This is a genomic window from Streptomyces sp. NRRL S-378, from assembly GCF_000720645.1.
GTDB lineage: Bacteria > Actinomycetota > Actinomycetes > Streptomycetales > Streptomycetaceae > Streptomyces.
In genome coordinates this window covers 1-94259 of the sequence record NZ_JOBX01000022.1, presented here as the reverse complement: position 1 = coordinate 94259, position 94259 = coordinate 1, and the positions used below count along the sequence as shown (strand labels likewise).

The 94259-nt window shown below is 73.5% G+C and carries 78 protein-coding genes and 1 pseudogene; 37 read left to right on the top strand and 42 right to left on the bottom strand.

Annotated features, from left to right (window positions below; all coding sequences use genetic code 11):
- The first annotated feature begins 141 nt into the window (after positions 1-141).
- The 5 genes from IH80_RS0117805 (at position 142) to IH80_RS0117785 (ending at position 6336) form a co-directional block, all read left to right on the top strand.
- Complete coding sequence (locus tag IH80_RS0117805; protein WP_030961583.1) at positions 142-1332, top strand: glycosyltransferase; 1191 nt, start codon at positions 142-144, stop codon at positions 1330-1332.
- Between the two features lie 247 nt (positions 1333-1579).
- On the top strand, positions 1580-2086 hold the full coding sequence (locus tag IH80_RS0117800; protein WP_030961582.1) for a DUF6643 family protein: 507 nt from the start codon (positions 1580-1582) through the stop codon (positions 2084-2086).
- A gap of 52 nt (positions 2087-2138) precedes the next feature.
- A complete protein-coding gene (locus IH80_RS0117795; RefSeq protein WP_030961581.1) occupies positions 2139-2966 on the top strand; it encodes an MOSC domain-containing protein in 828 nt (275 codons plus the stop codon).
- Between the two features lie 149 nt (positions 2967-3115).
- Positions 3116-3727 carry a hypothetical protein gene (locus IH80_RS0117790; RefSeq protein ID WP_030961579.1) on the top strand — a complete coding sequence of 204 codons (612 nt, stop codon included), beginning with the start codon at positions 3116-3118 and terminating at the stop codon, positions 3725-3727.
- Between the two features lie 146 nt (positions 3728-3873).
- Positions 3874-6336: a right-handed parallel beta-helix repeat-containing protein gene (locus IH80_RS0117785; protein ID WP_030961577.1), complete on the top strand. Its 2463-nt coding sequence runs from the start codon at positions 3874-3876 to the stop codon at positions 6334-6336.
- On the opposite strand, the gene IH80_RS0117780 is transcribed toward IH80_RS0117785, so the two are convergent.
- On the bottom strand, positions 6287-8662 hold the full coding sequence (locus IH80_RS0117780) for a hypothetical protein (protein ID WP_030961576.1): 2376 nt from the start codon (positions 8660-8662) through the stop codon (positions 6287-6289). The genes IH80_RS0117785 and IH80_RS0117780 overlap by 50 nt on opposite strands.
- Positions 8663-8870: 208 nt before the next feature.
- Between IH80_RS0117780 and IH80_RS0117775 the strand changes: the two genes are divergently transcribed.
- Positions 8871-9359: an SRPBCC family protein gene (locus IH80_RS0117775; RefSeq protein WP_030961575.1), complete on the top strand. Its 489-nt coding sequence runs from the start codon at positions 8871-8873 to the stop codon at positions 9357-9359.
- Here the strand turns inward: IH80_RS0117775 and IH80_RS0117770 are convergent.
- A complete protein-coding gene (locus IH80_RS0117770) occupies positions 9331-10212 on the bottom strand; it encodes an MBL fold metallo-hydrolase (RefSeq protein ID WP_037880297.1) in 882 nt (293 codons plus the stop codon). The genes IH80_RS0117775 and IH80_RS0117770 overlap by 29 nt on opposite strands.
- Before the next feature lie 59 nt (positions 10213-10271).
- Between IH80_RS0117770 and IH80_RS0117765 the strand changes: the two genes are divergently transcribed.
- Positions 10272-10739 carry a winged helix-turn-helix transcriptional regulator gene (locus tag IH80_RS0117765; RefSeq protein ID WP_234432276.1) on the top strand — a complete coding sequence of 156 codons (468 nt, stop codon included), beginning with the start codon at positions 10272-10274 and terminating at the stop codon, positions 10737-10739.
- 22 nt (positions 10740-10761) lie between these two features.
- On the opposite strand, the gene IH80_RS0117760 is transcribed toward IH80_RS0117765, so the two are convergent.
- Complete coding sequence (locus tag IH80_RS0117760) at positions 10762-11934, bottom strand: PLP-dependent cysteine synthase family protein (protein WP_030961570.1); 1173 nt, start codon at positions 11932-11934, stop codon at positions 10762-10764.
- A gap of 199 nt (positions 11935-12133) precedes the next feature.
- On the opposite strand from IH80_RS0117760, the gene IH80_RS39435 reads away from it, so the two are divergent.
- Positions 12134-12718 carry an ATP-binding protein gene (locus IH80_RS39435; protein WP_078906594.1) on the top strand — a complete coding sequence of 195 codons (585 nt, stop codon included), beginning with the start codon at positions 12134-12136 and terminating at the stop codon, positions 12716-12718.
- Positions 12719-12780: 62 nt separating this feature from the next.
- Here the strand turns inward: IH80_RS39435 and IH80_RS0117750 are convergent, their stop codons facing one another.
- Together IH80_RS0117750 and IH80_RS0117745 are read right to left on the bottom strand one after the other, a co-directional pair.
- Positions 12781-14058 (bottom strand): ROK family protein, encoded by a 1278-nt coding sequence (locus tag IH80_RS0117750; protein ID WP_030961565.1) that lies wholly within the window; start codon positions 14056-14058, stop codon positions 12781-12783.
- Between the two features lie 43 nt (positions 14059-14101).
- Positions 14102-14758 carry an alpha-ketoglutarate-dependent dioxygenase AlkB family protein gene (locus IH80_RS0117745; protein WP_030961564.1) on the bottom strand — a complete coding sequence of 219 codons (657 nt, stop codon included), beginning with the start codon at positions 14756-14758 and terminating at the stop codon, positions 14102-14104.
- 38 nt (positions 14759-14796) lie between these two features.
- On the opposite strand from IH80_RS0117745, the gene IH80_RS0117740 reads away from it, so the two are divergent.
- From IH80_RS0117740 to IH80_RS0117725, 3 genes are all read left to right on the top strand, one after another.
- Positions 14797-15540, top strand: a complete 744-nt coding sequence (locus tag IH80_RS0117740; protein ID WP_030961563.1) for a maleylpyruvate isomerase family mycothiol-dependent enzyme — start codon at positions 14797-14799, stop codon at positions 15538-15540.
- 112 nt (positions 15541-15652) lie between these two features.
- Positions 15653-16192, top strand: coding sequence for a hypothetical protein (locus IH80_RS0117735; protein WP_030961562.1), 540 nt, complete (start codon positions 15653-15655; stop codon positions 16190-16192).
- 245 nt (positions 16193-16437) lie between these two features.
- Entirely contained in the window at positions 16438-17565 is a 1128-nt protein-coding gene (locus IH80_RS0117725; protein ID WP_158943505.1) for a serine hydrolase domain-containing protein, read from the top strand.
- 53 nt (positions 17566-17618) lie between these two features.
- Here the strand turns inward: IH80_RS0117725 and IH80_RS0117720 are convergent, their stop codons facing one another.
- The 4 genes and pseudogenes from IH80_RS0117720 to IH80_RS0117710 all read right to left on the bottom strand — a co-directional run bounded on the left by IH80_RS0117720 (position 17619) and on the right by IH80_RS0117710 (position 21048).
- A complete protein-coding gene (locus IH80_RS0117720) occupies positions 17619-18083 on the bottom strand; it encodes a hypothetical protein (RefSeq protein WP_030961558.1) in 465 nt (154 codons plus the stop codon).
- 90 nt (positions 18084-18173) lie between these two features.
- A pseudogene (locus IH80_RS47375) lies at positions 18174-18580 on the bottom strand (IS5/IS1182 family transposase); the annotation flags it as partial.
- A 647-nt stretch (positions 18581-19227) separates the two neighbouring features.
- Positions 19228-20184 carry a spherulation-specific family 4 protein gene (locus IH80_RS0117715; protein WP_234432275.1) on the bottom strand — a complete coding sequence of 319 codons (957 nt, stop codon included), beginning with the start codon at positions 20182-20184 and terminating at the stop codon, positions 19228-19230.
- A gap of 165 nt (positions 20185-20349) precedes the next feature.
- Positions 20350-21048 (bottom strand): TetR/AcrR family transcriptional regulator, encoded by a 699-nt coding sequence (locus tag IH80_RS0117710; RefSeq protein ID WP_030961556.1) that lies wholly within the window; start codon positions 21046-21048, stop codon positions 20350-20352.
- Positions 21049-21211: 163 nt separating this feature from the next.
- On the opposite strand from IH80_RS0117710, the gene IH80_RS0117705 reads away from it, so the two are divergent.
- Positions 21212-21673: a nitroreductase/quinone reductase family protein gene (locus tag IH80_RS0117705; RefSeq protein ID WP_037880295.1), complete on the top strand. Its 462-nt coding sequence runs from the start codon at positions 21212-21214 to the stop codon at positions 21671-21673.
- A gap of 245 nt (positions 21674-21918) precedes the next feature.
- Here the strand turns inward: IH80_RS0117705 and IH80_RS0117700 are convergent, their stop codons facing one another.
- A complete protein-coding gene (locus tag IH80_RS0117700) occupies positions 21919-23118 on the bottom strand; it encodes a geranylgeranyl reductase family protein (RefSeq protein WP_051809487.1) in 1200 nt (399 codons plus the stop codon).
- Positions 23119-23478: 360 nt separating this feature from the next.
- Here IH80_RS0117700 and IH80_RS0117695 point away from each other — a divergent pair, with 360 nt between their 5' ends.
- Together IH80_RS0117695 and IH80_RS0117690 are read left to right on the top strand one after the other, a co-directional pair.
- On the top strand, positions 23479-24843 hold the full coding sequence (locus tag IH80_RS0117695; protein WP_030961552.1) for a dipeptidase: 1365 nt from the start codon (positions 23479-23481) through the stop codon (positions 24841-24843).
- A 114-nt stretch (positions 24844-24957) separates the two neighbouring features.
- Entirely contained in the window at positions 24958-25653 is a 696-nt protein-coding gene (locus IH80_RS0117690; protein WP_030961551.1) for an MBL fold metallo-hydrolase, read from the top strand.
- A gap of 38 nt (positions 25654-25691) precedes the next feature.
- Here IH80_RS0117690 and IH80_RS0117685 read toward each other — a convergent pair whose 3' ends face one another.
- Complete coding sequence (locus IH80_RS0117685; RefSeq protein WP_030961550.1) at positions 25692-26732, bottom strand: NUDIX hydrolase; 1041 nt, start codon at positions 26730-26732, stop codon at positions 25692-25694.
- 197 nt (positions 26733-26929) lie between these two features.
- Between IH80_RS0117685 and IH80_RS0117680 the strand changes: the two genes are divergently transcribed.
- Entirely contained in the window at positions 26930-27916 is a 987-nt protein-coding gene (locus IH80_RS0117680; RefSeq protein WP_078906597.1) for a LacI family DNA-binding transcriptional regulator, read from the top strand.
- Between the two features lie 362 nt (positions 27917-28278).
- On the opposite strand, the gene IH80_RS0117675 is transcribed toward IH80_RS0117680, so the two are convergent.
- From IH80_RS0117675 to IH80_RS0117655, 5 genes are all read right to left on the bottom strand, one after another.
- Entirely contained in the window at positions 28279-29577 is a 1299-nt protein-coding gene (locus IH80_RS0117675; protein ID WP_030961547.1) for a DUF6986 family protein, read from the bottom strand.
- A 181-nt stretch (positions 29578-29758) separates the two neighbouring features.
- Complete coding sequence (locus tag IH80_RS0117670; protein WP_030961546.1) at positions 29759-30721, bottom strand: electron transfer flavoprotein subunit alpha/FixB family protein; 963 nt, start codon at positions 30719-30721, stop codon at positions 29759-29761.
- A gap of 59 nt (positions 30722-30780) precedes the next feature.
- Positions 30781-31569 (bottom strand): electron transfer flavoprotein subunit beta/FixA family protein, encoded by a 789-nt coding sequence (locus IH80_RS0117665; protein ID WP_030961545.1) that lies wholly within the window; start codon positions 31567-31569, stop codon positions 30781-30783.
- 200 nt (positions 31570-31769) lie between these two features.
- On the bottom strand, positions 31770-32315 hold the full coding sequence (locus IH80_RS0117660; RefSeq protein ID WP_030961544.1) for a flavin reductase family protein: 546 nt from the start codon (positions 32313-32315) through the stop codon (positions 31770-31772).
- Positions 32316-32670: 355 nt separating this feature from the next.
- Positions 32671-33036: a TlpA family protein disulfide reductase gene (locus tag IH80_RS0117655; RefSeq protein ID WP_051809478.1), complete on the bottom strand. Its 366-nt coding sequence runs from the start codon at positions 33034-33036 to the stop codon at positions 32671-32673.
- A gap of 235 nt (positions 33037-33271) precedes the next feature.
- Between IH80_RS0117655 and IH80_RS0117650 the strand changes: the two genes are divergently transcribed.
- On the top strand, positions 33272-33994 hold the full coding sequence (locus IH80_RS0117650) for a lysophospholipid acyltransferase family protein (protein ID WP_030961542.1): 723 nt from the start codon (positions 33272-33274) through the stop codon (positions 33992-33994).
- A 27-nt stretch (positions 33995-34021) separates the two neighbouring features.
- On the opposite strand, the gene IH80_RS0117645 is transcribed toward IH80_RS0117650, so the two are convergent.
- The 7 genes from IH80_RS0117645 to IH80_RS0117615 all read right to left on the bottom strand — a co-directional run bounded on the left by IH80_RS0117645 (position 34022) and on the right by IH80_RS0117615 (position 40713).
- Entirely contained in the window at positions 34022-34426 is a 405-nt protein-coding gene (locus IH80_RS0117645; RefSeq protein ID WP_030961541.1) for a hypothetical protein, read from the bottom strand.
- A gap of 117 nt (positions 34427-34543) precedes the next feature.
- Positions 34544-35146 carry a transglutaminase-like domain-containing protein gene (locus IH80_RS0117640; protein ID WP_030961540.1) on the bottom strand — a complete coding sequence of 201 codons (603 nt, stop codon included), beginning with the start codon at positions 35144-35146 and terminating at the stop codon, positions 34544-34546.
- Positions 35147-35235: 89 nt separating this feature from the next.
- The gene (locus IH80_RS0117635; protein ID WP_030961538.1) at positions 35236-36297 is read right to left on the bottom strand and encodes a threonine aldolase family protein; all 1062 of its coding nucleotides are present in this window, start codon (positions 36295-36297) and stop codon (positions 35236-35238) included.
- Positions 36294-37055: an SDR family NAD(P)-dependent oxidoreductase gene (locus IH80_RS0117630; RefSeq protein ID WP_030961537.1), complete on the bottom strand. Its 762-nt coding sequence runs from the start codon at positions 37053-37055 to the stop codon at positions 36294-36296. The genes IH80_RS0117635 and IH80_RS0117630 overlap by 4 nt, the downstream gene beginning before the upstream one ends.
- A 26-nt stretch (positions 37056-37081) precedes the next feature.
- Positions 37082-38488 (bottom strand): DUF6421 family protein, encoded by a 1407-nt coding sequence (locus IH80_RS0117625; protein ID WP_030961536.1) that lies wholly within the window; start codon positions 38486-38488, stop codon positions 37082-37084.
- Positions 38489-38569: 81 nt separating this feature from the next.
- Positions 38570-39592, bottom strand: coding sequence for an alpha/beta hydrolase (locus tag IH80_RS0117620; protein WP_078906591.1), 1023 nt, complete (start codon positions 39590-39592; stop codon positions 38570-38572).
- Complete coding sequence (locus tag IH80_RS0117615) at positions 39592-40713, bottom strand: LLM class flavin-dependent oxidoreductase (protein WP_030961533.1); 1122 nt, start codon at positions 40711-40713, stop codon at positions 39592-39594. The genes IH80_RS0117620 and IH80_RS0117615 overlap by 1 nt, the downstream gene beginning before the upstream one ends.
- 49 nt (positions 40714-40762) lie before the next feature.
- On the opposite strand from IH80_RS0117615, the gene IH80_RS0117610 reads away from it, so the two are divergent.
- Both IH80_RS0117610 and IH80_RS0117605 read left to right on the top strand, forming a co-directional pair.
- On the top strand, positions 40763-41389 hold the full coding sequence (locus tag IH80_RS0117610) for a PadR family transcriptional regulator (protein WP_037880290.1): 627 nt from the start codon (positions 40763-40765) through the stop codon (positions 41387-41389).
- Positions 41390-41580: 191 nt separating this feature from the next.
- Complete coding sequence (locus IH80_RS0117605) at positions 41581-42273, top strand: glycerophosphodiester phosphodiesterase (protein ID WP_030961528.1); 693 nt, start codon at positions 41581-41583, stop codon at positions 42271-42273.
- A gap of 14 nt (positions 42274-42287) precedes the next feature.
- Here the strand turns inward: IH80_RS0117605 and IH80_RS0117600 are convergent, their stop codons facing one another.
- Entirely contained in the window at positions 42288-42827 is a 540-nt protein-coding gene (locus IH80_RS0117600) for a GNAT family N-acetyltransferase (RefSeq protein ID WP_030961527.1), read from the bottom strand.
- Between the two features lie 130 nt (positions 42828-42957).
- Here IH80_RS0117600 and IH80_RS0117595 point away from each other — a divergent pair, with 130 nt between their 5' ends.
- The 5 genes from IH80_RS0117595 (at position 42958) to IH80_RS0117575 (ending at position 47355) form a co-directional block, all read left to right on the top strand.
- On the top strand, positions 42958-43527 hold the full coding sequence (locus IH80_RS0117595; protein WP_030961526.1) for a DUF5134 domain-containing protein: 570 nt from the start codon (positions 42958-42960) through the stop codon (positions 43525-43527).
- An 82-nt stretch (positions 43528-43609) separates the two neighbouring features.
- Positions 43610-44548, top strand: coding sequence for a M56 family metallopeptidase (locus IH80_RS0117590; protein WP_030961525.1), 939 nt, complete (start codon positions 43610-43612; stop codon positions 44546-44548).
- 45 nt (positions 44549-44593) lie between these two features.
- A complete protein-coding gene (locus tag IH80_RS0117585) occupies positions 44594-45244 on the top strand; it encodes a phosphatase PAP2 family protein (protein WP_078906590.1) in 651 nt (216 codons plus the stop codon).
- A gap of 165 nt (positions 45245-45409) precedes the next feature.
- Positions 45410-46570 carry a hypothetical protein gene (locus tag IH80_RS39430; RefSeq protein WP_051809474.1) on the top strand — a complete coding sequence of 387 codons (1161 nt, stop codon included), beginning with the start codon at positions 45410-45412 and terminating at the stop codon, positions 46568-46570.
- Positions 46571-46725: 155 nt separating this feature from the next.
- Entirely contained in the window at positions 46726-47355 is a 630-nt protein-coding gene (locus IH80_RS0117575) for a TetR/AcrR family transcriptional regulator (RefSeq protein ID WP_030961520.1), read from the top strand.
- An 11-nt stretch (positions 47356-47366) separates the two neighbouring features.
- On the opposite strand, the gene IH80_RS0117570 is transcribed toward IH80_RS0117575, so the two are convergent.
- Positions 47367-48863, bottom strand: coding sequence for an LVIVD repeat-containing protein (locus IH80_RS0117570; protein WP_051809472.1), 1497 nt, complete (start codon positions 48861-48863; stop codon positions 47367-47369).
- 69 nt (positions 48864-48932) lie between these two features.
- On the opposite strand from IH80_RS0117570, the gene IH80_RS0117565 reads away from it, so the two are divergent.
- Together IH80_RS0117565 and IH80_RS0117560 are read left to right on the top strand one after the other, a co-directional pair.
- A complete protein-coding gene (locus tag IH80_RS0117565; RefSeq protein WP_107056846.1) occupies positions 48933-49628 on the top strand; it encodes a DUF305 domain-containing protein in 696 nt (231 codons plus the stop codon).
- A gap of 53 nt (positions 49629-49681) precedes the next feature.
- Complete coding sequence (locus IH80_RS0117560; protein WP_030961514.1) at positions 49682-51046, top strand: FAD-dependent oxidoreductase; 1365 nt, start codon at positions 49682-49684, stop codon at positions 51044-51046.
- Between the two features lie 299 nt (positions 51047-51345).
- Here IH80_RS0117560 and IH80_RS0117555 read toward each other — a convergent pair whose 3' ends face one another.
- The 3 genes from IH80_RS0117555 to IH80_RS0117545 form a co-directional block, all read right to left on the bottom strand.
- Positions 51346-51696 carry an ArsR/SmtB family transcription factor gene (locus tag IH80_RS0117555; protein ID WP_030961513.1) on the bottom strand — a complete coding sequence of 117 codons (351 nt, stop codon included), beginning with the start codon at positions 51694-51696 and terminating at the stop codon, positions 51346-51348.
- Between the two features lie 130 nt (positions 51697-51826).
- Positions 51827-52936 carry an NADH:flavin oxidoreductase/NADH oxidase gene (locus tag IH80_RS0117550; RefSeq protein WP_030961512.1) on the bottom strand — a complete coding sequence of 370 codons (1110 nt, stop codon included), beginning with the start codon at positions 52934-52936 and terminating at the stop codon, positions 51827-51829.
- A gap of 79 nt (positions 52937-53015) precedes the next feature.
- Entirely contained in the window at positions 53016-54356 is a 1341-nt protein-coding gene (locus IH80_RS0117545) for a wax ester/triacylglycerol synthase family O-acyltransferase (RefSeq protein WP_030961510.1), read from the bottom strand.
- Between the two features lie 227 nt (positions 54357-54583).
- On the opposite strand from IH80_RS0117545, the gene IH80_RS0117540 reads away from it, so the two are divergent.
- From IH80_RS0117540 to IH80_RS0117530, 3 genes are all read left to right on the top strand, one after another.
- Positions 54584-55675 carry a WD40/YVTN/BNR-like repeat-containing protein gene (locus IH80_RS0117540; protein ID WP_030961509.1) on the top strand — a complete coding sequence of 364 codons (1092 nt, stop codon included), beginning with the start codon at positions 54584-54586 and terminating at the stop codon, positions 55673-55675.
- A gap of 11 nt (positions 55676-55686) precedes the next feature.
- On the top strand, positions 55687-56373 hold the full coding sequence (locus tag IH80_RS0117535) for a uracil-DNA glycosylase (protein ID WP_030657563.1): 687 nt from the start codon (positions 55687-55689) through the stop codon (positions 56371-56373).
- Positions 56374-56469: 96 nt separating this feature from the next.
- Positions 56470-57384 carry a sirohydrochlorin chelatase gene (locus tag IH80_RS0117530; RefSeq protein WP_063757305.1) on the top strand — a complete coding sequence of 305 codons (915 nt, stop codon included), beginning with the start codon at positions 56470-56472 and terminating at the stop codon, positions 57382-57384.
- Positions 57385-57489: 105 nt separating this feature from the next.
- Here IH80_RS0117530 and IH80_RS0117525 read toward each other — a convergent pair whose 3' ends face one another.
- From IH80_RS0117525 to IH80_RS0117515, 3 genes are all read right to left on the bottom strand, one after another.
- A complete protein-coding gene (locus IH80_RS0117525; RefSeq protein ID WP_030961507.1) occupies positions 57490-58554 on the bottom strand; it encodes a lactonase family protein in 1065 nt (354 codons plus the stop codon).
- A gap of 55 nt (positions 58555-58609) precedes the next feature.
- Positions 58610-59746, bottom strand: coding sequence for a nitric oxide synthase oxygenase (locus tag IH80_RS0117520; RefSeq protein ID WP_030961505.1), 1137 nt, complete (start codon positions 59744-59746; stop codon positions 58610-58612).
- Positions 59747-59976: 230 nt separating this feature from the next.
- The gene (locus tag IH80_RS0117515; protein ID WP_030961504.1) at positions 59977-60564 is read right to left on the bottom strand and encodes a GNAT family N-acetyltransferase; all 588 of its coding nucleotides are present in this window, start codon (positions 60562-60564) and stop codon (positions 59977-59979) included.
- A 141-nt stretch (positions 60565-60705) separates the two neighbouring features.
- On the opposite strand from IH80_RS0117515, the gene IH80_RS0117510 reads away from it, so the two are divergent.
- Positions 60706-63003, top strand: coding sequence for a HelD family protein (locus IH80_RS0117510; RefSeq protein ID WP_051809468.1), 2298 nt, complete (start codon positions 60706-60708; stop codon positions 63001-63003).
- On the opposite strand, the gene IH80_RS0117505 is transcribed toward IH80_RS0117510, so the two are convergent.
- Positions 62993-64495, bottom strand: a complete 1503-nt coding sequence (locus IH80_RS0117505) for an FUSC family protein (RefSeq protein ID WP_030961501.1) — start codon at positions 64493-64495, stop codon at positions 62993-62995. The genes IH80_RS0117510 and IH80_RS0117505 overlap by 11 nt on opposite strands.
- Positions 64496-64863: 368 nt before the next feature.
- Between IH80_RS0117505 and IH80_RS0117500 the strand changes: the two genes are divergently transcribed.
- Together IH80_RS0117500 and IH80_RS46880 are read left to right on the top strand one after the other, a co-directional pair.
- Positions 64864-65334 carry a MarR family winged helix-turn-helix transcriptional regulator gene (locus IH80_RS0117500; RefSeq protein WP_030961500.1) on the top strand — a complete coding sequence of 157 codons (471 nt, stop codon included), beginning with the start codon at positions 64864-64866 and terminating at the stop codon, positions 65332-65334.
- Positions 65335-65496: 162 nt separating this feature from the next.
- A complete protein-coding gene (locus tag IH80_RS46880; protein WP_063757304.1) occupies positions 65497-68517 on the top strand; it encodes an AfsR/SARP family transcriptional regulator in 3021 nt (1006 codons plus the stop codon).
- Between the two features lie 182 nt (positions 68518-68699).
- Here IH80_RS46880 and IH80_RS0117490 read toward each other — a convergent pair whose 3' ends face one another.
- Complete coding sequence (locus tag IH80_RS0117490; RefSeq protein ID WP_030961497.1) at positions 68700-68906, bottom strand: hypothetical protein; 207 nt, start codon at positions 68904-68906, stop codon at positions 68700-68702.
- A 199-nt stretch (positions 68907-69105) separates the two neighbouring features.
- Here IH80_RS0117490 and IH80_RS0117485 point away from each other — a divergent pair, with 199 nt between their 5' ends.
- The 6 genes from IH80_RS0117485 (at position 69106) to IH80_RS0117460 (ending at position 78185) form a co-directional block, all read left to right on the top strand.
- Complete coding sequence (locus tag IH80_RS0117485) at positions 69106-70974, top strand: AfsR/SARP family transcriptional regulator (protein ID WP_051809483.1); 1869 nt, start codon at positions 69106-69108, stop codon at positions 70972-70974.
- A gap of 104 nt (positions 70975-71078) precedes the next feature.
- Positions 71079-74369, top strand: a complete 3291-nt coding sequence (locus IH80_RS0117480; protein ID WP_051809465.1) for a non-ribosomal peptide synthetase — start codon at positions 71079-71081, stop codon at positions 74367-74369.
- 54 nt (positions 74370-74423) lie between these two features.
- A complete protein-coding gene (glyA, locus tag IH80_RS0117475; RefSeq protein ID WP_078906588.1) occupies positions 74424-75824 on the top strand; it encodes a serine hydroxymethyltransferase in 1401 nt (466 codons plus the stop codon).
- On the top strand, positions 75821-76510 hold the full coding sequence (locus IH80_RS0117470) for a DUF2461 domain-containing protein (protein ID WP_051809464.1): 690 nt from the start codon (positions 75821-75823) through the stop codon (positions 76508-76510). The genes glyA and IH80_RS0117470 overlap by 4 nt, the downstream gene beginning before the upstream one ends.
- Positions 76507-77577, top strand: a complete 1071-nt coding sequence (locus IH80_RS0117465; protein WP_051809461.1) for a threonine aldolase family protein — start codon at positions 76507-76509, stop codon at positions 77575-77577. The genes IH80_RS0117470 and IH80_RS0117465 overlap by 4 nt, the downstream gene beginning before the upstream one ends.
- 26 nt (positions 77578-77603) lie before the next feature.
- Positions 77604-78185 carry a GNAT family N-acetyltransferase gene (locus IH80_RS0117460; RefSeq protein ID WP_030961488.1) on the top strand — a complete coding sequence of 194 codons (582 nt, stop codon included), beginning with the start codon at positions 77604-77606 and terminating at the stop codon, positions 78183-78185.
- Positions 78186-78269: 84 nt separating this feature from the next.
- Here the strand turns inward: IH80_RS0117460 and IH80_RS0117455 are convergent, their stop codons facing one another.
- From IH80_RS0117455 to IH80_RS0117415, 9 genes are all read right to left on the bottom strand, one after another.
- Entirely contained in the window at positions 78270-79415 is a 1146-nt protein-coding gene (locus tag IH80_RS0117455) for an acyl-CoA dehydrogenase family protein (RefSeq protein WP_030961487.1), read from the bottom strand.
- A complete protein-coding gene (locus IH80_RS0117450) occupies positions 79412-80602 on the bottom strand; it encodes an acyl-CoA dehydrogenase family protein (RefSeq protein WP_051809458.1) in 1191 nt (396 codons plus the stop codon). Before IH80_RS0117450 ends, IH80_RS0117455 begins: the two co-directional genes overlap by 4 nt.
- Before the next feature lie 91 nt (positions 80603-80693).
- Positions 80694-82100 (bottom strand): condensation domain-containing protein, encoded by a 1407-nt coding sequence (locus tag IH80_RS0117445; RefSeq protein ID WP_030961484.1) that lies wholly within the window; start codon positions 82098-82100, stop codon positions 80694-80696.
- Complete coding sequence (locus IH80_RS0117440; protein WP_051809456.1) at positions 82100-85456, bottom strand: non-ribosomal peptide synthetase; 3357 nt, start codon at positions 85454-85456, stop codon at positions 82100-82102. Before IH80_RS0117440 ends, IH80_RS0117445 begins: the two co-directional genes overlap by 1 nt.
- Positions 85449-89537, bottom strand: coding sequence for a non-ribosomal peptide synthetase (locus tag IH80_RS0117435; protein ID WP_051809455.1), 4089 nt, complete (start codon positions 89535-89537; stop codon positions 85449-85451). Before IH80_RS0117435 ends, IH80_RS0117440 begins: the two co-directional genes overlap by 8 nt.
- A 180-nt stretch (positions 89538-89717) precedes the next feature.
- Positions 89718-90995 (bottom strand): MFS transporter, encoded by a 1278-nt coding sequence (locus tag IH80_RS0117430; RefSeq protein ID WP_051809452.1) that lies wholly within the window; start codon positions 90993-90995, stop codon positions 89718-89720.
- A 119-nt stretch (positions 90996-91114) separates the two neighbouring features.
- Positions 91115-92146 (bottom strand): winged helix DNA-binding domain-containing protein, encoded by a 1032-nt coding sequence (locus tag IH80_RS0117425; RefSeq protein WP_030961479.1) that lies wholly within the window; start codon positions 92144-92146, stop codon positions 91115-91117.
- A 13-nt stretch (positions 92147-92159) separates the two neighbouring features.
- Positions 92160-92804 (bottom strand): 4'-phosphopantetheinyl transferase family protein, encoded by a 645-nt coding sequence (locus tag IH80_RS46045; protein ID WP_051809450.1) that lies wholly within the window; start codon positions 92802-92804, stop codon positions 92160-92162.
- Positions 92804-94259 (bottom strand): methyltransferase domain-containing protein (locus IH80_RS0117415; protein ID WP_030961476.1); only part of this gene is annotated, 1456 nt, incomplete at its 5' end. The genes IH80_RS0117415 and IH80_RS46045, both read right to left, overlap by 1 nt.

Below are 94259 nucleotides of genomic sequence, written 5' to 3'. Positions count from 1 at the left end.
CGCCCGAGGTCCGCACCCCGAGGGCCACGCGCCGGCCGGGCCCGGCTGCGGCCACCGTGTTCCGCCGCCTCCCCGGAGGGGCGCCGCACCGGGGTGGCACGGGTGCGCGACAGGGCCGCGGCAGCGCGGCACACTGCCGCCATGGGCCTCCCCACCGTCGCCACCCTCGCCGTCGCCGCGTCCTGCGCATCCCTCGCCGCTTGGCTCTGGCTCACCCTCGCCCGGGGCATGTTCTGGCGCACCGACGTCCGGCTCCCCCCGCGCACCGCCCCCACCCACTGGCCGTCCGTCGCGATCGTCGTCCCCGCCCGGGACGAGGCCGGGGTGCTGCCCCTGAGCCTGCCCTCGCTCATCGCGCAGGACTATCCCGGCGAGGCCGGGGTCATCCTCGTCGACGACGGCAGCACGGACGGCACCGGCCGCCTCGCGCTCCGGATCGCCGCCGAGCAGCCCGGGCTCCCGCTGACCGTCGTCTCGCCCGGCGACCCCGCCCCCGGCTGGACCGGCAAGCTCTGGGCGCTGCGTCACGGCATCTCGCTCGCCCGCACCGCGCACCCCACCGAGCCCGACTTCCTCCTGCTCACCGACGCCGACATCGCGCACGAACCCGACAGTCTGCGCGAACTGGTCGCGGCGGCTACCTCCGCCGACCTCGACCTCGTCTCGCAGATGGCCCGACTGCGCGTCGCCGGCCTCTGGGAGCGGCTCGTCGTACCGGCCTTCGTGTACTTCTTCGCCCAGCTCTACCCCTTCCGGTGGATCAACCGGCCCGGCGCCCGCACCGCCGCGGCCGCGGGCGGCTGCGTGCTGCTGCGCACCAGCGCCGCCGTCCGCGCCGGGGTCCCCGACCGGATCCGGCAGGCCGTCATCGACGACGTCTCCCTGGCCCGCGCGGTCCAGGACTCCGGCGGTCGCATCTGGCTGGGGCTCGCGGAGCGGGTGGACAGCATCCGCCCCTATCCGGCCCTCGCGGACCTGTGGCGGATGGTCTCGCGCAGCGCCTACGCGCAACTGCGCCACCGGCCTCTGCTGCTGGCCGGGACGGTCGCCGGGCTGGCGCTCGTCTACCTGGTGCCCCCGGCCGCCCTCCTGGCGGGCCTCGCCGCCGGACACCCCGCCGTCGCCTGGGCCGGCGGCCTCGCCTGGCTGCTCATGGCCGGCACCTACCTGCCGATGCTGCGCTACTACCGCCTGACCCCGGCACTCGCGCCGCTGCTTCCGTTCACCGCGCTGCTGTACCTCCTGATGACCGTCGACTCGGCCGTCCAGCACTACCGCGGGCGCGGTGCGGCGTGGAAGGGCCGCACCTACGCCCGGCCCAGCGGCGCGTGAACCGGCGGACCACCGTCCGGGCCCGCGTCATTCGAGGTCATCGCGTTGTGACGCTGCGTCAGCAAGAAGTCGGTGCAACGCACAACCGTTGGGTACGAGTTGGAGCAAGGCGGGATGGAAGTGGCCAAATCGTGCACGTGAACGCCAAGTGAAAGGTGTGGCCCTGACCTGCGAATATGCAGGTCAGCGCGGTATTGACGGCGCCTCGCTATGGACCCGGTGAATTCGTGGGCTTAACTTATGTCTCATGACCTCCCCCCGCTCCACTTATGGCGGCGGTTACTACTCCGCGCCCTCCTTCCCGGACACCCCCATCTACGACTCCCTCGTCGCAGAACGGGGCACTCCGCAGATCGCTCCGATCCGCGTACCGGCCGCCTACGAGTCCCCGAGCGCGGGTTATTCGAGCGGTGGGTACCTGCCGGCCCTCGCGTCGGCCATGCCCGCACTGCCGCCTGCCACCCCTCAGCAGCAGGCCCCGGCATACGGGTACCCGTACCAGCAGCAGGCCGCTCCGCAGCCGATGCCGCTGCAGAACGCGCCCGCCCCCTACATTCCGCAGCAGCAGCCCGTCGCGGCCCGCGGCGGGTACGTGCCGCAGCCCCAGCCGCAGCAGCCCCGCCCGGCGGCCATGGCCACCGGCTACGAGGCGATGCGTCCGGCCGCGCCGCGCCCCATGCAGGTGCCCGCTCCGGTGGCGGGCCCCTCGTACGAGGACCCCTACGGCCGCTCCTACCAGGGACGCGGCTACTGACGGGCCCCCTCGCGCGCACCGGGACGGCCGGGCGGGCTGGCACTATGCCCCCATGTCGAAGTTGTACGTTCAGGCGCTCCACGTCCACCCCGTCAAGTCGGTAGCGGGGACTGCTCCCGATGCGGTGGCCGTGGAGCCCTGGGGTCTGTCCGGGGACCGCCGCTGGGCCGTGGTCGACCCGGAAGGCACGGTCCTCACCCAACGCCGCCACCCCCGGCTGGCCTTGGCCTCGGCGCGCCCTCTGGGCGACGGCGACCGGATCGCGGTGACCGCTCCCGGCATGGCGGAGCTGGTCGTGGAGGTGCCCGAGCCGGGTCCGCTGGAGCCGGTGTCCCTGTTCGGGAAGAAGGTCGAGACCGTGGTCGCGGCGAGGGCCGCGGCCGACTGGTTCAGCGCGTTCCTCGGGGTTCCGGTCCGGCTGGTACACCTGGACGACCCGGCCGTACGGCGTCCGGTCGATCCGGACTACGCATTGCCGGGCGAGACGGTGAGCCTGGCCGACGGCTACCCGCTGCTGCTCACCACGCTCGCCTCGCTCGACGCCCTCAACGCCCTGATCGCACAGGGGGACCACCCCGAGGAGGGTCCGCTGCCCATGGACCGCTTCCGTCCCAACGTGGTGGTGGCGGGGGCCGAGGCCTGGGCGGAGGACGGCTGGCGGCGCGTCGCGATCGGTGACGCCCTCTTCCGCGGCGCGCGCGAATGCGGCCGGTGCGTCGTCACCACCACCGACCAGCGGACGGCCGAGCGGGGCAGGGAACCGCTGAAGACCCTGGCCCGGCACCGGCGGATCGGCAAGTCGCTGGCCTTCGGGCGGCTGCTGGTACCGCTCCGGCCGGCCACCCTGCACGTCGGAGACGAGGTCCGCGTCCTCGCCTGACGGGCCGCCTCCGGGTGGCGGCCGGACCACAGGAATGACACCTTCGAGGGGCTCCGCCCCCGAGCTGGAACCAACCGGCGTGACCAGGCCGTTGGAGCAGTCGGAACGGGAGACAGGCGGAGACTGGCCCAAGGAGGGGGAGCCGGACCGTGCGGACAGCTATGGGTGTGTGGCGCTGGCGGCGCAATCCGCTGCGCCGGCCGACCGATCTCTTCGAGGCGTGGGTGGCCTTCGCCGCGCTGGTGTGCGTCGTGGTGGTGGCTCCGGCCGTCGGCTGGGTCGCCGGCCTGCGGGTGGACGGCACGCTCCAGCAGGCGGTGCACGAGCAGCGGCAGGAGCGGCATCTCGTGCCGGCCGTGGTGGTCCGGCACGCCCCGGCCACGGACACGGAGCCGTCCGAGGACCCTGCGGCGCAGCGGACGGCCCCCCGGCGTACGCAGATCGTCGCCTCGTGGACCGCGCCCGACGGCAGCAGCCACGAGGGCACGGTGCCGGCCGCGGAGGAACCGCCGCACCCCGGCGACCGGTTCCGCATATGGACCGACGCGCGGGGCCGGCTGGTGGGACGGCCGCTCGACCCGTCCGCCGCTTCCTTCCACGCGGGGACGGCGGGCCTGGCGGCCGCGGCCGGGGTGGCCGTCCTGGCCGTGACGGTCCGCCGCCTGGTCGTACGTCGGCTCATGCACCGTCGGTACATACGGCTGGACCGGGCGTGGGCGGCCGCCGGGCCGGACTGGGGCCGGGCGGGCGCCGGTGGCTGACCTGGCAGCCCTTCTGCTCCGCGCGCGCTACGGTGGAGCGGCCGGACAGGTCGCTCCCGTGGCAGAAGTTGCCCGAGTGGCCTCGGACATCGGCGGCTCCGGCCGCATCGGCAGCATGAGCACGAGGGTGGGGGCACGACAGCACCATGGTTCAGGGCACGGTCCAGGTGACGCACGGCGGCTCTTCGCGGTGGCGGCGCCGCTCCGGTGAATATCCGACACTGACCGCCGCGCTCGCCGCCGCGGGCGACGGCGACGTGCTGTCCATCGCCCCGGGCACCTACCGGGAGAACCTGGTGCTGCAGCACGCCGTCACCCTGCGCGGGCCCGAGGACGGTTCGGGATCGGTGCGGATCGCGCCCCTCGACGGCGTCGCGCTGACGTTGCGCGCCTCGGCCGTGGTGCAGGACCTGTACCTGGAGGGTCAGGACCGGGCGGCGCCGGCGCTGCTGGTGGAGGACGGCTCTCCCGAGCTCACCGACCTGCGCGTGAGCACCCACTCGGCGGCCGGCATCGAGGTGCGCGGCTCCGGGGCCCGGCCCCTGGTGCGCCGCTGCACCGTGGAGAATCCGGCCGGCGTCGGGATCGCCGTACTGGACGGCGGCGGCGGGGTGTTCGAGGAGTGCGAGGTCGTCACCTCGGGACAGACCGGGTTCTCGGTCCGCGGCGGCGGCCGGCCCCGGCTGGAGCGCTGCCGCATCCACCACTCCACGGGTGCGGGCATCGCGGTGACCGGTGAGGGCTCGGGCCTGGAGGCCCTCGGCTGCGAGGTGTACGAGGTCCGGGGCACCGGCGTGCAGATCGCCGCGCGCGCCGCCGCCCGCCTCACCGACTGCGCGGTGCACCGCACCTCGGCGGACGGGGTCACGCTCGACACCGACGCCGTGCTCACCCTGGCCGGGTGCGACATCCACGACATCCCGGAGAACGCGGTCGACCTCCGGTCGCGTTCGGTGCTCACCCTCGGCCGGACCACGGTGCGCCGGTTCGGGCGCAACGGCTTGTCCGTGTGGGACCCGGGCACCCGGGTGGACGCCGAGTCCTGCGAGATCCACGACAGCACCGGCGACTATCCGGCGGTGTGGGTCAGCGACGGGGCCACCGCTTCCCTGGCCTCCTGCCGGGTGCACGACGTCCCGGACGCACTCTTCGTACTGGACCGGGGATCGAGCGTCGACGTCACCGACAGCGACCTGTCGCAGGTCCGCAACACCGCGGTCTCGGTGAGCGACGGGGCCACGGCGCAGCTCGACGACTGCCGCATCCGCGAGGCGGCCACGGGGGCCTGGTTCCGCGACCACGGCAGCGGCGGCGTCCTCGCCGACTGCACCATCGACGCGGTGCAGACCGGCGTGATCGTCACCAAGGGTGCCGACCCGGCCCTGGAGCGGTGCACGGTCACCTCTCCCACCGAGGCCGGTTTCTACGTGTCGGCGGGCGGCCGCGGCACCTTCACGGCGTGCCGGGTGACGGACAGTTCCGGTTTCGGATTCCACGTCCTCGACGGCTGCCGCACCACGCTGACGCGCTGCCACACCGAGCGCTGCTCCCGCGGCGGCTACGAGTTCGCCGAGGACGGCCCCGTCGCCGAGGAGTGCACCGGCGACGGGTCGGGCATGCGGTCGGCGGCCCAGTCGGCCCCGGCCGGCGGCCCCACCGGCACGCAGTCCGGGGTCCGTACGGCCGGTGCGGCGCGGAGCCCCGGGGCACAGCCGGTCCCGGCGGGCCGGGTGTCCGTACCGCGGCCCGCGGATCCCGGAGCTGACGGGGCGTCGGCGACGATGGCCGGGCGGGCCTCCGGCGCCGTGCTGGGGCAGCTCGACGGGCTCGTCGGTCTGGACAGCGTCAAACGGGAGGTGCGTGCGCTCACCGACATGATCGAGGTGGGCCGCCGGCGGCAGCAGGCGGGCCTCAAGGCCGCCTCGGTGCGCCGGCACCTGGTCTTCACCGGCTCCCCCGGCACCGGGAAGACCACGGTCGCCCGGTTGTACGGGGAGATCCTCGCCTCCCTCGGGGTGCTGGAGCGCGGGCACCTGGTCGAGGTGTCGCGCGTGGACCTGGTGGGCGAGCACATCGGCTCCACGGCGATCCGCACGCAGGAGGCCTTCGAGCGGGCGCGCGGCGGGGTGCTGTTCATCGACGAGGCGTACGCCCTGGCCCCGGAGGACTCGGGCCGGGACTTCGGGCGCGAGGCGATCGACACGCTGGTGAAGCTGATGGAGGACCACCGGGACGCGGTGGTGGTGATCGTCGCCGGGTACACGGCGGAGATGGAACGCTTCCTGACCGTCAACCCGGGTGTCGCCTCCCGGTTCTCCCGGACCATCGCGTTCGGCGACTACGGCCCGGGGGAACTGCTGCGGATCGTGGAACAGCAGGCGGAGGAGCACGAGTACCGCCTCGGGGAGGGCACGGCCGAGGCCCTGCTGAGGTACTTCACCGAGCTGCCCAAGGGGCCCGCCTTCGGCAACGGCCGCACCGCGCGCCAGACCTTCGAGTCGATGGTGGAGCGGCACGCGGGGCGCGTGGCCCAGCTGTCCGAGCCGAGCACGGACGACCTCACCCTGCTGTTCCCGGCGGATCTGCCGACGCTGCCCACCCCTTGCTGACGCCGGGGCGCTGAGCCGGTACCTCGGCCCGTGCGGCCCGCTCCAGCCGGGCGAGCAGGGCGGCGCGTTCGGCGGCGAAGGCGGGGTCCGCCTGGTAGTCGGCGTGGCCGAGGATCGGCGCGGGCAGTGGATGGCGGGCGCTGCGCCCGTAGGCGAGCGGATCGGCGAGCGGGCCGCGGTCCACCTCCGGCGACGCGGGGCCGGGGAGCGCGGGCCCGCCGATGGGGTCGGTGGCCCGCCAGAGGTTGCGCCAGCAGTCGACGTCGCGGTGCAGGGCGGCGAGGGGTCCGGGGCCGAAGTAGGCGGGGAACCAGCGGCCGTAGAGGCGGGCGAGCGGGGATCCGTACGTGAGCAGCGCGACGCGGCGGCGGACGGGCGGAGGCAGTTGCCAGACGGCCGCCGCGGCGAGGACACTGCCCTGCGAGTGGCCGGAGATCACCAGCCGGCCGCCGGTACGGCCGGTCCAGCCGGCCATCCGCCAGGTCAGGTCGGGGACCGCCCGCTCGGCGTAGCAGGGTGGTGCGAAGGGATGGGCCGCACGCGGCCAGAAGGTGCCGACGTCCCACAGGATCCCTATGGTCCGCCGGGCGGCGGGGTCCCGGTAGGCGCGCCGGCCCCAGGCGACGAAGAGGGCGATGCCGAGGCCGATGAGCCAGGAACCGGCGTCCTGGGCGGCGCGGGCGGCGGCCTCCACCAGCGGCGGGGCCGCGCGGGCGGCCTCGCCCGGGACCTGACCGGTGGACCAGGCTCCGGCCAGGGCGCCGGCGCCGAGCACCAGGGTGATCCCGGAGACGGCCGCGACGAACCAGGGCGCGGAGTCGGTGAGCGCGGCGGCCGTGCGCGCCCCGGCGATGCGGCGGCTGCGCGACACGTCCGGGCGCTCCCCCGGGTACTCCGCCGCGACGGTCGCGGCAAGGCGGCGCCGGGTCCGGGCCGCGCGCCCCGCGAACCAGGCGGTGAGCAGCGCCAGTACGAGGAGCAGCGGGGGCAGCACGGAGGCCTGCCAGGACAGCAGGACGGGTGGGCCGGGCAGCAGTGCGCCCGCCATCCCCGGGGTGGCTCCTCCGTCCATCCAGTCGGCGACGCGCTGGGCGACCCCGCCGGACATCACGCCGCCCAGGGCGCAGCCGAGCATGGCGACGGCGGGACCGCCGAGGCCGCGCAGGGCGGCCGCGGGATCGGGGGCCCGCCGGTGGAGGTACCGGGCGACCACGGCGAGGGCGAGCACGCAGAGACCCTGGCCGAGCATGATCACTCCGAAGGCGAAGTCCCCGGGGAGGCGTCCTGCGGAGGTCCAGCCCGGGCGCGAGAAGCAGGCGTGCACCAGGACGGCGGCGAGCAGGGCGAGGGCGGCGCCGGGCAGCAGGCTGACCACGGCCCGGTCGAGGCGGTGGTCGGGGCGGTCCTCGGTGCGGCCGCGCCGGCAGACGACCCAGGCCACGGTGACGGCCCCGGCGGCAAGGAGGGCCTGGGTGATCCAGCCGACGGTTTCGAGGCCGGGGGCGGTCCCCGCGGTCCGGCGGTCGTGGGCGGCGGTGGGCGCGGAGACGGCCACCGCGACGGTGAGCAGCCCGGCCGCGGTGTGCGCGGCGCGCAGCCGGGCCACGATGCGGCGCCCGTACCAGAATCCGGGGCGGCCGAGCGCGGGCGCCGGGTCGGAGGCGGTGTCCGGGTCGGCGGCGCCCGCGGGCGGCGGCTGGGATTCGTAGGCGCTCCAGGTCCGGTTCGACAGGAACCAGAGCAGCCCGGTCAGTGCGGTGGGGACCAGCGCTCCGAGGGAGAGGCGGCGCCCGGGCTGGGACCACCAGCCGCCGCCGTCGGGCGCGAGGAAACCCAGCCGGGAGCCGGTGCCGGTGCAGGTCGCGGAGCCCGCGCACTGCCAGGCGACGAGGTCGAGCGCGACCTCGCAGGCGGCCGCGATCAGCAGGACGGTCAGGCTGAGCGCGACGATCCGTACGAGGACCCCGTACGTGCGCACCGCGCGCGGCGCGGGGTCGGCGGCGAGTCCGGTGGGGGCGGCGGGCCGGGCCCAGTGGGCGAGGTTGGCCACCATGAAGGGCAGGAGCAGCAGCCACAGGGCGCGGGCCCCGTTGCCGGAGGTGAGCCGGGACCAGCAGTAGGCCTCGGGGACGGGCAGCCCGGCGTACCGCTCGGGGTGGGCTTCGGCGTCGGCGTCGTCGGTGCGGCGGAACACGGCCGCGGTGGAGTCCCCGGTGACGCGGACGGTGCGCGGGTCGCCGAGCAGTTCGGCCGGGGAGGCGCCGGCGACGCCGTGGACGAGGAGTTCGAGGGCGAGGGGCGGATCGGTCTGGGGGCGGTCTGGCACGCAGGCCTCCGCTCGCGGGGGAATCGGCGCGTCTCCAGCATCCCGCGCGGCCGGGTCGCTGCCCAGGCCCCGTACGGGGGAACCCGCCGATCCGGGGCGGGCGGCGCCCGGTGGGGAATTCACGGGGTGGTGGCAGCGGACATCGCGGGGGCGCACGGCTAGGGTGACCGCGCACGTCCGCCCGGACCAGCCCTCAGGAGGTAACGCCATGGTTCGCCGACTCCGCCCGGTGGGGCTGGACTTCATTGACGTGGCGCCGGTCCGGCTGGTGTTCACCGCCGGGGCGGCGGCGCCGCCCGAGGCGGTGTACCAGGCGCTCGCCGAGGAAGTGGAGGGCTGGCCGCGCTGGTTCAGGGCGGTGACGCTGGCCCGCCCCACGTACGGCGGGGCGGGCCGTGAGATCAGGCTGCTGGGCGGGGTGCGCATGCAGGAGACGATCATGGCCGCTGATCCTGAACGGCGTTACGCGTACCGGGTCGACACGACCAACGCGCCCGGTGTCCGGGCCCTGCTGGAGGAGTGGAGGCTGACTCCGGCCGGCTCCGGCACGCACGTCCGCTGGACCTTCGCCGCGGACGGTCCGGCCGCGTTCCGTCTGGCCCTGACCGCCGCCCGTCCGGGCCTGGGCCACTCCTTCCGCACGGCGGTCCGCACCCTGGACGCCCGCCTCACCGGCCCCCGCACGCCGGGCCGTTGACCGCGGCCGGGCGCGCCAGGCGGGCGTACTCCCAGGGGTCGTGCGCGCTGAAGACGGTGACCTCGTCCGCGTGGTCGCGGATGAGGTCGCGCAGCCGGTCGCGGGTCGCGGTGCGTGCCGCGGCATCGGTCTGCGCGCCCTGCTGGACCGGTTCGAGGAGGGGATGGCCGAGGGCCGGGGTGTGCTCGAGCTCGCCGTGATACATGTACGCGTCGCCCGCGTGCAGCAGCCACCGGCCGTCGTCGTCGCGCACCGCGACGCCCGCGTGCCCGGCCGAGTGGCCCGGCAGCGGCACCAGCAGCAGTTCGCATTCCAGCCCCTGCGGCCGGGCCACGCCGGGGAAACCGAACCAGGTCGTGTGTCCGTCCGCGGTCGCGGGTGACAGCAGCGGGCCGTGGGCCCGGTGCGCCGGCATGAAGCCGTCCAGGCTGTGGCGGTGGTGCGCGGCCGAGGGGTCGGTGACGGCCCGGTACTCGTCTGGGTGCACGTGCACCCGTGCGTGGGGGAAGTCCGCCAGGCCTCCCGTGTGGTCCCGGTGGAGGTGGGTGAGCACGATGTGCCGCACGTCGCGCGGGTCGTACCCGAGGCGGGCGACTTGGTGCAGGGCGCTCTCCTGCGGGTCCAGCACGGGCTGGGCGTGGGCCACCCAGTCCGCGCCCAGCGACCGGTCGGGCCGGCGCAGGTCGGCGGTGCCGAGGCCGGTGTCGACCAGGACCGGTCCGTCCGCGTCCGTCTCGATGAGCAGGCAGTGGCAGACCGCGGGCAGTTCGCCGGGGGCGGCGCCCGTCGGCGGTGTTCCGCCGAGCGGTGGAAGCGTACGGAGCGAACCGCAGTTGAGATGATGGACGCGCACAAGGACCCCCTGGAGATGCACGGGCGGGCTGTTCGCGACGGACGTTATGAGGGGCTTTCGTGACTCACCAAACGGTTGGACACGCGCCGGAGGGCGTCCCCCGCAACGGCCCGCCGGTGGAGGGTCTGCCGGTGGAGGGGCCGCGGGCCGACGGTCCGCCGGTGGAGGGGCCGCGGGCCGACGGTCCGCTGGCGGACTGCCCGGACAGCGCCCTCGTCCCGCCCGCCCGTGAACCGCACTGTCAGGTCGACGTCACCCTCACCGCCCTGGGCGGCCGCTGGACGCCGCTGGTCCTGCGGGAGTTCCTCCGCCGCGGCCAGGCCTCCTACTCCGAGCTGTCCGCGGCGCTGCCCGCCCTGTCGGACAAGGTCCTCTCGGACCGGCTGGCCCAGTTGGCCCGGGCCGGCGTCATCGAGCGCCACCGCACCCCTGGCTGGCCTCCCCGGGTCCGCTACGTCCTGACCGGCCGGGGCCGCGCCCTGGAACCGGTGGTGCACAGCATGTGGGAGTGGGGCGGCGGCTCCTAGGGGGTGCGGCCTCCGGGGCGTGTCAGGCGGTGGGTTCGCGCCAGACGCCGGTGGTCAGCAGCGTGTCGAGGGTCTTCGCGTACGGGGCGATGTCGAGCCCCTGCGCCGCCAGCCACTCATCGGAGTAGTACTTGTCCAGGTAGCGGTCACCCGGGTCGCACAGCAGGGTGACGACGCTGCCGGTACGGCCCTCCGCCACCATCTCCGAGACGATCTTCAGGGCGCTCCACAGGCCGGTTCCGGTCGACCCGCCCGCCTTGCGTCCTATGGCCGTCTCCAGCGCGCGGCAGGCGGCGACGCTCGCCGCGTCGGGGACCTTCATCATCCGGTCTATGGCGCCGGGTACGAAGCTCGGCTCCATCCGCGGACGGCCGATGCCCTCGATGCGCGAACCGCAATCGCTGCTCGCGTCGGGGTCGTTGCGGGTCCACCCCTCGAAGAAACAGGAGTTCTCCGGGTCCGGGACGCAGATGCGGGTGTCGTGCTGCATGTAGTGCACGTAGCGCGCGATGGTCGCCGACGTGCCGCCGGTACCGGCGGTCGCCACGATCCAGGCGGGCTCGGGGAAACGTTCCAGCTTGAGCTGCTGGTACATCGACTCCGCGATGTTGTTGTTCCCTCGCCAGTCGGTGGCCCGCTCCGCGTACGTGAACTGGTCCATGTAGTGCCCGCCGGTGCGGGCGGCGAGCTCCGCCGACTCCTCGTACATCTTCATCGGGTCGTCCACGAAGTGGCATGCGCCGCCGTGGAATTCGATGAGCCGGCACTTCTCCGGGCTGGTCGTGCGCGGCATCACGGCGATGAACGGGACACCGATCAGCTTGGCGAAGTACGCCTCGGAGACGGCGGTCGAACCGGACGAGGCCTCGATGACGGGGCGGCCCGGCCGGACCCAGCCGTTGCAGAGGGCGTAGAGGAACAGCGAGCGCGCGAGGCGGTGCTTGAGGGAGCCCGTCGGGTGCGTGGACTCGTCCTTGAGGTAGAGGTCGATGCCCCACGCCTCGGGGAGCGGGAACTTCAGGAGGTGCGTGTCCGCCGAGCGGTTGGCGTCGGCCTGGACCTTGCGCACCGCCTCTTTCAGCCAGGCACGGTAGTCCGCGTCGCTGCGGTCGACATCGACGGTCGTGGCCGTCGTACCGGTGGTGGTTCCCGTGCCGCCGGTGCCGGAGGTGCCTGTCGTTCCGGTGGTGCTCATGCGCCGCGCTCCTTCATGGGTCTGCTCGCCCCCTACCTTTCGCAATGTACCTCTCCCACCTGCACAAACAGTCACTTTGGGTATCTATGCGGATCGCTTTCGATCGCGTTCGGTTGCACTGAGCGGCACCGTGGGTGACCCTGGTGGAGCATTACCGAGGGTGCAGCACCCGTAACACTCATGTCGGGGAGTCGCAGCCGTGATCAGTCATTCCCGCAGGCACTGCGTCGTCGAACTGCAGGCCTTGCCGTCGCGGATCGGCCAAATCCGCAGAATCGTCTCGGCCCAACTGCGCCACTGGCAGCTCGATCCGCTCATAGACCGGGCTGCGCTCGGCGTGACGGAGCTGCTCAGCAACGTCCACCGCCACGCGCAGCCGGACAAGACCTGCGTCGTCGAGATCGAGCTCCGGCTCGGACGGCTGACGGTCTCGGTCATCGACAGCGATCCGCGGCTCCCGGTCCTGCGCACGACGCGGGCAGGGCCCCTGGAGACCTCCGGACGCGGGCTCGCCCTCGTCGAGGCGCTGAGCGAGGCCTGGGGGGTGCGCGAACGGCCCGACGGACCGGGCAAGGTCGTCTGGTTCTCCCTGACGGCGACGCCCGCCCCGGTGGCTCCGACGCACCCGGTCTCGATCGCGGCCAGGCCCGTACGGGAACCGGCGCGCACCGTGGTCGTGGCCGTGGAGCCGGACACCGTTCCGGCCGTGCTGCCGGTGCCGGACACCGTCCCGGCGGCGCTGCCGGTGCCGGCCCCCTCCCCGGTGGCCGTCCGTCCCGGGTGACCGCTCCTCCGGGCGGGACCGCCCCACGGGCCGTCCCCGGGGGGCGGTCCGCCGGGCCGTCGCTAGGCGAGGGCTCCCAGCGGGTCGTCGAGCACCGGCTGCCAGGCCAGTTCCGCCGCCCCGACCAGGCTGTTGTGGTCGAGGGTGCACGGCAGGATGGGCACGCCCCCGCTGCGCCCCCACAGGCTGCGGTCCGCTACGACCGCCCGCAGCCGCTCCGGGTCCGCGTACAGCAGCTCCCGGTGCAGCCCGCCCAGGATGATCCGGTCCGGGTTGAGGATGTTCACCAGGCCGGCGAGGCCCAGGCCGAGCCGGTCGATCAGCTCCTCCGTGGCCGCCCGAACCGCAGGCTCCTCGGGTTCCTCGCGCAGCAGGTCGCGGGCCTGCTGGAGCAGCGACACCTCGGGGCCGGGGCTGCGGCCCGCCGCGGTGAGGAAGGCCAGCGGGTCCGCCTCCACGTCCAGGCAGCCGCGGCCGCCGCAGTGGCAGGCCCGCCCCTCGGGGTTCACGGTGAGGTGGCCGACCTCCAGGGCCAGGCCCGAACTGCCGCTGTGCAGGCGGCCGTCCAGCACCAGGGCGCCGCCGACCCCGCGGTGCCCGGTGGCCACGCACAGCAGGTGCTGCGCGCTGCGGCCCGCACCGTGCCGGTGCTCGGCGAGCGCCGCGAGGTTGACGTCGTTGCCGGTCAGGGCGGGGCCGTCGATCCCGGCGTCCTTCACGCACTCCTCGAAGATCTCCCGCACGGGCGAGCCGGCCGGCCAGGCCAGGTGCAGCGGGTTCAGCGCCGTGCCGTCCGGTTCGGCGACCGCCGACGGGACCGCGAGCCCGGCGCCGACGCAGCGGCGGCCGCTGTCCGCGAGCAGCTCCGCGCCCGCCCGGACGACCGCGCCGAGCACCTGGGCCGGGTCGGCGGACACGGTGACCTTGCCGGGGGCGGTGGCGACGATCCGGCCGCCGAGGCCCACCAGGGCGGCCCGGAAACCGTCCGAGTGCACCTGTGCGGCGAGCGCCACCGGCCCGTCCTCGGCCACCGAGAGGCGGTGCGAGGGACGCCCCTGGCCGCCGCCCGTGCCCCCGGCGCCGCCCGAGCCGCCGGGGCGGGAGTCGACCCGGATCAGCCCGAGCGCCTCCAGCTCGGCCGCGACGGCCCCGGCGGTGGCGCGGGTGACCCCCAGCTCGGCCGTCAGGACGGCACGGGTCGGGGCGCGGCCGGTGTGGACGAGCTCCAGCGCCGGTCCGAGCGCGCCGCGACCCCGTTCCAGCTTGGTCCGCGCGCCCGCGCTCGACACCGATGGCGTGGTCGCATCCCCCACCCGCGGCGGGGCCCCGTTGCCGTTCATGGCATCGATCCTCGCATGATCGGACGGTGCCGGACGCCGCCCCTCAGCCCAGCCCGCCGACCCGGAGTGTGATGTTGAGCCGCCCGGTCAGCCCGAGCGACCGCGGGCCCGTGCCCGGCAGGACCTTCGGCACCCCGTGGTAGGCCGACCGGCTCGGGCCGCCGAAGACGAAGAGGTCCCCGCTGCGCAGCTCGACGTCGCGGTACGGGCGCCCGCGGGAGTCGGTGTTCCCGAAGCGGAAGAGGCAGCTGTCGCCGAGGCTGAGCGAGACCACGGGGGCCGGGGACTTCTCCTCCGCGTCGCGGTGCATCCCCATGCGGGAGTCCCCGTCGTAGAAGTTGATCAGGGCGATGTCGTAGGCGGCCGCGCCGGGGTCGGGGGGCGCCCCGTACGCGGCGGCCACCGCCTCCCGCCCGAGTCCGGCGAGCCAGTCCGGCATCGGCTTGACCGGTGCCCCGTCCCCGTCGACCGCGGTGCGGGCGTATCCGTACGGGTACCAGTGCAGCCCCAGGCACACCTGCCGGGCGGTCATCACTCCGCCGCCCGGGGTGCGCACGGTGCGCAGGCCGGCGGGCGGCCGGGCCCACTCCCGGCAGGCGGCCAGCAACTCTCGCTGCCGGTCCGCCCCGAGCCAGTCGGGCACGTGCACCGCGCCGGGGGCGATCACGGTCCGCTCGCGCGGGAAGAGTTCGCCGTCCATGCCTCCATTGTCGGTGCCGGGACTGCGAGACTCCCGGTATGGAGATCACCGAATACGTCAAGACCCTCGCCCGGGAGGGCGAACTGCTCGCCGATGTGGCCGAACGGGCCGGTACGGATGCCTTCGTCCCGTCCTGTCCGGGCTGGCACGTCACCGACCTGTTGCGGCACACCGGGTCGGTGCACCGCTGGGCCGCCGCCTACGTCGCGGAGGGGCGGCTGGAGCCGACGGGCTTCCCGGAGGCGCCGGAACTGGTCGACGGCGAGCTCCTGGCGTGGTTCAGGGAGGGCCACGCGGATCTGGTGCGCACGCTGACCGAGGCGCCGGGGGACGTTCAGTGCTGGACCTTCCTGCCGACCGCCCCGCCGTCGCCGACGGCGTTCTGGGCGCGCCGCCAGGCCCATGAGACCACCGTGCACCGGATGGACGCCGAGTCCGCGCTGGGCGTCATCCTCACTCCCGTGGCACCCGACTTCGCGGAGGACGGGGTGGACGAACTGCTCACCGGCTTCCACGCGCGGCCGCGGAGCCGGGTGCGGACGCCGGAGCCGCGGACGATGCGGATCCGTGCCGCCGACACGGGGGCGGTGTGGACCGTACACCTGTCGCCGGCGCCGGCGCGGACGGTGCTGGGCGACACGGGCGATCCGGTCGACTGCGAGGTGACCGGCGAGGCGGCCTGGCTGTACGCGGCGCTGTGGAACCGGCTGCCGCTGGCGGGTCCCGGCGTGACGGGCGACCTGTCACTGGCCGCGCTGTGGGCGGACACGGCCGGGATCTGAGCCCTGCGCCGGGGGTGGGGGCCGGCCGTCGGCCCCGACCGCCCCGCCCGCCCGATGACCTGCGGGGGACGAGCGGTTATGGTCACCTCCTCAACGATCTGGGGGGTGGCAGGTGTTCGGTTCCACGGTGCGCGGCACGGCGGTGGCCGCGGTGGTCCTGGCGGGGTTCGCGGTCTCCTGCGACGCGGATCCGGCCGCGCCCGCCGCCGCGCCGGCCGCGTCGGCACCGGTATCGGCGTCGGTGGCGGTCCCGGCACCGGCGTCCGCGGCGGCCGGCCGGTCGGGTTCGGGCCCGGCCGCCGCGCCTGCGGCCTCCGGCGGGCCGGACGCCCTCCCCGGCGCCGCGCCGGAGAAGGTCCGGGACGCCTTCGCGGGACTCCAGGCGACGCTGAACGATGCGTGTACGCCGGCCGGATGCGCCCACTTCCTCGGCCGGGTCCACGACGAACTCCATGGCCTGGACGCGGCGATGAAGGCGGACCCCAAGGGCCCCGGACACTTCCCCGAACCCATCGCGCTCATCGCGGAGCTCGACGCGCAACTCGCCGGTGACCGCAGCTTCACGAACCTGAAGGAGCACCAGACCCTGCTGATCAGCACCCGCGACAGGATCAACACCTGGATGCAGGGCCACCCGGACGACTACCGCTGACCGGGCCCGGGCGGTCCCACTCAGCGAGAAGCCCGCGCGGATGATCATCTCCGCTGCGATGCTGGTCCGCATGACCGATACCGGCACCGACCGTGCCAGCGACACCGCCTCCGACGCCAGGCCCGTGGGCGGCCCCTTCCCCTCGCCATGCTGACCCGTAGGAGGGGCGACACCGGCTGGACCTGCCGGGTGCAGGGCCGCCGAGCGGGTGATCAACTGGCCGGGGCGTGCCCGCCGCAGGACCCTTGACCACAGGGAAGAAGGTGGTCGGCGTGCACCGGACGGCTTCGTTGCGCACGGCAGGGGGCGCCCTGGTCCTGGCCGTGCTGTCCGGTGTCGCCGGGCCGCAGGCGTACGCGGCCGGTGACGACGACCGCGAGAGGCGCAGCGCGGAGGTGCTCCGGGAGCTGGTGCCCTCCGCCGAGGGCCCCGGCTGTGCGGCGGCGGTCGGCAGACGCGGCGGCGTCGCCTGGGAGGCGGGGAGGGGGAAGGCCGACCTCGCGACCGGGCGGGCCATCACCCCGAGGACGGTCTTCGACATGGCGTCCAATTCCAAGCAGTTCACGGCCGGTGCCGTCCTCCTGCTGGCAGGACGGCACCGGCTCTCGCTGGACGACCCCTTGTCCGACTACCTCGACGACCCGCCCGCCTGGGCCCGGGACGTCACCGTGGGCGATCTGATGCGCCACACCAGCGGCATTCCCGACTACCAGGACCTGCTGGAGGCCGAGGGCATCGGGCTGACCGATCCGGCCGGCCAGCGGGAGGCGATCGCGGCGATCCGCGCGTCGCGGCCGGAGGGCCCGCCGGGCGAGCGCTTCTCCTACTCCAACTCCAACTACGTCCTGCTGGCCCAGATTGTCGAGAAGGTCACCGGACAGCCGTTCCCGGCCTTCCTCCAGCGGGAGTTCTTCACCCCCCTGCACCTGCGCATGACCCTGTCCCCGGCGGTGGACGTCCCCGGCAAGGCGAAGTCGTACGACGAGAAGGACGGCTCCTTCACCCCCGAATCCTCCCCCTGGAAACAGTATGGAGACGGGTCGGTCCAGACCACCCCCGCCGAAATGGTCCGCTGGGCCGACAACTACCGCACCGGCCGCGTCGGCGGTCCGGAACTCCTCACCGGAGTCACCCGGGGGGCGGTGGACGTCGGCGACGTCCTGCGCGGGCGCGGCATCGAGAAGGGCCGGTACGGGGCGGGGGTGCTGCTGCTCCCCGACGACAGCCTGGTGCACCGCGGCGACTGGGAGCAGTTCCACAGCACCTTCAAGGTGGCCCCGGACCGGAACACGGCCGTCACCGTGGTGTGCAACGCGGACGCACCCGACCACTTCCGCGCCGCCAACCGGCTGCTGGACATCTGGTCCCGCTGACGGACCGCCGCCAGGAGTCGCGGGCCGCGACCCGGTCCGCCGCGGCCCGAACCTCAGACGCAGCGGCGGGCGTTCGCGACGAAGGCGTCGATCAGTTCCCGGGTCGCGTCCCGTCGGGTGACGAGTTCGGGGACGTCCTGCGCGCGGTCGATGGCACCGACGGCGGTGAAGGCATCGACCGCGGCGCTACCGAGACCGGCGTCGTCGGTGATCAGCTGGAGTCGGAAGAGTGCCTGCTGCGCGCTGGAGCGGGTCTCGAACGAGCGCGCGCGGAGGGCGGCTTCGTCCTCGGCGTCACGGCCCTGGTGCACGCAGAACCAGTGGTGCAGCATGGCCTGCCGGAACGCCACCAGCAGGCCCGCGTACGCGCCGTAGGCGTCGAGCCGCTCCTGACGCAGCTGCGCGTCGAGGGCGTTCCGCTCCGTGCGCCGCGCGGAGCGCTGCTGGAACGCGTGCGTCACCACCGACCCGAGCAGCGTACCGAGCACGGCGATGAGGCTGGTGATCACGGCGTTCACGGGACCATGGAACCAGACGACCCGCAGGCCGGCACATGCATTGTCCCCCGCGCCTTTGGGGAGGTACGGGCCGCAGACCTAGGCCGTTTGTCAGCGATCACCTCGCGGCCCAGTGTGGATCGCCGCGAGGTGAAGGGCCGCCTGGTAGCTGGTTGCCCTGTGTCGTAGCGCGTGGCCAGACCGCGATGCTGCTTCAGGTTGTTGATGCAGCGTTCGACCGTGTTCCGCTGCTTGTAGGCGATCTTGTCGAAGACGGGCGGCCTGCTGCCTTTTCGCCCGAGGCGCTTACGGTTGGCGATCTGGTCGTCGGGCTGTGGGATCACCGCTCGGGTGCCACGTTTGCGCAGGTGCTCGCGGATCGCCCGGGACGAGTATGCCCTGCGGGAAGGCGGGAGCGCACCGGCCCGGCCGGGAGTGAGGACGAAAGCCAGAGGCCGACACCGGCCGTCGGCCGCCGGATGAATCTTGGTGGTCAGTCCGCCGCGGGACCGGCCGAGGGCGTGATCGTGCGGCTCGCCGACCGGAACCCCCCTTTTGGCGGGCCCGGCGGCGTGCTGATGGGCACGGACCATCGTGGAGTCGACCCCTACGACCCAGTCCAGATCGCCTTCGACGTCAGCCCCGGCGAGCAGGGCGGCGAAGACCCGCTTCCACGTGCCGTCGATCGCCCACATCCGCAGCCGACTGCATCCGGACCAACGATCCGATGACTGAAAGCGACGCTCTCATCGCCCGAGAAGGCAATCCGCAGCTCTCGGTCGGCACGGCACCGCCGGCCCCAGGCCACCAGCGTCGCCACGACCTCGTGCTCGCCACTCCTCAGACGAGCGAGATCCGAACCTTCCGGCTCCCGCACCATCTGGTCTACCGCCTCACCGCGCAGCGTGGTGTCCCCGTACGGATCGATGCGGGCCAGACTGGGAAGTTGTGCTGGCCGAGCCGCTCAATGGCCATCCGGAACTCATCGTTGTCGTCGACCAACCGCTGCAGCATCCCTGCTGGTGGCGGGGGCCCAGGCATTCGCCCTGTCCGGGACGCAGAGCGCCCTCGAGGACGTTCCATGACGAGCGCCATCCCTGCCCCTTTGCTCCCACGCGCGCCTCACCACACGCAGGCCGATTCTCCGTGGTCCGAAAAAAACGGCCTAGCCGAGGGTGGCCGCGTAGGCGGTCTGGGAGGTGTACCTCCACGTGGGGCCCGTGTTCCAGGGGTTGGGCATGACCGTGTCCGTGGCGTACGCGTAGCCCGCGCCCCGGTCGAAGGAGGTGCGGAGGGTGGCGCGCATCGCCTCGGCGTCGGGGACGTCGTGGACCAGGTGCCAGAAGGCCGTTCCGCTCGGGTCGAGTTCGGTACCGGGCCGGTAGCCGGAGTCGTGGTCGAAGACGTTGCCGCCGAGCCAGCCGGCCCCGGTGTACGCGGCGTAGGTGTCCTCATAGGTGACGAAGACGTCCGCGGTACGGCGGGCGGGCTCCAGGTAGCAGTCGGCTATGGCGGTGCCGGGATTGTTGACGACGAGGTCGGGGACGGTGGGATCCGCGGCGTTCATGGTGTCCTGGACGTAGCGGCGCAGCTCCGCGTAGTGGTCCCGGGTGGCGTTGGCGGGGCCGCAGTCGCGGCTGACGACGTCGAAGAAGATGCCGTCGACGTGCAGGCGGCCGTCCGGGGTCTTGAGGTAGTTGTCGACGGAGGCCTTGACGGCGGCCGTGTCGCGGTTGCCGTGGTCGGTGTGGACGTAGCCGAGCACCTTGGTCCGCTCGCCGGTGGCGGTGGTGCGGGCGCGGAGCGCGTCGGCGCGGGACCGCCAGGGGGCGCTGAAGGGGGCGTCGCCGTTGCCCGGGTTCAGCACGACCACCGAGGGGGCGGGGCCGGTGGCGGTGAGGTCGGTCAGCATGCGGTCGTTCGCCATCGCGTAGGCGGGGACGCCGATCTCCAGGCCCCGTACGCCCGGCGTCCGCGGCGTGGGGCGCGGGGCCGGTGACGGGGCGGCGGCAGGAACGGACCCGGCGGGCGCCTCGCGCGGCGGCGTCGCGACGGAGGGCGCCGGCGCGGCCAGTAAGGCGGTGGCCAGGACGGCGTACAAGGCCTTCTCGGCGCGAGGCATGAAACGTTTCCTCCGACGGAGGCGGGGTTGGGGACCCGAGGAACACTAGACGGACGGCCCGTCGTTCAAGGCTGAACCCCCTGTATTGGCGTGAGGAACAGGAGAGCGAGCCATCGTCCCATCACGTGAATTACCGGGGGGACGGCCCCCTCCCCCGCCCTCGTGTCATACGGCGGGCAGTCCGACGCCGTGCGCCAACTGCCCGGCCGCGTGCGCGAAGAACGCGGAGCGCTCCTCGACGACACCCTGGAACTGGCCGAACAGCTCGAAGGAGACCAGGCCGGCCAGCTGCGCCCACGCGGCGACGAGGGCGGGCACGACCGCCGGGGGCAGGCCCTCCGCGAAATCGGCGGTCATCCGGTCCGCCTCGGGGCCCAGGGCGGGCGGCAGCGGCGGCAGGGCGAGGCCGCGCCCCTCGTAGGCGGCGCGGACGATGCCGATGAGGACGTTGCCGACCCGGGAGGCGGGCCCGATGGTGTCGGCGGGGGCGCTGTAGCCGGGCACCGGGGAGCCGTAGACGAGGGCGTATTCGTGGGGGTGCTGCAGCGCCCACGTGCGGACGGACTCGCAGACGGCGATCCAGCGGCCGCGGGGCGGGGCTCCGGCGGCGAGGGCACGGGCGTCGGCCTCCTCGGCGGCGGCGCCCAGGCTGCCGTACGCGTCGATGATGAGCGCCGTCAGCAGGTCGTCGCGGCTCGGGAAGTAGCGGTAGAGGGCCGAGGAGACCATGCCCAGCTCGCGGGCGACGGCGCGCAGGGACAGTTTGGCGGCGCCCTCGGCCGCGAGCCGGCGGCGGGCCTCGTCCTTGATGGCGCCGGTGACCTCGATGCGGGCCCGTTCCCTGGCCCCTCGCACGGTGTTCATGCGGGTCAGTGTGCCACGGGGGCGGAGCACCGCCCAGGAAACGGAGCGGCGTTCCATTTCGAGAGCACTGCTCTTGCTCTGGTGCACCGATCCGATGCAGACTGAACTCGAGCGAGAGCAGTGCTCTCGAAATGGAGCACACAGAGACGGCCCGGAGGTCCTCGTGAACGCGCCCACCCCGTACTACGTCCAGGCCGGCCCGCTCGTCACCCGGTTCAACGCGTTCTTCGGCAAGCTGGCCCGCTACGGCATCAGCCTGGCCGGCAGCGCCGAGCTCTCGGTGCGCGGCCGCACGTCGGGCCGGATGCAGCGCATCCCGGTCAATCCCCACACGTACGAGGGCGGGGAGTACCTCGTGTCGGCCCGAGGCCACTCCCAGTGGGTGCGCAACATGCGGGTCGCGGGCGGCGGCGAGCTGCGCGTGGGACGGAAGGTGCGCACCTTCACCGTCGTCGAGATCACCGACCCGGTCGAGAAGACCGCGATCCTGCGCACCTACCTGGAGAAGTGGGGCTGGGAAGTCAACCAGTTCTTCCGCGGCGTCGACGCCAAGGCCTCGGACGCGGAGATCCGGGCGATCGCCGACGACCACCCGGTTTTCCGGATCGTCCCGGCAACGAGCTGACACCGCCCGGGGGGCCGCCGAGCACCCCCGCGGCCCCCCGGGAGTGCGCCGGGGAGTACGTCCCCGGCCACCCGGAACCCGCCACGCCCCACCCATCCCGCACACCACGCACACCACGCACACCACGCACCGACCACCACACACCGCGGCCCGCACACCACGGCCCGGCGACGGCCGGCCGGCTCCGGAAGCACGGACGGGGCCCCGGCCCGGCCGTCGGCCGGGGCCCCGCACACGCTCCCTCGCTACCCCCGGTCGCCGCCCCGCACCGCCGCCTGCCGTGCGTCGAGCACGTGCAGCGCCTTGCGCGCGAGCGGGGACGTACGCACCATGTCGGCCAGGGTCGTCGCGCCCCGCGTGATGCGGGCGAAGGCCCGCCACGCCGGACGGAACCCGGTGATCGCCGCGTGCAGCAGACCCGGCCGGGCCTCGAAGACGGTCAGCATCCGCTTGCCGACCCCCATCTCCACGCCCAGCCCCGCCTTGACGGCGAAGGCGTAGTTGAGGGCCTGCCGGCGCGCGTCCACCGCGTCCTGCGCTTCGGCGATCTTCACCGCCCACTCCCCCGCGAGCCGCCCCGAGCGCAGCGCGAAGGAGATGCCCTCGCGGGTCCACGGCTCCAGGAGTCCGGCCGCGTCGCCGGCGACCAGGACCCGGCCGCGCGAGAGCGGCGAGTCGGGCTTGCGGCAGCGGGTCAGGTGCCCGGAGGAGACGGACGGCTCGAAACCGGCGAGCCCGAGCCGGGCGATGAAGTCGTCCAGGTACCGCTTGGTCGCGGCCCCCTCGCCCTTGGCCGAGATCACCCCGACCGTGAGGGTGTCGCCCTTGGGGAAGACCCAGCCGTAACTGCCGGGCAGCGGGCCCCAGTCGATCAGCACCCGTCCCTTCCAGTCCTCCGCCACCGTCGCGGGGACGGGGATCTCCGCTTCCAGGCCCAGGTCCACCTGGTCCATTTCGACGCCCACGTGCGCGCCGATGCGGCTGGCGCTGCCGTCCGCGCCGACCACCGCGCGCGCCAGGACGGTCTCCCCGTCTGCCAGCACCACGGCGACGGTGCGCCGGTCGGGCACGGCCGCCCCGTGCTGCTCCACGCGGGTCACGGCGGTGCCCGTACGGACGGTGGCGCCCGCCTTCTCCGCCTCCGCGACCAGGCCGGCGTCGAACTCGGGCCGGTTGATGAGCCCGAACAGCATGTGCTTCGAACGCCGGGTCCGGGCCAGCTTGCCGTCCATCGAGAAGGTGACCGCGTGGATGCGGTCCTTCAGGGGCAGGACGAAGCCCGGCGGGAGGGCGTCGCGGGAGGGACCGATGATGCCGCCGCCACAGGTCTTGTACCGGGGCAGTTCGGCCTTCTCCAGCAGCAGGACGCGCCGCCCCGCCGTGGCCGCCGCGTACGCGGCCGAGGACCCGGCCGGTCCGGCTCCGACCACGACCACGTCCCACACCTCGCCGGACCCCCCGGCCACCTCGTGGCCCGCCCCCTGCTCGGCCGGGACCTCGCCCGTGCCCGCGCCCGCGCCCGTGCCTGCGTCCACGCCCGCGTCCACGTCCGCGTCCGCCGTGGCGTCCCTGCCTGCCGCACCTGCATCCGCACCTGCGTCACGTACGTCGTCGTCGCTGCTCACGATGTGTTGCCGCTCCTGATCACCCGTTGCTCCGATGCCGGGGAAATCCTACGGCGAGACACCGCCCCGCTCCGCTGTGCGAAGATCGGACTGTCTCTCGCCGTACCCGGCATACGCCCGCCCCGCGGATGCGCGAGCGGCCTACACGGATACAACGTCGCACCCAAAAGGAGCGTGCCCATGTCCCAGAATCCGATCGCCGAGACCATCGCCTCGCTGATGCCCCGCGCCAAGCAGGAGCTGACGGAGCTGGTGGCCTTCCAGTCGGTGGCGGACTGGGCGCAGTTCCCCCGGAGCGAGAGCGAGGCCGCGGCGAACTGGGTGGCCGACGCCCTGCGCGTCGAGGGATTCCAGGACGTGGCGCTGCTCGACACCCCCGACGGCACCCAGTCGGTGTACGGCTTCCTGCCCGGCCCCGAGGGCGCGCCGACCGTGCTGCTCTACGCGCACTACGACGTGCAGCCGCCGCTGGACGACGACGCCTGGGTCTCCCCCGCCTTCGAACTGACCGAACGCGACGGCCGCTGGTACGGGCGCGGTGCGGCGGACTGCAAGGGCGGGTTCATCATGCACCTGCTGGCGCTGCGCGCACTGAAGGCCAACGGCGGTGTGCCGGTGAGCGTGAAGGTCATCGTCGAGGGCTCGGAGGAGCAGGGCACGGGCGGTCTCCAGCAGTACGCGGAGGCGCACCCGGAGCTGCTGGCCGCCGACACCATCGTCATCGGCGACGCGGGCAACTTCCGCCTCGGCCTGCCGACCGTGACCGCCACCCTCCGCGGCATGTGCCTGCTCAAGGTGAAGATCGACACGCTGGGCGGGAACCTGCACTCCGGCATGTTCGGCGGGGCCGCGCCCGACGCACTGGCCGCGCTGATCCGCGTACTGGACTCGCTGCGCTCCGCCGACGGTTCGACGACCGTGGACGGGCTCGCCTCGGACGCGGTGTGGGAGGGCCTGCAGTACCCGGAGGCGGACTTCCGCGCCGACGCGAAGGTCCTGGACGGGGTCGAGCTGATCGGCGACGGCACCATCGCCGACCGCCTGTGGGCCCGCCCGGCCGTCACCGTACTCGGCATCGACTGCCCGCCGGTGGTCGGCGCGACGCCGTCGGTGCACGCGAGCGCGGGCGCGCTGGTCAGCCTGCGCGTGCCGCCGGGCGTGGACATCACCGAGGCCGTCAAGCTGCTCCGGGCCCACCTGGAGGCCCACACGCCGTGGAAGGCGCGTCTGGAACTGGAGCTGGTCGGCCAGGGCCAGCCGTTCCAGGCGGACACCGACAGCCCGGCGTACGCGTCGATGCGCGCGGCCCTGGAGACTGCGTACCCCGGCCAGGAGATGCAGATCAGCGGCATGGGCGGGTCGATCCCGCTGTGCAACACGCTGACGTCGCTGTACCCGCAGGCGGAGATGCTGCTGATCGGGCTGAGCGAGCCGGAGGCGCAGATCCACGCGGTCAACGAGAGCGTGTCGCCGGAGGAGCTGGAGCGCCTGTCGGTGGCCGAGGCCCTCTTCCTCGTCCACTACGCGGAGTCCCAGCGCGCCTGATCCGGGCCGCCGCCCGACGCTCCGTGTACGCCCAGGGCGCAGTGCGCCCTGGGCGTACTCCGCTCACGGTGAAGTCCCGTGCGCGGGGCGGCGGGCCGTCCGTACGGTCGCCGCATGGATCTTGTCGAAGTGCTTCCGAGCCGGCTCCACATGCTCCGCTTCCCCATCGGCCAGGCCTACCTGTGGCAGGACGGCGAAGCCCTGACCCTCATCGACGCGGGCAACGTCGAATCCGCCGCGGAGATCGAAGGGGCGATACGTTCCCTCGGGCTGCTGCCCGAGCGCCTGGAGCGGATCGTCCTCACGCACTGCCACCGCGACCACGTGGGCGCGGCCGGGGAGCTCGCCGCCCGCTGGGGCGCACGGGTGCTCGCGCACCGGCTGGACGCTCCGGTGATCCGGGGCGAGCGGCCCGTTCCCCAACCGGTGCTCCTGGACTGGGAGATCCCGCTGTACGAGCACGGCCTGACCGTGCCGGAGGCCCCGCCCACTCCGGTCGACCGCGAGCTGGAGGACGGGGACGCGCTGGGCTTCGGGGACGGGGCGTACGTCGTGCACGCCCCGGGCCACACCGACGGCAGCATCGGCATCCACCTCCCGCACCACGGCGTGCTGTTCGCGGGGGACTGCATCGCCGCCGTCGGCCCGCTGATGCTGGGCGTCTTCAACGTCGACCGCGGCCGGGCGGTCGAGTCCTTCCGCCGCCTGGCCGGGCTCGCGCCGTCGGTCGCCTGCTTCGGCCACGGCGACCCCCTGACGGTGGACACCGCGCCAGCCCTGGCGAAGGCCGCCGCCGAGACGCCCGCCTGACGCGAGGCGGACCGGGCCCACAGAGGGAGGGGCGCCCCTCAGCCGCCGGTGGGGACGCCCGCCTCCAGGTAGAGGGGGCGGGCACGCTCCCGGGCGCGCAGCGCCCAGCGCAGGCGTTCGTACCGGTGCTGCGGCAGCAACTCGGCGGCCTCGGCCTCCGTCACGAAGCGCCAGGCCCGCAGCTCGGGGCCCGGCAGCCGGAGGCGGGCGGCCGCCTCGTCCGAGAGGTGACCGCCGTCGAAGAGCAGGCGCAGTCCTCCGTAAGCGGGGTGCTGCGGGCGTTCCCAGTCGATCACGAGGAGTCCGGGGGTCCGGTCCAGTACGAGGCCCAGTTCCTCCGCCACCTCCCGTACGGCGGCGCGGGCGGGGGCCTCGCCCGTTTCGACGACGCCTCCCGGGAACTCCCAGCCCGCCTTGTACGTCGGATCCACCAGCAACACCCGGTCCAGCTCGTCGAAGAGCAGCACCCCGGCGGCCACCGTCTCCCGCGTGGGTTCCGGGGTCTGCACGATGTCGCAGACCCGGGCGGTCTCGGAACGGACGGCTTCGGCGATCCGCTCGGCGGTCTCCCGTACGGTCAGGAGCCCGTTGTCGATGACGTGCGCGTCGCCGGTGAGCCAGCCGAGGGCCTCCTGGTAGACGGGGATGTGGTCGTAGGCCCACTGCCGGACGCGCAGGTCCACGTCCTCGGGTGCGCCGGGCTCGACGCGGGTCGCGATCCGCTCCCGAAGGATCGTTTCAGCAGGAGCGAGCAGGACATGCCGTACCGGAATCCGCCGCGCCGCCAGCCCACCGAAGATCTCGTCCCGGTAGTCCTGCCGCAGCAGCGTCATCGGGACGACGAGCACCCCGCCCACCTCGGCGAGCATCGCCGCGGCCGTGTCCACGACCAGCCGCCGCCAGCTCGGCAGGTCCTGGTAGTCGGTGACCTCCGCCAGCCGTTTGGGCGGCAGCAGCACCCGCAGCGCGTCGCCGATGAGCTCCGGGTCGAACAGGGTGCCGTCCGGGAGGATCCCGGTCAGTTCACGGGCCGTGCTGGTCTTCCCGGCGCTGAACGTGCCGTTGATCCAGACAATCACGTCTACCCCTCTCCCCATGGCTCGTCCGGAGCCCCCAGTGGCCTGCCCGCCCCACCCTGCCACGAAAACCTCACTATCGGCCGAGTGCTTATGCTCGAGGTCACGAGCCCGCATGCTCGCCCGAGTACCAGGGAGGATTCACGACCGTGCCCCACAACCGCCGCACGTCCGACCCCCGCTACGGCAACCGGCCGACCATGAAGGACGTGGCGGCCCAGGCGGGCGTCGGCCTGAAGACGGTGTCCCGCGTGGTCAACGGCGAGCCGGGCGTCACCCCGGAGACGGAGAGGCGGGTCCGGACGGCCATCGAGGCCCTGGGCTTCCGCCGCAACGACAGCGCGCGCGTGCTGCGCAAGGGCCGCACCGCCACCGTCGGTCTGGTCCTGGAGGACCTCGCCGACCCGTTCTACGGACCGCTGAACCGGGCGGTGGAGGAGGTGGCCCGCGCGCACGGGGCGCTGCTCATCAACGGCTCCAGCGCCGAGGACCCGGACCGGGAGAGGGAGTTGGCGCTCGCGCTGTGCGCCCGCCGGGTGGACGGGCTGATCGTGATCCCGGCCGGGAACGACCACCGGTATCTGGAGCCGGAGATGCGGGCGGGCGTGGCCACGGTGTTCGTGGACCGGCCGGCCGGCCGGATCGACGCCGACGTGGTGCTGTCGGACAACTTCGGCGGGGCCCGCGGCGGTGTCGCGCACCTGATCGCGGGCGGCCACCGCCGGATCGGCTTCATCGGGGACCACCCCCGCATCCACACGGCGACGGAACGCCTGCGCGGCTACCACGCGGCCATGGCGGAGGCGGGCCTGCCCGTGGCCGGATCCTGGGTCTCGCTCGGCTCGACGGACCCGGGCCGGGTCGCGCCGGCGGCGAGGTCGATGCTCGCGGGCCCGGAGCCGGTGACGGCCGTCTTCGCCGGCAACAACCGCGTGACGGTCACCGTGGTGCGGGTCCTGGCCTCCCTCCGGCGCCCGGTGGCCCTGGTCGGCTTCGACGACTTCGAACTGGCGGACCTGCTGCGACCCGGTGTCACCGTGGTCGCCCAGGACCCGGCGGCTATGGGCCGGGTGGCCACGGACCGCCTCTTCCAGCGCCTGGCGGGAACCGCGCTCACCCCGACCCGTACCGAACTCCCCACCCGCCTCGTCCCCCGCGGCTCGGGCGAACTCCCTCCGGCGAACTGACGTTCTCCGCCCGCGATATGGCCGAGGATCCACGCCCGGTGTCCACTCCCTTCGTGGCCAGGAGGTGTGCGGAGCTGCGCGCCGGTACGGCCGTCCGGCTCCCCGACGCGGTCCGCTCAACCGTTCCCATGCGCTATCAACCCGAAGTTGACGGCCCATCGGGGCTCTGCCAGCCTCACGCTTCCCGGAACGACCGGGAACGACCGGAGGCGCGCGGCGGCGTCGGGAGGGGGGCGAGCCGACCGAGGACGAGCGCCGGCTCATCCTCGACCGACCCTCCCGCGGGCACGCGCCCGCACCACTGCGGCCCGGGTGGTCACCCGGGCCGCACGCGCCCCGTACGGCGGGCGTACGGGGCCGGGTCAGGCGGTGGCCGTCAGGGTGGCCGAGCGGCGCGGGATCGCGAAGGCGTCGAGTTCGGCGCGGGTCAGGCCGGTCAGGGCGGTGACCTCGTCGGCGCCGACCGCGCCGCAGTCGAGGCCGCGGACCAGGTATCCGGCGAGGGCCTTGGCGGTGGCGGGCTCGTCCATCACGTCGCCCTCGATCTTGGCCACGTACGCCTTCAGGCGCGCGGCGGCGGCCTCGAGGCCCTCGCGGTAGAAGGTGAAGACGGCCGCGTAACGGGTCGGCAGGTGCGCCGGGTGCATGTCCCAGCCCTGGTAGTAGGCGCGGGCCAGGGCGCGGCGGGTCAGGCCGTAGTGGAGCTTCCAGCCCTCGTGGACCTTCTCGGTGGTGCCGATCGGCAGCACGTTGGTGGAGCCGTCGGACACGCGTACGCCGGTGCCCGCGGCCGCGACCTGCATGATCGCCTTCGCGTGGTCGGCGGCGGGGTGGTCGCTGGCCTGGTAGGCGGCCGAGACGCCGACGCAGGCGCTGTAGTCGAAGGTGCCGTAGTGCAGGCCGGTGGCGCGGCCCTTGGCGGCCTCGATCATCCGGGCGACGGTGGCGGTGCCGTCGGAGGCCAGGATGGACTGGCTGGTCTCGATCTGGATCTCGAAGCCGAGCCGGCCCGGGCGCAGCCCGCGGGTGGTCTCGAAGGCCTCCAGCAGCTTGACGAAGGCGCTGACCTGCTCGGCGTAGGTGACCTTGGGGAGGGTCAGGACGAGGCCCTCGGGCAGACCGCCGTGCTCCAGCAGACCGGAGAGGAAGATGTCGGTGGTGCGGATGCCGCGGTCGCGGACGTTGGCCTCCATGCACTTCATGCGGATGCCCATGTACGGCGCGTTGGTGCCGTCGGAGAAGGCTTCCGAGACGAGGCGGGCGGCACGGGCCGCGGCCTGGTCCTCCTCCGCGTCGGACCGGACGCCGAAGCCGTCCTCGAAGTCGACGCGGAGGTCCTCGACGGGCTCGCGCAGCAGCTTGGCGCGGACGCGGTCGTAGACCGGCACGGCGAGTTCGCCGGAGATGCCGAGGACGTTGGCGAAGGTGGCGGCGTCCGGGGCGTGCTCGTCGAGCGCGGCCAGGGCCTGGTCGCCCCAGGAGCGGATGGTGCCGGCGGCGAAGACGTCACCGGGTACGTAGACCGTGTGGATGGGCTGCCGGGTGCCGGGGTCGCCCGGGTAGTGGCGCGCGAGCTCCGCGTCCACCGGCGCGAGGGAGGCGCTGATGCCCTCGCTGACCGCGCCGGCGAGGCTCGTCGCCACCTTCTCCTGCTGACCCATCGTGCACTCTCCTTTTTCCGCTTCACGGAAGCTTAGATCCGCATAGCAGAATTTAGTCACGCGGTTCCGCTCCGTCAATGGTCCCTCGGCCGTCCCGGCCGAACGACTCGGGGCCGTGCGGTGAGAATCACCACACGGCCCCGAGGAAGCGGCGCTACGAAGAGAAGCGCAGGTCAGGCGGTCAGCCCTTGCGCGCCTTGATCTCCGCGGTCAGCTGCGGGACGACCGCGAAGAGGTCGCCGACCACGCCGTAGTCGACGAGGTCGAAGATCGGGGCCTCGGCGTCCTTGTTGATGGCCACGATGGTCTTCGAGGTCTGCATGCCGGCCCGGTGCTGGATCGCGCCCGAGATGCCGGAGGCGATGTAGAGCTGCGGGGAGACCGACTTGCCGGTCTGGCCGACCTGGTTGGTGTGCGGGTACCAGCCGGCGTCGACGGCGGCGCGCGAGGCGCCGACGGCCGCGCCGAGGGAGTCCGCGAGCTCCTCGATGATGCCGAAGTTCTCGGCACCGTTGACGCCACGGCCGCCGGAGACGACGATCGCGGCCTCGGTCAGCTCGGGACGGCCGGTCGACTCGCGCGGGGTGCGGCCGGTGACCTTGGTGCCGGTCGCCAGGGCGCCGAAGGTGACGGCGAGCGCCTCGACCGCGCCGGCGGCCGGGGCGGCCTCGACCGGGGCCGAGTTCGGCTTCACGGTGATGACCGGGGTGCCCTTGGAGACACGGGACTTGGTGGTGAACGAGGCGGCGAACGCCGACTGCGTCGCGACCGGACCCTCGTCACCCGCCTCCAGGTCCACGGCGTCGGTGATGATGCCGGAGCCGATGCGGACGGCCAGGCGCGCGGCGATCTCCTTGCCCTCGGCGGAGGACGGGACGAGCACGGCGGCCGGGGAGACGGCGTCGTACGCGGCCTGGAGCGCGTCCACCTTCGGTACGACGAGGTACTCGGCGAACTCGGGGGCGTCGGCGGTGAGGACCTTGACCGCACCGTGCTCGGCGAGCACGGCGGCGGTGGCGTCGGCACCGGCGCCCAGGGCGACGGCGACGGGCTCGCCGATGCGGCGGGCGAGCGTCAGCAGCTCGAGGGTGGGCTTGCGGACGGCGCCGTCCACGTGGTCTACGTAGACGAGAACTTCAGCCATGGGACTGCTCTCCTGCGATTGCGAAGTGTCTGGGGGCTACTGAGGGGTGACCGAAGCTCTTAGATGAACTTCTGGCCGGCCAGGAACTCGGCCAGCTGCTTGCCGCCCTCGCCCTCGTCCTTGACGATCGTGCCGGCGGTACGGGCCGGGCGCTGCGCCGCGGAGTCGACCGCGGTCCAGGAGCCTTCCAGGCCGACCTCGTCGGCCTCGATCTCCAGGTCCTCCAGGTCCCAGGACTCGACCGGCTTCTTCTTCGCGGCCATGATGCCCTTGAAGGACGGGTAGCGGGCCTCGCCCGACTGGTCCGTCACCGAGACGAGCGCGGGGAGGGAGGCTTCCAGCTGCTCGCTCGCGCTGTCGCCGTCACGGCGGCCGGTCACGGTGCCGTCCTCGACCTTGACCTCGGAGAGCAGGGTGGCCTGCGGGACGCCCAGGCGCTCGGCCAGGATCGCCGGGAGGACGCCCATGGTGCCGTCGGTGGACGCCATGCCCGTGATGACCAGGTCGTAGCCGGCCTTCTCGATGGCCTTGGCGAGCACCAGCGAGGTGCCCATGACGTCCGTGCCGTGCAGGTCGTCGTCCTCGACGTGGATGGCCTTGTCGGCGCCCATCGACAGCGCCTTGCGCAGCGCGTCCTTGGCGTCCTCGGGGCCCACCGTCAGCACGGTGATCTCGACGTCGTCGTCCGAATTCTCGGAGATCTGCAGCGCCTGCTCGACGGCGTACTCGTCGAGCTCCGACAGCAGGCCGTCGACGTCGTCACGGTTGACGGTCAAGTCCTCGGTGAACTGCCGGTCGCCGGTGGCGTCGGGCACGTACTTCACACAGACAACGATCCTCAGGCTCACGCCGGCTCTCCTACCGCATCGTCTTTTCGTGTACCGCCTTATGCAGGCAGCATAGGCGCCTTCTCGGGCGGATCCCGATCGGGGCGGGCCACGCTCCGAAGGGAATGTTACTCGTCAGTACACCGTGGGTCCCACCAAGTCGCAAGGTCGGTGAACTGTGATCTGCCCAACGCCGGCCGGCCCGCCCCAGCAGGGACGATTCAGTCGCGCAGCGCGTTGAAGCGCCCCTGGTGGTACAGCAGCGGACGGCCCTCTCCGGCCGGATCGCCCACGACGGCCTGCGCGATGATCACACGGTGCTCCCCGGCGGGCACCCTCGCCACCACCCGGCAGACCAGCCACGCCAGCACGCCGTCCAGCACCGGGACCCCGTGCGGGCCGACGGCCCAGCCGGTGTCCGGCCCGAACCGGTCGGCCCCACTGCGCGCGAACAGGCCCGCCAGCTCCCGCTGGTGCTCGCCGAGTATGTGGACGCCGAGGTACTCGCTGTCGCGCACCGCCGGCCAACTGGAGGCCCCGGTGCCGATCGTGAAGGACAGCAGAGGCGGGTCCGCGGAGACGGAGTTGAGCGAGGTGGCGGTGAAGCCCACCGGGCGGCCGCCGTCCTGGGACGTGATCACGGCGACTCCGGCGGCGTGCTGCCGGAAGACGGAGCGCAGCAGGTCGGGCGAGCCGGGACGGCCGGCGCCGGAACCGGAAAGGGGGGAAGCGGCCGTGGGGACCGTCGGGACGGTCGGAGCACTCATCAGGGTTCTGCCTTCTGCCGCAGGACACGCGGGCACAGTCGGGATCAGGGCCGGGGCGTTCAGTGATCCGGACAGCGCGCGCTCGCGTGGCGGACGAGGTCCACATGGACCCGTCCGTGGAGCAGGAGTTCATACCGCATACCGTCAGCGTGGCGATCTCCCGTGGACCCAGTCAAGCGGGATCGGGCAGATGTCAGACGCGTCACGCGGTGTGCGGGCGTGCACACCGGCGCGTCCGGTCCTCCGGCCACGGCCCGGGGGCCGCCGCCGGACTCACCGGTCGGCACACGGCGCCGCCGCGTCACTCGGAGGCTCCTCGTCATGCGCGGGCTTCTCGCCGTACTCGGGCTCCTGGTCATACGGCGGCGCCGAGCGCGGCGATCACGTCGACCTTCCGGGGCATGCCTGCCGCCCGCCGCACGATCCGGCCGGTCGCGTCCAGTACGAGCACGGTCGGGGTCTTCTCGATCCCCAGCGACCGCACCAGGTCGAGCCGGTCCTCGGCGTCGATCTCGACGTGCACGACCCCGGCGACCATCCCCGCGACCTCGGCGAGGATCCGCCGCGTGGCTCTGCAGGGCTGGCAGAAGGCGCTGGAGAACTGCACCAGAGTGGCCCGGCGGCCCGGCTGCACGCCCAGTTCCGCGGCGTCCAGGAACCCCGGCACCCCGCCGCCCGCGTCGTCCTGTCCGCGTTCCTGCCCGTCTTCCCGCCCGAGCATCCGCACTCCCGTCACACCGTCGCCTTCGTCCACGCACATGATCGTCGTACGCTCGTACGTGGATGGGACACCCGACGGGGCCCGGACATTCCCGGCGTGACGAGAATCTCCCCGGGCAGGGGCGTCTGGACTGGCCAGCGGCCCTCGTTTGGGGCACCATCCCCAATGGTCGCGTACCTACGCTTCCGTAACTTCCGGCCGGGAGCACCTCCCCAGGCAGAAAGCGGGTCTCCCGATGGCTGAGCTCGTCTACCCTCCGGTGATCGGCGCCGCGCACGGGCTGTTCCGCGCGCTGGACATCCGCATCGACATGAAGGGCACCGAGAACATCCCCCGCAAGGGCGGTGCGGTCCTGGTGTCGAACCACATCGGCTACCTCGACTTCATCTTCGCCGGGCTGACGGCGCGGCCGCAGAAGCGCCTGGTGCGCTTCATGGCGAAGGAGTCGGTGTTCCGGCACAAGGTGTCCGGTCCGCTGATGCGCGCGATGAAGCACATCCCGGTGGACCGCAAGCAGGGCGAGACGGCGTACCAGCACGCGCTGGACTCGCTGCGCTCCGGTGAGATCATCGGGGTCTTCCCCGAGGCGACGATCTCCCAGTCCTTCACCCTGAAGAGCTTCAAGTCGGGTGCGGCCCGCATGGCGCAGGAGGCCGGCGTACCGCTGATCCCGGTGGCGCTGTGGGGTACGCAGCGCCTGTGGACCAAGGGCCGTCCCAAGAACTTCAAGCGCAGCCACATCCCCGTGACCCTGCGCGTGGGGGAGCCGATCGAGGCCCCCACCGACCAGTACGCGGGAGCGATCACGCGGCGGCTGCGCGAGCGCGTGCAGGAGCTGCTGGACGCGGCCCAGCGCGCCTACCCGGAGAAGCCGCGGGGCCCCGAGGACACCTGGTGGCTGCCGGCCCACCTGGGCGGTACGGCGCCCACCGCGGCCCAGGTCCGCGAGGCGGGCTGAGCCCGCCCCACCCGCCTGGGCGGCGGCTCAGGCCGGGTAGGTCCGGCCGTCGTCGGCCGGGTCGCGCGGAGGTCCGCAGGGAGCGGTGATGCACTGCCACTGCGGCTCCTCCTTCGGACGGTGCTTCCCGTGGTCGGAGCCGGCCTTGCCGGGGGGACCGCACGGGGCGGTGATGCACTGCCACTGCGGCTCCTTCGGACGGTGCTTCCCGTCGTTCGAGCCGCCCTTGCCCGGACGCTCCTTGCCCCGTGCGCCGTCCTTCTGCCACGCGCCGTGGCGGTTCCCGCCCGGCGCGTCCTTCTCCGCCACGACGTCGTGCGGGACCGCCTGCGGGGCGGCGAACGCGGTCGTGGGGACCAGTACGGCTCCGGCGGCCAGGGCGGTGGTGGCCGCGAAGAGGGCCAGGCGTCGGGGGCGAAGGGGGTGGGTCATGACGGTTCTCCTCGGACGAGAGGGCGGAACGGACACCTCCAGTACGCCCCGCCCCCCGCCGCCCGTCACGCCCCGGCATCACGTGGCTTGACACCCCGGCCCCCGTCGGCCGCGGCGTCACCGGAGCGCCGTCGGCAGCCTTCGCCACAGGTCCTGGCGATCGGTGGAATCCTTCAGCGCCGCGAGCACGGCCGGGTGCGGGGCCGCGTACAGCTCGGGGTGGTCGACCTCGCCCAGCTCCGGGCGGACGGGGAAGGCCAGGCGCTCCTCGACGAGGTCGAAGCGCGCGTCCACCCCCGGCCTGTTGCCGCGCGGGTCGAGCCGGCTCCAGCGGTCACCTCCGGGCAGGCGCAGGGCGATCAGCCCGTGGACGAGCGGGTGCGAGCCGTCGTCGTCGGCGAGGCGCTGGTAGCACAGCCCGGCCGGTATCCCCTGGGCGCGCAGCAGGGCGACCAGGGCGTGCGACTTCGCGTGGCAGATGCCGTTGCGCGTGCCCAGCACCTCGGAGGCCCGCCAGGCGACCCGCGGGTCGCCCGAATCGGCCGAGTGCGGAATGTCGTCGCGAACGTACTCGAAGGCCGCCTGGGCGTATGAGTATGCGTCGCCGGTGGCGGACCAGAGCCGGTCCGCCGCTTCCAGCACCACGGGATGCCAGTGGTCGATGGCCTCATCCGAGGCCAAGTACGCGAAGAGGTGGGGGCTTTGCTGGATCAGCTGCATGGCCCGGAGCATAGGTGTGCCACCCATCGCGAATCAATCATTTTGCGAGGGGTGGCATACCTATGCGGTTGCGTCCAGAGGTCGGCCGACTAGCGGGCGAGCTCCTCCTTCAGGGCCTGGAGGAAGCCGTCGACGTCCTCCTCCTGGGTGTCGAAGCCACACATCCAGCGGACGTCGCCCGCGGCCTCGTCCCAGAAGTAGAAGCGGTAACGCTTCTGCAGACGCCGGGACACCTCGTGCGGCAGCCGTGCGAACACCGCGTTCGCCTGCACCGGGTAGAGGATCTCCACGCCGTCGGTCTCCCGGACACCGGCCGCGAGCCGCTGCGCCATGTCGTTGGCGTGGCGGGCGTTGCGCAGCCACAGGTCCTTGGCGAGCAGCGCTTCCAGCTGCACCGACACGAAGCGCATCTTCGACGCGAGCTGCATCGACATCTTGCGGATGTGCTTCATCTGCCGGGCCGCGTCCGGGTTGAGCACGACGATGGCCTCGCCGAACATCATCCCGTTCTTGGTGCCGCCGTAGGACAGCACGTCGACGCCGACGGTGTTGGTGAAGGTGCGCATCGGCACGTCGAGCGAGGCCGCGGCGTTGGCTATCCGGGCGCCGTCGAGGTGGACCTTCATGCCGAGCCCGTGGGCGTGCTCGCAGATGGCCTTGATCTCGTCCGGCGTGTACACCGTGCCGAGCTCGGTGTTCTGGGTGATCGAGACGACCTGCGGCATGGCGCGGTGCTCGTCCTCGAAGCCCCAGGCCTCCTGGTCGATCAGCTCGGGCGTGAGCTTGCCGTCAGGGGTGGGCACGGCGAGCAGCTTGAGGCCGGCCATCCGCTCCGGCGCGCCGCCCTCGTCCACGTTGATGTGGGCGCTCTTGGCGCAGATCACGGCGCCCCAGCGGTCGGTCATCGCCTGCAGGGCGGTGACGTTCGCGCCGGTGCCGTTGAAGACCGGGAAGGCCTCCGCGTACGCACCGAAGTGGCTGCGGATGATCTTCTGCAGGTGCTCGGTGTACTCGTCCTCGCCGTAGGAGATCTGGTGACCTCCGTTGGCGAGGGCGAGGGCCTCCAGGATCTCCGGATGGACCCCCGCGTAGTTGTCGCTGGCGAAGCCGCGCACTGCCGGGTCGTGGTGCCGGCGGGCATCGGTCTTCACGGTTGCGGAGTGAGCCACAGACGCTGTCCGTTCACATCGATGGCGGGCCGCTCCCACACGCCGGCGATGGCCTCGGCCAGCTCCTTCACGTCGGTGAAGCCCGCGAACTTCGCATTGGGACGCTCGGCGCGCATTGCGTCGTGCACCAGTGCCTTGATGACCAGGATCGCAGCTGCCGCGCCGGGACCCTCGTCACCCCCCGCCTTGCGGAAGGAGTCCGCCATGGCGAGGGTCCAGGCCTCGGCGGCCGCCTTGCCCGCGTTGTACGCGGCGTTGTTGGCGACCGGCTTGTGCGCGCCGGACTGGCTCACCAGGACGTAGCGCCCGCGGTCGCTGCGCAGCAGCCCGTCGTGGAAGGCGAGCGAGGTGTGCTGGACGGTGCGGATCAGGAGCTTCTCCAGGAAGGCCCAGTCGGCGAGGTCGACGTCGGTGAACGTCTTGCTGCCGCGCCAGCCTCCGACGAGGTGGACCAGTCCGTCGACCCGCCCGAACTCCTTCTCGGTCTGCTCGGCCCAGGCCTTGGTGGCGTCCAGGTCGAGCAGGTCCACGGTGTCACCGGTGATGGTGGCGCCGCCGTGGGCGTAGCGGGCCGCGTCCACGGCCTCCGCGAGCCGGGCCGGATCGGCGTCGGACGCGACGACCACCGCTCCCGCCTCGGCGAGGCGGAGCAGGGCGGCGCGGCCGGCGGGCCCGCCGGCCCCGGCCACCGCCACCACCGCTCCGCTCAGCTTCCCGTTGCCGTTCCCGGAGCCGTTCATCTGTGCAGCCTCCTGTGGGCGAGTGCTCACGCGGCGACCCGCTCGGCGTGCTCTGCGTTCAGAGCGGTGATGCCCTTGGTCGAGGCGATGGTGCCCTTGAGCTTCTTGGCGAGCGCCTCAAAGAACATGCTGAGCGGAAACTCGTCCGGAAGCACGTCGTCGACGAGCTTGCGCGGCGGCTGCGTCAGGTCGAGCGCGTCGGCGCCCTTGGCCCACTTGGAACCCGGGTGCGGGGCGAGGTAGGTCGAGACGAGCTCGTAGGCCTTGAACCAGTGGACCAGCTTCGGGCGGTCGATGCCGGCCCGGTAGAGGTCCTCGATCTCGGCGCAGAGCTGGTTGGTGACCTGCGGGGCGCGCATCCAGTCGATCTTCAGCTTGTTGTCCGTCCAGCGCACGACGTCGTGCTTGTGGAGGTAGGCGAAGAGCAGCTGGCCGCCGAGACCGTCGTAGTTGCGGTTGCGGTCGCCGGAGACCGGGAAGCGGAACATCCGGTCGAAGAGGACGGCGTACTGCACGTCACGGCCGTGCTCGTTGCCCTCGGACTCCAGCTTCACCGCCTCCTTGAAGGCGGTGAGGTCGCAGCGCAGCTCCTCCAGGCCGTACATCCAGAACGGCTGGCGCTGCTTGATCATGAAGGGGTCGAACGGCAGGTCGCCGTGGCTGTGGGTGCGGTCGTGGACCATGTCCCACAGGACGAAGGCCTTCTCGCAGCGCTCCTGGTCGTCGACCATGCGTGCGATGTCCTCGGGCAGGTCGATGCCCAGGATGTCGACGGCGGCCGCGGTCACCTTGCGGTAGCGGGCGGCCTCGCGGTCGCAGAAGATGCCGCCCCAGGTGAAGCGCTCGGGGGCCTCGCGGACGGCGATGGTCTCCGGGAACAGCACGGCGGAGTGCGTGTCGTAGCCGGGGGTGAAGTCCTCGAAGGTGATGCCGAGGAAGAGCGGGTTGTCGTAGCGGGTGCGCTCCAGCTCGGAGAGCCACTCGGGCCACACCATCTTCAGCACGACGGCCTCGAGGTTGCGGTCCGGGTTGCCGTTCTGCGTGTACATCGGGAAGACGACGAGGTGCTGCAGGCCGTCGGCGCGCTCGGCGGCCGGGTGGAAGGCCATGAGGGAGTCGAGGAAGTCCGGCACGCGGAAGTCGTCCGCGGCCCACTTGCGCAGGTCGGCGACGAGCGCTTCATGGTACGCGGTGGCGTGCGGGAGCAGCGGGGACAGCGTCTCGACGGCGCCGATCACGCGCTCGACCGCGGCCAGGACGGTGGCGCGGGCGTGCTCACCCTCCACCTCGAAGTCGATGGAACCGTCGGCCGCCTGCCAGGGGCGGATCTCCTCCACGGCGGCCTTGAGCTCGGGCCACGCAGGGTGGTCGACCACCCGCGCCCCAGCGGATATCACGGCACCGCCGACGCCCGGCACAAGAGTTTCCGTCATGTCACTTCCTCCACAGGAGAACCTCACGTCCGCACAGCGTATGCGCGCGAGGCTCTCCTACTCAAGAGGTGATTCGGGAAATTATCCTGCGTCACCCCCCGCTTCACCGAAAGTCTTCCCGTTCATCAGGGTGGAACTGATAGCTCCGCCCAGTCGCGCCAAGGCTTCACATGCCTGTGGCAGTACCCCGGCCAGTCCCAGGAAGCCGTGGAACATGCCGGGGTGGCCATCCAGAACCGACCGGATCCCGCTCCGGGTCAGCCGCCGGTGGTACGCACGGCCGTCGTCCAGCAGCGGATCGCACCCGGCGACCACCAGGTGGGCGGGCGGCAGCCCGGCGGGGTCGGCGCGCAGCGGGGAGGCCAGCGGGTGCCGGGCGTCGCCGCCGGGACCGAGGTACTGCTCCCAGAACCAGCGCATGTGCGCGGCGGTCAGGAAGCAGCCCTCGGCGGCGCTCCGGTACGACCCGCTGTCCTGGGCGGCGTCCAGCGCGGGGTAGACCAGTGCCTGGAGCGCGACGGCCGGTCCCCCGCGCTCACGGGCCAGCAGCAGCGAAGCGGCCGCCAGGTTGCCGCCCGAGCTGTCCCCGGCCACGACCAGGGCGCCCGGATCGCCGCCCAGCCCGTCCACGTGGGCGCCGGCCCAGCACAACGCGGCGTGGGCGTCCTCCACGGCGGCCGGGAAGCGGTGCTCGGGAGCCCTGCGGTAGTCCACCGAGACCACGACCGCACCGGCCGCCCGGGTCAGGTGACGCGCGAGGGTGTCGTGGGTGTCCAGGTCGCACAGGACCCACCCCCCGCCGTGGCAGAACACGACCGTCGGACGGGGCCCGGGCCACCGCCCGGGATCGGGCCGGTAGATCCGCACGGGTACGGGCGGGGCGCCCGGCGGCCCGGGTACGGTCCGGTCCGCCACGGCCCCCACGCGCGGCGGGCCGCCGGACGGGCGCGGCGCGGCCGCCAGGATCCGCCGGGCCTCGTCGGCCCGGGTGACACCGCGGCCGAGGTCCGGGAAGGAGGCAGCGAGGGCGTCGGCGTACGGCAGTGCGGCCGGGTCCAGACGGTTCCGGGCCGCGGACGCCCCGGGCTCCGGACGGCCGCCCATCACAGGCTCCGGAAGTACGGTATGACCTTCTCGCCCCACTGGCGCAGGGTCTCCATGCACGCTTCCTGCTCCACCGTGCCCATCTGGATCAGGCACATGATCTCGTCGGCCCCGGCCGCCCGGAGCCGCTCCACGTAGGCGATGGCGTCGTCGGCGGTCCCGTAGGCGTGGTCGGCGTTGAAGGTGGCCGTCGAGGTCGGCCGGACCGGGATGTCCAGCTCGTGCAGGCGTGCCACCACCTGCTCGGCGGCCCTGCGCATCTCCCCCGGCTCGTCGGCGCCCGCGACCACGGCCTCGTCCGGGACGCCCGCACCGCCGTACCAGTGGCCGATGGACTGGGCGAAGAAGCGCTGGCCCCGGGTCCCGATGCGCCGCGCCTGCTCGCCGTCGTCGAGCACGATGGTGGGACACAGGACGGAGAAGTGGTCGTTCACCACCGTGGACACGAAACGGCTCCCGTCGCGCCCGGCGATCGCGGCGTCGTAGACGGACCGCATCTGCGCGATCGAACCGGGCCCGGCGAAGCCCATCACCAGTGCTCCGATGCCCAGTTCGGCCGCCTGGACCAGGGTGTCGCTCCGGCTGCACGCCAGGAACAGCGGCGGGTGCGGGGTCTGCCGCGGCCGCGGCAGGATGGGGTGGGGGTCGATGTCGATCAGTTCACCGTGGTACTCCAGCTCCTCCTCCTGCCAGGCCCTGCCGATGATCCGCAGGGCCTCCTCGACCTCCGCCGCGGTCCGCTCCTTGTCCACCCCGCACAGCGAGGTCTCCTGTTCGGTGCCGCCGCGCCCGGCGCCGAGGTCGAGGCGCCCGCCGCAGAGCAGGTCGAGCATGGCGGCCCGCTCGGCCACCCGCACCGGATGGTTGAAGTTGAAGGGCATGCACACCACGCCGTGCCCGATGCGTATGGTGCGCGTCCTGGCCGCGACCCAGGTCAGGAAGACCTCGGGGGCCGACATGTGGGCGTACCACTTCAGGGAGTGGTGCTCCACGGCCCAGATCCGGTCGAATCCCATGCGCTCGGCGAGCACGGCCTGCTCGACGCAGTCATGGATGACCTGGTGTTCCCGTTCGACGGTCGGGTCGGCCAGCTGGGCCTCGAAGATGACGGAGAACTTCACGGTGCCTCCAGGGTTGCGTCCCGTGCCCGGTCCTACTTCAATGCGGAATATGACTAGTAGTCATAAGTCGAAGAAGCAAGACCTTCCGCCGACCGCGTGGGCCGTCCTCGGCCTGCTGTCCTTCCCCGGCGAGCGGACCGGTTACGAGCTGAAGAAGTGGGCGGACTCCTCGCTGCGCTTCTTCTACTGGTCGCCGGCCATCAGCCAGATCTACGCGGAGCTGCGCCGTCTGGAGGAACTGGGGTACGCGTCCTCCGCGCGCTCGGGGCCCGAGGAGGCGCGGGCCAAACGCCGCTACGCCATCACCGCGGCCGGGCGCGAGGCCCTGTCCGGCTGGGCCGCCGACCCCACGGAGGCCGGACCCCCGGTGCTCAAGCACGGGCTGCTGCTGCGGGTCTGGCTCGGCCACCTGGCCGAACCGGCGCGGCTGCGCGCGATGGTCGGCGAGCACCTGGAACGCACCCGGGAGGAGCTGGCCGCCGTACGGGAGGCCGCACAGGAGGCGGCCGGTGTGCCGGAATGGGCCTTCCCGGCCCTGGCGCTGCGCTGGAGCGAGCGGCAGCATCTGGCCGAACTGGAGCTGGGCGAGGCCCTGTTGGCCGACCTGGCGGAACTCACCGCGCGGGACGGGACGCCAGGGCGTCAAGCCGGTGGGGACGCGCCCACGCCCGGGTGACGCGGCAGGGCCGCGGGCGCCCGTCCGGGGGCGCACAACCCTGGCGGGAAGCGGTCGGTGACGCTTCGGCGGGGCCGTGCACGCACGGTCCCTATCCACGACCGGCGCACTAGCATGCGACCTCATCGCGCGCGGCCGGTCGGGACACCGCGACCGCGCGGGGAGCCGCCGTCGACGGAAGCGAGAGAACCTTGACTTTCCTCACCATCGGTCACCGCGGGGTCATGGGTGTCGAGCCTGAGAACACCCTGCGGTCGTATCTCCGAGCGGAACGTTCCGGCATGGACGGGATCGCCCTGGACCTCCGGCTCAGCAAGGACGGCGTCCTCGTCGCCGTGCACGACCCCGAGGTGGACCGGACCACCGACGGCTCGGGAGCCGTGGCCGACCTGACCCTGGCCGAGCTGCGCGGGCTGGACGCCGGTCAGGGCGAGCGCGTACCCGTGTTCGAGGAGGTGCTCGACGCGGTCCGCTCGCCGCTGCAGGTGGCGGTCGAGGACCGGGCGGCGGCCGGGGCGCTCGCGGAGCTGCTCCTGCGCCGCGACCTGGTCTCCCGGGTGGAGATCGCCTCCGCGGACGAGGCGGTGCTCGCCGAGGCGGCCCGCCGGGTGCCGGGCGTGCGGACCGCCCTGTTCGTGGAGTCCCTCGGCGCGGGAACCGAGGCCGTCGTGAGCCGCGCGCTGGGCGCGGGCGCGGCCACGATCTCCCTGGACATCCACCGGATCTCCCTGGAGGCGGTGGAGGCGGCGCACGCGGCGGGCCTGCGGGTGACCGGCCTGGCGGTCAACACCCTGGACCAGCTGCGGCTGGCGCGGGCGCTCGGACTGGACGGCGTGACCACGGACTTCCCGGAGATCCGCAGCACGGGCCGTTTCACCGCCTGAGCGGCGGAAGGCCCCTAGAGTGGCTTGACGAGGAGCTCGAAGGCGAGGTCGTCGCGGCGCGGGATGCCGAAGCGCTCGTCGCCGTAGGGGAAGGGGCTCAGCTCGCCGGTGCGCCGGTAGCCGCGGCGCACGTAGTAGGCGATGAGCTCCTCCCGCACGTTCACCACCGTCATCCGCATCTCCCGGGCGCCCCACGTGTCACGCGCGCGGCGCTCCGCCTCGGCGAGGATCTCCTTGCCGAGGCCGGCGCCCTGGAGGCCCGGGCGGACGGCGAACATCCCGAAGTAGGCGTGGTCGCCACGGTGTTCGATGTGGCAGCAGGCGACGAGCTCGCCCGCCCGCTCGACGACGAGGAGGACGCCGTCCCGGCTGTCGATGACGGCGCGGACCGCGTCCGGGTCGGTGCGCTGTCCGTCCAGGTAGTCGGCCTCGGTGGTCCATCCGGCCCGGCTGGCGTCCCCGCGGTACGCGGACTCCACGAGCGCCACCAGTTCCGGTACGTCCGCCTCGACGGCGTTGCGGAAGCTGAGGGCTGCGGGCTGGGCGGTCGACATGGGCGCTCCGTTCGGTGCGGTGGCATATGACATGCCTGGGACGGCGGGGAGAGCCTATCCCCGGGCCGCGTGAGCACTGCGCGAGGAGGGCATCTTTCCACGTGACGCCGACGAACCGGGAGGTTCCGCCGTGCACGGATCCGCCTCGTCCCTGTCCGCCTCCCTCTCCTCCTGGCTGCTGGTCCTCTTGTGCGCGGTGAGCGGCGCGTACTGCCTGCGGCGGGCGCACGGGTCGGGCGGGGCCGCCGCCGGGGAGGCGGTGATGGGGTTCGGCATGGCGCTGATGGCGGTGCCCCTCGGCAGCGGCGGCGCGTGGCGGCAGCCCGTGCTCGGGGTGGTCTTCTGCGCCGCGGCCCTGCACGCCCTGTGGCTGCTGCGGGGCGGGGCGCACCACGCCCACCACCTCGTGGGTTCGCTGACGATGGTCTACATGACCGCCGCGCCGGTGGCCGGGGGCGGCCACGGGCACGGCGCGGGGCCGCCCCTGCTGACCGGGAGCCTCCTGCTCTACTACGCCGGCTACGTGGTGCTCGGCGGAACGCGGCTGCTCACCGCGGGCGGTCCGGTCCCCGCGCCCTCAGCCCCGTCCGCGTCGCCCCCGCCCGCGCCCGCGCCCGCGCACGGCGCGCCCACGGAGCTCGCCAGGGCGTGCCGACTCGCCATGGGAATGGGGATGTTGGCGATGCTGCCGTCGATGTGACGGGGCCCTCGAAACGTGTCCTGCGTCACCAATGCCCCCGTCTCATACCCGCAGGTAGCCGCTCGCTCATAGGCTGGTGGCCATGATGGTCCCCGCCGCCCTCCTTGCGCTCGGCGCCCTGACCGCGCTGCTCGCTCCCCGTCTGCTGGCCCGGGCCCAGTGGCCCGAGCGCGAGCCGGTGGTGGCCCTGTGGGTGTGGCAGTGCGTCGTCGGCGCGGTGCTGCTGTGCTTCGGACTGTCCATGCTGCTGAGCGCCGCCGCGGCCTGGCAGGCCGTCCGGGGCCGGCTCTTCGCCGCCGCCCCGCACGGGGTGGTCGACGCCTACGCCCTCGGCCCGTCCGGCGGCCCCTGGGCCGCCGTCACCGCCCTCGCCCTCGCGGGCGGCGGTCTGTGGACGGCGGCGATGCTGACCGGCGAGGTGCTGCGGGCGCGGGCCAGGCGGCGCGCGCAGGGCAGCGAACTGCTGGAGCGGGCCCCGCTGCTGCCGGGGGAGGACCCCGTGGGCGCGCGGCTCGTCGTACTGGAGGGTCCGCGGCCGGACGCCTGGTGGCTGCCGGGTGCGGCTCCGCAGCTGGTGGTCACGACGGCGGCGCTGGGCCGGCTCAAGGGCAGCCAGCTGGACGCCGTGATGGCACACGAGCAGGGGCACGCGACGGCCCGGCACGACTGGCTGCTGCACTGCTCCCGGGCGCTGTCCCGGGGCTTCCCGCAGGTGCCGGTCTTCGCCGCCTTCGAGGCGGAGATGCACCGCCTGGTGGAGCTGGCCGCGGACGACATGGCCTCGCGGCGGTTCGGCCGGCTCACGGTCGCCCTGGCGCTCGTCGGACTCAACGAGGACCGCGGGGTGTTCGCGGCCTCCTCGGCGCCGGAGGCGCACGTTCCGCAGCGGGTGCGCAGGCTGCTGTCGGCCGCGCCCAGGCTCTCGCCGGGCCGCCGGCTGCAGCTGACGGCGCTGGCCACGCTGGTGCCGGCGATCCCCCTGCTCGTGGCCTTCGTACCGGGGCTGAGCGCCCTGACGTAGTGGTGCCCGGCCCCGTCCGCCCGGCGCCGGTGCAAGGATCGCCCTATGCGGAACGATCTATTTCGTTGGGTGGGCATCGGCTGTGCGCTGCTCGTGGGGCTACTGACCGCACTGGTGGTGGCGGGCTGGCAGCCGCTGCCGGCCTACGACGAACGGGTGGCGCGGGACCTGCACGCCCATGCCGTCACCCACCCCGGGGTCACGTGGTCCATGCGGGTGCTGTCCGACTGGGTCTGGGACCCGTGGACCATGCGGGTGCTGGCCGCCGTGGCCTTCTTCCTGCTGTGGCGGCGCGACGACCGCGAGCGGGCCGTGCGGGTGGCGCTGGCGGTGGTGGCGGCATCAGTGGTGCAGCAGGGGCTGAAGGCGGCGGTGGGGCGGGAGCGTCCGGTGTGGTCGGACCCGGTGGACTCGGCGCACTACGCGGCCTATCCGTCCGGCCACGCCCTGACGGCGACGGTGGTGTGCGGGATGCTGCTGTGGCTGATGCCCCGCCCGGCCCCGGGGTGGGCCCCGGCCGCCTGGGCCGCGGCGGCCGTCACGGTGCTCGGCGTCGGCTTCACCCGGCTCTACCTCGGCGTGCACTGGTTCTCGGACGTGCTGGCGGGCTGGCTGCTGGGCGCCGCCATGGTGGTCCTCGCGGCGTCGGTGTGCGTCCGCGGCCGCAGACCCGTCCGGCGTCCGCAGGAACGCTGAGGGAGCGGCCCCGGGGCCGGCCGCCCCGGGGCCGATCGGCGTACCCGCCACATCGTTTCTGCGGTGAAACCCGTCGGCCGACCGAGCGAGCGGGCCGCCGCGCGGGCGCGCCCCCGCCGCTGCGGACGCCCATCGTGGAGCCGCGATCCGAGCGAGGGAGGCCCGATGGCGGACGTGCAGGGTGGGCCACCGGCCGGGAAGGGGTGGCTGGGGCAGGCGAAGGGCTGGCTCCGCGTCCGGATGCCGTTCAGCGCGTCCCGCGCGGAGATGGGCCCGTGGGAGCAGAAGGAAGGGCTGCGGGCGAGGATCTCCGAGCTGGAGGCCATCCTGGACGCCCTGTTGACCCGGGCGTCGGCCGACCCGGAGCGACGCGATCTGGCCCCGGCCTACGCGGAGAGGGCCGTCGAGGGGCTCCGCCAGGCCCGCTCGGTGCTGGAGCACCACTCGCATCCGCGCGTACGGCGGGCGGCGCACCTCGGGGTCGCCCAGTCGCACGTCGACACGACCTTGAACCTCATGGTCTGGATGGCCTCCGGCGAGGACATCAAGGCGCTGCTCCCACAGATGCTGGCGCTGATCGACGAGCACTTCGCGGCCGACGACCCGCGGCGCATCCGGGCGGCGGAACTGGCCCGGAAGATCCAGCACGACGAGCTGGATCCGAACACGCCGGCCGCCGCCCTCACGCCGAGCGAGCGCGCTTTCCTCGCCGAGACGGTCAGCCACGCCAGACGGCTCCTGCGCAGGGAGACCCTCCGCGTCCGCAGCTTCGTGTGGATCACCGTCTCCGTGACCGGAGCCCTGTTCCTGGCCGCGACCGCCGTCGCGGTCATGACCTTCGCGTGGAAGAACGCGATCCCGCTCTGCTTCACTCCGGAGAGCGGCGGCGAGTACGAGGTGGTGTGCCCGACGTACAGCGCGGACACCGGCAGGACGCCGCCGACCACCGCCATGATCGCCGACACGGCACGGAAGTACGACTACATCGTGGTCGAGACCGTCGGCGTCGTGGCCGCGGCCATCGCCTCCGCTGCGAGCCTGCGGCGGATCAGGGGGACCGCACTGCCGTACAACGTACCGGTCGTCCTCGCCCTGCTGAAGCTGCCGACCGGAGCCCTCACGGCTCCCCTGGGACTGCTCCTCATGCGCGGCGGCTTCGTTCCGGGCCTCAGCGCGCTGGACTCCACGGCTCAGATCATCGCGTGGGCCATCATCTTCGGCTACTCCCAGCAGCTGTTCACCAAATTCGTGGACAGCCAGGGGCAGGCCGTTCTGGACGCCGTCCGCGGGCCGAACGGCATGGCGACGACGACACCGCAGCCCTGAGGCCGGACCCGCTTACGGCGCGCGGCCGGGCCCTTGGAGCCGGGGCGGGCCGGTGAGTGGCGTGGCCTGCCCTGGATGATCCCCCGTGTCACCCAGAGCAGGCGACCCCGTGCGCTGAGTATATTGGCCGTGAGCCAGTCAACGCAGGAGTAAGCATGTCCCCGCGCAGCGCATCGGTCAATGAAGAATTGCGCAGACGTTCCCGGGAGCGACTGCTGCGGTCCGCGGTGGAGCTCGTCGCCGAGCGCGGTTACGAGGCGACGACCCTCGGCGACATCGCCGACCGGGCGGGCGCGGCGCGCGGCCTGGTCTCGTACTACTTCCCGGGCAAACGGCAGTTGCTGCAGTCGGCCGTGCACCGGCTGATGCACCTCACCCTGTACGCCGCGCTGGAACGGGAGCCCCGCAGCGAGGACGGGCGCGAGCGGCTCGCGCGGGCCATCGACGCGATCCTGGGCCTCGCCCGGGACGAACCGCTGCTGATGCGGACGCACATGGCGGGCATCCTCACGGCCGAGGGCTTCGTGCAGTGCCCGGAGCAGCAGCGGCTGGCCGAGCTGTTGCGGGACACCGTCGCCCGGTACGGCTCACAGGACGTGGACGCGGACTACCCGCTGCTGCGCGCCCTGCTGATGGGCGCGGTGGTGGCGGTGCTGCTGCCCGGGGCCCCGATGCCGGCCGCCCGGCTGCGGGCGGAGCTGTTCCAGCGCTACGGGCTGGACTGGGACCTCGGTGTTCCGCCGGACGGCGGGCCGCCCGGCGGAACGTTCCCCTCACACCCCTGATCTCACGCGGTTCAGCGGTACTCGGGCTGGGTCTGTACGTTCAGCCGGTCCAGGCGGACCCGCTTGGCACTGTCGGTGCGCTTGTCGTCGAGCCGCAGCACGTCGAGGCCCTTGGCGATGTCGTTCGAGTAGATGTGTCCGTTGTAGTAGTACGCCGACCAGGACCCGCCCAGGTTCAGCCGGTCCGTCGTCAGCGGTCCCCGCTCGAAGTAGGCGATCTCCCGGGGCCGGGACGAGTCGGTGAACTCCCACACCGAGACGCCGCCCTGGTACCAGGCCTGCACCATGATGTCGCGGCCGCCGCCGACCGGGATCAGCGAGCCGTTGTGGGCCACGCAGTTCTCGGTGTCGGCCTGGTGGCGCGGGATCTTGAAGTAGCTGCGGAAGACGAGCTTGCGCTGGTCACCGCGGCCGGCGATGTCGTAGATCCCGTCGGCGCCCCGGTCGGGGCCGGTGGCCTCGTTGCAGGTGGCGCCGCCACCGCCGCCGAGCTCGTCGGTGAACACCACCTTGTTCGCACGCTCGTTGAAGGTGGCCGAGTGCCAGAACGCGAAGTTCACGTTGTCCTGCACCCGGTCGATGACGCGCGGCTGCTCGGGCCTGCTGATGTCGAAGAGGATGCCGTCGCCCATACAGGCGCCGGCGGCCAGGTCCTTCGAGGGCAGCACGGTGATGTCGTGGCAGCCGGTTGTCTTGGATACGCCGGGGTTGGTGGGCGCGCCCGGGTTGCCGCCGTCGGGGAAGAGCACCGGGAAGGCGACGACCGCCGCCTCGGTCGGGCTCTTCTTCGGGACCTTCACCACGGAGATGCCGTCGTGCGGCGGCTTGCAGTCGGGGAAGGCCTCGTTCGGCGAGTAGGAGGCGACGTAGAGGTAGATGTCCTTGCGGCCGGGAACGAGGGTGTGCGTGTGGGAGCCGCAGGCCGTCTCGACGGATTTGACGTACCGGGGGTTCTTCTTGTCCTTGATGTCGAAGATCTTGATGCCCTCCCACGAGGACTTCTCCGTCGCGGGCTGCGAGACGCTGTTGCAGGAGTCGTCGCTGCGCGAGGAGTCGGTGGAGAGGAAGAGCAGGTCGCCGTCGACGGAGATGTCGTTCTGCCCGCCGGGGCAGAGCACCTCGGTGATCTTCTTCGGCGCCTTGGGGTTGGCGATGTCGTAGATGGTGAAGCCGTTGTAGTTGCCCGCGTAGGCGTACCTGCCCTGGAACGCGAGGTCCGTGTTGATCGCCGTGGCATCGGTGGAGGGGATGTTGGCCAGGGGCTTGATGTTGGCGCTGTGCACGATCTCGTCCTGGCCGGGGATGTCGCCCGGGGCGAGTTGCGGGCCGTCGAGGGTGCCCGCGCCCTGATGGTTGCCGTGGCCGGGCGTCAAATCGCCGGGGTCTGGGGTGGCCGCCGCCGGCCCGGCCGCGAGGAGGGTCGTGAGGAGACCGGCCGCGAGAACGGCCACCCCCACCCTCCTGCTGCCCACTGTCCTGGTGCGTAGTGAGGTCACTGTGCCTCCCATGGGAGCCCGATCGGTTCCGTCCGCAGGGGAACGGAACCAGGACCCCGGCAGTATCTTCCCTTCATGGACATGGCAAAAGACCTCCGGGGCATCGCGGCCTTGTCCGCGCGGCCTCTCCGGTTCGCCGCGGTGGCGGCGACCGCCTGCCTCCTGCTGACGCTCACCGCCTGCCAGGACGACGGAGCGGACCGGGCCGACGACGGGCCGGCCTCGATCGTCGCGCCGGGCAGACCCGGCGAGACCTCACGCACCCTCACCCCCGAACAGGCCGCCCGGGCGAAGCCCGACGACAGCCCGAACGCCGCCGACCACGCGTACGTGCAGCGCATGATCGAACACCACCGGCAGGCCCTGACGATGAGCGCACTGGCTCCCGAACGGGCGGCGGCGGAACCGGTCAAACGGCTGGCGGAACGGATCACCGCCGCCCAGAACCCCGAAATCGGTGCCATGCAGAAATGGTTGGACCGCCATCCGGCACCGGCGGCGGGCTCCGGCACCGCAGCACCCGGGCACGGACACGCCCACGACCACGGCTCGATGCCGGGCATGGCGACCGCGCAGCAGCTCGAGGAGCTGACCGCGGCCAGGGGCGCCGACTTCGACCGGCTCTTCCTGAAGCTGATGACCGCCCACCACGAGGGGGCCCTGACGATGGCGGGCGAGGCGCTGGCCGGCGGGAACAACGTCGCCGTCGAGGAGATGGCCAACGAGGTGGTGGCCACGCAGAGCGCCGAGATCCACCGGATGCGCACGATGGGCTGACCGAGCGGGCGTGCCGGTGCCATGCTGGAACCACCTGCGGGAGGAGCTCCGCCGTGCTTCGTGTCGCCGTCGTCGGATCGGGCCCCAGCGGGGTCTACGCGGCCCAGACGCTGGTCCAGCAGCGCGAGGTGCCCGGGGTGCTGGTCGACGTACTGGACCGGCTGCCCGCCCCGTACGGGCTGGTGCGGTACGGGGTCGCACCGGACCACGAGAAGATCAAGTCGCTGCAGGGCAGCCTGCGCACCGTGCTGGAGGACGAGCGGATCCGCTTCCTCGGCAACGTCGAGGTCGGCGGGACCGCCCTGCCCGCGCAGCGGCTGCTGGAGCTGTACCACGCGGTCGTGTACTGCGTGGGCGCGGCGCGGGACCGGATGCTGGGCATCCCCGGCGAGGAACTGGCCGGGGTGCACTCCGCGACGGCCTTCGTGTCCTGGTACAGCGGGCATCCGGACGCCGCCGCCGAGGCCTTCGGCCTGCCCGGGGTCGACGCGGCGGTGGTGGTCGGGGCGGGCAACGTCGCGGTGGACGTGACCCGGATCCTGGCCCGCGGCACGGCGGAGCTGGCTCCGACGGACATGCCGCAGCCGGCCCTCGGTGCGCTCGCGGACAGCGGGGTGCGCAAGGTCTCCATGGTGGCCCGGCGCGGGCCCTCCCAGGGCAGGTTCACCACGAAGGAACTGCGCGAACTGGGCACGCTGCCGGGCGTGGACATCGGGGCGGACCCGGCGGAGCTGGCGCTGGACCCGATGTACGCCGACCCGGGCGCGGCCGCCGCACTGCCGGCGGTGGCGCGGCGCAACCTGGAGGTGCTGCGCGGCTGGGCCGACGAGGAGCCCGGCCGGGAACCGCGCCGCATCGCGCTGCGGTTCTATCTGCGCCCGGTGGAGATCCTCGGCGGGCCCGGTGGCCGCGTCGCCGGGGTGCGCTTCGAGCGGACCGCCCCGGACGGGCACGGCGGGGTGACCGGGACGGGCGTCCACGAGGACGTCGGGGCGCAGCTGGTGCTGCGCTCGGTGGGGTACATGGGCGTCCCGCTGACGGGGTTGCCGTTCGACCCGGCGAGGGGCACGGTTCCGCACGCCGCGGGGCGGGTGCTGCGCGCGGGCCGGGCCTCGGTCGGCGAGTACGTGGCGGGCTGGATCAAGCGGGGCCCGACCGGAGTGATCGGAACGAACCGTCCGTGCGCGAAGGAGACCGTGTCCTCACTGCTCCAGGACGCGGGTGCGCTGGCCCGGCGCGAGCTGCCGGACGACCCGCTGGCCGCCCTGCGGGCGGCGGGCCTGCACCCGGTGGAGTGGCCTGGCTGGCTGGCCATCGAGTCGGCCGAGGAGGATCTGGGCCGCTCCCTGGGCCGACGCACCGTCAAGATCCCGGACTGGACCGGCCTGTTGGACGCGGCGGGCGCGGACCCGGCGTAGGCGGCCCTCCCCCGGCCTCCGGCTGGTCGTCCCTCCGCGGACGTGCGTCCGGGTGCCGTCCGGCCGGACCTGCCCCGTCCGGGGAGCGTGGCCGTGCCGCCCCGGGTGCGCGGGGGCGGGGGGCGCGGGTGCGCGGGCCGGTCATGTCGCCGGAAGGCCCGGAGCGGCTACGGCCTGCCGGTGAACCGCGGTGTCCGAACCCCTGGTCCGCACCGAGGAGACCACCGCCGAAGGCGTGCCGGTGACCGGCGACGGCACCCCCGCGGCCGTGACCGGCGGTGGGACCGCCGGACCCGCGGTCAGGTGGACGCGAGCCGCTCCGCCTCGGCGGCTGCCGCCGTCAGGACGCTGTCGAGGAGGCCCGGGAACAGGGCCTCCAGGTCGTCGCGGCGCAGGGCGTTCAGTTTGGTGGTGCCGCGGTAGGCCTGGCGTACGACACCGCTCTCGCGCAGGACGCGGAAGTGGTGCGTGGTCGTGGACTTGGTGACCGGCAGGTCGAAGTGCGAGCAGGCCAGGTCGTCCGCCGAGGCGGCGAGGTCCAGGACGATGGAGAGCCGCACCGGGTCGGAGAGCGCGTGCAGCACGCCCTCCAGGCGGATCTCGGCCGCCTCCGGGTGGGCCAGGGTGCGGGAGGTGTCCCGATCCGTCATGTCCCTGCTCCGCTCACTCGGCTTGGTCCGGCCCCCATGGTACGAGAGGTGTCGAAGGAGTCGTGCGCGTCGCGGGAACCGGCGGGAGCGGCCGGTGCGGCCGCGGCCCGGGGCCGCGGCCGCACAGCCGTCACCAGGACCGGTGGTACTGCTCGGGCGTCCGGATCGACGCGCCGAGCTCTTCGGCGGCGCGGCGGGCCCAGAAGGGGTCGCGCAGCAGTTCGCGGCCCAGCAGGACCGCGTCGGCCTCGCCGTTGGCCAGGATCTTCTCGGCCTGCTCCGGTTCGGTGATCAAGCCGACGGCGGCCACCGGGAGGGTCGTCTCGGCCTTCACCCGGGCGGCGAACGGCACCTGGTAGCCGGGGCCGACCGGGATGGTCACCCCGGGAGCGAGGCCACCGGTGGAGACGTCGAGGAGGTCCACGCCGTGCTCCTGGAGGAGCCGGGCCAGGCGCACGGTCTCGTCGGCGGTCCAGCCCTCCTCCTCCAGCCAGTCGGTGGCGGAGATCCGGAAGAGGAGCGGGAGTTCCTCGGGCCACACCGCCCGGACGGCGTCGACGACCTCCAGGGCGAAGCGGGTCCGGTTCTCGAAGGATCCGCCGTAGGCGTCGGTGCGCCTGTTGCTGTGCGGGGAGAGGAACTCCCCGATGAGGTAGCCGTGGGCGCCGTGGATCTCGACGACCTCGTAGCCCGCCGCGAGGGCCCGCCCGGCGGCGGCCGCGAACTGGCCGGTGATCTCGGCGATCTCATCGACCGTCAGCTCGTGCGGGACGGGGTGGCCCTCGGCGAACGGCACGGCGCTCGGGGCGACCGGCCGCCAGCCGTGCGCGTCGGGGCCGACCGGCGCGCCGCCGGTCCAGGTCCGGTCCGTGGACGCCTTGCGGCCGGCGTGGGCGATCTGGATGCCTGGGACGGTCCCCCGGGCCTTGAGGAAGCCGGTGATCCGGCGCAGGGCCTCGACCTGGGTGTCGTTCCAGATGCCGAGGTCGTACGGGGAGATGCGGCCCTCCGGGGAGACCGCGGTGGCCTCCTGGATGATCAGGCCGGTCCCGCCGGTCGCGCGGGCGGCGTAGTGGGCGAAGTGCCAGTCGCCGGCGACGCCCGCGTCCGGCCCGAAGGCCTCGGCGCTGTACTGGCACATCGCGGCCATCCACACGCGGTTCGGGATGGTGACCGACCGCAGGGTGCAGGGCTCGAACAGGGCGGCGAAAGTGGCGGGTACGGCGGGGGCAGCACTCATCGGGGCTCTCCAGAGGTCACCGGGCGCGCCGGGATCGGCGGCTAAGTACGAGACTCACCATACTACGAACCTCCTCGTACTACGAGACCTCTCGTACAAGTGCGTCGAGCTCGGCCCGCAGCGCCCCGGTCAGCGCCGCCAGGTCCGGAACCGCGGCCGCGTCGGCGACCAGGCCGTAGTGGACCGTCCCCTTGTAGGTGGAGACCGCGACCGCCAGCGACTGGCCGCGGGCCAGCGGGGCGAGCGGGTAGACCTCGTGGACCCGGCTGCCGCCCAGGGAGAAGGTGAGGCCGGGCAGCGGGACGCTGGTGACGAGGATGTCGTAGAGCAGCCGGGCCGCCTGGGCGACCAGGGGCCCGCCGAGCCGGTGGCCGAGCGGGTGGACGTGGTCCGCGAGCAGGGCGACGGCCCCGGCGCCCCGGGCGGGCCCGGCGTCCTTGTTGCGGTCCATGCCCATGCGTACGCGGTCCAGCCGCCGCAGCGGGTCGGGCTCGGCGAGCGGCAGCCGGAGCAGGTAGCCGGAGAGCCGGTTCCCGGCGCCTTCGCCGTCCCGGGGTCCGCGGCGGCGTGACACGGGGATCAGGGCCCGCGGTCCGGCGCCCAGGGGTTCGGGGTCGCCGCGCCCGGCCAGCCAGCGCCGCAGGGCGCCCGCGACCAGGGTGATCAGCACGTCGTTGACGGTGCCGCCGGCCCCCTTGCGGATCAGGTTGACCTCGTCGAGGTCGAGCGCGAGACCCGCGACGGTACGGCTGCCCGAGCCCGCGGGACCGGCCGTGAGCGCGGCGGGGACCCCGAGCGGCAGCCCGCCGCGGGCCATGGCGGCACCGATCTCCAGGGCCTGGCCGACGCCCTGGACCCTGGCGGCCAGGGCTCCCGGGAGCCGGCTCAGGACGGACCCGGCCCGCTGCCCGGGAACCGGGCGCACCGGGGCCCGCGGCCCGGGGACCTCGTCGAACAGCGCGGCCGCGAGGGCGAGTGCGCCCAGGCCGTCGGCGAGGGCGTGGTGGAACTTGAACAGCACCGCGAAGGAGTCCGGATCCGGCCCGGCCAGGACGTGCGCCTCCCACGGCGGCAGCTCCCGGTCCAGCGGGCGGGCCATCAAGGGGCCGGCGGCCTCGTGCGGGCAGGTCAGGTCCGTGCGGACGAGGTAGACGTGCCGGGCCGGATCGAAGCCGGGGTCCGGCGACCAGGCGGCGGCGCCGAGGGGCAGCAGCACGTCGCGGATCCGGCGGCGCAGGCCCGGGACGGCCGCACAGCGCGCGGTCAGGAGCGCGGCGGCGCGCTCGGCGGCGTCCCCGTCGCCCGGCCCCGGGTGCCCGGGGGTGCGGAAGACGGCGAGGGCGCCGAGATGCATGGGGTGGTCGGCGGATTCCATCCGCCAGAAAGCGAGGTCGAGCGGAGACAGGTACTCGGTGGCCACGTACGTCCTCTCACGCGCGGCAGCAGTGGCTTGAAGTCAACCCACTGCGAACACCCCCATGCAAGGCGCAATCATTTCCGAGCGGTAAATGATCGGTATAGATCATCCGATGTGAGGTGTGCAGCGCCTGCCGGGCCCCTGTCGGTGGGCGGGTGCAGACTGGCCGGGAAGACGCTCCGCGAGGAACGATCCGCCCGCAAGGACGACGAGGTCCGGAGGTGCCGGCCATGGCCGACGTACTGCTGCTCGTGGGGACCCGCAAGGGACTGTTCATCGGCCGTCGCAGGGGCGACGGGCCGTGGGAGTTCGGCGGGCCCCACTTCACCGCCCAGGCCGTCTACGCGGCCGCCATCGACCGGCGCGGCCCGGCCCCCCGGCTGCTGGTCGGCGGGGACAGCACCCACTGGGGTCCGTCCGTCTTCAGCTCCGACGACCTCGGGGCGACCTGGCGGGAACCGGCCAGGGCCGCCGTGAAGTTCCCCCAGGACACCGGCGCCTCGCTGGAGCGGGTCTGGCAGCTCCAGCCGGCCGGGGCCGAGGCCCCCGACGTGGTGTACGCGGGGACGGAGCCGGCGGCGCTGTTCCGCTCGACGGACCGGGGCGAGTCCTTCGAGCTGGTCCGCCCGCTGTGGGAGCACCCGAGCCGCGGCAAGTGGGTCCCGGGCGGCGGCGGCGAGGGCCTGCACACGGTGATCACCCATCCCGGCGACCCGGACGCGGTGACGGTGGCGGTCTCCACCGCGGGGGTGTTCCGGACCAAGGACGGCGGGGCCAGCTGGGAACCGTCCAACCAGGGGGTCTCGGCGGTGTTCCTGCCGGATCCGAACCCCGAGTTCGGCCAGTGCGTGCACAAGATCGCCCAGGACGCCGGTGACACGGACCGGCTGTACCTGCAGAACCACTGGGGCGTCTACCGCAGCGACGACGCGGGCGCCCGCTGGACCGACATCGGCGGCGGGCTGCCCTCCGACTTCGGCTTCGCGGTGGCTGCCCACCCGCACCGTCCGGACACCGCCTACGTGTTCCCGCTCAACGCCGACTCGGACCGGGTCCCGGCAGAGCACCGGTGCCGGGTCTTCCGCACCGAGGACGCGGGCGCCACCTGGGAACCGCTCACGCGCGGGCTCCCGGACTCCGACCACTACGGCACGGTGCTCCGGGACGCACTCTGCACGGACGACGCGGACCCCGCGGGAATCTACTTCGGCAACCGCAACGGCGAGTTGTACGCCAGCCACGACGACGGCGACAGCTGGCAGTTGCTGGCCGAGCACCTGCCCGACGTCCTGTGCGTGCGGGCGGCGACGATCGGCCAGTAGAGTGATCCACCGTGGCAGCACGACCGTTGAACGAGATCGTCGAGCCGGGCTGGGCCCGTGCTCTGGAGCCGGTGGCGACGCAGATCGCCGCGATGGGCGACTTCCTGCGAGCCGAGATCGCGGCGGGGAGGACGTACGTCCCCGCCGGGGCCAATGTGCTGCGCGCCTTCCAGCAGCCCTTCGACGAGGTCAAGGTCCTCATCGTCGGCCAGGACCCCTACCCCACCCCGGGGCACGCGGTGGGACTGTCCTTCTCGGTGGCCCCGGACGTACGGCCGGTGCCGCCGAGCCTGGACAACATCTTCCTGGAGATGCACCGGGACATAGGGACCGGACGGCCCGCCAACGGTGACCTCACCCCGTGGACCCGGCAGGGCGTGCTGCTGCTCAACCGCTCGCTCACGACCGCGCCCCGCCGGTCGAACGCGCACCAGGGCAAGGGCTGGGAGGCCGTCACCGACCAGGCCATCCGCGCGCTGGCCGCGCGGGGCAAGCCGTTGGTGTCCATCCTGTGGGGCCGCGCGGCCCGCAACCTGCGGCCGCTGCTCGGCGACCTGCCGGTGGTGGAGTCCTCGCACCCCTCTCCCAAGTCGGCGGATTACGGCTTCTTCGGCTCCCGGCCCTTCAGCAGGACCAACGAACTGCTGGTCGGCCAGGGATCACAGCCTGTGGACTGGCGCTTGCCGTCCGTCAGTTGAACGTATCTGCAATTCACCGGATAAATACGGACAGATGCGGCACGATAAGGCCCTGCCCGAACACCTTCTTCCGATAAGCCAGTAGCATGCGGCGCCATGAGCTCCCCCACTGGCCCCGCAAATGGCCTGCCCGTACGAATGCCGCGACCCCGCCCGACCGGACGGCACCGCCGGCCCGAGCCCGCGGCTGCGCCCGAGGGCGCGCCCGCGCTGGTGCTCGCCGTGCCCGGTGCGCCTTCGGCCGCCTCGCGGGGGCTCGCGGAAGAGATCATCAGCATCGGCCGCTCCGAGCTGCCGGGCCTCGACGCCCGCATCGGTTTCCTCGAGGGTGACGACGCCTCCGAGTTCCCGTCCCTGTCCGGCGTGCTGAACTCCGTCGCGGCCGACCGGACCGCGCGTGCCGAGTTCGCGCGCGCGGCCGGCCACGAGGTGCCCGAGCAGAGCGGCCCGGACGCCGTGGTCGTCCCGCTGCTGGCCGGCCCGGACAGTGACCTGCTGCGCCGGATGCGCCAGTCGCTGATGGACTCCTCCGCCGCCGCCGAGCTGGCCGACGTCCTCGGCCCGCACCCGCTGCTGGCCGAGGGTCTGCACGTGCGCCTCTCCGAGGCCGGGCTGGCCCGCGCCGACCGCGCCCGCCTCTTCACCGTGACCACCGCCGCCGACGGCATCGTCCTGGCCACCACCGGTGGCGAGGAGGCCGTACAGGCCGCCGGCATCACGGGCATGCTGCTCGCCGCCCGCCTCGCGGTGCCCGTCCAGGCCGCCGCGCTGGACCAGGAGGGCTCGGTGGCCGCGGTCGCCGACCAGCTGCGCCGCGAGGGTTCCACCCAGCTCGCGCTCGCCCCGTACCTGATCGGCCCGGAGGCCGCCGACGGGCTGCTGGACACGGCGTGCAAGGAAGCCGACTGCGCCACCGCCGAGGTGCTCGGCGCCTACCCGGCGCTCGGCAAGCTGGCCGTCGCGCAGTACACCGCGGCTCTGGGGATCCCCCAGGGCTCGCCCGCGCGCTGAACCGCCCGACACGCGCGAAGGCCCCCTACGCCCGGATCTCCCGGCCGGCGGGGGCCTTCGCGCGTCCGGCCCGCCTACGGCCCGCGTCCGGCCCGCGTACGGGACTCAGCCGAGGACCACGCAGGTGGCGGCGGGCACGGCCAGCGAACCGGCCCGGTGCGGCTGCCCGGTCAGCGGGTCCACGTCGAACCAGGTGACGTCGCCCGAGTGCTCGTTGGCCGCGTAGAGGCGGCTGCCCGCGGCGTCCGCGGCGAGGTCCCGCGGCCACGCGCCGCCGCAGTCCACGGTGCCGGTGAGCCGCGGCTTCCCGGGCCCGTCGGCGAGCGACAGGGTGACGAGCACGTCGGCCCCGCGGACGGCCGCCCACACGAACCGCCCGTCGGGGGAGGCCACGACCGCCGAGGGGTACGCCCGTACGGCCCCTGGGGCGCCCGTGGAGGCCACCGAAACCTCACCGACCGGTTCCAGATGCCCCGATGCGCCGTTCCACCGGCAGACGGTCACCTGCGGCTCCAGCTCGTGCAGGACGTAGACGGCGGCGCCCTCCGGGTGGAAGGCCAGGTGGCGGGGTCCCGTACCGGCGCGGAGTGCCGTCTCGGTGTGCACCCGCAGCTCGCCCGTGACCGCGTACGGTACGCAGACCCGGACCGAATCGGTGCCCAGGTCGACGCTGAGCACCCAGCGGCCGGTCGGGTCGGGCAGCACCTGATGGGCGTGCGGCCCGTCCTGCCGGGCGGTGTCGGGGCCCGAGCCCCGGTGCGCGAGGACGCGGGCCGGTCCGCCGGGTCTGCCGTCGGCGGCCAGCGCGAGGCTGCTGACGCTGCCCGAGGTGTAGTTGGCGGTGAACAGGCGGCGCCCGGAGACGCTGACGTGGGTGGGGCCGGAGCCGCCGACGCGCACGGGCGCGCCCAGCGCCGCGAGCCCCCCGGCGGTGGGCCGGAAGGCCGCCACCTCGCCCCGCTCGGTCTCGCTCACCGCGTAGAGGACGCCGGTGTCCCGAGCCAGGGCGAGGTACGACGGATCCTCGGCGGTGGCGACCGAGAGCGGGGTCAGCGCCCCGGTCTTCGGATCCACGGCCGCGATGGTCACACCGCGGCCGCCCCCCGAGGTGAAGGAGCCGATGTAGGCCCGGTGTTCGCCGCTTCGGTCCGTGCTGTCCGCGCCGCCCACAGGAAACCCCTCTCACCGCTGTCGGATCCGTTCGGAGCCGACGGTAACAGAAGGTCTAGACCAAATCCCGGCCCCGGGCCCGTTCCTGCGCGCCGGGGTGGTGGACGTACGCCGTGCTGCTGGGGCGGTCCTCGTAGGTGCGGTGGAAGACCGGGGTCGCCGCGCCGGACATCGGCGGCACGATCCAGGACCAGTCCGCGCCCACCTCGCGGCCCTTGCGCTCCTCGCGTTCCATGTGGGAGAGGAAGCGGCGGGACTCGGAGTGGTGGTCGGCGATGGTCACGCCCGCGCGGTCGAAGGAGTGCAGGACCGCCCGGTTGAGCTCGACCAGGGCGCGGTCCTTCCACAGCGAGCGGTCGCTGGAGGTGTCCAGGCCCAGGCGGCGGGCGACGGCGGGCAGGAGGTTGTAGCGGTCGGTGTCGGCGAGGTTGCGCGCACCGATCTCGGTGCCCATGTACCAGCCGTTGAACGGCGCGGCCGGGTAGTGGATGCCGCCGATCTCCAGGCACATGTTGGAGATGGCGGGGACGGCGTGCCAGCGCAGGCCCCAGTCCGCCCAGCCGTCGCCGTCGGGGTGGACGATCGGGACCTCCAGGACGGCGTCCGCGGGGGTGTCGAACCACCGCGGCTTGTCGTCGACGCCCTGGACCACCAGTGGGAGGAGGTCGAAGGGGGTGCCGGCGCCGCCGGACCAGCCGACCTGGAGCAGGGCCTCGGTGAGCGGGGCGTTGCGGGCGTCGCCGACGGTTATGGACGGGTGGTCGCCGTATCCCGCGTACCGCACCAGCTGCTCGCTCCAGATCACGGGGCCGGGCCGGTCGGGGGCCTCCGGGGCGAAGACCGTGATGGTGGGCCTCACCCGGCCGCCGTTGGTCGCCTCGCGCAGGTGGTCGAAGCACTCTGCGGCGATGGCGTCGGCGTCGGTGAGCCCGCGGCGGTCACGTACCCGCAGCGAGTTCCAGTAGAGCCTGCCTATGCAGCGGTTGCTGTTGCGCCAGGCCACGCGCGCCCCGTGGACCAGCTCCTCGGGCGTGTGCACATAGGTACCGGTGTCCGCGAGTTCCGCCCTCACGGCGGCGAGCCGGGCGCGCGGATCACCCGCGCCGGCGTTCTCCCTGTGGAAGAGTCGGATGAACTCCTCGGCCGCCTGCCACACCTGTGCGGTGGTGGAGCGCTGTTGAAGAATTTCCATTCCGGCGGGTTACCCCCTGTCCGACCAGATCCACCCTGTACGTGCCGGATGAATGTGCAGTAAACAATTACCCGTTGTACCTGCCGCAGGTCAGCGGCGTATCGCATGGGCTTCCGGAGCACTCGTCCGGGTGATCCTGGAGGATCGGACTGCGGACAGGGGGCACGGAGACGTAGGATCCGGCGCGCCGCGGGAGTTGGCGTGTCGTCAGACGGTCCGGCGCGCGCGGGTCAGCCGCAGGGGCGGCTCATGAACAGCGCCTGCTCGCCGGCGGAGGGCGTGCCCCCGTACAGGGCGGTGTCGAGGCCGCAGAAGGCAAACCCCATGCGCCGGTAGGCGTGCACGGCGGGGGCGTTGACCGAGCTGACCTCGAGCCAGAGGTGCTCCGCGCCCCGCTCGCGGGCGAACTCCGCGGCGTGCTCCATCAGTGCGCTCCCGATCCCGCGGCCGCGGTGACCGGGCGCGACCTCGATGTCCTCGATCGTCAGCCGCCGGTTCCACGCGGCGTAGCCGACGGCGGCGAACCCGCAGAGCTCGCCGCCGTCGAGGGCCACGAAGGTGCGGGTGTCCGCGTCCACGTCGGGGCCCCGGACGCCGGCGAACCCCTGCTCGTCGTGCTCCTCGGGCGGGAACACCTTGTGCACGGGCGGGTCCACGGGGACCTCGCGGAGCAGGAAGCCGGAGCCGTCGCCGGACGCGGCGACCTCGAAGACGGTGGAGGTGCTGAAGGAGCTGTCCAGGGCCTCGATGGCGGCCGCGTCCTCGGGGCGGGCGAGGCGGTAGACGATTTTGTCGGCCGGGGCGTGTGCGGTGGTCATGAGGTCCACCGTACGCAAAAAATCCCCCGGCCGAATTCGCTGCCGAGGGAGGAGGAGGCGTATATTGAATAGTTCGCAACTTCGCTTTGAGCGAGAGCGCACAAAAGCTTACGAGGACACTGTATCGCGGCAGGAGTGCAATTGTCAACCGAGGAATTCCGGAAAGAGCAGCAATTCGTCACCGACCTCTATCGGCGCCTCGACGACCTGCGCGACCAGGCCGAACAGGCGGTCGAAGGGGCATTGCGCGACGTCGGAACGGGCTTTCAGGCGCGCCTGGAACGCGATGTCCTGGTGGCCGAGCAGTCGGGTCTGCTGTCCGCCCTGAATGCCGGTGAGAACGGCCTGTGTTTCGGGCGCCTGGAGTTCTCCGACGGCCGCGACCACCACATCGGACGCATCGGGATCCGCGCCGACGACACGGAACGCACCCCGCTGGTCCTGGACTGGCGGGCCGAGGTCGCCCGCCCCTTCTACCTCGCCACCGGGCACACCCCCATGGGGCTGCGCCGCCGTCGCCACATCAGCAGCCGGGGCCGGGTGGTCACCGCCCTGCACGACGAGATCCTCGACCTGACCGACGCGGAGCGCACCGGCCACGAGGGGGCCGACGCCGACGCGGTCCTGCTGGCGGCGCTCGACGCCGCCCGCACCGGCCGCATGCACGACATCGTACGGACCATCCAGGCCGAGCAGGACCGGATCATCCGCTCCACCCACCGCGGGGTGCTGGTGGTCGAGGGCGGACCCGGCACCGGCAAGACCGCGGTCGCGCTGCACCGTGCCGCGTACCTGCTGTACGCCCACCGCGAGCTGCTCGCCAGGCGCGGCGTGCTGATCGTGGGGCCGGGGCCGGCGTTCCTGGGCTACATCGGCGGGGTGCTCCCGGCACTCGGGGAGACGGGTGTGCTGCTGTCCACGCCGGGCGAACTGTTCCCGGGGGTCCACGCCACCGGCACCGACCGTCCCGGGGCGGCCGCGGTGAAGGGCCGCGCCGCGATGGCGCAGGTCCTCGCCCGGGTCGTGGCCGACCGGCAGTGCCTGCCGGAACACGTGCCGGCCGGCAGCGGCGAGGAGTACGACACCGTCCCCGAGGCCGCGCTGGAGATCGACCACGACGACTACGGGACCCTGCTGCTGGACCGCACGATGGCCCACGAGGCGCGGGACCGGGCCCGGGCCACCGGGCTGCCGCACAACCGGGCGCGGCCCGCCTTCGCCTTCCGGATCGTCGACGCGCTCACCGCGCAGCTCGCCGACCGGCTGGGGGCCGATCCGTACGGCGGTCCGAACCTGCTCGGCCCGGACGACGTGGCCCAGCTCGGCAAGGAGATCGCGACGAGCGCCGCCGTGCACGCGGCGATCGACTCGCTGTGGCCGTCCCTCACCCCGCAGCAGCTGATCACCGACTTCCTGGCGGAGCCCACGCACCTGCCCGAGGACGAGGCCCGGCTGATCCGCCGCGCACCCTCGGCCAGGCCCGACTGGACCCCGGCCGACGTTCCGCTCCTGGACGAGGCGGCCGAACTGCTCGGGGAGGACGACAGCGCGCTGCGCGCCGCCGAGGAGCGGCTGAGGCAGCGGCGCATCGCCTACGCACAAGGGGTGCTGGACGTGTCCGCGGGCTCGCAGTCCTACGAGTTCGAGGACGAGGAGAACGAGTACCTCGCGGCGCACGACATCATCGACGCCGAGCGGATGGCGGAGCGCCACGAGGAGGCCGACCACCGCAGCACCGCCGAGCGTGCCGCGGCGGACCGCACCTGGGCCTTCGGGCACGTCATCGTGGACGAGGCGCAGGAGCTGTCGGAGATGGCGTGGCGGCTGCTGATGAGGCGCTGCCCGGCCCGTTCGATGACGCTGGTCGGCGATCCGGCGCAGACCGGCGACGAGGCGGGCTGCGGGTCCTGGGAGCGGATCCTGGCGCCGTACGTCGGCGACCGGTGGGAGCTGGTCCGGCTCGGGGTCAACTACCGCACGCCGGCCGAGATCATGGAGGTGGCGGCGGCCGTGCTGCGCGAGCGCGATCCCGGCTTCGAGCCGCCGCGTTCGGTACGGGCCACCGGAGTGCGGCCGTGGGCGCGGGCGGCCGACGACCTCGCCGGGGCGGTCGCGGAGGCCGTGCGGCGGGAGCGGCCCGCCGAGGGGCGGCTCGCGGTGATCGCGCCGCGGGATCTGCAGGGGGCACTGGTGGCCGCACTGCCGCAGGTACGGGAGGGCGCGGAGCCCGATCTGACCCGGGAGGTCGTCCTGCTGGATCCGCGCCAGGCCAAGGGACTGGAGTTCGACACGGTGATCGTGGTGGAGCCGGCCGGCTTCGGGCCGAGCGACCTGTACGTGGCGCTGACCCGGGCCACCCAGGCGCTGGGGGTGGTGCACACCCCCGGCCGGCTGCCCGCGGAGGGGACGCCGGCCTGGGGCGCTCTGCTCAGGCGCTGATGACGAACGGCGCCTTGGGGTCGCTGCCCAGGGGGGTGGCCAGTTCGGTCAGGGCCCGCTCCAGACCCTGGAGGTGGGCGAGCGCGGGTTCGGTGGGGGCGGCGGACGGGGCGGTGGCGCCGGTGGCCGCGGGCCCTTCGTGTTCCCGCTCGCCGGCGGTCAGCGCCTGCACAGCCGCCTCGACGCGCCAGCAGGCGGCGGCGAGGCGGGCGTCGTGGCCGGCGTCCGGGTCGGCGGCGACGGTCACCAGGCCGCGCACCTCGCGGGCGCAGTCGTCCAGCAGGGCGATGACCTGGCCGGCGCGGGCCTTGCGCGCACGGAACGGGCTGAGCGGGTGGACCAGCGGGGCGAGCGCCATCCGGACCCGGGCCAGCAGGGTCTCCAGCTCCGCGGCGTGCGGGGCGGGGTCCGCCGTCGGGGAGCCGGCGAGGCGGGCGGTGGCCTGGGCGGTGGCGGCGTGCACGCAGTGCAGGGCGCGCTGGATCCACGCGTCGTTCGTGGCGTGGGTGGTGACCGGCAGGACGAGGACGACGGCCAGCGCGGCGCACACGGCGCCCACGGCCGTCTCCTCGAGGCGGAGTACGAGCAGGCCGGGGTCCAGCACGCCGAGCAGGCCGTAGAGCAGCCCGGCCATCAGCGTGACCGCGAGGATCATCCAGCTGTAGGAGACGGCGGCCGTGTAGAAGATCCCGAAGACGCAGGCGGCGACGAGGAGGGCGGTGGGCAGGGGCGCGCCGTCCAGCGGGATGGCGATCAGTACGCCCGCGGCCACGCCGACGACGGTCCCGAGCACCCGGCGGAAGCCGCGGACCAGGGTCTCGCCCCGGGAGGCGGTGTTGACGAAGATCCACCAGGCGGTGCCGACGGCCCAGTACCAGCGGTCCTCGGAGAGCACCTGGCCGACGGCGAGGGCGACGGCGCAGGCGGCCGTCGCCTGGAAGGCCTGGCGGGTCGTGTGCCGGGCCAGGCCGTTGCCGGGCAGCGGCGCGGGGGCGGCGGGCGGTGGGGTGCGCCGTTCGATGGGCCAGAGCAGGAACCGTACGGCCGCGGCGGCGCCGAGGGCGAGGCCCACGGCGGCGTACAGCTCGGGGAGCTGGCCGGGGAGGGCGTGCAGGAACTGGGTGATGAAGAAGTTCATGAACGCGAAGATCCCGAGCGCGTGCCCGCGCGGGCCCCAGCGGCGGGCGTAGACCCCGCAGAAGACGACGAGCACGAACGCGGCGTCCCGCAGGGGGGTCACCCCGTGCAGGGCGGTGGCGAGGGCCAGGACGGGGAATCCGGCGGCGGGCAGCAGAGCGGTGGTGACGGCCTGGCGGCGCACGGTGGCGTCGGTGACGGTGAAGAGCGCGAGCAGGGCCGCCAGTCCGCCGGTGATGGAGGCGGTCAGGGACAGACCGCACAGTTCGGCGAGGGCGACCGCGGTGGCGACGCCGATCACGGCGCGGGCCGACGTCCTGAGCCTCAGGCGCCCCGGATCCGGAGCTACGAACATCCTCTTCACAGCGGTGTGCCGCCCCCCTGCAGTGGTGCGCGCCGGTCCGGCGCCGCCCGGGGTGGTGGGCGGCGGACGGGCACGGCGAAGGCGCCGCGCTCCGGAACCGGCCTCGTTGCCGTCCGGCGCTGCGCGGCGCCGTAAGTACATGGATACGCCACAGATAAGCACCTGGAGGCCCACTGGCTCAACTCGAGCCGGGTGGGGTGGTCCATTGGCCTGGTTACCGAAGGGTTCCGTCTGCCATGGGGCTGCCAACGGACCAGTCCGGGCCGATGCCTGCGGAGCGTGGCCGCACGGCTCTCGTCCGTACGACCACGCACTGTTATCGTGCAGCGACCCGGAAGACGTACGGAAGGGGGCCGGCGTTGACGCGTACAGCGGAGTCCGGGGAGGCCGAGGCGTTCAGCCGGGCCGCCGTGGCGGTCTTCCGGTTGAACGGGCGGTTCACCGCGGCCGTCGACCGGCTGGCCCTGTCGTCCGGTCTCAGTACGGCACGCTGGCAGGTCCTCAGCGCGGTGACGGAGGAGTCCCTGTCGGTCTCCGAGGTGGCCCGGCGGGTGGGGACCACCCGGCAGAGCGTCCAGCGCATAGCGGACCTGCTCGTCCGCCAGGGCCTCGCGGTCTACCTGGACAATCCGGCGCACCGCCGGGCGAAACTGCTCGCCGCCACCGAGCGGGGCGCGGCGGCGAAGCGGGAGATCGACTCCTGCCTGGACGGGCTCGCCCGGCACCTGTGCGAGAGCCTGGGCGGTGAGGAGGAGGTGCACCGGACGGCCGAAATGCTGCGGGGTTTGTCGGGCGCACTCGCCTCGGCCGGCGCCGGCGACTCTCCGTGAGGGGCGTTCCCCGCGCTACCGCTATACGGACAAGGTGGCCTGAAACAGCCGCTGTTTTTCCCAAGAGTTGACTGCACCGAGGAATCGTCTTTGCGGTACCGTTCGCGCCTGACCGGGGTTTCAAAGGCGGGGGACCTGTTGAATCGGTTTGTCTTCAGACTGTTGGGGCCACTGCTCGTCCAGGCCGACGACGGCCCCTTGCGCATCAACGGCCGGCGCCAGGCGACGGTCCTCGCGATGCTGGTGCTCTATGCCGACCGGGTCGTCTCGGTGGACACCCTGGTGGACGCCGTCTGGCCGGATTCCCCTCCCGCGACGGCACGGAACCAGATCGCCATCTGCGTGGCCACCCTGCGCAAGACCTTCAAGCAGGCCGGCGTGACCGATCTGCTGATCACCTCTCCCCCGGGCTACCTGCTGGCCAAGGGCGAGCACCGCGTCGACGTCCAGGAATTCCTGGAGCGGGCCGACCAGGGCCGGGACGCCGCCCGGCACGGCCGCACCGAGGAGGCCTGCACGCTCTTCGAGGAGGCGCTGAGCATCTGGCGGGGCTCGGCGCTCGACGAGACGCCCGGTTCCCGCCTGGAGGCGGAGGCGACGCGCCTGGAGCAGATGAGGCTCACGCTGGTGGAGGAGCGCGCGGGGCTGATGCTGCAGCTGGGCCGGCACCGCGCGCTCATCGGCGAACTCACCGAACTGGTGTCCCGGCACCCGCTGCGCGAGCAGTGCCGCGAGCACCTCATGCTCGCCCTGTACCGGTCGGGCCAGCGCGCCGAGGCACTCGACGTGTTCCTGCACGGCCGCCGGTTACTGACCGAGCAGCTCGGGATCGAACCCGGTCCGGGGCTGAGGCAGTTGCACGAGCTGATCCTGCGGGACTCACCGGAGCTGACCCGCCCTCCGGCCGTACTCGCCCCCGCACCGGCCGCCGTGCACACGATCCCGGCGCAGCTCCCGGCCGGAGTCATGGCGTTCACCGGGCGGCAGCACGAGATGGCTTCGCTGGACCGGCTGCTGAAGGAGCCGTACAACCCCCACACCCCGGCACTGGCGACGATCGTGGGTGTGGGCGGGGTGGGCAAGACGGCGCTGGCGGTCCACTGGGCGAGCCAGGTCGCCGACCAGTTCCCCGACGGCCAGCTCTTCGCCGATCTGCGCGGCTACGACGAGGAGCAGGCGCCGGTGTCCCCCGCCGCCGTGCTCGACCGCTTCCTGCGCGCCCTCGGGATCGCCGCACCCCAGGTCCCGGCGGATCCCGACGAGCGGGCCTCACTGCTGCGGAGTCTGCTCAGCACCCGCAAGACGCTGATCGTCCTGGACAACGTACGGTCCTTCCACCAGCTCAGACCGCTGCTGCCGGGCGGCGGACGCAGTGTGGTGCTGGCCACCAGCCGGGAGAACCTGGGCGACCTGACCGGGGACTACACGGCGCTCAGCATCCGGCTGCGGATGCTGGAGCCGACCGAGGCGACGGCCCTGCTGATCAAACTGGCCGGGGCGGACCGGTTCGGCAGCGACCCGGTGGCGGTGGAGCAGCTCGGCGCGCTGTGCGACTGCCTGCCGCTGGCGCTGCGGATCGCCGGTGCCCGGCTGGCGGCCAAGCCCAGCCTGAGCGTGCGGAGCCTGGTGGAGCGGCTGCGCGACCACCGGTCCCGGCTCGACGTGCTGAGCCCGGGCGAGGGCGGGGTGCGCGCGGGCTTCCGGCTCACCTACCGGGACCTGCCGCCGGAGGCGGCCCGCATGTACCGGCGGCTCGGGCTGCTGCGCACGGCGGACTTCGCCGCCTGGGCGGGGGCGGCCGTACTGGACACCAGCGTGTGGCACGCGGAGGAGCTGATCGACCACCTGGTCGACGCCCAGCTCCTGGAGGTGGCGGAGGCGGCACCGGGCCGGGCGGCCCGCTACCGGTTCCAGGACCTGCTGCGGCTGTTCGCCCGGGAGCGGGCGGAGTCGGACGAGCCGGAGGAGGAGGCGGACGCCGCGCTGGAGCGGGCCTTCGGGGCCTGGCTCTGGCTGGCCGAGGAGGCGCACCGGCGGATCGACGGACGGGAGTTCCCGGTGGGCCGGCCGGCGGCACCCGCCCCCGCCTTCCTGGGCGAGATCGCCGACGAGCTGCTGGGCTCGCCGATGGACTGGTTCGAGTCGGAGCGCACCGCCGTGACGGACGTGGTGGCGCAGGCGGCGGAGACGGGCCGGGCCGGCTACGCCTGGATGCTGACCGAGAGCGCGGTGCCGCACTTCGAGACCAAGAACTACCTGGAGGACTGGCAGCGCAGCGCCGAGCAGGCCCTGGCCTCCGCCCGGCGGGCCGGCGACGAGCCCGGCGAGGCGACGATGCTGCGGCTCCTGGGGTCGCTGGCGATCTACCAGCGGCGCTACGAGCAGGCCGAGGGCTGGAACATGGCCGCGCTGCGACTGCTGCGCAACAGTGGCGACCTCGGCGGGGCGGCGCTCGCCCAGCGGAACCTGGCCATGTGCGCGCGGTTCCAGGGCGACTGGGAGCGGGCGCTGGAGTACTGCGAGGCGGCGCTCGGCGGTTTCCACGCTTCCGGGGACATCGGGAACGAGGCCCATCTGCTGGGTTTCCAGGCGCAGATCGAGCTGGACCGGGGCAACGTGGGCGGCGCGCTGCCGCTGGCGCAGGAGGCGGTGGCGCTGAGCCGGCGCACCGGATCGGTGCGGGCGGAGGCCCAGAGCGTGTACCGGCTGGCCGAGGTGCGGCTGCGCGCGGGGGATCTCGGGGAGGCCGCCGAGGCGTTCGGCGCCGTGCTGCGGCTGACCCGCGGCGAGGGCGACCGGGTCGGTGAGGCCCACGCCCTGCGGGGCCTCGGCCAGACGCAGTGGAGCCAGGGCCTGCTGCAGGCGGCGGGGGACACGCTGCAGCAGGCCCTGGAGATCACCGATGAGCTGGCGGACCGGTTCCTGTACGCCCGGGTGGAGACGGACCTCGGGTGCGTGGACGCTCTCGGGGGCCGCCGTGCGGAGGCGGCGGAGAGGTTCCGGCGGGCCTGTGCCGCCTTCGGCGAGGTCGGCGCGCAGCCCTGGCGGGTACAGGCGGGGCGGCTGCTGACGGCCGTGCAGGGTGCGGAGGGCGAGCCGGGCGGTGGGGGGCCCGGAGGGCTGCCGCATCGTTCCTTCACTCCGGAGGAACTGACGGCCCTGCTGGCGCATCCGGCGAACTGAGACCCGTCCGGTACGGATCGGGCCGCGGCGGCGACGGCGGAATGCGCGGACGTACGGTTCTGCGGTGGTTCGGTGCTGCGGTGCAGCGGTGGTTCGGCGCTGCGGTGCAGTGGGACCGAAGCCGTACGGGACTGCGGTCGTAAGGGAGGGCTTGCGGTGCGGGCCGCCCGTCCCCCGGACGGTCAGCCCCAGGGCATGTCGCCGTCGGTACCGGCGGAGCCCGGGTGCGAGGGGTGCAGCGGCTTGACGACTCCCCAGGGCATGTCGTCCGCCTGGACGCTGGTGCCCGCCTGCGCCGTGACGGCCGTGGCGGCCCCCGTGCCCACGAACATCCCCGCAAGAACGACCAGGCAAGCGGCCGTCGTCTTCGCCGTCCGGGTGCTGCGCATCTCGGATTCCCCTCTCGGTGGATCATCTCTGCCGCTCGCTGCGGCACGAATGGAACAGTAGGGACGGCTCCTTTCTCTTCCGTGTTCCATCGATTTCATGACCCGAGCCCCCCGCGAAATCGCCACGATATCGAGGGGACAACGCACTCCTCTAGCTTCGTTCGAAGATTCTTCTCAGGAATCACGGATGGGGCGGTACATGGAATTCCGAGTGCTCGGGCCAGTAGAGGTACGGCGGGACGGCCACCGGGTCGCGTTCTCCGGGGCGAAGCTGCACACCGTGCTCGCGGCGCTCCTCCTGGCCCGCGAAGAGGTGGTGTCGGACGACCGGCTGTGCCGGCTGCTGTGGGGCTGGGCGCCCCCGGCCACCGTCAGCGCACAGCTCTACACCTATATTTCACGCCTGCGCAAGATTCTCGGCGACGACGTCGCGATCGATCGCAGACCGCCGGGATATGCCATGAGCATCGGTAATGCGACCGTCGACCTGAACGAATTCGAGAAGCTGGCGCTCGGCGGCCGCGAGGCATTGATCAAAGAGGACTACGAGAGCGCCGCTGAGCTGCTGCGCGACGCCCTGGCCCGGTGGAACGGCCAGCCGTTCGCCAACGCCACGGAATACCTCGCCGACGCCGAGGCCCCGCGGCTGAGCGAGGCGCGCGCCGTGACCCTGGAGCACCGCATCGCCGCGGACCTCGCCCTCGGCCGGCACGAGCAGATCACCGGTGAGCTCACCGGTCTGGTCTCCGAGTTCCCGTTGCGCGAGCGCATCCGGTGCCAGCTGATGACCGCCCTGTGCCGGTCCGGGCGGCAGGCGGACGCCATCCACCTCTACCACCACGGGCGCGCGGTGCTCGCGGACGAGCTGGGGGTCAACCCCGGGGAGGAGCTCCAGGCCACCTACCGGGCGCTGCTGGACGGCACCCTCGACCGGCGGCCGGCCTCCGTCCCGGCCGTACGGGCGGGCGCCCGGCCGCGGGTGTCCGGCCCGTCGGCCGGGGCACCGGCGATGCTGCCCCCGGACACCGTCGACTTCACCGGCCGGGGGCCGGAGCTGGACCTGGTGTGCCGCGCCCTGGCACCCGACGGGCAGGGCTCCGGCCGCCCCCGCCGGGTCCTGGTCACCGGCATGGCGGGGCTGGGCAAGACCGCGCTGGCCGTCCACGCCGCCCACCGCTGCCAGCGGCACTTCCCCGACGGACAGTTGTACGCCGACCTGCGCGCCGCGGACGGCACCCCGCGGCACCCGGCCCGGGTGCTGCGCCGTCTGCTGCGGGCGCTGGGTCCGATGGACGACGTACCGGCCGCCGACGACCAGGACCAGCTGGTCCGCCTCTACCGCGAGCGGACCCGGGGCCGGCAGTTGCTCATCGTGCTGGACAACGCCTCGGGGGCGGCCCAGTTGGGGCCGCTGCTGCCCAACACCCCGGAGCCGGCCGTCCTGGTGACCGGGCGTACGGCCCTGCCCACCGTGGCCGGGGCGCACACGGTGGCCCTCGCGCCCCTGGAGCCCCGGGACTCGCTGGAACTGCTCGCCGCCGCGGCCGGTCCCGCCCGGGTGGCGGCCGCGCCGTGCGCGGCGAACGCGATCGTCGAGCACTGCGCCGGCCTGCCGCTGGCGCTGCGGATCGTCGGCACCCGGATCGCGGCCCGGCCGCACTGCACCCCGGACCGGCTCGCCCACCGGCTGGCGGATCCCGTCACCCGGCTGCGGGAGCTGCACTCGGGCGACCTGGACGTGCACACCTCCCTGCTGCCGTCCTGGCGTGCGCTGGATCCCGAGGTGCGGGCGGTGTTCCCGGCGCTGGCCGCGCTGGGGCACGGGCCCGGACCCCGGCCGTTCCCAGCCGCCGAGGCGGCGACCGCGCTGGACCTGCCGGAGGCCGAGGCCGAGCGGCTGCTGGAGGCGCTCGCCGACGCGGCCCTGCTGGAGGTCAGCGGCGCGGACGAGTGGGGCCAGCCCTGCTACCTGTTCCACCCGCTCGTACGGCTCTTCGCGCTCTCCCTCGAGGAGGGGCGCCGGTGTCCGGCGGGCCGGCCGGCCGCGCGGGGCATAACCGGCGGCTAACTCACCGCCCCTAGCCTCGCCCTGCCCCCCAGCAGGGCGTCCCGGCCCGTATCCACCCAGGCACGCACAAGCCAACGGCCCGTAACACCGAATGGAGTTGGACCATGACCGAGCTCCTGCCCGCTCGCGCGGACAGTGCCGCGTCCTTCCCGATGACCGAGACGCAGCAGGCACTGATGATCGGGCGAGGCGAAGCCGTCGAGATGGGCGGCATCGGCTGCTACGGATACTTCGAGTGGGAGCGCCCCGGCCTCGACCCGGAGCGGTTCGCCACCGCCTGGCGCAAGGTGGTCGCCCGTCACGACATGCTCCGCGCGATCGGCGGCACGGACGGCACCCAGTGGGTGCCGTCCGACCCGCTGCCCTTCGACATACCGGTCGTCGACCTGCGTCACCTCTCCGCCGGGGCGGCCCGGGAGCACCTCGCCGCGCTGCGCGAGGAGATGAGCCACGTGGTGTTCCCGGTCGGCAGCTGGCCGCTGTTCGACCTGCGGATCTTCCGGCTGGGCGGTCCGGAGGACCTGGGCCGGGTCCACCTGGGGATCGACCTGCAGGTGCTGGACGCCTCCAGTGCCTTCCAGGTCCTCTTCCCCGAGCTGGTCGACCTGTACGAGGACCCCGACGCGGACCTCCCGGAGCCCGGCATCTCCTTCGCCGAGTACGCCCGCTGGCGCGCCGACGCCCTGCCGCACACCGAGGCCTTCCGCGCCGCCCGCGACTACTGGGTGCAGCGTGTGCCCACCCTGCCGCCGGCCCCCTCGCTGCCCGCGGGCGGCTCCGGCGGGGACGCCGGCGAGGTCCGCTTCGACCGCCGCGAGCACCGCCTCTCCCCCGCCGACTGGCAGCGGTTCCAGGAGCGGGCGCGCGGGGCGGGCCTGACCCCGTCGGTGCTGCTCACCGCGGCCTTCGCCGAGGTGGTCCGGACCTGGGCGGAGGAGTCCGACTTCACGATCAACTATCCGGTCTTCCAGCGCCCGGCGGTGCACCCGGACATCACCGGCGTGCTCGGCGACTTCACCAACGCGGTGATGCTCGCCGCCGACGGTTCGGGCGCGACGTTCCTGGACCGTGCGCACGCCCTGCGCGACCAGCTCGCCCGGGACATGGAGCACGGCTCCTTCAACGGCGTGCGCGTGCTGCGGGAGCTGACGCGGCTGCACGGCGTGGGAGCGCAGGCCGGGATGCCCGTGGTCGTCACCAGCCTGCTCGACTACCCGGTGCGCCGGCCCGTCACGGACCTGGGCCACGAGGTGTATTCGATCTCCCAGACCCCGCAGGTGACCCTCGACGTGCAGCTGCGCGAGCTGGCCGGCGAGTTGCGCGTCATCTGGGACTTCGTGGACGGCGCCTTCGCGCCCGGGTTCGTCGACGCCGCCTTCGGTGTGTACGTGGACCTCCTGGAGCGGCTCACCGAGGACCCGGAGAGCCTGCACACCGCGCGCTTCGACCTGATCCCGCCGGCGGAGCGGGAGCTGCGCCGCCGGGTCAACGACACCGCCGGGCAGATCCCGTACACCACCCTGCACGAGCTGTTCGCCCGCCAGGCCGGACTCACCCCCGACGCCGAGGCCGTGGTGGACGCCTCCGGGCGGCGGCTCAGCTACGCCGAACTGGCCGCGTACGCCTGGCGGATCGGGCACACCCTGCGCGAGCACGGGGCGGCGCCCGGCGAACTGGTCGCGGTCGTGATGGAGAAGGGCTGGGAGCAGTACGCCGCCGTGTACGGCATCCTCGCCTCCGGCGCCGCCTACCTGCCGCTGGACGCGTCCGTGCCGCCGGAGCGGCTGCGCCGGCTGCTGGCCGAGGCCAAGGTCGACCGGATCCTCACGCAGTCCGCGCTGGACTCCCGGATCAGCTGGCCGCCCACGGCCCGCCGCTACCGGGTGGACAAGGACTTCGAGTACGGCACCGCCACCCGGCCGGAGACCGCACAGACCCCGGCGGACCTCGCGTACACGATCTTCACCTCGGGGTCCACGGGCGAGCCGAAGGGCGTGATGGTCGACCACATCGGGGTGGTCAACCTGATCCGCGACGTCGCGACGCGCTTCGAGGTGGGGGCCCGGGACCGGCTGCTGGCGATCTCCGGGCTGCACTTCGACGCCTCGATCTACGACGTCTTCGGGGTGCTGACGCAGGGCGGGACCGTGGTGGTGCCGCCGCCGTTCGAGCACGCCGAGCCCGACGTCTGGGCCGACCTGGTGCAGGCGGAGCAGGTCACTCTGTGGAACTCCGTACCCGTCCTGATGGAGCTGCTCGTCGGCGAGGCCGAGGTGCGCGAGGGGCGTGGCGGCGGCCGGCCGCTGGAGTCCCTGCGGCTGTCGGTGCTCTCCGGCGACTGGATCCCGCTGACCCTGCCGGACCGGCTGCGGGCGCAGAGCCCGCGGATCCAGGTGGTGGGGTCGGGCGGTCCCACCGAGACGATCTGCTGGTCGCTGTTCCAGCCGATCGGCGAGGTCGACCCGGCCTGGACGAGCATCCCGTACGGCAAGCCGATCACCAACCAGCGCTACTACGTCGTCGACCGGACGGCCCACGAGCGGCCGCTCGGCGTCGTCGGCGAGATGGCCGTGGCCAGCGACGTCGGTCTCGCGCTCGGCTACTGGAACGACGCCGCGCGCACCGCGAGCCGTTTCGTCCGCCTCCCGGAGACCGGTGAACGTGCCTATCTGACGGGTGACCTGGGCCGGTACCTGCCGGACGGCAGCATCGAGATCCTGGGCCGGGACGACTTCCAGGTGAAGATCCAGGGCCACCGGATCGAGCTGGGCGAGATCGAGGCCGTCCTGCGCCAGGACGCCGAGGTCGAGGCGGCCGTGGTGGTGGCGCCCGCCAGCGCCCACGGGGTGCGACGGCTGCACGCCTTCGTGGTGGCCGCCGCCGGCTCCGGCGGCGGCGCGGGAGACCGGGTGCTGGAGCGGCTCGCCGCGCAGCTCCCCGGCTACATGGTGCCGGCCGCGGTGACCGTGCTGGACGAGCTGCCGCTGACCCGCAACGGCAAGGTCGACCGGCTGCTGCTGGGCTCCTCGGCCGGACAGCAGCAGTCCGCCGAGGACGCGGCCGTGCGGGACGGCGGGGACGGCCCGGGCAGTGCGCTGGAGCTCGTGCTGTGCGCGGCGGTCGCCGACATCCTCGGCCTGGACGGGGTGGCGCCCGGCGACAACTTCTTCACCCTGGGCGGCGATTCGCTCAGCGGGACCCGGCTCGCGGGACTGCTGGGGGAGCTCCTCGGGGTGCCGGTGCCCGTCAAGACCGTGTTCCAGAACCCGGTGGTCTCCGAGCTGGCCGGGAAGATCGCCGCGGACGAGCAGCACGGCGCGGAGGCGGTCGCGGCCGCCGAGGCCTTCGGTGCGCTGGAGGCCGACGAGACGGACACCGCCGATGCGGACGGCTGAGGACACGACCCGGTTCCGCACGGCCATCAAGGACGATTCCGAGAGGGGACAGTCATGAGTCTCACCCTGCCCGCGCCCGTCACCGATCCGCTGGACCAGGACGGGCTCCCGGGCGGCGCGCCCGCGGCGCCCGCCCCGGACCTGGTCGATTTCGCCGCGCACGCCAACACCCGGCTCAGAGAGCGCGATTCCGTCCTGTACGAGCTGCTGTCCCGGGAGTCGGCGCGCCAGCGCGACACCCTGATGATGGTCGCGGCGTCGAGCGTCGCCGACCCGTCCGTACTGGCCTGCGAGGGCAGCGCGCTCGGGAACCTGACCGCCGAGGGATATCCGGGCAACCGCTACCACGCGGGCTGCGGTATCGCCGACGAGATCGAGCGGCTCGCGATCGAACGGGCGTGCGCGGCCTTCGGGGCGCAGGACGCGATCGTGCAGCCGCACTCCGGGTCCTCCGCGAACCTCGCCGTGATCACGGCGCTGCTGAGCCCCGGCGACTCCCTGCTCGGTCTCGACCTGGACTGCGGCGGCCACCTCACCCACGGCTCCCCCGCCTCGGTGACCGGCCGGTACTACCGCGCCCACGGCTACCGGGTGACGCCGGAGGGGCTGCTCGACTACGACCAGATCCGCGAACTGGCCCTGGAACACCGGCCGAAGCTGATCGTGTGCGGGGCCAGCGCGTACCCCCGCAGCATCGACTTCGCCCGGTTCCGGGAGATCGCCGACGAGGCCAACGCCTACCTCCTGGCCGACATCTCGCACATCGCGGGCCTGGTCGCGGCCGGCCTCCACCAGAGTCCCGTCGACCACGCCCACGTGACCACCACCAGCACCTACAAGCAGCTCTACGGTCCGCGCGGCGGGCTGATCCTGCTCGGCCGCGAGGCCCGCAGGGCCGGGCCGGAGCGCGGCACCCTGGCCGCGACCCTGCGCCGCGCCGTGTTCCCCTTCACCCAGGGCACCCCCGACCTGGCGTCGGTGGCGGCCAAGGCGCGCGCGCTGGACTTCGTGGCGAGTCCGGACTTCGCGGAGGTCGCCAAGCGGCTGGCCGACGGCGCGCAGGCGATCGCCGAGCGGCTCCTGGACCGGGGCTTCCGGCTGGTAACGGGGGGTACGGACACCCACATGGTGCTGCTCGACCTGCGCGGCACCGGGGTCACCGGGGACGTGGCGGAGGAGGCCCTGGAGTCCTGCGGCATCGTCGTCAACCGCAACCGCGTCCCCGGGGACACCACTCCGGTCCGGGTGACGGGCGGGCTGCGGCTGGGCACCAACACGCTGGCCGCGCGCGGGATGGACCGTACGGTGGCCGCGGAGTGCGCCGACCTGGTCGCGGACGTCCTGACGGCGCTCGCCGCACCCGGCGGCGTCCTGCCGGACGCCCTGCGCGACCGGGTCCGCACCCGGGTCTCCGAGCTGTGCGCCGCCCACCCCCTGCCGGGGTACCTGACGTGACCTTCAGCGGCTTCCCGCCCTCGGCACTGCGCCTGTACGAGGACCTCGCGGCCGACAACAGCAAGGAGGCGTGGCGGCTGCGCCACCGCGAGCGGTACGAGCGCGACGTGCGTGCGCCGATGGACGAGCTGGCCGCTGAACTGGGCACGTTCTTCGAGGAGTGGGCCGGGCCGGGCGGAGTGCAGGTGCTCGGCCCGGTCCGGGACACCCGGATGTCCCACGACAAGTCCCCGTACAAGACCTATCAGGGCGCCTACCTGGACCTGCTGCCCTGCCTGGGGTTGTGGGTGCACCTGGACCGGGACGGGCTGTACGCCTCGGGCCGGTGGTACCCGTACGCCGGGGCCGAGGTCACCCGCTACCGTGCCGCCGTCGAGGAGGAGGACGGTGGCACGGAGCTGGCGGCGATCACCGGCCGGCTGGCGGAGCAGGGCTTCGTCCTCGGCGGGGACCGGCTCAAGTCCCGGCCCCGGGGGGTGCCCGCGGACCACCCGCGGCTGGACCTGCTGCGCCACCGCAAGATCGACGCCGGGCGCCGCCAGGGTCCGGCCGCGGGCCTGCACACGGCGCGCGCCGGAGAGTTCGTCCGGGAGACCTGGCTGCTGGTACGGCCGCTGCTGGACTGGATGGCGGCGCGCGAACTGACCCCGCAGCCCCGCGACCGAGGAGTTGACGACCCGTCATGACCACAGGTGGTTCCGGCATCGCCGATCTGCGCAGCGACACGGTGACCCGGCCGGGTCCCGGTATGCGGGCCGCGATGGCCGGCGCGGAGGTCGGCGACGACCTCTTCGGGGAGGATCCGACCGTGCGCGCCCTGGAGGAGCGCGTCGCCGGGCTCTTCGGTTTCCCCGGGGCCCTGTTCACGCCGTCCGGGGTGATGGCCAACCAGATCGCGCTGCAGCTCCTCGTCGCGCCGGGCGAGGAGCTGGTGTGCGACGCCGAGGCACACGTCCTGGCCCACGAGGAGGCCTCCCCGGCCCGCTACGGCGGGATCCAGACGCGTACGGTGGCGGCGGAACGCGGGGTGGTCACCCCGGAGCTGCTGGCCGGGGTGGTCCGGCGGGGGAACGCGTACACGCTGGGCACGCGCGCGGTGGAGGTGGAGCAGACCCACACCAGGGCGGGCGGTACGGTGCACCCGCTGGGGACGCTGCGCGCGGTGCGCGAGCTGACGTCCGGCGCGGGGGTGGCCGTTCACATGGACGGCGCCCGGATCTGGAACGCGATGGCCGCTACGGGGGCGTCGGCGGCCCAGTACGGGGAGACGGCGGATTCGCTGTCCGTGTGCCTGTCGAAGGGGCTGGGCGCGCCGGTCGGTTCGGTGCTCCTGCTGCGGTCCGAACACCTGCCCAGGGCGCGGAAGCTCCGGCACGGCCTGGGCGGCGGCATGCGGCAGTCGGGCATCCTGGCCGCTGCGGGGCTGTACGCCCTGGACCACCACGTGGAGCGGATCTCCGAGGACCACGTCCACGCCGGGCTGCTGGCGGCGGGACTGCGGGACGCGGGTTTCCCCGTGCGCCCGCCCGAGACCAACATCGTCCTCGTCGAGGTGCCGGGCGCCGACGAGGTCGTTTCACGGGCCGCTCAGGAAGGAGTGCTGGTGACCGCGCCGGACCCGGACACCGTCCGGCTGGTCACCCATCTGGACGCAGGACACGAGGCGTGTCGGCGCGCCCTCGAGGTGCTGACCGCCGTGATGACCGATGTCGTCGCCGGGGCGCGCAGGACCGCGCCCGCGGGACGCCTGTAAGAAGCGGAAGAGAGCGAAGTAGCAACATGAGTTTAGAAGTCCGGCCCGCCACGGCGGATCTGTGGGACGACGTCCGCAAGGTGCTCCAGCCGAAGCAGAGCGCGCACACGTGCTGGTGCATGGCGTGGCGGCTGAGCACCGGTGACTACGGGCGGATGACCGCGCAGGAGCGGGGCGAGCACCTGCGCAACCTCACCGAGAAGGCCGATCCGCCGCCCGGGGTGCTCGGGTTCCTGGACGGCGACGTGGCCGGCTGGTGCAATGTGGCCCCGCGCCGCCAGCTCGACCGGCTCACGTCCTCGAAGACGATCACCCCGGTGGACGACGTGCCCGTGTGGTCGGTGACCTGTTTCGTCGTGCGCAAGGAGTTCCGCGGCAAGGGGGTCGCCTCGGGTCTGCTGGAGGGGGCCGTCGAGCACGCACGGGCGAACGGCGCGCCCGCCGTGGAGGGGTACCCGGTGGACCCCGAGGGCGGCCGGGTGAACCCGACCCTCGCCTATGTCGGGACGATGGACATGTTCGAGCGGGCCGGCTTCCGCCGGATCCGGCGGACCGAGGCGAAGAGCGACAAGCGGCACCGTTGGATCATGCGCCGCGACCTGGTCTGACGGCCGGGCCGCCGGTACCCGGGGAAGGGGCTCCCGCAGTGCGGGGGCCCCTTCCTCGTGCGGGCGGGTTCCTCGTGCGGCGGGTCAGGGGGTGTGCGCCGCGGTGTCCCACAGCTGGGTGGGGCGTCCGCAGCGCAGGGCCTCCCACGCCGCGCGCCGGTAGCAGCCGGCCACCAGGCCGTCCCGTACCAGCCCGGAGGCGCCGTGCAGGTGCACGGCGTCACGTGTCACGTCCAGGGTGGTCTCCGCCGTGAGGGCGATGAGCCCGGCGGCCTCCCCCGGGGTGAGCCGGCCCTCGTCGAGGTCGCGGGCGGCGTCGCCGACGGCCCAGCGCACGGCGTCGAGCCGGGCCAGGAGCCCGGCCACCCGCAGCCGGGGGCCCTGGTGCTTGACCAGGGCCTGGCCGAACTGCTGCCGGCCGCGGATCCGGGAGACGACGGCGGTCAGGGCGGCCGCGGTGATGCCGGCCAGCAGGGACGCCTGGTGGACGGCGGCGCGCAGGCCGACGCGGGCCAGGGCCTGTTCGGCGGCGAGCCCCCGCAGGAGGACCGAACCGGCCGGGATCAGTGCCTCGTCGAAGACGGCTCCGGCGACCGCTCCCCCGCCGTGGTCGCGCAACGGGCGTACGGTGACGCCCGGGGCGGGCAGGTCGACGAGGGCGACGCAGGGGCCGTCGGGACCGCTCGCCAGGACCAGCAGGGCGTCGGGCCCGACGCCGGCGGCGAACGGGCCGCCGGTGCCGGTGAGGACCGCGCCGGCGCCGTCGCCGTCCGGTTTCCAGGCGATGCCGGGCGGTACGGTGCCGCGCGGATCGGGGAGCCGGCCCGGGACGGCGAGCTGGAGCTCCCCGGCCCGCACCCGGTCCAGCAGGTCGTCGGTGCCCTCGGGGGCGAGGGGGCCGAGGGCGGAGAGCACGTCGAGCGCGAGAAGGGTGTCGGCGAGCGGGACGGGCTGCATCGCGTTGCCGGCTTCCTCGCACACCATGGCGAGGACGGCGTGGCCGAGGTCGAGGCCCTCCTTCTCGATGGGGAGGGCGAACTCCCAGGCGCCGACCTGGGTCAGCGCCTCCCAGGCGCCGGCGGGGGTGTCCCCGTCGACCTCCAGGCCCTGCCGCACCGTGAGCCGGAGCTGCCGGAAGAGCGAGTCCTCGTCCTCCCTCTCCCGCCACCGTTCGGGCGCCTCGCCGGCCGCCCCCTGCATACCGCTCCCGTTGACCGCCTGGGTCGTCATGGCCGTACCTCCGCCCCTGAGTCGAGACGCAGCCGGGCCAGCGTCTCCAGCATCATTTCGGCGGTGCCGCCGGATATCCGCATCCCCGGGGCCTCACGCATCGCCGAATCCAGTGGGTGTGCCACCCCGTCGACCTCCGGGTCGTCGAGGGTCATGCTCGTGTCGCCGTCGAGTTCGGCGGCCCACCAGGCCACCTCCGCGGCGAGTTCGGTGGTGTACCACTTCGCGGCGGCCGCCTCGTCCTCGTTGAGCTCGCCCCGGTCGAGGCGGGTGAGGACGCGGCGGACCAGGGTGCCCGCCGCGAGCAGCCGGGCGTTCAGCTTGGCCAGGCCGATCTGGTCGTGCTGCCCGGCCTCCAGCCGGTCGGTGTGGGCCTCCAGCCGTTCGACGGCGGCCCGGTACCAGCGCAGCGCCTTGACGTAGTAGTCGAGGCCGGTGCGTTCGAAGGCCAGGGTCTTGACGACGATCGCCCAGCCCTGTCCGATCGTGCCGACGACGTCGTCGGCGGTGACGGCCACGCCGTCGAGGGCGACCTCGTGGAAGGCGTCGTCGCCGATGCCCGGGATCTGCCGGATGGTGACGCCCGGCTGGGCCAGGGGCACGAGGAAGAGGCTGAAGGCGTCGTCCTCGCCGCGGGCCAGGCACAGGCCGTAGTCCGCGAAGCGGGCGAAGAGCGAGTGGACCTTGGTGCCGTAGAGCTTGTAGCCGCCCTTGCCGTCGGAGACGGCGCGGGTGGAGAGGATGTTGAGGTCGGATCCGGCCTGCGGTTCGCTGAAGAGCACACAGCCGAAGGAGGTGCCCGCGGCGAAGCCGGGCAGGTGGCGCGCCTTCATCTGCGGGCTCGCGACGTTGAGCAGGGTGGAGCCGACGATCTGCACGGTGAGGGTGTGCAGCAGGTCGGGGACGTCGTGCATGGCGAGTTCCTCGACCAGCACGGCGGCCGCGACCTGGCTGACGCCGCGGCCGCCGTACTCCTCGGGCCACTGGGGCGCGAGCAGGCCCCGCTCGCCCAGGGCCCGGTGGATGGGCCGGGGGTCGCGGGTGCGCCGGGCCTCGGCGACGGGTGCGGACACCAGGATGTCGTGGATGTCCTCGCGCAGGGCCCGCATGGGGGTGCGGGGCACGTCGGCCCCGCTCCGTACGAGCCCGCAGTCCGCGGGCGCGCGGTAGAACTCGGTGGTGAGCACGGGCAACTCCCTAGGCGGGTCTGGTGGGTCCGGGTGGGTCCGGTGGGGATCGGGGCGGGGGCCGGGGCGCGCACGGCCCCGGCCCCCGCGCTCAGTGCCGGGCGGTGACGAGCGGGGACCCGGGCGCGGCGACGGCCCGGTCCAGCACCTCCTCGATCCCGGTGAGCAGGCCCCGCACGTCCTCGGGCGTGGCCGCGTGCCGGTTGTACTCGGCGGTGCCGCCGATCTCGCCGTCCCGCTCCACCAGGCCCACGCAGGCCAGGGCGGCGGCCGGGTCGGGGCTGTAGAGCTCCAGGTGGCGGGCGGGCGGCCCGGGGAGCTGTCCGACCTCGATGCCGGGCAGGTCCAGCGGTACGGCCGGGTAGTTGTGGAGGGCGAACAGGACGTTGTACGGCGGCGGTGTGCCGTCGCCGAACAGCACGTCCACGGGCAGGCGCTGGTGGGCCAGGGCGTCGGCCACCGCGGTGCGGGTGCGGTGCAGGAGCTCGCGGAAGGCCGGCCCGCCGGCGAGGTCGAGCCGGATCGGCACGACGGTGGTGTACTGCCCGACGGCTCCTTCGAGCGGTGCGGCGAACCGGCCGGCGGCCGGGGTGCCGATCACCACGGAGGTACGGCCGTCCCTGCGGGCGAGCACCACGGCGAGCGCGGCGAGCAGGGTCATGAAGGGGGTCGCCCCCTCGGCCGCGCCCAGCTCCAGGCCCGCGTCGACGGGACCGCGGGCGAGCCGTACGGGCAGGTGTCCGCGCTCGAAACCGCCGGGGGCCCTGGGTGCGGGCGGGTCGGCCGCGAACACGGCCCGGCGGCGGGCCAGTTCGGCGGTGCCGTCCGGTCCGGCGAGCCAGCGGTGCTGCCAGTCGGCGTAGTCGGGGAACTGGAGTTCGGGCGGGGTGAGGGCCTCCGGACCCTCGCGGTAGCCGGCGGCGAGGTCTGCGAGGAAGACCCCGGAGGACCAGCCGTCGAAGACCGCGAGGTGGGAGGCGAGGATCAGGACGTGCTCGTCGGGGGCGGTCCGCAGCAGCCGGAACGCGCTGGTGCGGCCGGACTCCAGGTCCAGGACGGTGGAGGCGCTCTCCTTGAGCTGCAGGGCGGTCCGCTCGGCCGCGGCCTGGGGGGTGAAGCCCGTCAGGTCGGCCCGGGTGAGCCGCAGCACCGGTTCCTCCTCCACGTGCAGCCGGGGCTGGTCCGCGGTGGAGCGGACCAGCCGGGTGCGCAGGGCCTCGTGCCGGCGCAGCACCCCGGTGAGGGCCTCGTCGAGCCGCCGCGGGTCGAGGGGGCCGGTCAGCCGGAGCGCGTGCGAGCCGGTGGCGACGGCCGGGTGGGTGCGTTCCCGGCGCCACAGCCGGGTCTGCAGGGCGGTCGGGGGGACCGGCCCCGCGCCGGAGCGCGGGGCCGGGTATCCGGGTACGGGCCGGCGGGCGGCCAGCATCAGGCGGGCGAGCTCGCGCTTGCCCTCGGGGAGCGCGGCGAGCGCCCCCTCCAGCCCGGCCGGACCGGCCATCAGGGTCCCTCCGGCTGCTGGAGGGAGCCGAGGAGGGCGGCGGCCTCTTCGTCGCTCATGTTCTCGATCTGCTCGAAGACCGCGAGCAGCCGGTCCTGTTCACCGGCGGCCTCGGCCTTCGCGGCACGGACGAGTTCGGCGAGGCCCGCGACGGTCGGACGGCCGAAGAAGTCGGCGAGGGCGATGTCGATGCCGAAGAGGGCCCGGACCCGGGAGACCACGATGGTGGCCTGCAGGGAGCTGCCGCCCAGGGCGAAGAAGTCGCCCTCCACGTCCGGGTTCTGCCATTCCAGCAGTGGGGTGAGGATGTCGCGGCAGATCTGCTCCTCGACGGCGTCGCGCGGCGGGGTCCCGCCCTGGGCCGACTGCTCGGTGGGCAGGGGCAGGGCGGCGGTGTCGACCTTGCCGTGCGGGGTCAGCGGCAGCTCGTCCAGGACGACGACGACCGGGACCATGTAGCCGGGGAGCCGGACGGCCGTGTAGGCGCGCAGGCCCTCGGCGTCGGCGACCTCGGAGGCGTAGGAGCCGACCTGCTCGACGGTGACGTAGGCGGCCAGCATCCGCTCGCCGCCCGCGGCGGGCTGGGCCACCACGACGGCCTGCTGCACGGAGGGGTGCCCGGTCAGCACGGCCTCGACCTCGCCGGGCTCGATGCGGTGGCCGCGGACCTTGAGCTGGCGGTCGGTGCGGCCGAGGAAGTCGAGGTTCCCGCCGGGCAGCCAGCGGACGAGGTCACCGGTGCGGTAGAGGCGGGCGGTCTCGGGGCCGTCGGCGTACGGGTTGTCCGCGAAACGTTCGGCGGTGAGGTCGGGGCGGCCCAGGTAGCCGCGGGCCACACCGGGGCCGGCCACGCACAGTTCGCCGGGGACGCCGGGCGGGACCGGGCGCAGCCGCTCGTCGAGCACGAAGGCCTGGTGGCCCGGCATGGGGCGGCCGATGGGCGGGTTGCGGTCGTAGCTGCCGGTGCAGTCCATCAGCGTCACGGCGACCGTGGCCTCGGTGGGGCCGTAGCCGTTGACGAAGCGGCGCTCCCCCGCGGTCCATTCGGCGACGAGCCGGCCGGGGAAGGCCTCGCCGCCCACCGAGACCAGGCGCAGGTCGGGCAGGGCCGACTGGTCGAGTAGCGGCAGGAGTGCGGGCGGGAGTTCGGCGACGGTCACCGCGTCCTCGCGCATCCGGGCCTGGAGCAGGGCGGGGTCGCGGCGTTCGTCGTCGGTGGCGATGACGAGCGAGCCGCCCGCGAGCAGGGTGGTGAAGATCTCGAAGACGGAGACGTCGAAGGTGAGGGGCGCGAACTGCAGGACCCGGTCCTCGGCCTTGATCTCGTAGGCCTTGGCGATGGTGCGGGAGAAGTGGGTGACCGAGCGGTGCTCGATCATGACCCCCTTCGGGGTTCCGCTGCTGCCGGAGGTGTAGAGCACGTAGGCCAGGTCGGCGGGGGTGGAGCTGAGGGCGAGGGAGGGGACCTCGCGGACGGGGGCCGCGGTCCCGGTGTTGACGAGTTCCAGCGGTACGGGCAGCTGCGCGCTCTCGTCGACGAGGGCGTGGCGGACCTTGGCGTCGGCCAGGACGGTACGGGTCCGCTCGGCCGGGGCGGCCGGGTCGACCGGGATGTAGTGGGCGCCCGCCTTGAGGACGCCGAGGACGCCGGCGACGGCGGCCGGGCCGCGGGCCACGCACACGGCGACCGGGTCCCCGTGTCCGACGCCGCGGTCGCGCAGCCGGTGGGCGATGGCCTCGGACCAGCGGTCGAGTGCCGCGTAGTCCAGCCGCGTGGCGCCGTGCCGGACGGCGGTCGCGTCGGGGTGGATGGTGGCGCGCTCCCGGAAGGCGCGGTCCAGGGTGGTGGTCCAGGCGGCCTCGTCGACGGGGCCGCCGCGGGACAGCTCGCGGGCGTGCCGGGAGGCGGCGGGCTCCTCGACCAGGCTGATGTCGCCGACCTTGAGGTCGGGGTTCTCGGCGACCTGCTCCAGGACCTGCCGGAAGGCACCGAGGAGGGCGCTGGCCGTGCCGTGGCGGTAGAGGGAGGTGTTGTACTCGAGGGAGAGTTCCAGGCCGTCGTTCTCGCCGACGAGGAAGCTCATGTCGAACTTGGCCGCGCCGTCGTGCAGTTGATCCATCGTGAACTCGACGTCCGCGGCCTGCGCGCGGTGGGTGCCCCAGCGGCCGAGCGAGGTGAACTCGATCTGGAAGAGCGGGTGGCGCAGCGGGTCGCGCACCGGCCGGACGGCCTCGACGACCTGCTCGAAGGGCAGTTCGCTGCTGGTGAAGGAGTCCATCACGGAGGCGGCGGTGCGGGTGACGAGCTCGCGGAAGGTGAGCCCGTCGGTGACCTCGGTCCGCAGGGTGATCATCTGGACGAAGCAGCCGATGACCTGTTCCAGGTCGGGGTGGGGGCGGGAGGCGCTGGCGGTGCCGACGACGACGTCCTCGGTCCGGGTCCAGTGCCGCAGCAGTGCGTTGAAGGCGGCGAGCAGGGTGGTGAAGACGGTGGTGCTGCCCGCGTCGGCGAGTTCGGTGAGACGGTCCAGCAGCTTCTGGTCGAGGGTCAGTTTCAGGCCGCGGCCGTCGCCCTTCGTCTCGGGACCGCGCGGGTGGTCGGGCATGACCTCGGTGGCGACGGCGCCGGCGAGGATCTGGCGCCATTTGGCGGCGAGCGCCCGGCCGTGCTCGTCGTTCTCCAGCTTGGCCCGCTGCCAGGCCGCGAAGTCGGCGTACTCGACGGCGAGTCTGGGGGCCTCGGGGCGCCTGCCCGCGGCGGCCGCGGCGTAGCTGCTGGTCAGTTCCTCGGTGAAGATCCGGGTCGAGCCGGGGTCCCAGGCGATGTGGTGGACGACCCAGAGCAGGACGTGCCGGTCCTCGGCGAGGCGCACGAGGTGGGCGCGGACGGGCGGGGCGGCGGCCAGGTCGAAGGGGGCGGCGGCGGTGGCCGCGGTGAGCTCGGCGAGTTCGCGGTCGGCGTCGTCGCTGCCCGACAGGTCGGTGCTCTGGACGCCGAGCACGAAGGAGGGGACGGGCTCCTGCCAGGGGACGCCGTCGATCTCGACGAGTTTGCTGTGGAGCACCTGGTGTCGGGAGACGACGGCGTTGAGGGCCTCGTGCAGGGCGGCCCGGTCCAGGGGACCGCCCAGGGCTATGGAGAGGGCTATGTTGTTGCGGGCCTTGCCGGCGCCGAGCTTGTCGACGAACCACATCTGCTCCTGCTGGAAGGAGGAGCGGGAGCGCGGTCCGTGGTCGGCGCGCTTGAGTTCGACGCGGCGGCCCACGCCGGCCGTCATCTGGTTGCGCATCCTGCCCAGCAGCCGGGAGCGCTGTCCCTGGGGCAGGCGGCCGAGCCGTTCGGCGAGATCAGACATGGTTTCCTCCGTTGCGGTGCAGGTCTGCGAGCAGGGCGGCGAGCCGGTCGGGCAGGTGCTTGGCGAAGTAGTGGCGGCCACCGGGGATCACGGCGAGCGACACGTCGGCGGCGTACCGGCCCCAGGCGCGGTAGCCGTCCTCGTAGCCCTCGGTGGCGTCGTCGGCGTCGCCGATGATGCAGGTGAGCGGGGTGGTCAGGGGCTGTTCGTAGCCGCCGGGGGTACGGGCGAAGAAGCGGGCGGCCTCGGTCATGTCGTGCCGCACCATCCGCAGGACGGCGGTGAGGTCGCGGTCGTCGAGGACGCCGTCGAAGCCGTCCATGGTGGTGAGGTAGGCGACGAGGTCGTCGTCGCCGGAGACCCGCTCCATTTCCAGTGCGTACTCGGGGTCCTCCTCGGGGAGGGCGGCGGCGAGGTCCAGGGCGATCGGCCGCTGTCCCATGCGTTCGAGGACGTGGGTGGTCTCCAGCGCGGTGACGACTCCGGCGCAGTGGCCGTAGACCGCGTACGGGCCCTGCACGGTGCGGGCGATCTCCTGGGCGGCGAGTTCTGCGAAGTCCGGGACCGGCAGCATCGGGCCGGGGCGCAGCGGGTCGTGTCCGGGCGGCGAGACGGCCAGCAGCTCGATGTGCGGCGGGAGCTGGGCCGCGAGGGGCTGGTAGGCGATGGCGTCGCCGCCGCCGTGCGGGAAGCAGACCAGGGTCAGGGCGGTGGTGCCGGCGGGGCGTTCGGGGGTGAGCCGGTGCAGCAGGCGGTGCGCCTGTGTCCCGCTGCCGCCGAGTTCGGCGCTGCGGGCGGCGAGGCCGGCCGGGGTCGGGTTGCTGAAGAGGTCGACGACGCGCAGGGCGGCGGCCCCGCCGTCCGGCAGGGCGGCGGCGACGGCCCGGACGGCGCGCACGGCGGCGAAGGAGTCCCCGCCGAGGGCGAAGAAGTCGTCGTCGGGGGCCACTTCGGCCACGCCGAGCACCTCGGCCCAGACGGCGGCGATCCGCAGGGCGACGGGGTCGCCGCCGGCCGGTGCGACGGCGGCCGGCCGGTCCGGGGCCGGTGCGGCGGGGCGCGGGTCGGGCAGGGCACCGCGGTCCACCTTGCCGTTGGGGCTCAGCGGGAGGCGTTCCAGCAGCACCAGTTCCGCGGGGACGCAGTGCGGGGGCAGGACCGCGCCGAGTGCGGTGCGCAGGGCGGCGGTGTCGAGGTCGGCGCCGTCCTCGGGGACGACGTAGCCGACGAGGCGGTCGGATCCGGCGGCGGTACGGCGGGCGGCTACGACGGCCTCGCGGACGCCGGGGCGGTCGCGCAGCGCGCTCTCCACCTCGCCGGGTTCGATGCGGAGCCCGTTGAGCTTGATCCGGAAGTCCGTGCGGCCGAGGAGTTCGATGGTGCCGTCCGTGCCGTAGCGGGCCAGGTCGCCGGTGCGGTAGAGGCGTTCGGTGCGGCCGGGTTCCAGCTCGACGTGGACGAACTTCTCCTCGGTGAGCTCGGGCCGGTTCAGGTAGCCGCGGGCCAGTCCGACGCCGCCGAGGTGGAGTTCGCCGGGGACGCCGACGGGGACGAGGCGGTCGTGCGGGTCGAGGACGTACGTGCGCTGGTTGGCCATGGGGCGCCCGTACGGGAGCTTCGTCCACTGCGGGTCGACCCGGCCGACCCGGTGCTCCACCGAGTGGATGGACGCCTCGGTCGCCCCGCCGAGGGCCGCGAAGGACAGCTCCGGCGCGAAGGCGCGGATCCGGTCGGGCTGGGTGACGGGGATCCAGTCGCCGCCGAGGAACGCGGTGCGCAGCTTGGGCAGTCGCGGACCTCCGGCGTGTTCGAGCTGGTCGACGAGGAGGCCGAGGAGTGCGGGGGCGGAGTTCCAGACGGTGACGCCGTGGCGTTCGACGAGGTCGGCCCAGTGGGCGGGGTCCTTGGCGGCGGCGGGGTCGGGCAGGACGAGCGTGCCGCCCGCGGCCAGGATGCCGAGGGTTTCGTAGACGCTCATGTCGAAGCTGGGCGAAGAGAGGGCGAGGACGGAGTCCCCGGGGCCGATGCCGTAGGAGCGGTTGAGGTCGAGGAGGTTGTTGACGACGCCGCGGTGCTCCAGGGCGATGCCCTTGGGGGTGCCGGTCGAGCCCGAGGTGAAGATGACGTAGGCGAGGTCCCGGGCGGTGACGGGGACCTCGGGCCGGGTCGCGGGCAGGTCGGCGAGCGCGGCGCGGTCGGTGTCCAGGAGCACCCGGGCGGTGCCGGCGGGGACGGGCAGCCGGCCGATGAGTTCGGCGTCGGAGACGACGATGGGCGGCGCGGCGTCCTTCAGCAGCAGGGCGAGGCGTTCGGCGGGGTAGTCCGGGTCGAGGGGGACGTAGGCCCCGCCCGCCTTGAGGACGGCGAGGATCGCGGTGACCAGTCCGGGGCCGCGGCGCAGGCACAGGGCCACGGTCCGGTCGGGGCCGGCTCCGGACTCGACGAGCCGGTGCGCGAGCCGGTTGGCGCGCTCCTCCAGCTCCCGGTAGGTGACGCTCCAGCCGCCGAGGCCGCCGAGGACCACGGCGGGGGCGTCGGGCCGGCGGTCGGCGTGCTGCTCGAAGAGGTGGTGCAGGCAGGCGTCCTGGGGGAAGGGGGCGCGGGTGGCGTTCCAGTCGTCCAGGGCGGCGCGCCGCTCGGCGTCGGTGAGCAGCGGCAGTGCGGACAGCGGGGTTTCGGGGCGGTCGACGGCGCCTTCGAGGGTGGTGAGGAAGTGGCCGAGGAGCCGGTCCACGGTCGAGGCGTCGAACAGGTCGGTGGGGTACTCCACGAGGGCGCGGACCGCGGTGCCGTTGTCGTGGACGCTGATCATGAGGTCGTACTTGGTGGCGTGCGAGGAGAAGTCGATGGGCTCGGTGGCCAGGCCCGCGAGGCCGGGCGCCGTGTCCGGGGTCTCGTCGAGGAGGAACATCACGGAGGTGAGCGGCGGCCTGCTCGGGTCCCGGGGCAGGCCGAGCGTGTCCACGATGAGGTCGAAGGGCAGTTCCTGGTGCGCGTACGCCTGGAGGGTGGTGTGCCGGGTGGCGCGGACCAGCTCGGCGAAGCCGGGGTCCCCGCCGGTTCTGATGCGCAGCGGCAGGGTGTTGACGAAGAACCCGATGAGTTCACTGAAGGCCGGGTGGTCGCGGCCGGAGACGGAGGTGCCGACGACGATGTCCTCCTGGCCGGTCCAGCGGCGCAGGGTGGCGGCGAATCCGGCCAGCATCGTCATGTAGAGGGTGGCGCCCTCGGACTTGCCGAACTCCCTGAGCCGGGCGATGAGCCGGGGTGGCAGGTCGATGTAGCGGGAGGCTCCGGCATGCCCGAAGACGGGGGGCCGGGGCCGGTCGGTGGGCAGGTCCACGGGCGCTGCTCCGCCGAGCTCCTCCCGCCAGAAGGAGGTGAGCCCGTCCAGCCGGTCGCCGCTGACGCGGCGGCGCTGCCAGGTCGCGAAGTCGGCGTACTGGAGGGCGAGCGGGGCGTTCGGCTCGGCGGGTGCCCCGGTGCGGGCAGCGTAGGCGCGCTCCAGTTCGGTGTAGAGGATCCGCATCGACCAGCCGTCGGTGACGATGTGGTGGAGGTTGAGGACGAGGACGTGGTCCTCGGCGCCGAGGCGGCCGAGCCGGGCCCGCAGCGGGACGGCGCCGGCCAGGTCGAAGGGGGCGCCCGCGTCCGCGTCGTAGAACGGCCGGACGGATTCCTCGTCGGGCAGTTCGGTCAGCGGCAGGGGCAGCCGGAAGCCGTCCACGACCCGGGGCAGGGCCTCGGAGGCGCCCTCCTGGTAGGTGTAGACGGTGCGCAGCACCTCGTGGCGGTCCACGATGTCCTGGAGCGCCGCGTGCAGGGCGGGGACGTCGAGCGGGCCGCGGATGCGGGTGGCCACCGGCACGTTGTAGGCGGGGCTGCCGGGCTGGAGCTGGTCGATGAACCACAGCCGGCGCTGTGCGAAGGAGAGCACCGGCGGGTCCGCGGGGTCGCGGGGTGCCGGCTCGGGGTCCTCCCGTACGGCGGCGCGCCCGCCGGTGCGGCCCGTCAGGGCCTGGAACAGTGCCCTGCGGGACTTCGGCAGTGCGGCTATGCGTTCGGCGAGGGACTCGCTCACCTTGAGCCTCCGTGCGTCTTCGGGAGAGGGAGTACGGCAGGGAGCGCCGCGGGAGTGCGGCGCGGGCGTGCGGGTGCGGGGTACGGGCGTGCGGGGTACGGGTGTGCCCGTGCGGGCGTGGGTGCGGGTGTCGGGAGCGGGTGCCGCTCGGCGGGCACCCGCTCCCGTGGGACTGGACCGTCAGGCGGTGACCCTGGCCTCGTCCGAGGCCGGAGATCCCTCCTCGGCGGTGTCGTCGCCGCCCGGCATTTCCTTGATCTTGGCGACCGGTCCGGTGAGCAGGGTCAGACCGCCGATGATGGTGACGGCACCCGCCACCGCGAGGCCGCCGGTCAGGCCGATCGCCTCGCCGAGCGCGCCGCCGGCGAAGTAGCCGAGGGACAGGGCGCCGTACACCGCGGACAGCGCGGTGCCGCTGACGCGGCCCATCTGCTCGTTCGGGGTGACGCCCTGCACGAGGCTGAGGACGTGGATGTCGAACATCGGGGAGACGAAGCCGATGATGGCCTGGACCACGATCAGTCCGACGAAGCCGCCGACCGCGCCGCCCGTCGGCACCAGGATGTAACCGGCGCCGAGCACGACCGCGGTGATGACCAGGAGGCGGCCGACCGAGAGGCTCTTGGAGACGACCTCGGAGAGGACCGCGCCGACGATGACGAAGACCGACATGACGGCGAAGGCCGCACCGACCTGGCCGGGGCTGAGGTTCAGCTCCTTGTAGGCGTAGACGATGAGGATGGCGTCGCCCATCGCGGCACCGAGGTTGACCACGACGTTGGCGGTGAACAGGCCGCGCAGGACCGGGTTGCCGAAGAGGGTCTTCATGCCCTCCTTCATCTCCGCCTTCGCGGAGGCCTTCCGCTCCTCGGTCCGCTCGCGCACGTCCCGGTGGCGGATGACCAGCAGGGCGATGAGCGAGATGAGGAAGGTGAACGCGTCGGCGGTGATGGCGCGTGCGGCGCCGAGCAGCTGGATGAGCGCGCCACCGGCGCCCGCGCCGACCGCCTCGGCGACGCTGCGGCTGATCTGCAGCTTGGTATTGCCCTCGATGAGGTTCTCGGTACCGATGAGCTGGGGCAGCCAGGACTGGTAGGAGACCTCGAAGAAGGTCGTGAGGCAGCCGGTGATGCCGGCCACGATGAAGATGTGCGTCATGGTGACGGAGTCGAGCGCGAACGCCAGCGGAATCGTGGCCAGGGCCAGGAAACGGCCCAGGTCGGCGACGATCATGACGATGCGCCTGGAGACCCGGTCGGCCACCAGCCCGGCGATCGGGGCGAGCAGCAGGAAGGGGAGGAAGCGCAGCGCGCCGAGCACGCCGACCTCCAAGGCTCCACCGTCCAGCACCACGACCGCGAGGGTCGGTAGTGCCAGAAGGGAGATCTTGTCGCCGAAGTTGCTGACGGTCTGCCCGAACCACAGGCGATTGAAATCGGAATGCCGACCGAGTGCCATGTCGACGCCCTTTTCTGATTGGGTACGGAATTGTCGGACGGCACTGACGCTATGGACCCCGGGTTGGTCCCCGGTTATGAATTCCGGGACTATAGACCGCTTGTAGACATGCGATGAGCTCAGCTGGAGAAGCGTGCGATGTCGGCGCTCTCGCGGGCGATCCCGGCGGCCACGGCGGGGCTCCAGGGCTCGGTCCCGGGGAAGGGTTCCACCTTGACCGGCGCCCCGCGGCGGCCGCCCGACCAGGTGCCGACGGCCATGCCGTCGACCAGCACGGTGGCCCGGATCTGCCCGCCGCCGGGCCACACCCGGCGCTCGTGCTCGGCGGGCACCGACAGGTCCCGGCTGCGGTAGCCGACCAGGTAGTTGTCGTAGGCCGGCAACAGCCGTACGTCGGGATCCCCGGGGACGGGCGGGTCCTCGGGACCGGTGTCCCGAACGGCGGCCCAGGCGTTCTTTCCCGTCGTGGTCTTCAGTCCCGACCAGTGGACGAAGTCCAGTGCGTCGGAGGGCCCGTGGGCCGCGCGGTAGCGCCGCGCGAGTTCCCGTACGGCCGCTTCGCCGGTGTACGGGAGCGGTCCGGTGGCGGGCAGCCAGTCGTCGAGGAGGACGTAGGTTGCGTCGCCGCCCTGCTGCGGCCCGTGGCAGATGAGGCCGGCCAGGGCCGCGCGGCGGATGAGGTGGAAGGCGGACTGCCCCTTCGGCTCGACGCCGAGGGTGGTGAGCCGGTCGGTGAGCCGGGCGCGGGTCAGGGGGCCCTTCGCGGCGATCGCGTCGGTGATGAGGCGCTCCGAGCGCGTGCACAGGGCCTCGTCCAGGCCGAGTTCGCGCAGGCGCCGGGCGGCGAGCGCGAGGTAGACGGGGCCGAAGAGGGCCAGCAGCCAGCGGGCGTCGGCGGCGGGCACCAGCTGGAGGGTGCCGCGCATGAACCAGCCGCGGACGGCGGTGCGTTCGGTGTCGGTGGCCCGGCGCACCGCCTCCTGCGTCAGCCCGCGGGCCCGCACCCGCAGCCCGAGCTCCGCCGCGGGCAGGTCCTGGGCCTGGACGGCCAGCACCCGGTCCAGGACGGCGGCGACGGAGTCCTCCCGGACCCCGTCCCCGATCGCCTGTGCGCGCGCCCTGAGCAGCCGTTCGGTCGTACGTCGTTCCACGTGGTCCAGTCTTTCAGCCGAGCAGCCGCAGCCGCATCTCCTCGCGGGCCGCCACGCATCCGACGGCCTCCGCGCCGCCCCAGTCCAGCAGCCGCCAGCCGTGCCAGCGCGGCGGCTCCTGCCCGTACACGGGCAGGTCGAGGCGGGCCGGCTCATCGAGCGTGCCCGCCCCGACCTTGACCAGGGACTCCTTTCGTACCCACTGGCGCAGGAAGGCGCGCCGGGGGCGGGTGTCCGACCGCAGGGCGGCCAGTTCCTTCTCCGTGCAGACGGACGAAGCCGTCCGCCAGTCCAGGGGGCCGTCGTCGGCGGCCTCCACGTCCACGCCGACGGGGCCGTCGGCCGCGGCGGCCGCGACCCAGCCCCGGGTGTGCGCGAAACTGACGCCGGTGCCGGGCGCCTCGGCCAGCCGAGGCCTGCCGTGCGGCCGGTCGCAGGAGCCGCAGCTCTGAACGACGGTGAGGCCCTGCGCCGGGCGGCCCAGGAGCCGCCCGGCGCAGAGCCGGACCAGTGCGTGCGCGGCCAGGAAGTCGTCCCGGTCGCCGGCCGACCGGAGGGCGCCGGCGCGGTCCAGTTCGGTACGGGTCAAGAGCACCCGTACGTCCCCTGCCGCTGCCAGCACCGCTCCGGTCGGCCCGGCCAGTGCGAGACCGGCCATCAGCGCCTGCGGCGCAGCACCGCGTAGTAGCCGGGCAGCCGCAGGGCGTCGGAGTCCGACTGGGGGTCGATAGCGTGCAGTTCTATCGCCTCGTCCTCGACGATCTCCCAGCCCTCGGCGCCGAACGCCTCGGCCAGCTCGGGCCGGGTGAAGCGGTGCGAGTGCCGGACGCCGGCCGCCTCCAGCGGGCCGACCAGGTCCTCGGCGCGACCCCGCTTGCCGCCGACGAAGCCGAGGTAGCCGAAGGAGTTGCTGGAGTAGTCGGGCTCGTGCACGATCAGCGTGCCCTCGTCGCCCAGCAGCCGGTCGGCGACCGCGGCGAGCCGGGCCCGGGCCTCGGTGTCCAGGACGTGGAAGACGCCGCGGACGAAGATGTTGTAGGGCCCCTCCCCCAGGACCGCTGCCTGTTCGGCGTCGGTCATGTCGATGGCCAGGTAGTCGACGTTCGCCACGCCCTCCGCCTCGCGCTTGGCGTGGTCGATGGCGCTGACGGACACGTCGACGCCGATGACCGACGGGTAGTGCGGGGCGAGTTCGCGGCTGTAGCGGCCGTTGCCGCAGCCGAGGTCGATGAGCGGCAGGTCGGGGCGGAAGTGGCGCTGCGCCTGGTCGAGGAGCCATTGGAACTCCTCGCCGCTGTCGGCGTCCCAGATGACGTCGCCGCCTCGGCCGGTGCGCCGGATGCCGGCCCAGTAGCGCTCCCAGGCGTCACCGGTGTCGCGCTCCTCGGCCCTGGCCGCGTCGGCGCCCTCCTCGCCGGGCGGCGGGGAGTACCGCTCCCAGACCTCGTCCTCGCCGAGGGCCTCCAGCAGGGCGGTGAACTCGTCGAACATCGAGTCGATGAGCCCGTCGGGGTAGACCGCGGGCAGGAAGTCCCAGTTGAAGGTGAGTCCTTCGGGCTTCTCGAAGACCTGGAAGTCGAGGGAGACCTGGGGGGTCTGGGAGATCCCGTAGACCGGCGCGCCCAGTTCGGTCTCCTCGTACTGCGGCGGGTGGCCGGCGAGGCTGGTCATCACCACGGGCATGGCCGGGGCGAGGGAGCCGCGCAGCTTGGTCAGCTCGCGCAGGACCTGCACCCCGCTGAAGTAGCGGTGCTCCAGGTCGGCCCACAGGCGGCGCTGGACGGCCTGCGCGCGTCCGGCGAAGGTGGAGTCCTGCTGTTCGACGGCGAGCAGCAGGGTGGTGGTGGTGTCCGCGAGCAGGGCGTTGACCTGCGGGTGCAGCGGGAGCCGGTTGAAGAGCGGGAAGTTGATGGTGAAGCGGGCCTGTCCACAGGCCCTGCCGAGGATCTCGGCGTAGGCGGCGGCCAGCACCCCGGAGGGGGTCACCTCGCGGGCGTGCGCCCGTTCCTGGATCCGGGCCCACTCCTCCGGGGAGACGACGTGGCTGCGCCGTTCGAACCGGACCGGCAGCTCGGGGGCGTCGGCGGGGCGCTCGGGCAGCGCGGGGGCGGGC

What these genes read in the sequence shown, in the direction of transcription:
- IH80_RS0117805 (WP_030961583.1), top strand. Translation starts at nt 142, where the DNA reads ATGGGCCTCCCCACCGTCGCCACCCTCGCCGTCGCCGCGTCCTGCGCA.
- IH80_RS0117800 (WP_030961582.1), top strand. Translation starts at nt 1,580, where the DNA reads ATGACCTCCCCCCGCTCCACTTATGGCGGCGGTTACTACTCCGCGCCC.
- IH80_RS0117795 (WP_030961581.1), top strand. Translation starts at nt 2,139, where the DNA reads ATGTCGAAGTTGTACGTTCAGGCGCTCCACGTCCACCCCGTCAAGTCG.
- IH80_RS0117785 (WP_030961577.1), top strand. Translation starts at nt 3,874, where the DNA reads ATGGTTCAGGGCACGGTCCAGGTGACGCACGGCGGCTCTTCGCGGTGG.
- IH80_RS0117775 (WP_030961575.1), top strand. Translation starts at nt 8,871, where the DNA reads ATGGTTCGCCGACTCCGCCCGGTGGGGCTGGACTTCATTGACGTGGCG.
- IH80_RS0117760 (WP_030961570.1), bottom strand. Translation starts at nt 11,934, where the DNA reads ATGAGCACCACCGGAACGACAGGCACCTCCGGCACCGGCGGCACGGGA.
- IH80_RS0117750 (WP_030961565.1), bottom strand. Translation starts at nt 14,058, where the DNA reads ATGAACGGCAACGGGGCCCCGCCGCGGGTGGGGGATGCGACCACGCCA.
- IH80_RS0117745 (WP_030961564.1), bottom strand. Translation starts at nt 14,758, where the DNA reads ATGGACGGCGAACTCTTCCCGCGCGAGCGGACCGTGATCGCCCCCGGC.
- IH80_RS0117740 (WP_030961563.1), top strand. Translation starts at nt 14,797, where the DNA reads ATGGAGATCACCGAATACGTCAAGACCCTCGCCCGGGAGGGCGAACTG.
- IH80_RS0117715 (WP_234432275.1), bottom strand. Translation starts at nt 20,184, where the DNA reads ATGCCTCGCGCCGAGAAGGCCTTGTACGCCGTCCTGGCCACCGCCTTA.
- IH80_RS0117710 (WP_030961556.1), bottom strand. Translation starts at nt 21,048, where the DNA reads ATGAACACCGTGCGAGGGGCCAGGGAACGGGCCCGCATCGAGGTCACC.
- IH80_RS0117695 (WP_030961552.1), top strand. Translation starts at nt 23,479, where the DNA reads ATGTCCCAGAATCCGATCGCCGAGACCATCGCCTCGCTGATGCCCCGC.
- IH80_RS0117690 (WP_030961551.1), top strand. Translation starts at nt 24,958, where the DNA reads ATGGATCTTGTCGAAGTGCTTCCGAGCCGGCTCCACATGCTCCGCTTC.
- IH80_RS0117680 (WP_078906597.1), top strand. Translation starts at nt 26,930, where the DNA reads ATGAAGGACGTGGCGGCCCAGGCGGGCGTCGGCCTGAAGACGGTGTCC.
- IH80_RS0117675 (WP_030961547.1), bottom strand. Translation starts at nt 29,577, where the DNA reads ATGGGTCAGCAGGAGAAGGTGGCGACGAGCCTCGCCGGCGCGGTCAGC.
- IH80_RS0117670 (WP_030961546.1), bottom strand. Translation starts at nt 30,721, where the DNA reads ATGGCTGAAGTTCTCGTCTACGTAGACCACGTGGACGGCGCCGTCCGC.
- IH80_RS0117660 (WP_030961544.1), bottom strand. Translation starts at nt 32,315, where the DNA reads ATGAGTGCTCCGACCGTCCCGACGGTCCCCACGGCCGCTTCCCCCCTT.
- IH80_RS0117655 (WP_051809478.1), bottom strand. Translation starts at nt 33,036, where the DNA reads ATGCTCGGGCGGGAAGACGGGCAGGAACGCGGACAGGACGACGCGGGC.
- IH80_RS0117650 (WP_030961542.1), top strand. Translation starts at nt 33,272, where the DNA reads ATGGCTGAGCTCGTCTACCCTCCGGTGATCGGCGCCGCGCACGGGCTG.
- IH80_RS0117645 (WP_030961541.1), bottom strand. Translation starts at nt 34,426, where the DNA reads ATGACCCACCCCCTTCGCCCCCGACGCCTGGCCCTCTTCGCGGCCACC.
- IH80_RS0117640 (WP_030961540.1), bottom strand. Translation starts at nt 35,146, where the DNA reads ATGCAGCTGATCCAGCAAAGCCCCCACCTCTTCGCGTACTTGGCCTCG.
- IH80_RS0117630 (WP_030961537.1), bottom strand. Translation starts at nt 37,055, where the DNA reads ATGAACGGCTCCGGGAACGGCAACGGGAAGCTGAGCGGAGCGGTGGTG.
- IH80_RS0117625 (WP_030961536.1), bottom strand. Translation starts at nt 38,488, where the DNA reads ATGACGGAAACTCTTGTGCCGGGCGTCGGCGGTGCCGTGATATCCGCT.
- IH80_RS0117620 (WP_078906591.1), bottom strand. Translation starts at nt 39,592, where the DNA reads ATGGGCGGCCGTCCGGAGCCCGGGGCGTCCGCGGCCCGGAACCGTCTG.
- IH80_RS0117610 (WP_037880290.1), top strand. Translation starts at nt 40,763, where the DNA reads ATGACTAGTAGTCATAAGTCGAAGAAGCAAGACCTTCCGCCGACCGCG.
- IH80_RS0117600 (WP_030961527.1), bottom strand. Translation starts at nt 42,827, where the DNA reads ATGTCGACCGCCCAGCCCGCAGCCCTCAGCTTCCGCAACGCCGTCGAG.
- IH80_RS0117590 (WP_030961525.1), top strand. Translation starts at nt 43,610, where the DNA reads ATGATGGTCCCCGCCGCCCTCCTTGCGCTCGGCGCCCTGACCGCGCTG.
- IH80_RS0117585 (WP_078906590.1), top strand. Translation starts at nt 44,594, where the DNA reads ATGCGGAACGATCTATTTCGTTGGGTGGGCATCGGCTGTGCGCTGCTC.
- IH80_RS39430 (WP_051809474.1), top strand. Translation starts at nt 45,410, where the DNA reads ATGGCGGACGTGCAGGGTGGGCCACCGGCCGGGAAGGGGTGGCTGGGG.
- IH80_RS0117575 (WP_030961520.1), top strand. Translation starts at nt 46,726, where the DNA reads ATGTCCCCGCGCAGCGCATCGGTCAATGAAGAATTGCGCAGACGTTCC.
- IH80_RS0117570 (WP_051809472.1), bottom strand. Translation starts at nt 48,863, where the DNA reads ATGGGAGGCACAGTGACCTCACTACGCACCAGGACAGTGGGCAGCAGG.
- IH80_RS0117565 (WP_107056846.1), top strand. Translation starts at nt 48,933, where the DNA reads ATGGCAAAAGACCTCCGGGGCATCGCGGCCTTGTCCGCGCGGCCTCTC.
- IH80_RS0117555 (WP_030961513.1), bottom strand. Translation starts at nt 51,696, where the DNA reads ATGACGGATCGGGACACCTCCCGCACCCTGGCCCACCCGGAGGCGGCC.
- IH80_RS0117550 (WP_030961512.1), bottom strand. Translation starts at nt 52,936, where the DNA reads ATGAGTGCTGCCCCCGCCGTACCCGCCACTTTCGCCGCCCTGTTCGAG.
- IH80_RS0117540 (WP_030961509.1), top strand. Translation starts at nt 54,584, where the DNA reads ATGGCCGACGTACTGCTGCTCGTGGGGACCCGCAAGGGACTGTTCATC.
- IH80_RS0117530 (WP_063757305.1), top strand. Translation starts at nt 56,470, where the DNA reads ATGAGCTCCCCCACTGGCCCCGCAAATGGCCTGCCCGTACGAATGCCG.
- IH80_RS0117520 (WP_030961505.1), bottom strand. Translation starts at nt 59,746, where the DNA reads ATGGAAATTCTTCAACAGCGCTCCACCACCGCACAGGTGTGGCAGGCG.
- IH80_RS0117515 (WP_030961504.1), bottom strand. Translation starts at nt 60,564, where the DNA reads ATGACCACCGCACACGCCCCGGCCGACAAAATCGTCTACCGCCTCGCC.
- IH80_RS0117505 (WP_030961501.1), bottom strand. Translation starts at nt 64,495, where the DNA reads ATGTTCGTAGCTCCGGATCCGGGGCGCCTGAGGCTCAGGACGTCGGCC.
- IH80_RS0117490 (WP_030961497.1), bottom strand. Translation starts at nt 68,906, where the DNA reads ATGCGCAGCACCCGGACGGCGAAGACGACGGCCGCTTGCCTGGTCGTT.
- IH80_RS0117485 (WP_051809483.1), top strand. Translation starts at nt 69,106, where the DNA reads ATGGAATTCCGAGTGCTCGGGCCAGTAGAGGTACGGCGGGACGGCCAC.
- IH80_RS0117480 (WP_051809465.1), top strand. Translation starts at nt 71,079, where the DNA reads ATGACCGAGCTCCTGCCCGCTCGCGCGGACAGTGCCGCGTCCTTCCCG.
- glyA (WP_078906588.1), top strand. Translation starts at nt 74,424, where the DNA reads ATGAGTCTCACCCTGCCCGCGCCCGTCACCGATCCGCTGGACCAGGAC.
- IH80_RS0117465 (WP_051809461.1), top strand. Translation starts at nt 76,507, where the DNA reads ATGACCACAGGTGGTTCCGGCATCGCCGATCTGCGCAGCGACACGGTG.
- IH80_RS0117460 (WP_030961488.1), top strand. Translation starts at nt 77,604, where the DNA reads ATGAGTTTAGAAGTCCGGCCCGCCACGGCGGATCTGTGGGACGACGTC.
- IH80_RS0117455 (WP_030961487.1), bottom strand. Translation starts at nt 79,415, where the DNA reads ATGACGACCCAGGCGGTCAACGGGAGCGGTATGCAGGGGGCGGCCGGC.
- IH80_RS0117445 (WP_030961484.1), bottom strand. Translation starts at nt 82,100, where the DNA reads ATGGCCGGTCCGGCCGGGCTGGAGGGGGCGCTCGCCGCGCTCCCCGAG.
- IH80_RS0117440 (WP_051809456.1), bottom strand. Translation starts at nt 85,456, where the DNA reads ATGTCTGATCTCGCCGAACGGCTCGGCCGCCTGCCCCAGGGACAGCGC.
- IH80_RS0117430 (WP_051809452.1), bottom strand. Translation starts at nt 90,995, where the DNA reads ATGGCACTCGGTCGGCATTCCGATTTCAATCGCCTGTGGTTCGGGCAG.
- IH80_RS46045 (WP_051809450.1), bottom strand. Translation starts at nt 92,804, where the DNA reads ATGGCCGGTCTCGCACTGGCCGGGCCGACCGGAGCGGTGCTGGCAGCG.